This is a genomic window from Streptomyces sp. BA2 (assembly GCF_009769735.1).
Lineage (GTDB): Bacteria > Actinomycetota > Actinomycetes > Streptomycetales > Streptomycetaceae > Streptomyces.
The window spans coordinates 3,400,071-3,515,413 of the sequence record NZ_WSRO01000002.1 but is presented as its reverse complement, the minus strand read 5'-3'; the positions used below and the strand labels follow the sequence as shown (position 1 = coordinate 3,515,413).

93 protein-coding genes, 4 tRNA genes and 2 pseudogenes (2 of these 99 cut by a window edge) are annotated in these 115,343 nt (G+C 70.1%); 71 read left to right on the top strand and 28 right to left on the bottom strand.

Features of this window, described 5'->3' with window-relative positions:
- From E5671_RS18485 to E5671_RS18455, 7 genes are all read left to right on the top strand, one after another.
- Positions 1 to 1,332, top strand: the 3' portion of a protein-coding gene (locus tag E5671_RS18485; RefSeq protein ID WP_160510272.1) for an FAD-dependent monooxygenase. Its footprint begins 141 nt before the window's first position; the window shows 1,332 of its 1,473 coding nt (coding positions 142-1,473); its start codon lies beyond the left edge, outside the window; its stop codon occupies positions 1,330 to 1,332.
- Positions 1,333 to 1,442: 110 nt separating this feature from the next.
- The gene (locus E5671_RS18480; RefSeq protein WP_202122064.1) at positions 1,443 to 2,438 is read left to right on the top strand and encodes a DMT family transporter; all 996 of its coding nucleotides are present in this window, start codon (positions 1,443 to 1,445) and stop codon (positions 2,436 to 2,438) included.
- A gap of 53 nt (positions 2,439 to 2,491) precedes the next feature.
- Complete coding sequence (locus E5671_RS18475; protein WP_160505067.1) at positions 2,492 to 3,412, top strand: LysR family transcriptional regulator; 921 nt, start codon at positions 2,492 to 2,494, stop codon at positions 3,410 to 3,412.
- 397 nt (positions 3,413 to 3,809) lie between these two features.
- Entirely contained in the window at positions 3,810 to 4,334 is a 525-nt protein-coding gene (locus E5671_RS18470; protein ID WP_160505066.1) for a hypothetical protein, read from the top strand.
- Between the two features lie 89 nt (positions 4,335 to 4,423).
- Entirely contained in the window at positions 4,424 to 5,806 is a 1,383-nt protein-coding gene (locus E5671_RS18465; protein ID WP_160505065.1) for a hypothetical protein, read from the top strand.
- Entirely contained in the window at positions 5,803 to 6,387 is a 585-nt protein-coding gene (locus E5671_RS18460) for a hypothetical protein (protein ID WP_160505064.1), read from the top strand. Before E5671_RS18465 ends, E5671_RS18460 begins: the two co-directional genes overlap by 4 nt.
- Positions 6,388 to 6,402: 15 nt before the next feature.
- On the top strand, positions 6,403 to 7,149 hold the full coding sequence (locus E5671_RS18455; protein ID WP_160505063.1) for an ATP-binding cassette domain-containing protein: 747 nt from the start codon (positions 6,403 to 6,405) through the stop codon (positions 7,147 to 7,149).
- Positions 7,150 to 7,236: 87 nt separating this feature from the next.
- On the opposite strand, the gene pepN (E5671_RS18450) is transcribed toward E5671_RS18455, so the two are convergent.
- The gene (pepN, locus tag E5671_RS18450) at positions 7,237 to 9,804 is read right to left on the bottom strand and encodes an aminopeptidase N (RefSeq protein WP_160505062.1); all 2,568 of its coding nucleotides are present in this window, start codon (positions 9,802 to 9,804) and stop codon (positions 7,237 to 7,239) included.
- Between the two features lie 263 nt (positions 9,805 to 10,067).
- Between pepN (E5671_RS18450) and E5671_RS18445 the strand changes: the two genes are divergently transcribed.
- A complete protein-coding gene (locus E5671_RS18445; protein WP_160505061.1) occupies positions 10,068 to 11,315 on the top strand; it encodes a flavin-dependent oxidoreductase in 1,248 nt (415 codons plus the stop codon).
- 223 nt (positions 11,316 to 11,538) lie between these two features.
- Positions 11,539 to 12,033, top strand: coding sequence for a DUF1203 domain-containing protein (locus E5671_RS18440; protein WP_160505060.1), 495 nt, complete (start codon positions 11,539 to 11,541; stop codon positions 12,031 to 12,033).
- Positions 12,034 to 12,040: 7 nt separating this feature from the next.
- Here the strand turns inward: E5671_RS18440 and E5671_RS18435 are convergent.
- Positions 12,041 to 12,939, bottom strand: a pseudogene (locus tag E5671_RS18435) (LysR family transcriptional regulator).
- A 97-nt stretch (positions 12,940 to 13,036) separates the two neighbouring features.
- On the opposite strand from E5671_RS18435, the gene E5671_RS18430 reads away from it, so the two are divergent.
- On the top strand, positions 13,037 to 14,227 hold the full coding sequence (locus E5671_RS18430) for an MFS transporter (protein ID WP_160505059.1): 1,191 nt from the start codon (positions 13,037 to 13,039) through the stop codon (positions 14,225 to 14,227).
- A 50-nt stretch (positions 14,228 to 14,277) separates the two neighbouring features.
- On the opposite strand, the gene E5671_RS18425 is transcribed toward E5671_RS18430, so the two are convergent.
- Positions 14,278 to 15,294 (bottom strand): aspartate-semialdehyde dehydrogenase, encoded by a 1,017-nt coding sequence (locus tag E5671_RS18425; RefSeq protein ID WP_160505058.1) that lies wholly within the window; start codon positions 15,292 to 15,294, stop codon positions 14,278 to 14,280.
- Between the two features lie 195 nt (positions 15,295 to 15,489).
- Between E5671_RS18425 and E5671_RS18420 the strand changes: the two genes are divergently transcribed.
- The 3 genes from E5671_RS18420 (at position 15,490) to E5671_RS18410 (ending at position 17,805) form a co-directional block, all read left to right on the top strand.
- Positions 15,490 to 16,035: a sigma-70 family RNA polymerase sigma factor gene (locus E5671_RS18420; protein ID WP_160505057.1), complete on the top strand. Its 546-nt coding sequence runs from the start codon at positions 15,490 to 15,492 to the stop codon at positions 16,033 to 16,035.
- A 2-nt stretch (positions 16,036 to 16,037) separates the two neighbouring features.
- On the top strand, positions 16,038 to 16,805 hold the full coding sequence (locus tag E5671_RS18415; protein WP_160505056.1) for a hypothetical protein: 768 nt from the start codon (positions 16,038 to 16,040) through the stop codon (positions 16,803 to 16,805).
- 64 nt (positions 16,806 to 16,869) lie between these two features.
- A complete protein-coding gene (locus tag E5671_RS18410) occupies positions 16,870 to 17,805 on the top strand; it encodes a molybdopterin-dependent oxidoreductase (protein ID WP_160505055.1) in 936 nt (311 codons plus the stop codon).
- Between the two features lie 78 nt (positions 17,806 to 17,883).
- Here the strand turns inward: E5671_RS18410 and E5671_RS18405 are convergent, their stop codons facing one another.
- Together E5671_RS18405 and E5671_RS18400 are read right to left on the bottom strand one after the other, a co-directional pair.
- Entirely contained in the window at positions 17,884 to 21,189 is a 3,306-nt protein-coding gene (locus E5671_RS18405; RefSeq protein WP_237330189.1) for a S8 family serine peptidase, read from the bottom strand.
- 175 nt (positions 21,190 to 21,364) lie between these two features.
- The gene (locus tag E5671_RS18400; RefSeq protein ID WP_160505053.1) at positions 21,365 to 21,925 is read right to left on the bottom strand and encodes a CGNR zinc finger domain-containing protein; all 561 of its coding nucleotides are present in this window, start codon (positions 21,923 to 21,925) and stop codon (positions 21,365 to 21,367) included.
- A 198-nt stretch (positions 21,926 to 22,123) separates the two neighbouring features.
- On the opposite strand from E5671_RS18400, the gene E5671_RS18395 reads away from it, so the two are divergent.
- From E5671_RS18395 to E5671_RS18380, 4 genes are all read left to right on the top strand, one after another.
- Complete coding sequence (locus E5671_RS18395; protein ID WP_160505052.1) at positions 22,124 to 23,017, top strand: pyridoxamine 5'-phosphate oxidase family protein; 894 nt, start codon at positions 22,124 to 22,126, stop codon at positions 23,015 to 23,017.
- 9 nt (positions 23,018 to 23,026) lie between these two features.
- Positions 23,027 to 23,482, top strand: a complete 456-nt coding sequence (locus tag E5671_RS18390; RefSeq protein WP_160505051.1) for an NUDIX domain-containing protein — start codon at positions 23,027 to 23,029, stop codon at positions 23,480 to 23,482.
- Between the two features lie 248 nt (positions 23,483 to 23,730).
- Positions 23,731 to 25,524, top strand: a complete 1,794-nt coding sequence (locus E5671_RS18385) for a TIGR03767 family metallophosphoesterase (protein WP_160505050.1) — start codon at positions 23,731 to 23,733, stop codon at positions 25,522 to 25,524.
- A gap of 90 nt (positions 25,525 to 25,614) precedes the next feature.
- A complete protein-coding gene (locus tag E5671_RS18380) occupies positions 25,615 to 26,784 on the top strand; it encodes a serine hydrolase domain-containing protein (RefSeq protein ID WP_160505049.1) in 1,170 nt (389 codons plus the stop codon).
- A gap of 41 nt (positions 26,785 to 26,825) precedes the next feature.
- On the opposite strand, the gene E5671_RS18375 is transcribed toward E5671_RS18380, so the two are convergent.
- On the bottom strand, positions 26,826 to 27,881 hold the full coding sequence (locus E5671_RS18375; RefSeq protein WP_160505048.1) for a hypothetical protein: 1,056 nt from the start codon (positions 27,879 to 27,881) through the stop codon (positions 26,826 to 26,828).
- 155 nt (positions 27,882 to 28,036) lie between these two features.
- Positions 28,037 to 30,613, bottom strand: a complete 2,577-nt coding sequence (gene pepN, locus E5671_RS18370; RefSeq protein ID WP_160505047.1) for an aminopeptidase N — start codon at positions 30,611 to 30,613, stop codon at positions 28,037 to 28,039.
- A gap of 163 nt (positions 30,614 to 30,776) precedes the next feature.
- Between pepN (E5671_RS18370) and E5671_RS18365 the strand changes: the two genes are divergently transcribed.
- Positions 30,777 to 31,424 (top strand): mycothiol-dependent nitroreductase Rv2466c family protein, encoded by a 648-nt coding sequence (locus E5671_RS18365; RefSeq protein WP_160505046.1) that lies wholly within the window; start codon positions 30,777 to 30,779, stop codon positions 31,422 to 31,424.
- Positions 31,425 to 31,430: 6 nt separating this feature from the next.
- Here E5671_RS18365 and E5671_RS18360 read toward each other — a convergent pair whose 3' ends face one another.
- From E5671_RS18360 to E5671_RS18345, 4 genes are all read right to left on the bottom strand, one after another.
- Positions 31,431 to 31,619, bottom strand: coding sequence for a hypothetical protein (locus tag E5671_RS18360; RefSeq protein WP_160505045.1), 189 nt, complete (start codon positions 31,617 to 31,619; stop codon positions 31,431 to 31,433).
- A 167-nt stretch (positions 31,620 to 31,786) separates the two neighbouring features.
- Positions 31,787 to 32,437 carry a superoxide dismutase gene (locus E5671_RS18355; RefSeq protein WP_160505044.1) on the bottom strand — a complete coding sequence of 217 codons (651 nt, stop codon included), beginning with the start codon at positions 32,435 to 32,437 and terminating at the stop codon, positions 31,787 to 31,789.
- Positions 32,438 to 32,631: 194 nt separating this feature from the next.
- Positions 32,632 to 34,068 (bottom strand): amino acid permease, encoded by a 1,437-nt coding sequence (locus tag E5671_RS18350; RefSeq protein ID WP_160505043.1) that lies wholly within the window; start codon positions 34,066 to 34,068, stop codon positions 32,632 to 32,634.
- Positions 34,069 to 34,240: 172 nt separating this feature from the next.
- A complete protein-coding gene (locus E5671_RS18345) occupies positions 34,241 to 35,638 on the bottom strand; it encodes an amino acid permease (RefSeq protein WP_160505042.1) in 1,398 nt (465 codons plus the stop codon).
- Positions 35,639 to 35,906: 268 nt separating this feature from the next.
- On the opposite strand from E5671_RS18345, the gene E5671_RS18340 reads away from it, so the two are divergent.
- The gene (locus E5671_RS18340) at positions 35,907 to 36,485 is read left to right on the top strand and encodes a biotin transporter BioY (RefSeq protein ID WP_160505041.1); all 579 of its coding nucleotides are present in this window, start codon (positions 35,907 to 35,909) and stop codon (positions 36,483 to 36,485) included.
- 1 nt (position 36,486) lies between these two features.
- Here E5671_RS18340 and E5671_RS18335 read toward each other — a convergent pair whose 3' ends face one another.
- Positions 36,487 to 37,824 (bottom strand): FAD-binding protein, encoded by a 1,338-nt coding sequence (locus E5671_RS18335; protein WP_160505040.1) that lies wholly within the window; start codon positions 37,822 to 37,824, stop codon positions 36,487 to 36,489.
- Positions 37,825 to 37,960: 136 nt separating this feature from the next.
- On the opposite strand from E5671_RS18335, the gene E5671_RS18330 reads away from it, so the two are divergent.
- Positions 37,961 to 39,007 carry a serine/threonine-protein kinase gene (locus E5671_RS18330; RefSeq protein ID WP_160505039.1) on the top strand — a complete coding sequence of 349 codons (1,047 nt, stop codon included), beginning with the start codon at positions 37,961 to 37,963 and terminating at the stop codon, positions 39,005 to 39,007.
- Here E5671_RS18330 and E5671_RS18325 read toward each other — a convergent pair.
- The gene (locus tag E5671_RS18325; protein ID WP_160505038.1) at positions 39,004 to 40,491 is read right to left on the bottom strand and encodes an amino acid permease; all 1,488 of its coding nucleotides are present in this window, start codon (positions 40,489 to 40,491) and stop codon (positions 39,004 to 39,006) included. The two genes, E5671_RS18330 and E5671_RS18325, sit on opposite strands and share 4 nt — an antisense overlap.
- A 174-nt stretch (positions 40,492 to 40,665) precedes the next feature.
- Here E5671_RS18325 and E5671_RS18320 point away from each other — a divergent pair, with 174 nt between their 5' ends.
- From E5671_RS18320 to E5671_RS18310, 3 genes are all read left to right on the top strand, one after another.
- Positions 40,666 to 41,151: a ribose-5-phosphate isomerase gene (locus tag E5671_RS18320; RefSeq protein WP_160505037.1), complete on the top strand. Its 486-nt coding sequence runs from the start codon at positions 40,666 to 40,668 to the stop codon at positions 41,149 to 41,151.
- Between the two features lie 251 nt (positions 41,152 to 41,402).
- Entirely contained in the window at positions 41,403 to 42,239 is an 837-nt protein-coding gene (locus E5671_RS18315) for a DNA-formamidopyrimidine glycosylase family protein (RefSeq protein ID WP_160505036.1), read from the top strand.
- A gap of 2 nt (positions 42,240 to 42,241) precedes the next feature.
- The gene (locus tag E5671_RS18310; protein WP_160505035.1) at positions 42,242 to 42,472 is read left to right on the top strand and encodes a superinfection immunity protein; all 231 of its coding nucleotides are present in this window, start codon (positions 42,242 to 42,244) and stop codon (positions 42,470 to 42,472) included.
- Here the strand turns inward: E5671_RS18310 and E5671_RS18305 are convergent.
- Entirely contained in the window at positions 42,469 to 43,698 is a 1,230-nt protein-coding gene (locus E5671_RS18305) for a GNAT family N-acetyltransferase (protein ID WP_160505034.1), read from the bottom strand. The genes E5671_RS18310 and E5671_RS18305 overlap by 4 nt on opposite strands.
- A 129-nt stretch (positions 43,699 to 43,827) precedes the next feature.
- Between E5671_RS18305 and E5671_RS18300 the strand changes: the two genes are divergently transcribed.
- On the top strand, positions 43,828 to 44,988 hold the full coding sequence (locus E5671_RS18300; protein WP_160505033.1) for a PP2C family protein-serine/threonine phosphatase: 1,161 nt from the start codon (positions 43,828 to 43,830) through the stop codon (positions 44,986 to 44,988).
- Here E5671_RS18300 and E5671_RS18295 read toward each other — a convergent pair.
- Positions 44,974 to 46,155: a cation:proton antiporter gene (locus E5671_RS18295; RefSeq protein WP_160505032.1), complete on the bottom strand. Its 1,182-nt coding sequence runs from the start codon at positions 46,153 to 46,155 to the stop codon at positions 44,974 to 44,976. The genes E5671_RS18300 and E5671_RS18295 overlap by 15 nt on opposite strands.
- A 332-nt stretch (positions 46,156 to 46,487) precedes the next feature.
- On the opposite strand from E5671_RS18295, the gene E5671_RS18290 reads away from it, so the two are divergent.
- The 3 genes from E5671_RS18290 (at position 46,488) to E5671_RS18280 (ending at position 50,377) form a co-directional block, all read left to right on the top strand.
- Positions 46,488 to 47,273, top strand: a complete 786-nt coding sequence (locus tag E5671_RS18290; RefSeq protein ID WP_237330627.1) for an ABC transporter ATP-binding protein — start codon at positions 46,488 to 46,490, stop codon at positions 47,271 to 47,273.
- Positions 47,273 to 49,735 carry an FtsX-like permease family protein gene (locus tag E5671_RS18285; RefSeq protein WP_160505031.1) on the top strand — a complete coding sequence of 821 codons (2,463 nt, stop codon included), beginning with the start codon at positions 47,273 to 47,275 and terminating at the stop codon, positions 49,733 to 49,735. The genes E5671_RS18290 and E5671_RS18285 overlap by 1 nt, the downstream gene beginning before the upstream one ends.
- A 180-nt stretch (positions 49,736 to 49,915) precedes the next feature.
- Positions 49,916 to 50,377 carry an HD domain-containing protein gene (locus E5671_RS18280; protein WP_160505030.1) on the top strand — a complete coding sequence of 154 codons (462 nt, stop codon included), beginning with the start codon at positions 49,916 to 49,918 and terminating at the stop codon, positions 50,375 to 50,377.
- Here the strand turns inward: E5671_RS18280 and E5671_RS18275 are convergent.
- On the bottom strand, positions 50,374 to 51,636 hold the full coding sequence (locus E5671_RS18275; protein ID WP_160505029.1) for an acyltransferase family protein: 1,263 nt from the start codon (positions 51,634 to 51,636) through the stop codon (positions 50,374 to 50,376). The genes E5671_RS18280 and E5671_RS18275 overlap by 4 nt on opposite strands.
- A 628-nt stretch (positions 51,637 to 52,264) precedes the next feature.
- Here E5671_RS18275 and E5671_RS18270 point away from each other — a divergent pair.
- Both E5671_RS18270 and E5671_RS46290 read left to right on the top strand, forming a co-directional pair.
- Complete coding sequence (locus tag E5671_RS18270; RefSeq protein ID WP_160505028.1) at positions 52,265 to 52,459, top strand: hypothetical protein; 195 nt, start codon at positions 52,265 to 52,267, stop codon at positions 52,457 to 52,459.
- Between the two features lie 7 nt (positions 52,460 to 52,466).
- Positions 52,467 to 54,643 (top strand): annotated as a pseudogene (locus tag E5671_RS46290) (serine/threonine-protein kinase).
- 79 nt (positions 54,644 to 54,722) lie between these two features.
- Here the strand turns inward: E5671_RS46290 and E5671_RS18260 are convergent.
- Positions 54,723 to 54,793, bottom strand: a tRNA-Gly gene (locus E5671_RS18260).
- Between the two features lie 150 nt (positions 54,794 to 54,943).
- Here E5671_RS18260 and E5671_RS18255 point away from each other — a divergent pair.
- The 5 genes from E5671_RS18255 to clpX all read left to right on the top strand — a co-directional run bounded on the left by E5671_RS18255 (position 54,944) and on the right by clpX (position 59,750).
- Positions 54,944 to 55,020: transfer RNA gene (locus tag E5671_RS18255), tRNA-Pro, on the top strand.
- 138 nt (positions 55,021 to 55,158) lie between these two features.
- Positions 55,159 to 56,541, top strand: coding sequence for a trigger factor (tig, locus tag E5671_RS18250; RefSeq protein ID WP_160505027.1), 1,383 nt, complete (start codon positions 55,159 to 55,161; stop codon positions 56,539 to 56,541).
- Positions 56,542 to 56,961: 420 nt separating this feature from the next.
- Positions 56,962 to 57,567: an ATP-dependent Clp protease proteolytic subunit gene (locus tag E5671_RS18245; protein WP_202122057.1), complete on the top strand. Its 606-nt coding sequence runs from the start codon at positions 56,962 to 56,964 to the stop codon at positions 57,565 to 57,567.
- A 60-nt stretch (positions 57,568 to 57,627) separates the two neighbouring features.
- Positions 57,628 to 58,308 (top strand): ATP-dependent Clp protease proteolytic subunit, encoded by a 681-nt coding sequence (locus tag E5671_RS18240; protein WP_160505025.1) that lies wholly within the window; start codon positions 57,628 to 57,630, stop codon positions 58,306 to 58,308.
- 155 nt (positions 58,309 to 58,463) lie between these two features.
- Positions 58,464 to 59,750: an ATP-dependent Clp protease ATP-binding subunit ClpX gene (gene clpX / locus E5671_RS18235; protein ID WP_160505024.1), complete on the top strand. Its 1,287-nt coding sequence runs from the start codon at positions 58,464 to 58,466 to the stop codon at positions 59,748 to 59,750.
- 89 nt (positions 59,751 to 59,839) lie between these two features.
- On the opposite strand, the gene E5671_RS18230 is transcribed toward clpX, so the two are convergent.
- From E5671_RS18230 to E5671_RS18220, 3 genes are all read right to left on the bottom strand, one after another.
- Positions 59,840 to 60,727, bottom strand: coding sequence for a hypothetical protein (locus E5671_RS18230; protein ID WP_160505023.1), 888 nt, complete (start codon positions 60,725 to 60,727; stop codon positions 59,840 to 59,842).
- Positions 60,728 to 60,748: 21 nt separating this feature from the next.
- Positions 60,749 to 61,732, bottom strand: coding sequence for a hypothetical protein (locus tag E5671_RS18225; RefSeq protein WP_160505022.1), 984 nt, complete (start codon positions 61,730 to 61,732; stop codon positions 60,749 to 60,751).
- Positions 61,733 to 61,852: 120 nt separating this feature from the next.
- Positions 61,853 to 62,803: a hypothetical protein gene (locus E5671_RS18220; RefSeq protein ID WP_160505021.1), complete on the bottom strand. Its 951-nt coding sequence runs from the start codon at positions 62,801 to 62,803 to the stop codon at positions 61,853 to 61,855.
- 137 nt (positions 62,804 to 62,940) lie between these two features.
- On the opposite strand from E5671_RS18220, the gene E5671_RS18215 reads away from it, so the two are divergent.
- Entirely contained in the window at positions 62,941 to 65,565 is a 2,625-nt protein-coding gene (locus E5671_RS18215; RefSeq protein ID WP_160505020.1) for a valine--tRNA ligase, read from the top strand.
- Positions 65,566 to 65,580: 15 nt separating this feature from the next.
- Here the strand turns inward: E5671_RS18215 and E5671_RS18210 are convergent, their stop codons facing one another.
- Positions 65,581 to 66,246, bottom strand: coding sequence for a hypothetical protein (locus tag E5671_RS18210; protein ID WP_237330187.1), 666 nt, complete (start codon positions 66,244 to 66,246; stop codon positions 65,581 to 65,583).
- 120 nt (positions 66,247 to 66,366) lie between these two features.
- Between E5671_RS18210 and E5671_RS18205 the strand changes: the two genes are divergently transcribed.
- Positions 66,367 to 67,527 (top strand): sensor histidine kinase, encoded by a 1,161-nt coding sequence (locus tag E5671_RS18205; RefSeq protein ID WP_160505019.1) that lies wholly within the window; start codon positions 66,367 to 66,369, stop codon positions 67,525 to 67,527.
- A gap of 83 nt (positions 67,528 to 67,610) precedes the next feature.
- Here E5671_RS18205 and E5671_RS18200 read toward each other — a convergent pair whose 3' ends face one another.
- The gene (locus tag E5671_RS18200) at positions 67,611 to 68,618 is read right to left on the bottom strand and encodes a rod shape-determining protein (RefSeq protein ID WP_202121164.1); all 1,008 of its coding nucleotides are present in this window, start codon (positions 68,616 to 68,618) and stop codon (positions 67,611 to 67,613) included.
- A 154-nt stretch (positions 68,619 to 68,772) separates the two neighbouring features.
- Here E5671_RS18200 and folC point away from each other — a divergent pair, with 154 nt between their 5' ends.
- The 18 genes from folC (at position 68,773) to obgE (ending at position 92,487) form a co-directional block, all read left to right on the top strand.
- Positions 68,773 to 70,308: a bifunctional tetrahydrofolate synthase/dihydrofolate synthase gene (gene folC / locus E5671_RS18195; RefSeq protein ID WP_160505017.1), complete on the top strand. Its 1,536-nt coding sequence runs from the start codon at positions 68,773 to 68,775 to the stop codon at positions 70,306 to 70,308.
- Between the two features lie 5 nt (positions 70,309 to 70,313).
- On the top strand, positions 70,314 to 70,670 hold the full coding sequence (locus tag E5671_RS18190) for a DUF4233 domain-containing protein (protein WP_160505016.1): 357 nt from the start codon (positions 70,314 to 70,316) through the stop codon (positions 70,668 to 70,670).
- 328 nt (positions 70,671 to 70,998) lie between these two features.
- Entirely contained in the window at positions 70,999 to 71,412 is a 414-nt protein-coding gene (ndk, locus tag E5671_RS18185) for a nucleoside-diphosphate kinase (RefSeq protein WP_160505015.1), read from the top strand.
- Positions 71,413 to 71,736: 324 nt separating this feature from the next.
- On the top strand, positions 71,737 to 72,756 hold the full coding sequence (locus E5671_RS18180) for a rod shape-determining protein (protein ID WP_160505014.1): 1,020 nt from the start codon (positions 71,737 to 71,739) through the stop codon (positions 72,754 to 72,756).
- A 230-nt stretch (positions 72,757 to 72,986) separates the two neighbouring features.
- A complete protein-coding gene (gene mreC, locus E5671_RS18175; protein WP_160505013.1) occupies positions 72,987 to 73,943 on the top strand; it encodes a rod shape-determining protein MreC in 957 nt (318 codons plus the stop codon).
- Between the two features lie 14 nt (positions 73,944 to 73,957).
- Complete coding sequence (gene mreD / locus E5671_RS18170) at positions 73,958 to 74,629, top strand: rod shape-determining protein MreD (protein WP_160505012.1); 672 nt, start codon at positions 73,958 to 73,960, stop codon at positions 74,627 to 74,629.
- 97 nt (positions 74,630 to 74,726) lie between these two features.
- Positions 74,727 to 76,901, top strand: a complete 2,175-nt coding sequence (gene mrdA, locus E5671_RS18165; RefSeq protein WP_160505011.1) for a penicillin-binding protein 2 — start codon at positions 74,727 to 74,729, stop codon at positions 76,899 to 76,901.
- Positions 76,901 to 78,103, top strand: coding sequence for a rod shape-determining protein RodA (gene rodA, locus E5671_RS18160; protein WP_160505010.1), 1,203 nt, complete (start codon positions 76,901 to 76,903; stop codon positions 78,101 to 78,103). The genes mrdA and rodA overlap by 1 nt, the downstream gene beginning before the upstream one ends.
- 60 nt (positions 78,104 to 78,163) lie before the next feature.
- Positions 78,164 to 79,774 carry a CYTH and CHAD domain-containing protein gene (locus E5671_RS18155; RefSeq protein WP_160505009.1) on the top strand — a complete coding sequence of 537 codons (1,611 nt, stop codon included), beginning with the start codon at positions 78,164 to 78,166 and terminating at the stop codon, positions 79,772 to 79,774.
- A gap of 64 nt (positions 79,775 to 79,838) precedes the next feature.
- Positions 79,839 to 81,761, top strand: coding sequence for a TIGR03960 family B12-binding radical SAM protein (locus E5671_RS18150; RefSeq protein ID WP_202121163.1), 1,923 nt, complete (start codon positions 79,839 to 79,841; stop codon positions 81,759 to 81,761).
- A gap of 33 nt (positions 81,762 to 81,794) precedes the next feature.
- Positions 81,795 to 82,331 carry a GNAT family N-acetyltransferase gene (locus E5671_RS18145; protein ID WP_336605783.1) on the top strand — a complete coding sequence of 179 codons (537 nt, stop codon included), beginning with the start codon at positions 81,795 to 81,797 and terminating at the stop codon, positions 82,329 to 82,331.
- A 37-nt stretch (positions 82,332 to 82,368) separates the two neighbouring features.
- Positions 82,369 to 83,649: a hypothetical protein gene (locus E5671_RS18140; RefSeq protein WP_160505008.1), complete on the top strand. Its 1,281-nt coding sequence runs from the start codon at positions 82,369 to 82,371 to the stop codon at positions 83,647 to 83,649.
- A gap of 46 nt (positions 83,650 to 83,695) precedes the next feature.
- Positions 83,696 to 84,499 (top strand): TIGR03936 family radical SAM-associated protein, encoded by an 804-nt coding sequence (locus tag E5671_RS18135; RefSeq protein ID WP_160505007.1) that lies wholly within the window; start codon positions 83,696 to 83,698, stop codon positions 84,497 to 84,499.
- 236 nt (positions 84,500 to 84,735) lie between these two features.
- Positions 84,736 to 88,626: an Rne/Rng family ribonuclease gene (locus tag E5671_RS18130; protein ID WP_160505006.1), complete on the top strand. Its 3,891-nt coding sequence runs from the start codon at positions 84,736 to 84,738 to the stop codon at positions 88,624 to 88,626.
- A gap of 181 nt (positions 88,627 to 88,807) precedes the next feature.
- Complete coding sequence (locus tag E5671_RS18125; protein WP_160505005.1) at positions 88,808 to 90,157, top strand: phospholipase D-like domain-containing protein; 1,350 nt, start codon at positions 88,808 to 88,810, stop codon at positions 90,155 to 90,157.
- Positions 90,158 to 90,324: 167 nt separating this feature from the next.
- Positions 90,325 to 90,645, top strand: a complete 321-nt coding sequence (rplU, locus tag E5671_RS18120) for a 50S ribosomal protein L21 (protein ID WP_160505004.1) — start codon at positions 90,325 to 90,327, stop codon at positions 90,643 to 90,645.
- A 14-nt stretch (positions 90,646 to 90,659) separates the two neighbouring features.
- Positions 90,660 to 90,914 (top strand): 50S ribosomal protein L27, encoded by a 255-nt coding sequence (rpmA, locus tag E5671_RS18115; protein WP_160505003.1) that lies wholly within the window; start codon positions 90,660 to 90,662, stop codon positions 90,912 to 90,914.
- A 133-nt stretch (positions 90,915 to 91,047) separates the two neighbouring features.
- Positions 91,048 to 92,487 (top strand): GTPase ObgE, encoded by a 1,440-nt coding sequence (gene obgE, locus E5671_RS18110; protein WP_160505002.1) that lies wholly within the window; start codon positions 91,048 to 91,050, stop codon positions 92,485 to 92,487.
- A 137-nt stretch (positions 92,488 to 92,624) separates the two neighbouring features.
- Here obgE and E5671_RS18105 read toward each other — a convergent pair whose 3' ends face one another.
- Positions 92,625 to 94,721 (bottom strand): hypothetical protein, encoded by a 2,097-nt coding sequence (locus tag E5671_RS18105; protein ID WP_160505001.1) that lies wholly within the window; start codon positions 94,719 to 94,721, stop codon positions 92,625 to 92,627.
- Positions 94,722 to 95,005: 284 nt separating this feature from the next.
- On the opposite strand from E5671_RS18105, the gene proB reads away from it, so the two are divergent.
- From proB to E5671_RS18080, 5 genes are all read left to right on the top strand, one after another.
- Positions 95,006 to 96,133 (top strand): glutamate 5-kinase, encoded by a 1,128-nt coding sequence (proB, locus tag E5671_RS18100; protein WP_336605782.1) that lies wholly within the window; start codon positions 95,006 to 95,008, stop codon positions 96,131 to 96,133.
- A gap of 224 nt (positions 96,134 to 96,357) precedes the next feature.
- Positions 96,358 to 96,840 (top strand): hypothetical protein, encoded by a 483-nt coding sequence (locus E5671_RS18095; RefSeq protein ID WP_160505000.1) that lies wholly within the window; start codon positions 96,358 to 96,360, stop codon positions 96,838 to 96,840.
- A gap of 91 nt (positions 96,841 to 96,931) precedes the next feature.
- On the top strand, positions 96,932 to 98,233 hold the full coding sequence (locus tag E5671_RS18090; RefSeq protein ID WP_160504999.1) for a glutamate-5-semialdehyde dehydrogenase: 1,302 nt from the start codon (positions 96,932 to 96,934) through the stop codon (positions 98,231 to 98,233).
- Positions 98,234 to 98,320: 87 nt separating this feature from the next.
- A complete protein-coding gene (locus tag E5671_RS18085) occupies positions 98,321 to 98,896 on the top strand; it encodes an SCO2584 family spore wall biosynthesis protein (protein ID WP_160504998.1) in 576 nt (191 codons plus the stop codon).
- 89 nt (positions 98,897 to 98,985) lie between these two features.
- On the top strand, positions 98,986 to 100,053 hold the full coding sequence (locus E5671_RS18080) for an SCO2583 family membrane protein (RefSeq protein WP_160504997.1): 1,068 nt from the start codon (positions 98,986 to 98,988) through the stop codon (positions 100,051 to 100,053).
- A 39-nt stretch (positions 100,054 to 100,092) separates the two neighbouring features.
- Here E5671_RS18080 and E5671_RS18075 read toward each other — a convergent pair whose 3' ends face one another.
- A complete protein-coding gene (locus E5671_RS18075; protein WP_160504996.1) occupies positions 100,093 to 101,193 on the bottom strand; it encodes a M48 family metallopeptidase in 1,101 nt (366 codons plus the stop codon).
- A gap of 99 nt (positions 101,194 to 101,292) precedes the next feature.
- Here E5671_RS18075 and E5671_RS45430 point away from each other — a divergent pair, with 99 nt between their 5' ends.
- The 7 genes from E5671_RS45430 to E5671_RS18050 all read left to right on the top strand — a co-directional run bounded on the left by E5671_RS45430 (position 101,293) and on the right by E5671_RS18050 (position 105,689).
- The gene (locus E5671_RS45430) at positions 101,293 to 101,562 is read left to right on the top strand and encodes a hypothetical protein (protein WP_202122785.1); all 270 of its coding nucleotides are present in this window, start codon (positions 101,293 to 101,295) and stop codon (positions 101,560 to 101,562) included.
- A gap of 84 nt (positions 101,563 to 101,646) precedes the next feature.
- Positions 101,647 to 101,808 carry a hypothetical protein gene (locus E5671_RS45425; protein ID WP_202121161.1) on the top strand — a complete coding sequence of 54 codons (162 nt, stop codon included), beginning with the start codon at positions 101,647 to 101,649 and terminating at the stop codon, positions 101,806 to 101,808.
- An 89-nt stretch (positions 101,809 to 101,897) separates the two neighbouring features.
- Complete coding sequence (nadD, locus tag E5671_RS18070) at positions 101,898 to 102,536, top strand: nicotinate-nucleotide adenylyltransferase (protein WP_160504995.1); 639 nt, start codon at positions 101,898 to 101,900, stop codon at positions 102,534 to 102,536.
- Positions 102,537 to 102,552: 16 nt separating this feature from the next.
- Complete coding sequence (locus tag E5671_RS18065; RefSeq protein ID WP_160504994.1) at positions 102,553 to 104,232, top strand: LytR C-terminal domain-containing protein; 1,680 nt, start codon at positions 102,553 to 102,555, stop codon at positions 104,230 to 104,232.
- Positions 104,233 to 104,399: 167 nt separating this feature from the next.
- A complete protein-coding gene (rsfS, locus tag E5671_RS18060; RefSeq protein ID WP_160504993.1) occupies positions 104,400 to 104,846 on the top strand; it encodes a ribosome silencing factor in 447 nt (148 codons plus the stop codon).
- Positions 104,843 to 105,484 (top strand): histidine phosphatase family protein, encoded by a 642-nt coding sequence (locus E5671_RS18055; RefSeq protein ID WP_160504992.1) that lies wholly within the window; start codon positions 104,843 to 104,845, stop codon positions 105,482 to 105,484. Before rsfS ends, E5671_RS18055 begins: the two co-directional genes overlap by 4 nt.
- 132 nt (positions 105,485 to 105,616) lie before the next feature.
- Positions 105,617 to 105,689 (top strand) — tRNA-Ala (locus tag E5671_RS18050).
- Here E5671_RS18050 and E5671_RS18045 read toward each other — a convergent pair.
- Entirely contained in the window at positions 105,681 to 106,592 is a 912-nt protein-coding gene (locus E5671_RS18045; protein ID WP_237330186.1) for a helix-turn-helix transcriptional regulator, read from the bottom strand. The two genes, E5671_RS18050 and E5671_RS18045, sit on opposite strands and share 9 nt — an antisense overlap.
- 112 nt (positions 106,593 to 106,704) lie before the next feature.
- Here E5671_RS18045 and E5671_RS18040 point away from each other — a divergent pair, with 112 nt between their 5' ends.
- The 3 genes from E5671_RS18040 (at position 106,705) to E5671_RS18030 (ending at position 108,722) form a co-directional block, all read left to right on the top strand.
- Positions 106,705 to 108,207: an MFS transporter gene (locus E5671_RS18040; RefSeq protein ID WP_202121160.1), complete on the top strand. Its 1,503-nt coding sequence runs from the start codon at positions 106,705 to 106,707 to the stop codon at positions 108,205 to 108,207.
- Positions 108,208 to 108,293: 86 nt separating this feature from the next.
- Entirely contained in the window at positions 108,294 to 108,485 is a 192-nt protein-coding gene (locus E5671_RS18035; protein WP_160504990.1) for a hypothetical protein, read from the top strand.
- A 3-nt stretch (positions 108,486 to 108,488) separates the two neighbouring features.
- Complete coding sequence (locus tag E5671_RS18030) at positions 108,489 to 108,722, top strand: hypothetical protein (protein WP_016643127.1); 234 nt, start codon at positions 108,489 to 108,491, stop codon at positions 108,720 to 108,722.
- On the opposite strand, the gene E5671_RS18025 is transcribed toward E5671_RS18030, so the two are convergent.
- Entirely contained in the window at positions 108,701 to 109,966 is a 1,266-nt protein-coding gene (locus E5671_RS18025) for a glycosyltransferase 87 family protein (protein WP_336605781.1), read from the bottom strand. The two genes, E5671_RS18030 and E5671_RS18025, sit on opposite strands and share 22 nt — an antisense overlap.
- A 111-nt stretch (positions 109,967 to 110,077) precedes the next feature.
- Here E5671_RS18025 and E5671_RS18020 point away from each other — a divergent pair.
- A tRNA-Ala gene (locus E5671_RS18020) sits at positions 110,078 to 110,150 on the top strand.
- 61 nt (positions 110,151 to 110,211) lie between these two features.
- Here the strand turns inward: E5671_RS18020 and E5671_RS18015 are convergent.
- A complete protein-coding gene (locus E5671_RS18015; RefSeq protein WP_160504988.1) occupies positions 110,212 to 111,807 on the bottom strand; it encodes an NADH-ubiquinone oxidoreductase-F iron-sulfur binding region domain-containing protein in 1,596 nt (531 codons plus the stop codon).
- Entirely contained in the window at positions 111,804 to 112,970 is a 1,167-nt protein-coding gene (locus E5671_RS18010) for a hypothetical protein (RefSeq protein ID WP_237330185.1), read from the bottom strand. Before E5671_RS18010 ends, E5671_RS18015 begins: the two co-directional genes overlap by 4 nt.
- 414 nt (positions 112,971 to 113,384) lie before the next feature.
- On the opposite strand from E5671_RS18010, the gene leuS reads away from it, so the two are divergent.
- On the top strand, positions 113,385 to 115,343 hold the 5' portion of the coding sequence (gene leuS, locus E5671_RS18005) for a leucine--tRNA ligase (RefSeq protein ID WP_160504987.1). It continues 954 nt past the right edge of the window; 1,959 of the gene's 2,913 nt are visible here — the first part of the coding sequence; its start codon is at positions 113,385 to 113,387; its stop codon lies beyond the right edge, outside the window.

Sequence of the window (115,343 nt, the reverse complement as noted above, 5' to 3'; positions counted from 1 at the left end):
ATCAGCAACCTCTCGCGCGCCCTGGTGCTGCACGCCCGCACCCTCGAACAGCTCGACGCGCGCGGCCTCGCCGACGAACTGGAGGCCAAGGGCAGGACGCTCGACCGCCTGCGCCTCTTCGCCCACCTGGACGTGCGCCTCGACAAGCTGCCCTCGCGCTACAACCACCTCCTGGTCCTGCCGCAGTACGAGGTGGAGCGGGTCCTTGAGCGGCGGGCGATCGAGGCCGGGGTCGACTTCCGGTACGAGAGCGAGGTCACCGGCCTCACCCAGGATGCGGAGGGCGTGAGCGTCGAAGTCCGGGGCCAGGGCGGCGAGTCGAGCACGCGACGGGCCGCGTACGTCGTCGGCGCGGACGGACTGCACAGCCCGGTCCGCAAGGCCATCGGCCTGCCCTTCCCCGGGAAGTCCGCCATCCGCTCGCTCGTGCTCGCCGACGTGAAGCTCGCCGAGCAGCCCGCCTCGGTCCTCACGGTGAACGCCGCCGGTGACGCCTTCGCCTTCATCGCGCCCTTCGCCGACGGCTACTACCGCGTGATCGGCTGGAACCGCGCCCGCAACGTCCCCGACAGCGAGCCCCTCGACCTCGAAGAGGTCAAGGAGATCACCCGCCTCGCGCTCGGCCGTGACTACGGCATGCACGACGCCCGCTGGATGTCCCGCTTCCACAGCGACGAGCGCCAGGCGCCCGCCTACCGGGTCGGCCGGGTCTTCCTCGCCGGCGACGCCGCGCACGTGCACACACCGGCGGGGGCGCAGGGCATGAACACCGGCCTCCAGGACGCCGTGAACCTGAGCTGGAAGCTGGTGGAGGCGGTCAACGGCCGTGCGCCGGAAGGCCTGTTGGACACGTATCAGTCCGAGCGGCACCCCATCGGCAAGACGGTCCTGCGCAGCAGCGGCGGGATCGTGCGGCTCGCGATGGCCAAGCGCCCGTGGTCGCGGGCGGGCCGCGCCGTGCTCGCGTCCTTCATCGGCGCCGTGCGCCCGGTCCGCGACAAGGCGATCGGCCAGATCACCGGCATCGGCTACAGCTACCCCGCCCCGAGGGGCGCGCACCGCATGACCGGCCGCCGCGCCCCGGACATCGCGCTCAAGGAGGGGCGGCTCTACGAGGCTCTGCGCGAGGGCAGGTTCGTGCTGATCGCGCCGCGGGGCGTGGAGTTCGAGGCGGGGCAGGCCGTCGTCACGCACTGGGCGAGCGACCGGCGTACGACCGTCCTGGTCCGCCCCGACGGTTACGTGGCGTGGGCGGCGGAGGAGGCGGACGCGGGGGAGGTGGGGGCGGCGCTGGAGAATCGTTCAGTGGATCGTTCAGCTCAGCTTCAATAAAAGCTCGAAAAGATTCGATGGACCTGATGGGTGTGGGGGTGCGACGGTGGTCCCGCGATCAACCACACCCGGGTGAACCGGGAGAGAGACAAGGGATATCAGTGACTGTCCTGGACCGGACGACCCCCGCCCCCGCCCCCACCCCCACCCGCACCGCGTCGACGGTGACGACCGCGACTCCGGCGGAGACCGCGACTCCGGCGACGGCGGTGAGCAAGGGGGTGCAGCGGGCTGCGGGCCCCATCGGCGTTGGTCTCGCCCTCGCGGCGCTCGCCACGGTCGTCTGGTCCGGAAGCTTCGTCACCTCGCGAGCCCTGGCCGACAGCGTGCCGCCCATTCAGCACGCGTTCTGGCGGTGGATCATCGCGATCGCGGCGGTGGCGCCCTTCGCGGTGCGCCAGACATGGCGGCAGCGGGCGCTGCTCCGCAAGCACATCCGCTTCCTGCTCCTCGCCTCGCTCCTCGGCGTCACCATCTACAACACCCTGGTCAACCAGGCGGGCGTCACCACCACCGCGGGCAACATGGGCATGATCATGGCGGCGTCACCGGTCCTGATGGCGGTGTACGAACGCCTCGGCGGCGCGAAGCTCGGGGCGCGCCGGGTGACGGGCATGCTGATCGCCTGCGCGGGCGTCATGGTCCTGGTGTCCGGGGGATCGCTCTCCATGGACTTCGCGGTGGGTGACCTGTGGATCATCGCGGGGGCCTTGTCCTTCGGCTCGTACAGCGCGCTGCTCAAGCGCAAGCCCGCGGAGATCGGCGGACTGCCGTTCCTCTTCGCGACGTTCACGCTCGGCGCGCTGATGCTGCTTCCGGTGTTCGTGGCCAGCTTTGTGCTGCAGGGCGGCTTCGAGCCGACGGTCGGCACGGTCTCCCCGCTCCTGTACGTGGGCGTCGTGTCATCCGCGATCGCCTTCTTCGCCTGGAACAAGGCGATCTCGATCATCGGCGCCGCCCGCGCCGGTGTCATCTACTACCTCCAGCCGGTCTGCGTCGCCCTGCTCTCCTTCGTGGTGCTCGGCGAGGCGATGGGGTGGCTGCAGGTGATGTGCATGGGGCTGATCCTGGGCGGCGTCGTGCTCGGCGCGGCGCGCACGAAGTAGGGGGGGCGCGTCCGGTGGGATCACCTCTCGTGACCAGTCGGTACGTTGACTCCATGAGCGAGTGGGACATCAAGAAGCTGCAGATCCTGCGTACGTTGAGCGAGCGGGGCACGGTGACCGCGACGGCGCAGGCGCTGCGGATGACGCCGTCGGCGGTGTCGCAGCAGCTGTCCAACCTCGCCAAGCAGCTGGGCGTGCCGCTCCTGGAGGCACACGGGCGGCGAGTGCGCCTCACGGACGCGGCGCACCTCGTCCTCCGGCACGCGGAGGCGGTCTTCGCCCAACTGGAGCTCGCGGACGCGGAGTTGGCGGCGTACGCGCAGGGTGAGGCGGGGGAGGTGCGGGTCGGGGCCTTCTCCACGGCGGTCCCCGCGCTGGTCGTACCCGCGGTGCGGGCCCTACGGGAGACGGCGCCGGGAATCTCGGTGCGGGTACGTGAGGTGGAGGCGGCGGAGGCGTACGAGTTGCTGGCCGCGGGGGAGGTGGACGTGGCGCTCTCCTTGGCGGTGACGGCGCCGGCCGCGGCGGACGCGGACACGCGCTTCACGCGGGAGTCGCTCCTCGCGGACCCGCTGGACGTGGCACTGCCGGGCGATCATCCGCTGGCGGCGGTAGAGGGACTGCGGCTGGCGGATCTGGCGGGGGAGCCGTGGATCTTCGGGGGCAGCGGCCCCTGGTCGGAGATCACGCGGGCGGCGTGCGAGGGGGCGGGGTTCACACCCGAGCAGGCACATTCCGCCTCCGGCTGGACGGCGATCCTGGCGATGGTGGAGGCGGGGATGGGGGTCGCCCTGGTCCCGCGGATGGCGGCGGTCCGCCGTGACGGGGTGGTGATGCGGGAACTGTCCGCCGACCGCCCCCGCCGCCATGTGGTGGCGGCGGTTCGCCGGGGGGCGGCGGGCGGCGCGGGGGTCAGCAGGGTCTTGTCGGCACTTCGGGGGGCGGTTTCCCTGCGGGGGGCGGATTTGCCGTAGTACATCCACACCGGCTCGTCCTCGGGGTGGTCGGACGCCCGACGAGCGGGCTGCCTCGGCGAGCGGTCGGCTCGGACTGAGTGAGGGGGAGGGTGTGGGTGTGCGTACCGGGCGTTTTCGAGTTGGCCTGAGGGAGAGCGGGAAGAGTCAGGCATTTCGAGTCATCTTGCAAACGTGTATCAGCCATAGATTGCGACTGGTGCGGAAGCATGGCCTCCATCACATCGGGTGATGACACCTTCTGGTTGAGTGATCTTCACCGAACGGGCACAGGATCATCACCGCACCGAGTGGGAGTTCCACCGTGCCCAAGGCCATTACCTTGAGGGGGACTTCTAACACCATGACTACCGCTACGCCCAGACGTCGCGTACTCGCCCGCACCTCCGCAGTTCTCGTGAGCGCCCTCGCAGCGACCACACTGCTCACCTCAGTTGCCACCGCCGACGACACCGACCCTGCCGGTGGCAGCGTCGACATCACCGACGACGCGAGCACCGTCAGCCTCGACGAGGAGGGCTTGTTCGAACTGCCCTCTTCCGACAACGGTGAAATCCAACCTCGGAACTTCAGCAGCAGCATCGGCGGCTGGCTCCCCGGCAGCCATGAATCCAGTCACTGGTCTGACAACGACTACACCGAGATCAAGTTCACCAACTGCACCCTGAGCGGCGCAGCGGATAAGTCCCTGCACGTCCAGCTGCATCAGGCCATCCCGTTCAGCCTGGACAAGAGCCTGGGCTCGAAGCGCTTCACGAACTGCTTCGAGGGCTCGGGCAAGACCTCAAGGGGTGAGTGGGACACGCACGTCTCCAACGGCGACAACCGCTACTTCACCATCCCGAAGCACAACGACTCCGAGCACAGCCGGACCTCCCTGAAGGTGCAGAAGGTCTACGTCGACACCTCGAAGGCCGACTAGTCACGGCTGAAGTGGCGTGACACAGAGCCGGGAAGCGCCCCACGCGCTTCCCGGCTTCCCCCATTTCTTCACAGAGCGGCCTCGTTCCCTTGAACCTTCGCACCCGACTACGCACCACCCCAGCCGTGTGGACCGCGCCGATCTGGCTCGGGATCATCGGCTTCTACTACTTCTACGCCCTGCACTTCGAAGACTCCTACCAGGAAGTCGTCAACGGCCCGCTCTGGGCACCCGAACAGGTCGAAGTGGCGCTGTCCTACTTCTACGCGTTCGCCTACGCCATCACCCTCGGGCTCGCCGTGTGGGAGGGCGGGCGGTTGAAGCGGGACGGGGTGTGGCAACTCGCCCCCGGCCGATCCCGCTATCGCGTGGCCGCCCACATGCTGGCACCTGTAGTCGCCGCGGGCTGGCTGGTGCTCGTGCTGCCGGTGGTGATGCGCCTGATCGAGACCCGGCTCATGCCGACCCCGGCCGCCTTGGCGCCGCTGATCATGGCCATGGGCAACGTGTGCGCGTACACGGTGATCGGCTGTGCCCTCGGACACCTCACTCCCCGCATGATCAGCGCACCGTTGTCTGCCGTCGCCGTGTTCTACGTGATCGTCGAGACCGTGAAGTACGACGCCCCGACGTGGCCCCGGCACGTCTCGGGTCAGCCGGACACCTCCCTCGGATTCGGCGAGGAATACGGCGCCGCCACGCTGGTTGCTCCCTTCCTCTTCATCGCCGCGCTGGCAGCGGTGGCGGGAGCGTGGTGGATTCGTACGGCAGGACAAGGCCGGTGGGCGATACGCGGCGGCGCCGCCGTGGCAGCCGTGGCGCTCATGACCACGTGCGCCCATGCCGCAGGAGGCTGGGCCATCGCGGACGGCCCCGTCACCTCCCATCACGCCCCAGCGCGCTGCACCGGCAGCGCACCGCGGGTGTGCATGGCCGAGGCCGGCGGCGCGGTGGAGAAACTCGACCAGGTACGCCAGCAGATCGTGACGTCGACGGCCAAGCTCCGTGCCGCAGGAGTCAAGGTGCGCATGCCCGCCACCGTGTCCGACAGCCTCCTCAACGGCCGAGACCGCAAAGCCTCGTCGAACACCACCTGGTGGCTCCCGCTCTCCCGGCAGGCCGGACAGGCGGGGGGCGGCATGACCGCCATCCGGTACGCCGTCCTGCGCAACAGCGTCACCTTCCCCTGCGCCTTCCCCTCCTCCTTCGAGTCCGCGCCCTCGGCCGACTACGTCGTCAACCACGACGCAGCCATGCTCTGGGCCGCCGCGGTCATCGACGCAGACCGGCCTTATCTGGCATGGCGCAGAGGCGAGTACGGCGGAGCATTCCAGAACCCCCGCCAGGTCCTGAACAAGGTCACGCAACGCACCGACGACGCCTTGAAGCTCACTGCCAAGCAGCAGACTGCCTGGTTCCACGAAGAGCAGGCCAAGGCCTGCAGCCTCGCTGACCAGGGGACCAAGTCGTGATCTGGTGGATCAAGGCCCGCCGCCTGCTCCCCGTGCTTCTGCCCGGCACCGCGGCATGCATCCTCATCGTCGCTCTCGCGCATGACCGGGCCATTGAGCTGCCCGGCATGCTGACCGCCGGCGCCAACCAGGTCTTCCTCATGCAGCTCATCCCCCTCCTGGTCACCTCCACTCTCGCCCACTGCCTCACCCAGCGTCTTGACGAGGCCGAAGTAGTGGCCACCCGAAACCTGCGCCGCCTTGACATGCTCGCAGTCCTGACGTGCGTATCTGCCGTGGCAGTGGCCGGAGTGGCCATCGGCGCCGTGGCAGGTTCCGACGAAGCCGCCACGGTCGGCCGTAACACCGCCTTCCTCACCGGCCTCATGCTGCTCGCCGAAGCCGTACACCCCAAGGCCGCCACAGTGGCGCCGGTCGGATGGGTGTTCGCCATCATGTTCCTCGGTCACTCCGACTACCACCGCCCCTGGCCCTGGGCCGTGACCCTGCACGCCCCGCCCAGCCTCCCTGCCTCCATCGTCTGCCTGATCGTCTTCCTCGGCGGCCTCATCGCCCAGGCCCGCATACGCCGCACCATGTGAAAGGCCGTCCCGCCCATGCCCGTTGAGCTCCATGCCGTGTCCTACTCCTACGGCCGCAACAAACCCCGCGTCCTCGACCAGCTCACCTACACCACCCCGCACGGCTTCACCGTCCTGCTCGGCCCCAACGGCGCCGGAAAATCCACGCTGCTCAAGCTCGCCGCCGGCGTCAACCAGCCCGCCAGCGGCGCGGTACGCCTGGGCCGACTGTCCTCGACGACCCGGGAGTACCGCACCAAGGTCGCCTGGATGCCCCAGAGCATCACCGCGATGACCGGCCTCACCGCCCGCGAACAAGTCGCCTACACCGGCTGGCTCAAAGGCATGAACCGCACAGATGCCTGGGATGCGGCGGCCACCGCCCTGGACCGGGTACAGATGAAAGAACGCGCCGGCATGAAGACCAAGCAGCTCTCCGGCGGTCAGCTGCGGCGTGTCGGCGTGGCCTCCGCCCTCGTCCACGACGCCCGCGTTCTGCTCCTTGACGAACCAACCGCCGGCATGGACCCCACCCAGCGCCGCGTCTTCCGCGATCTGATCCTCCGCCTGGCCACCGACGAGGTACAGGTGCTGATGTCCACCCACGACGTCGCCGACCTTGCCGAAGAGGCTGACCATGTCACTGTCCTCACCGAAGGCTTCATCACCTTTACCGGCACCACCCGGGACTTCCTCGATCATGCCCCCGCCCAGACCCCTGCGGGTCGACAGGCCGAAGCGGCGTACACCGCCATCTCCACTCACGCCATTTCCGCCAGGTAGAAAAGCCAAAGGCCCTGACGGTTACCCGTCAGGGCCTCTGGTCTGCTGTGCGCTCGGCAGGCCCGCTCGCTGAGGCAGGCCGCGGAGCTACGCGTCCGCCGCCTGGGCCCGCAGGGCCCGTTCGACGCCTGCCCGGGACTCCGTGATCAGGCGGCGCAGGGCCGGTGACGGGGATGCCGAGGACAGCCACGCGTCCGTCGTGTCCAGCGTGGCCTGGGAGATCTGGAGCGACGGGTACAGGCCCACCGCGATCTGCTGCGCCATCTCGTGCGAACGCGAGTCCCACGCCCCCTTGACCGCCGCGAAGAACTTCTCCGTGTACGGGGCGAGGAGTTCACGCTGGTCCGTCTGGACGAAGCCGCTGATCACGGACTCCTGGATGGCGTTCGGGAGTTTGTCCGAGTCGACCACGGACGCCCACGCCTCCGCCTTGGCCTCCGGCGTGGGCCGCGCCGCCCGAGCCGCCGCCGCGTGCCGCTCGCCCGCGGCCGTCTTGTCGCGGTCCAGCTCCGCCGTGATCCCGGCCTCGTCGAGCCTGCCCGTCGCCGCGAGCCGGTGCACGAAGGCCCAGCGCAGCTCCGTGTCCACCGCGAGACCGTTGATCGACTGCTTGGCCGAGACGAGTTCCTCCAGGAGCGTCAGCTGCTCCTCCGTGCGCGCCGTGGCCGCGAACGCCCGCGCCCACGCCAGCTGGTGGTCGCTGCCCGGCTCCGCCGCCCGGAGGTGCGAGAGCGTCGCCTCCGTCCAGCGGGTGAGCGCCTCGTCGCGCCCGGACGGCGCCGCGTACAGCTCAAGGGCCAGCTTCACCTGACGGTGCAGGGACTGGACGACCCCGATGTCCGACTCCTTGCCGATGCCGGACAGGACGAGGGACAGGTACTCCCGCGTCGGCAACTCCGCGTCCCGAGTCATGTCCCACGCCGACGCCCACGAAAGCGCGCGCGGCAGCGACGCCTCGAAGTCACCGATGTGCTCCGTCACGAACGCGAGCGACTCCGCGTCCATGCGGACCTTCGCGTACGAGAGGTCGTCGTCGTTCAGGAGGATCACCGCCGGGCGCTCCCGGCCCAACAGCGCGTCCACCGCCGTCAGTTCGCCGTCCACGTCCAGCTCCACGCGGTCCGTGCGCAGCAGCTTGCCGCTCGCCTCGTCGAGGTCGTACAGGCCGATCGCGATCCGGTGGGGGCGCAGTGTCGGCTCACCCTTCGCGCCCGCCGGGAGCGCCGGCGCCTCCTGCTTGACCGCGAACGACGTGATCTTGCCCGTCGTGTCGACGTCCACCACCGGACGCAGGACGTTGATGCCCGCCGTCTCCAGCCACTTCTTCGACCAGGTCTTCAGATCGCGCCCGCTGGTCTCCTCAAGCGCGCCGAGCAGGTCGGACAGGCGCGTGTTGCCGAACGCGTGCGCCTTGAAGTACGCCTGCACGCCCCGGAAGAACTCGTCCATGCCGACGTACGCGACCAACTGCTTCAGCACCGACGCGCCCTTGGCGTACGTGATGCCGTCGAAGTTGACCAGGACGTCGTCGAGGTCGCGGATGTCCGCCATGATCGGGTGCGTCGAGGGCAGCTGGTCCTGGCGGTACGCCCACGTCTTCATGGAGTTGGCGAACGTCGTCCAGGAGTGCGGCCAGCGCGAGTTCTCCGCGTACGCCTGGCAGGCGATGGACGTGTACGTGGCGAACGACTCGTTCAGCCAGAGGTCGTTCCACCACTCCATCGTCACCAGGTCGCCGAACCACATGTGGGCCAGCTCGTGGAGGATGGTTTCCGCGCGCGTCTCGTACGCCGCGTCCGTCACCTTCGAACGGAACACGTACTGGTCGCGGATGGTCACCGCGCCCGCGTTCTCCATCGCGCCCGCGTTGAACTCCGGCACGAAGAGCTGGTCGTACTTGGCGAAGGGGTACGCGTAGTCGAACTTCTCCTGGAACCAGTCGAAGCCCTGCCGCGTGACCTCGAAGATCGCGTCCGAGTCGAGGAACTCGGCGAGCGAGGGACGGCAGTAGATGCCGAGCGGAACCGACTGGCCGCCAGGACCCTCGTACGAACTGTGGACCGAGTGATACGGACCGACGATGAGCGCCGTGATGTACGTCGACATGCGCGGCGTGGGCTCGAAGACCCAGACGTCACCGCTGGGCTCCGGGGTCGGCGAATTCGAGATGACCGTCCAGCCGGACGGCGCCTTCACGGTGAACTGGAACGTCGCCTTGAGATCGGGCTGCTCGAACGAGGCGAAGACGCGGCGGGCGTCCGGGACCTCGAACTGCGTGTAGAGATAGGCCTGTTGGTCGACGGGGTCGACGAACCGGTGCAGACCCTCACCCGTGTTGGTGTAGTCGCAGTCGGCGACCACCTTCAGCTCGTTCGGGCCCGCCTCCAGGTGCTTCAGCGCGATGCGCGAGTCACGGAAGACGGCGGCCACGTCCAGCGAGTGCCCGTTCAGGACGGCCTCGTGGACCGCCGGGGCGACCAGGTCGATGAACGTCTCGGCGCCCGCCTCCGCGGAGTCGAAGCGCACGGTGGTCACCGACCGGTAGGTGCCGCCCTCTTGCGCGCCGGAGAGGTCGAGCTCGATCTCGTACGAGTCAACGGTGAGCAGCTTCGCCCGCTGCTGCGCCTCTTCGCGGGTCAGATTGGTGCCGGGCACGCGGTCATCTCCTCAGGAACGTCAGGTGCGACTTGTGGCGTTTCCGGCCATCCTTCCACGTGGGTCCGCGTACGTGTCCGGGCATGGTCGGTGGGCCGCCGCGCGGCATTGTTCGAGGGCTGCCGTGCCGCTACCATCCGCGCGTCGACTAACGCCCCGGGGGGAGCGTTCATGGGACTCCGACGACCACTGCGATTACCGCGATCAGCGCGATCAGTGCGATCAGCGCGACTACTGGGATTGCCCGGCGCGAGGTGCGCCCCATGATCGACGTACTCGTCGCCGGAGCCGGGATCGGCGGGCTCACAGCCGCCCTCAGTCTGCACGCGGCGGGCATCGGGGTGCGGGTCGTCGACGCGGTGGACGCGCTGCGGCCCGTCGGGGTCGGCATCAACCTCCTCCCGCACGCGGTACGGGAGTTGACGGATCTCGGCCTCGGCGCCGAACTGGCCGCCACGGCCGTCCCGATCGCCGAGACGATCCACTTCGACCGGCACGGCAACCACATCTGGGGCGAACCGCTGGGGCTCGCCCGCGGTCACCACTGGCCGCAGTACTCCCTGCACCGCGGCGCCCTGCAGCTGATCCTCCTCGACGCCGTGCGCGACCGCCTCGGCGAGAACGCCGTCCAGACCGGTACGGCGTTCGTGCGGTACGCGGAGCCGGAGGGCTCGGGGGCGCTGCGCGTGACCCTGCGGGACGTGCGGCGCGGGCGGGAGTTCGCGGTGCCGGTGCGGGCCCTGATCGGAGCCGACGGGCTGTACTCGGCGGTGCGGGCCCGGCTGCATCCCGGGGAGGGGCCGCCGCTGTGGAACGGCATCCGGATGTGGCGGGGCGTCACCGAGTGGGATCCGGTGTTCGGCGGCCGGACGATGGCGTTCGCGGGCAGCAACGCGGCCGCGAAGCTCGTCGTCTACCCGATCTCGCGGGAGGCGGAGGTGCGGGGGCGCGCGCTGCTCAACTGGGTGGCGGAGGTGCGGTTTCCGGTCCACCACCACGGAGCGCCGGGCCCCGTGGACTGGAACCGCTCCGGCCGCCTCTCCGACGTCCTTCCGCACTTCTCCGGGTGGCGGATCGGGGACCTGGACGTGCCCGCGCTGCTTGCCGCGACCGGTTCGACGGGCCGGATCCTGGAGTACCCGATGGTGGACAGGGACCCGCTCCCCTGGTGGGGGCGCGGTCCCGTGACCTTGCTGGGCGACGCGGCTCATCCCATGTACCCCGTGGGGTCGAGCGGGGGCTCGGAGGCGGTGCTCGACGCGCGGGTGCTCGCGCGGTGCGTATCCCTTGCCGGGGTGGACCGGGTGAGTGGGCTTCGCGCTTACGAGGCGGAACGGTGGGGCCCCGCCAATGCCGTGGCGCTTGCCAATCGGGCGATGCCGGTGGATGAGGTGCTGCGGGCTGTGGCTGAGAGGGCTCCGGAGGGGTTCGCGCGGGTGGAGGATGTGCTGACGGGGGAGGAGTTGGCGGGGTTGGGGGAGGGGTATCGGCGTATGCGGGGTAATTGGTAGCGGTGGCTGGCCCCGGGGCCTTGGTTGCCGTCAATCACCGGCTTCGCCGAGTTCGTCCTCAAACGCCGGACGGGCTGGAATTCCCGCCGGTCCGGGGAAATCTTTCAGCCGTCCGGCGTCTGAGGACGCCCTCGCGCAGCGAGTTTCGGGAAGGGGCGGGCTTGGGGAAAGCAACGTCTGAAATCCGCCAGCTCCACCCACCCGCACGCGTGACCCTTACCCCATGACCTACGACCCTCGCCCCATATCCCCCACCGCCCTGAAAGAACTCCGCATCACCGACGACGCAGGCCGCCCCACCCACCCCTACGTCGACACGGAAGGCGGCGACCCCCTCCGCTGCTGCCTGCGCCCCATCGCCCCCGGCGAGAACGTAGCCCTCGTCTCGTACGCACCCCTCCGCCGCTGGGCAGCGGAGACCGGCGCAACCCCCGGCGCCTACGACGAGCAGGGCCCGGTCTTCATCCACGCGCAGGACTGCGAGGGCCCCACCCCGGGTGAGGGGTACCCCTTCGCCCGCCCCGGAGCCCTGCGCACCCTCCGCCGCTACAACGCCGAAGGCCGCATCGTCGGCGGACGCCTGTTGGAGATCCCGGACCCGGCGACGGAAGGCTTCGACGCCGCCTTCGCGGAGGCCTTCGCCGACCCGGAGGTCGCCCTCGTGCACGTCAGGGCCGTCGAGTACGGCTGCTTCCACTTCGAGGTCCGCCGCCCCTGAGCAGCCCCTACGACACAGCCCCCACCGCCCGCGCGAACGCCCGCACCCGCTCTGTCTCCGCGTCCCGCCGCCACACCATCCCGAGCACCGAGTCCGGCACCCCCTCCACCGGCACGAACGTGACGTCGCGCCGCCCGTGGTACTCCGCCGTGGGGCGGCACAGCAGCATCGCCCCGCGTTCGGCCGCGACCAGCGTCAGGCCCTCCTGGAGGGTGCGCACCTCCGGTGCCGAAACGGAAGAGGGGGCCTGTGCCATGCGCCAGTACGCGGGGGCAGGCGCCGTCGCGGAGATCAGCGGCACCCCCGTCAGCTCGGCGGCCCGCAGCGACGCGCGGCCCGCGAAGGGATGGCGTACCGACACCGCGACCGTCTGCTGCTGGCGGGAGAAGAGCGGGCCGAGCACCAGGTCCGGCTCCTCGACGGGCAGCAGCACGATCGCCGTGTCCACGTCCCCGTGCCGCACCGCCCCATTGGGGTATCCCCTGCTCATTAAGAGCTTGGGGAAGGATCCGCGAACGGCACCTCCACGATCTCCGTCACACAGCCCGGATGCCGCTCCTGGAAGTCGGCGATGGCCCCCATGAGCCGCGCGTCCGCCGTCCCCTGGAAGCCGATCCGCAGCCGCCCCGTGACCCCGCGCGCCGACTCCCGCGCCGCGTCCACCGTGGCGCTCAACGTCTCGTACGCGGGGCGCAATTCGGCCAAGAACCGCTCGCCCGCCGGAGTGAGACGCACCCGTCGGCTCGACCGCTCCACGAGCCGTGTGCCGATCCGTCGCTCCAGGTCACGAAGGAGCTGGCTGACGCGGCTCTGCGAGACGTAGAGCCGCTCGCCCGCACGGCCGAAGTGCAGCTCGTCGGCGAGCGCGATGAAGCACTCCAGCTCCCGTATCTCAAGCCCGCCCACCAGGAACCGTCCCGCCTCTCATCGATGAGCCTCGCTCATTCAAGGATGAGATCTTCGCCGTTGTTCCCGGCAGGGTCCCCGGCGAAGGCTTGACCTCATGAAAGCCACCCCGACCACACTCTCCGAACCCGTGCTGCCACAGCGCTCCCTGCCCCTTTCCGTCCTCACCGTCGCCGCCACCACCTTCTCCGTCGTCACTACGGAAATGCTGCCGGTCGGCCTCCTCACCTCCCTCTCCTCAGGGCTCGGCGTGTCCGACGGGACCGCGGGCCTGACCGTCACGCTGCCCGGCGTGGTCGCGGCGCTCGCCGCCCTGCTGCTTCCCGTCGCCGTGCGGCGCGCCGACCGGCGGACGGTCCTCGCGACGCTCATGGTGCTGCTCGCCGCCGCCAATCTCCTCTCCGCGCTCGCGCCCGCCTTCGGCGTGCTGCTCGCCGCGCGGGTTCTCGTGGGCGTCTGCATCGGAGGCGTGTGGGCGATCGCGGCCGGACTCGGTGTACGGCTCGTGCGCGAGGAATCCGCTGGGCGTGCCACCACGGTGATCTTCAGCGGGATCGCCGTGGCGTCCGTGCTCGGCGCCCCCGCCGGTACGTTCCTCGGTGAACTCGCGGGCTGGCGCTGGACGTTCGCGGTGATGGGGGCCTTCGCGCTGGCGGTCGCAGGGCTGCTCGCGGCGGTGCTTCCGCCGCTGCCCGCCTCGGCGGCGGTCCGGCTCGGTACGTTCCCCGGGCTGCTGCGGAACGCGCGGCTGCGGGCGGGATTGACGGTGGTGCTGCTTCTGGTGACCGGGCACTTCGCCGCGTACACCTACGTACGCCCCGTACTGGAGCGGGTGCCCGACCTCGGCGCCGGGCTGATCAGCGGCCTGCTCCTCGCGTACGGGATCGCGGGCATCGTCGGAAACTTCGCGGGCGGCGCGCTCGCGGCCCGCGACCCCCGCCGGGCGCTGCTCGCCATCTCCGCGGGACTTGCCGCCGTGGTCCTGCTGCTCGGGCCCGCGGGCGGCTCGCTCCTCGCGTCGGTGGCGCTGCTCGTCGCGTGGGGCCTGGCCTACGGCGGGGTATCCGTCTCCACCCAGCAGTGGGTCATCGCCGCGGCGCCCCGCGCCCGCGAGGCGGCGTCGGCGCTCTTCGCCGGAGTGTTCAACGCGGCGATCGCCCTGGGCGCGCTGACCGGCGGCCTGGTCGCTGACGGCTTCGGGACGACGGACGTGCTGTGGCTCGGTGGCGGGCTCGCGGCGCTCGCGCTGCTGGTCGTCGGGTACGCGAAGGGGGCGACCACCGAATGAATGTCGGTGGCCGCCCCCAGCGGCGTACGTACCAGTAGTGCGGTAGTGCGTCAGCCCTTGAGCTCGGCCGCCACCAGCTCCGCGATCTGCACCGCGTTCAGCGCGGCGCCCTTGCGGAGGTTGTCGTCGGAGATGAAGAAGGCCAGGCCGTTCTCCACCGTCTCGTCGTTACGGATGCGGCCCACGAAGGAGTCGTCCTTGCCCGCCGCGACCAGCGGGGTCGGGACGTCCGAGAGGACGACGCCCTCGGCCGACGCGAGGATCTCGGTGGCGCGCTCGGCGCTCAGCGGACGCTCGAAGCGGGCATTGACCTGGAGGGAGTGACCGGTGAAGACCGGCACGCGCACGCAGGTGCCGGAGACCTTGAGGGCCGGGATCTCCAGGATCTTGCGGGATTCGTTGCGGAGCTTCTGCTCCTCGTCGGTCTCGTTCAGACCGTCGTCGACGATGGAGCCCGCGAGCGGCAGGACGTTGTACGCGATCGGCGCGACGTACTTGTTCGGCGCGGGGAACTCCGTGGCCGAGCCGTCGTGCGTGAGCTTCGGAGCGTCGTCGCCGACCTTCTTGACCTGGTCGAAGAGCTCGTCGACACCGGCGAGACCCGAGCCGGACACGGCCTGGTACGTCGCCACGACGAGCGCGGTGAGCCCGGCCTCCTTGTGCAGCGGCTTCAGGACCGGCATCGCGGCCATCGTCGTGCAGTTCGGGTTGGCGATGATGCCCTTGGGGCGGTCCGCGATCGCGTGCGGGTTGACCTCGGAGACGACGAGGGGGACCTCGGGGTCCATCCGCCAGGCAGAGGAGTTGTCGATCACGACGGGACCCTGCGACGCGACCTTCTCGGCCAGCGCCTTCGAGGTCGAGCCGCCCGCGGAGAACAGGACGATGTCGAGGCCGCTGTAGTCGGCCGTGGAGGCGTCCTCGATCGTGACACCGTCGAGTACCGAGCCGGCCGAGCGGGCCGATGCGAACAGGCGCAGCTCGTCCACCGGGAAGTTCCGCTCGACAAGGATCTTGCGCATGACCGTGCCGACCTGACCGGTGGCTCCGACGATTCCGACCTTCACAGGGACATCCTCCGTATGTGCATGGGCACAGGCTTTGGCCTGCGCCAGTTCCATCATGCGTCTGTCCACGGCCGCCTTGTCCAATCCATTGTCCGAAGTTCGGGATGTCACATTCCCGTGGCCCGGATCCGGACCGGGCCGAACGTTTCGGGCGCTCCCGGCGTCCTAGGGGAAACGTGGGGACGGGAGGGTGTCTTGCTGCGCGGAAAAACGCGACGGGACCGGCGGGAGCGGGAGCGGGAGCGGGAGAGGGCCGATCCGCTCGACGCGGCACAGGAGGACCGGGTGCGGGCGGTGCTCGCGCTCGGCGGGGTGCCGCACGCCGATCTGCCCGACGGCGTCCAGCAGGTCAGGCTCAAGCTCCTTGAGCGTGCGGCGGACGGGCGCGAGGCACCGCGTGACGTGTCCGCGTGGGCGGCGGTCGTCGCCTCCAACCTCGCCATGGACTGGCACCGCGCGCGCCGGCGGCAGGAGCGGCTCGGGGAGCGGCTCGCCGTGCTGTGGCGGGAGGCGACGGACGAGGACGGGGCGGAGTCGCGGGCGCTCTCGATGGCCGTGACCCAGGGCCTCGACGCGCTGCCCGACACTCAGCGACAGGTCGTCGTGCTGCGCTTCTACGCCGATCTGCCAGTACGGGCGATAGCGGACGAACTGGGCATTCCGGAAGGCACGGTCAAGAGCAGGCTGCACACGGCGGTACGGGTCCTGCGGACGCGGCTGCACGAGGGCGAGGTGGTGTGAGGGTGGCCAAGGACGAGTACGACCACGATGGCGACCACGACGCGCTGATGCTCGCCCTCACGGACGAGCCCGTGCCCGGGGGCGCCGGGCAGGACCCGGAGCTGGCGGCGGAGCACGCCGCGGCTGTGGCGGATGTCGCACTGCTCCGGGAGCACATCGGGGTGGTCGGGCGGGCGCTGGCGGCTCCGGAGAGGGCGGCTCCGGAGAGGGCGGCCCCGGAACCGGGGCCGGTCGTCGCCGTACGCCCCGCCGGTGTCCGGCGGCGGTACATGACGATGGCGCTCGGGGTGGCCGCCGCCACCGCCGCCGCCTCGCTGGTGGGCGGGCTCGCCTGGCTCGCGGTGGAGAGCGGGGGCGGGACCGGCGGTAGCTCCGACTCCGACGCGGGCGCGGCGAAGGAGGTGGCGCCGGACGCGGGCGACGAGAAGGCCGGGGGTTCGGCGGACCAGTCGCACGAGGGGTACGTGGCGTGCGCGCGGCTCATCGTGGAGGGCACGGTGAGGCGGGTCGAACCGATCCCCGGCGGCGTCCAGGACCGGATCGTCATGGACGTGTCCCGCTACTACAAGCCGAGCCGGGGCGAGAAGCAGATCACGTTCGTGATGAACGTGGACGTGGACCCGCGGCTCCGCCCGGGCGACCGGACCCTGATCGGCATCGCGAAGGGCGAGGCGACGCCGGACATCTGGTCCACCGGCGCGAAGGACATCGCCAAGGACCGGGCGTGGATCGAGCGGGCGCTGCCGCGGGCGGAGGGGATGCGGTGCTGACGTGGGCGCCACACGCCGGACGCAAAGCTACGTGTAAGGGTCTCAATCCATCTATGGTTACTACATGACCCAAGTGCCCGCGCCCGCGCCCGACTTCACACCCACCGACGACGTCTTCGTCCGCAAGCACATGGGCGTTCCGGACATCGACGTCACGGACTGGGCCCTGGTGGTGGAGGGTCTGGTCGAGCACCCGCTGAGCCTGGACATGGACGCCGTCCTCGCGCTGGGCACGGAGCGGCTGCCCGCCTTCCACGAGTGCTTCGGGAGCCCCTTCGCGCCGGACGTGCCGACGCGGGCGGTGGCGCAGGTGGAGTGGGCCGGGGTGCCGCTCGCCGCGCTCCTGGACCGGGCGGTGCCGCGTGCGGCGGCGCGGCACGTCTGGTTCGAGGGCGCGGACACGGGGTCCTTCCACGGGCGGGACGGCCTCACGTACGTCAAGGACCTGCCCCTGCCGGTGGCCCGCCGCGATGTCTTCCTCGCCCACCGGATGAACGGTGAGCCGCTCCGTGCCGAGCACGGGTTTCCCTTGCGGGCGGTGGTGCCGCGGATGTTCGGCACGAACTCGGTGAAGTGGCTGACCCGGATCGTCCTGGCGGACGGCAGGGCGGACAGCGTGTTCACCACGGAGTTCTACAACCGTGTCCTGCCGGGGGACTCGGAGCCGAGTCCGGTGCGGGAGGTGGATGTCAGCAGCAAGTTGTTCGTGCCGGGAGAGGGTGAGCAACTCCCGGCTGGGCGCGCTGAGTTGTCTGGCCGCGCCTGGAGCGCGACGGATGTCGTGGGCGTCGAGATCTCGGTCGACGGGGGCCCTTGGGAGCCGGCCGTGGTGGACCCGCCGGGCTCAGGCCCGACATGGCAACGCTTCTCCCTGACCCGGGAGTTGGCTCCTGGTGCGCACCGGATTCGCTGCCGGGCGAGGGATCTCGCGGGGCGCGTACAGCCGTTGGGCGGTGCCCGTAATTCGGTGCACGAGGTGGGGGTTGAGGTTGGGGAGTAATGGCCTCAAACGCCGGCCGGGCTGAAGAGTCAGCCCGGCCGGAGCTTGAGATGACGGCACGCAAGGCTCAGGCGCAGCCTACGGCGCCGCGACCTTCTCGATGATCACGCTGCCGGTACCGGCAACCGTGCCCCGCCCGTTCAGGAGAGACACCTCACCGAACAGCTGGCGCCCCTCCGCCGCGGGCGCGTCCGCCGCGATCTCCGCGGTGACCTGCGCCGACGCGCCGTTCGCCAGCTTCACCGGCGCCGACTCGTCGACCTTCACCGAGCCGAGCGCGCCCGAGAAGAAGACATCCCGGTAGTCGTACGCGGTGGTGCCGGACGGGATCGAGTAGCCCACGACCTCGATCTCGTACGTACCCGCCGCCGGCTTGGTGAGGCTGACCGACTCCTCCGAGTCGCCGTCGGCCGAGGAACCCACGACCACCCCGCCCTTCGAGACCGACAGGTCGAGGTCGGCCGCGGCGTCCGCCGTCGAGCCGATGGCCACGTCGAGCCGCTGCGCGCCCTCGGGCACGACCACGGTCGTCGTCTGCGTCTCACCCTGCTTGATCGACGGCTTCGCCGCCTTCGCGGAGCCGAGCGGGCCGCCCTTCAACTTGCCGTCCACCGCGGCGAAGTTGTTGGTGACCTTCCAGGAGACGGGCGCCGGAGTACCGACCTTCGCCTCCGGCACCGTCTGCACGGCGGGGTCGAAGGCGACACCCAGCGCGGAGACGTCCAGCTTGTAGGGGTTGTCCAGGAGCGGCGACGTCCTGCGCGACTCGACCTCGATCTCCCACACGCCCGGCTGCGGGTCGGGGTACGAACGCAGGTCGGGGCGGCAGGTGTTGGCCGGGTTCTCGTAGTTCGCGTAGCAGACGAGCGAGGACGTCGAGTCGACCGGGACGCCGTACGGGTGCACCGCGATGAACCGCGTCTGGCTCTTGTCCTTCAGGCCGCCGAGCGCCACCTCCAGGGACTTGGCACCCTTCGGGACCGTCACGAAGTACGACTTGGTGCTGTTGCGCTGCACCGAACCGGACCCCGAGAACGTGTACGCGGGCTTGGCGAGCGGCGTCGAGACGACGACCGTCGACATGATCTGCTGGTCGATGCCCTCGGAGCGCTCGTCGTCGACCGTCAGGATCGCGCTGTGCACGCCCGCCGACTTGGCCTTCGCCTGCACCTTGACCGTGACCGGCTTGTTCAGGGGCAGCGTCACCGCGCCCTTGCCGAGCAGCTCGAAGGTGCGCTCGTGGTTGTTGACCATGTCCAGCTCGTGGCGGATGCCGCGGTCCGGGCCCGATGTGCGGGTGATCGTGACGTCGTACGTCCGCTTCTGGCCGGTCTTCAGGCCGCCCTCACGGTCGTAGATGCCGGTGCCGGGCTTCTTCAGCTCCTGCTCCAGGGCGGTGTCGACCGGAGCCTTCACCGTGTACGTGTGCGCCTTCGCGTCGTCCTCGATGGCGTTCCAGGCGTCGACCACGTTGATCAGGCCGGTGCCCTGCGCGTACGCCTGCTCGCCGGGGATGCGGTCCGCGGTGGAGGTGAGGGCGGTGCGCAGCTTCGCCGGGGTGAGGTCGACCTTCTCCCGCTTCGCGGCGGAGAGCAGCAGCGCCGAGGCGCCCGCTGCCTGCGGGGACGCCATCGACGTACCCTGCAACATCGAGTAACCGGCGGGCAGTTGGTAGCCCGCCTCGGCGACCGGGGAGCCCGGAAGCCAGGTCTGCGTGGTGTTGATGGCCGCTCCGGGCGCGGAGATGACCGGCGCGAAGCCGCCGTCCTCGCGCGGGCCGCGCGAGGAGAAGTTCATCATCGCGTACTTCTTCTCCACGGCGGAGCCGTAGTTGGCGGCCCAGGTCTCCTTGGAGATGGAGGCGCCGACCGAGATGACCTTGTCGGCGAGGCTCGGGTCGCCGATGGTGTTCGCGCCGGGGCCGGAGTTGCCCGCGGAGATCACCAGCTGGACGCCGTAGGTGTCGATGAGGCGGGTGTAGAGCTCGGCGCGCGCGTTGTTGCCGTCGTTGAGCGCCGGGAGGCCGCCGATCGACATGTTGACGATGTCGACGCCGCGCTTCGTCACGAGGTCGATCATGCCCTCGGTGAGCGCGACGTTGGTGCAGCCGCCGCTCCAGGTGCAGGCGCGGGACGACACGAGCTTCGCACCCGGTGCCGCGCCGTTCATCTTGCCGCCGAACAGGCCGTTGGCCGCGGTGATGCCCGCGACGTGCGTGCCGTGCTCGGACTCGATGACGCCGATGTTGACGAAGTCGGCCTTCTTGCCGACCCAGTCGCCGCCGTACGGGTCGGTCGGCACGTCCTTGCGGATCTCGACGACGAAGGGGACGCGCTCGACGACGTCGGTCGCCGGGTCGTCCTTGCCGAAGTAGGCGACCTGATGGCCGTCCTTGTACGGCTTCATCGTCTCGTCGTCGGTGAAGTCGTTGTTGTCGTTCAGGTCTACGCGAACAGTGCCGCCGGTGCCGGCGGCCGGGTCGTAGAGCACGCCCCAGCTGTCGGTGGTGTCGCCGTCGCGGTTGATGTCGCCCTTGGCGTCGCCGCCGGTGGTGGCCGACTCGCGGAAGCGGTTGACCTGGAAGGAGCCCGCGGGGGCCTTCCACGTCTCGCTGTCCCAGGTGAAGACGGGGCCGCTGACGGGGTTGGTCATCCGCCGCCAGGTGCCGTCCGCGTCCACGATCGGGTCGGTCGCCGTCACCCAGTCGGTGATCTTGCGCTCGCCCGTGGTCGTCTTCTGGAGCGCGGGGTGGCCCAGGTCGACGCCGGAGTCGAGGATGCCGATGGTGGTGCCTCGGCCGTCCGCCTTCGGGTGCTTCTTCACGAAGTCGACGGCGCCCGTCTCGAAGGACGGGTTGTACGGGTTCTTCGCCGGGGTGTCCTTGCCGGGCCCGGCGTAGGTCCCCTCGGCCGCCGTCTTCGCGCCCTTGGCCCGGTCGGCTGCGGGCGTCGGGTCGTCGAGCTCGATCTCGTGCCGCAGGTCGATGCCGTGCACGGACGAGAGCTTCCCCGCCGCCTCGATGGCGGCCTCGGCCTTGCCGGTGGGCACGGTGGCGCGTACGTAGCCGAGCTTGTCGTACGTCCGGCCGACCGAACCGCCCTTGACGGCGTCGAGCTGGTCCGCGACCTGCTCGGTGGCGCCCGGCGCGGTGGCGACCATCATCGTGACGGTCTTCTCGCCGTCCGCCTTCGCGTCCGCGAGGAGATCGGCGTCGGCCGAACCGAGCTTCTTCTCGGCGGACTTGGGGGTGGTCTGGCCCCCGGGGTCGCCGGGGCCCCCGTCGGCCGCGAGGGCCATGGGTATGGGCCCGGCGGCGGAGAGCGCGGCGGTGAGGCCGACGGCTATCGCGAGACGGGTCGTGCGTCTAGCACTGGATCTGTGCATCAGCATCCCTGTACGTAAAGGTCGAAAAGGTCCGGAATCCGGAACCGGATGACCGCTCAGCTTTACGTAAGGGACCGCTGTTTGGGGAGAGTTGTCGGGTTACGATCGAGGCGTGACGCAATCCCGCCATGCGCCATCGGCGACATAGCGGATGATTTTCCCCGGACGGCGGGGCCTAGGCCTCGCGGGCCCGTGCGTAATGGCGCGAGGCCTTCGCCCGGTTTCCGCAGGCGGCCATGGAGCACCAACGCCGGGTCCCGTTCCGCGACGTGTCGAAGAAGTGCAGGGTGCACGCCTCGTGCGCGCAGGGCCTGATCCGGTCCGGCGCGGTGGCGAGCAGCGTCAGATAGTCCCGCGCCGCCAGCCAGGCCGCGCCCCACGTCGCGTCCTTGAACTCGGGCTCCTCGCCCGGCCCTTCGGGGGAGAGGGTCGCCCGGATCCGCCCGTGCCCGAGGATCTTGTTGACGCGGGCGATCCCGGCGGTGGCGTCGGGGCCGTCCACGACGGTGGAGATCGCGTCGCGCGCCCGCAGTACGTGCTCCAGCGTCGCCTCGTCCGCGCCGAAACGGTCGTCGAGCCTGTTGGCGGCGAGCCAGACGGTCAGCCCTTCGGTGTCCGTGAGCAGATCCTGGCGCACGCCGTCCGCCATCCACCGGGTGTTGAGCAGGTCGAGGGAGAGCGGCTCGCCGACGAGCGGGCGGGGGTCGTGGGGGTCGCGGGGCGCGGCGGCGGTCATGGGGTGCTCCCTTCGAGGCTAACCAGTAAAGGTTACGTGACTGGTTGACTCCCTCGAATCCTAACTCTTAAAGTCGCTGTCATCAGTTAGCCCGCATCGAGTGGGCCACCGCTGACAAGGGGAGAGTCGTCCGCAGGTTGTCTTGGCTGGTCGCGCAGTTCCCCGCGCCTCTTCGGGGGCCTTCTCGGTAGGAGTGTCATGACCCCGTACGCCCCGTACCACCACGGCTCCCGTGCCGTTCAGGATCTCGTCGGTGTGCGGGAGCTGGCCGATCACGTGGGTCGGTCCATCGGCGACGGCATTCGTCCCGTCGCCGCCGCCTTCCTCGAACTCCAGCCCATGCTCGTGATCGGCGGCGCCGACCCGGAGGGCTCCGTGTGGGCCTCGCTGCTCACCGGTGAACCCGGGTTCGTGCGGGCCACGGGGCCGCGCCAGATGTCGATCGCGGGCGGACCGCGCGACGCCGACCCGCTCGCGGCCGCCCTCGCCCAGGAAGGCACCCCGGTGGGAACCATTGCCCTTGACCCCCGCACCCGCCGCCGCATGCGCCTGAACGGCCGGGCCCGTCCGACGCCCCGCGGGCTTGCGGTCGAGGCCGACCAGGTCTTCTCGAACTGCCCCAAGTACCTCCAGAAGCGGCAGCTGTTGCCCGGCAGGCGCGCGACCGGACCCGAAGCTCCCACCCGAGGAGCGGCACTCACCCCGGACCAGAGCGCCTTCATCGCCGCCGCCGACACCTTCTTCCTCGCCACCGTCCACGCGCACGGCGCCGACGCCAGCCACCGGGGCGGCAACCCCGGCTTCGTCCGCGTCGCTTCCCCGACCGAGCTCGCCTGGCGGGACTATCCCGGCAACTCCATGTTCCTGACCCTCGGCAACCTGGCCACCGACCCCCGCGCAGGCCTCCTCTTCCTCGACTGGACGACCGGCACCACCCTCCAGCTCACCGGCACCGCCCGCACGGACCACGCCGACGACGGCTCCCGCACGCTCCACTTCACCCTCACCGAGGCGCTCCAGGCGCACTCCGCGAGCCCCTGGCAGTGGTCCGCGCCGGAGTACTCTCCTGCCAATCCCATCCAAGGGGACTAGCGTCACTCCGTGAACAAAGAGCTTCGGGTGGCGGCCTACGCCGTATGCGTGCAGGACGGGCAGCTGCTGCTCGCTCGCTGGGTGGCGGGCGACGGCAGCAAGCGCTGGACGCTGCCCGGCGGCGGGATGGACCACGGGGAGGACCCGTACGACACGGTGATCCGCGAGGCCGACGAGGAGACCGGGTACCTCATCGAGCCCGTCGTCCTGCTCGGCATCGACTCTCTCCGCCGCCGCTATCCGCGCAAGCTCGGCGCCGTCGCCGACTTCCACGGCCTGCGGATCGTCTACGAGGCGCGGATCACCGGCGGCGAACTGCGTCACGAGCGGGACGGTTCCACCGATCTCGCGGCCTGGCACGCGCTGGACGACGTCCCCGGACTCGACCGGGTCGGACTCGTCGACATCGGGCTCGACCTGTGGCGGACCCGCCCGGAGGACGGGCACATCGCCGCGCCCTCCTGAGGGCCCGCAGCGCCTCCCCTTCCCCGAAAGATGAACATGGAGTGACCGCCTCCTCTCGGCCCGGAGAGGGGTGCGTGACCGCGGAGGGTGCCTGATGATCCACGTACGGTGATCGGCGTTGCCCGTTGCGGTCTCGTTAACGTGCAGGTCATCCCGGATGCCAACGATCCAGTACGAGCGGGAATTTCGCCTGGTGCGGAGCTGCCCGCGACCACTGCCGACGCGTTCGCAATCGGGGAGACCGCGCCATGTCGCGCATACGCATCGTCGCCACCGCCGCCCAGTCCGCCGCCCAGTCCGCCACCCACTCCGCCGTGTCCGCCGTGGACCGCCGGGCCTTCCTCGCGGCCACCGGAGCCGTCTCCCTCTCCGCGGGCATCGGCTATGCCATGCGGCCGGGCACGAGTCATGCCGCGCCCAGCAGACCCGCCCCCGTCGCACTCTCCCGGCAGGCGCCCGCCGCCCCCCTCGCGCCGTACCGGGGCGGCACCACGCTGGGGGCCGTCGCCACCCCGCGCGGCACCTCCGGCTACCGGCGGCTCGGCGACGGCCCCGCCTGGGAGCGCGTGGTCCGCGGTGATCTCGCCGCCGCCAAGAACGGCCGCGAGGGGCGGCGCACCCCGCTCGCCGCGTTCGTCCAGTTCACCGACCTGCACCTGGTCGACGTGCAGCATCCGCTGCGGTACGAGTATCTGCGCGCCCAGACCGCGAGCGCCTGGCGCCCGCAGGAGGCCCTCTCGGTGGCCGGCGCGGTCGCGCTCGTCGAGCGGGTCAACGCGCTGCGCGGCGCGCCCGCCACCGGATCGCCCCTGCACTGCGTGGTGACGACGGGCGACAACACGGACAACAACTCCCGCTCCGAGCTCGACTGGTTCCTCAAGACCATGAGCGGCGGACGCATCAACCCCAACACCGGTGACCCGCGCCGCTACGAAGGCGTCCAGGACAGCGGCCTGAAGCTGTACTGGCACCCGGACGACGACCTCCGCGACTCCGACAAGGCCCTCGGCTTCCCGCAGGTCGACGGCTTCCTGGAGGCGGCGCTCCGCGAGGTCAACAGCCCCGGCCTCGGGCTGCCCTGGTACTCGACCGTCGGCAACCACGACGCGCTGCCCGGGGGCTGCTGGGGGCCCGGCGACTCGTACTTCGCCGAATTCGCCGTCGGGGGACGGAAGTTGATGTCCCTCGACGAGTCGCGCGGCGCCGCGCTGTGGAAGTCCGTCAAGAAGGGCCGCGACCCCAAGGGCGCGCACTTCAAGGAGCTTCTGAAGAGCGAGGCGCGGCGGATGCGCTCGGTCACTCCGGACGAGAGCCGCGCGCCCTTCACCCCCGCCGAGTACGTCCAGGCCCATCTCGACCCGGCGTACAAGGGCCACGGACCCGCCGGCCACGGCTACACGCAGGAGAACCTCGACGCGGGGACCCAGTACTACTCCTTCCGCATCAGCGACGACGTACTCGGCATCAGCCTGGACTCGACCGACCCGGGCGGTCACTACGAAGGCTCGCTCGGCACGGCCCAGATGGACTGGCTGGAGCGGGAGTTGAAGGCCAACGAGCAGGAGGACGGCGGCGGGTCGTACGTCATCGTCTTCAGTCACCACACCAGCCGCACCATGCGGAATCTGCGCCAGGACCCGGACCGACCGCGCGAGGGCAGGCACGGCGGCGACGAGATCGTCTCCCTGCTCGGCCGCCACCGTTCCGTCCTGGCCTGGGTCAACGGCCACAGCCACAAGAACAGGATCACCGCTCACCAGACGCCGCGCGGTTCGTTCTGGGAGGTCTCCACGGCCTCGCACATCGACTTCCCGCAGCTGGCCCGCGTGGTGGAGCTGAGCGACAACCACGACGGCACGATCTCCCTCTTCACCACCCTCATCGAGTCGTCGGCCCCGCACCGCACGGATTACGCCGATCTCTCCCAGACCGGCCTCGCCGCGCTCTACCGCGAACTGTCCTTCAACGCCCCTGGCGCCAAGCCCGCGCTGGGCGGTGAGCCGGGCGACCGGAACACGGAGCTCATCCTCAAGAAGGGCTGAATTCCGCTCAACCCGCGTGGGGCGGTCAACCTCCGCACCAGCCCCACGAGTCCCTCCCGCCGACAGCACGTGGTGAGCGGAGGGGGAGACATGCCAGTGCGCAGAAGAGGCCTGATGGGCGTGGCCGCGGGGGTGGCCATGACGGTGGCGGCGGGGGCGTTCGCGGCGCCCGCGCTCGCCGGGGAGTCCGGTCGTGGCGCCGGCCACGGCGATCGGCACCGGGCGACGCAGAAGGCGATGGAGGCCGCCGTCAACGAAGAAGCCCCCGGCGTGACGGTCCAGGTGAAGGACAGGCACGGCACCTGGAATTCGGCCGCGGGCATCGGCGACGTCGAACGGCAGAGCCCACGGGGCGGCCACGACCATTACCGCGTCGGCAGCATCAGCAAGACGTTCCTCTCGACAGTGGTGCTGCAACTGGTGGCCGAGGGGGAGCTGAGCCTCGACGACAAGGTGGGGCGGTGGCTGCCGGGCGTCGTCGAGGGCAACGGCCACGACGGCGACCGCATCACGGTGCGCCAGCTCCTCAACCACACCAGCGGGATCTACGACGTACTGACCGACCCCGGCGTCCAGGACACGGTGTTCACCGAGAAGTTCCTCGCACACCGCTACGACACCTGGACCCCCGAGCAGCACGTCGCCATCGCCATGCGCCACGAGCCGGACTTCGACCCCGGCGAGGGCTGGAACTACTCCAACACCAACTACATCCTCGCCGGCCTGATCATCGAGAAGGTGACGGGGGAGGCGTACGCGGACGAGATCCGGCGACGCATCGTCGAGCCGCTGGATCTTGGCGGCACCAGCGTGCCTCCGAGCACGGATTTCCGTCTGCCGGAGCCGAGTTCGCGCGCGTACATGAAACTGTCCGGCGCCCCGGACGCCACGACCCACGATGTGACGGAACTGAACCCGTCCCTGATGGGCGCCTCGGGCGGGGTGATCTCCAACTCGGCGGACCTGAACCGCTTCAACACCGCCCTGCTGCGCGGCAAGCTCCTGCCGAAGAAGCAGCTCGCCGAGATGAAGAGGACCGTCCCGCAGGGGGAGGGCGATGAGGACGAGGGGTACGGGCTCGGCCTGGTGAGCCGCACGACCAAGTGCGGCACGGTCGTCTGGGGGAACGGCGGTGATGTGCACGGCTCGACGACGATGATGCTGTCGACCGAGGACGGCCGTCATGCGCTCACCGCGAACTTCAACAGCATGGAAGGCGACTTGTTCGCGATCCTGAACGCCGAGTTCTGCGGGAAGTGACGTAAAGGGGCGGGGCCCGTCGTGCGCCCCGCCCCAGGGTCCTACCTGGGGAGCACGACCACATACGCCGCCGGATCACGGTCGCCCGAAGCCATCAGAGCCGTCCGTACGACCATCGCCTGCTGTTCGAGCGACTCGCGCAGCTTCCTGGGCGTCAGGTGGACGACGGTGATGCCGAGCCGCTCCAAGTGCTCCCGCTTGCGGGCGTATTCGGACCACAGCGCGTCGTCGTCCTGCCGGAACCCCTGCCGGGGCGCCCGCGTGTCCAGTTCGACCGCGACGGCCAGATCGGGCCAGTAGGCGTCGACGCCACCCAGGTGCGGTCCTCCGGGCAATCGCAGATCGACGTTCCACAGCGGATCGGGCAGGCCGTGCTCGGTGACCATGCGGTACAGCCGGTCCTCGGCGATGGCCCGCCCTTCGGCGAGCAGCGAGTCCACGGCGTCCACGACGTGCGGGCGGGTGAGCAGCTTCGCCTGGTTCAACTCCCGCACGATGGACGCCGGTTCGCAGTGCCCGCCGCGCACCGCCTCGGTGAGCAGCCTGCGCACGGCGGACGCCTCGGTGAGCCCCGCCACGGCGTCGGCGAGAGCGCGCGGCACCGGGGCCACCGGAACTCCGGTGATCTGTACGGCGGTCGGCAGGGCCTGGGTCCGCACGAGGCGGGCGAAGCCGGTGGAGCGCAGCCGCCGGGTGCGCGGGACCAGGACGTCGATGCGGTCCAGGGAGAGCAGCGGGGGAGCCGACGAGAAGCGGTGCAGGGCGAGCGCCGCGAGCCCCGTGATCAGGGCGTCGGCGTACGGGGCGTGGGGTTCGCCCGCGCCCGGCTGTGCGGGCACGGTCTTCGCGGCCTTGGCCGGTGGCCGCCCCGCGAACAACAGGGCGCCGTGCAGGCGCTCTTCGCTGGTCGGCGGCCCCGGGTGCAGCAGACAGACCCCCGGGAGCAGCTGCTGCCAGGGTCCTTCCGGGCGGCAGTGTGCGGCGAGGTCGGCGGGGGAGATGCCGTGGGCGCGGAGCTGGGCGGTGCTCATGACGCGGCGCTGGACGTCGGCGAGGTGGCGGAGGGGGCGGGGGGAGAGCGGGGTGTTGTGGTTCATGACCGGGCCATTCCCGCTGTCGCTCCGCCCCCTAACCGCTGTTACAGGCCCGTCGACATAACCGGACAACCCTGCACTAAAGTGCAGACGTTCGACTGCCGAAAAGGTCCGTTTGCGCGCGGTACGTTCCGGTAGCCGCTCTCCCCCCCCTCGGCCTAGGAAGCGGCAGCCGAGTCGCAGCCCTGCGCCCGCAGCGACCGCGCAAGGTCGTCCCGTGCCTCAAGGACGAGCCGCCGCAGCGCGGGCGCGGCCGACTCGTGGGAAGCGAGCCACAGGTCCGCCGCGTCCAAGGTCCCCTGATCGTCCTGGAGGAGGGGGAAAAGGCCCTTCACCACGTCCATCCCGATCTGGATGGACCGCTCGGCCCACACCCGCTCGATGGCGGCGAAGTACAGGGGAGCGTACGGAGCGATCAGCTCCCGCTGCGACGACTGGGCGAAGCCCGAAATCGTCGCCGCCACCAGCGCGTTGGACAGGGAGTCGGACTCCACCACGGAGGCCCACGCCTGCGCCTTGACCGCTTCGGAGGGCCGCGCGGCCAGGCAGCGCACCTGATGCCGCTTGCCCGAAGCCGTGTCGTCCCGGACCAGCTCGGCGGCGAGCGCCCGCTCGTCGGCGACGCCGTGCGCGGCCAGCGGGCCCAGCAAGGACCAGCGCAGCTCCTGGTCGACGTCCAGGCCGTCGATCTTCGCCGTCCCTTCGAGCAGCCCCTGGAGCAGCTGGAGATCGGCCGCCGACGAGGCCACCGCGGCGAAGAACCTCGCCCACGTCAGCTGATGCTGGCTGCCGGGCTCCGCGATCCGCAGCTCCCGCAGCGCGCCCTCGGCGAGCGCGCGCCCGCCCTCCTCGCGCCATTCGGGGGCCGCGTAGAAGGTAAGGGCCGAGTCCGCCCAGGTGTGCAGCATCTGAAGCACACCGATGTCGCTCTCGCGCCCCGCGAACCGCAGCACGAGACCGATGAAGTCCCGCGCGGGCATGAGTGCGTCCCGGGTGAGGTTCCACAGCGCGGACCAGCACAGTGCGCGGGCCAGGGGATCGGTGAGGTCGCCGAGGTGCGTCCGCAGCGTGTCGAGGGAGGTCTCGTCGAAGCGGATCTTGCAGTACGTCAGGTCGTCGTCGTTGACCAGGACGAGATCGGGAGCCTCCTCGCCGGCCAGCTCGGACACGATGGTGCGCGGCCCCTCGACGTCCAGCTCCGCGCGCGCGTACCGCGTCAGCTCGCCCTCGGGCGTGCGGCGGTACAGGCCCACCGCCACGCGGTGCGGCCGCAGTTCGGGGTCCGACTCGGCGGCCTCCTGGACCACGGAGAGCTCGGTGATCCGGCCCTCCGCGTTCAGCAGGACCTGCGGCGTCAGGGAGTTGACGCCCGCCGTCTCCAGCCACGCCCGCGACCAGGACGCCATGTCGCGCCCGGAGGTCTCTTCCAGGACCGACAGAAGGTCACCGAGCCGGGTGTTCCCGTACGCGTGCCGCTTGAAGTAGCGCCGGGCGCCCTCGAGGAACGCGTCACGTCCGGCGTAGGCGACGAGCTGCTTCAGTACCGATGCGCCCTTCGCGTACGTGATCCCGTCGAAGTTGAGCTTGGCGTCCTCCAGGTCGCGGATGTCGGCCGTGACCGGGTGCGTGGACGGCAGCTGGTCGGCGCGGTAGGCCCACGCCTTGCGGTTGTTGGCGAAGGTGATCCAGCCGTTGGTGAAGCGCGTCGCCTCGACCATCGAGAAGGAGCCCATGAAGTCGGCGAAGGACTCCTTGAGCCACAGGTCGTCCCACCAGCGCATGGTGACGAGGTCGCCGAACCACATGTGCGCCATCTCGTGCAGGATGACGTTGGCCCGGCGCTCGTACGACGCCTGGGTCACCTTGCCGCGGAAGATGAACTCCTCGCGGAACGTCACACAGCCGGGGTTCTCCATCGCGCCCAGGTTGTACTCGGGCACGAAGGCCTGGTCGTACTTCCCGAAGGGGTAGGGGTAGTCGAAGTTGTCGTGGAAGAAGTCGAGCCCCTGCTTGGTGACCAGGAAGACGTCGTCCGCGTCGAAGTGCTTCGCGAGGCCCTTCCTGCACATCGCGCCGAGCGGGATGTCCAGCGTCGTGCCGTCGTCGAAGGTGCGGCTGTAGGAGTCCGTCACGTAGTGGTAAGGACCCGCGACGATCGCCGTGATGTACGTCGAGATCGGCTTCGTCTCGGCGAACTTCCATACGCCGTCGGTCAGTTCACCCGCGCCGTTCGACCAGGCGGTCCACCCCTCCGGAGCCTGCACCTCGAAACGGAAGGGTGCCTTCAGGTCGGGCTGCTCGAAGTTGGCGAAGACGCGCCGGGAGTCCGCGGGCTCATACTGCGTGTAGAGATAGACCTCGCCGTCCTCCGGGTCGACGAAGCGGTGCATGCCCTCGCCGGTACGGCTGTAGGCGCACTGGGCGTCCACCACCAGTTCGTTCTCCGCGGCCAGGTCCTCCAGCGTGATCCTGGTGCCGTCGAAGACCTCGGAGGGGTCCAGGTCCCTGCCGTTGAGGGAGAGCGCGGTGACGCTCGGGGCGATCAGGTCGGCGAAGCTCGTGGCGCCCGGTTCGGCCGAGCGGAAGCGGAGGGTCGTGACGGAGCGGAACGTGCGCGGCTCCTGGTCGCTCTCGCCGATCGCGGAGCGCAGGTCGAGAAAGACCTCGTACCCGTCGACGGACAACAGCGCGGCCCTTTCCTGGGCCTCGTCGCGGGAAAGATTCTCACCGGGCACGGGCGGTACTCCCTTGTACTCGCAGGTGTAAGTCGTGGATCGCACGACCTGTACGAATGTCTACGATCCTCGCATGTGCCCTCAGCGCGCGGTATCCGGGAATGCCCGGGTAGATCACTGACGTTCCCCTGGCCAAGCGCGCACGTATTCCCTAGGGAGAGACATGTCCGAGAACGGCAAGTCCGGCAAGACCCCTGTTGACTTCTGGTTCGACCCGCTGTGCCCGTGGGCCTGGATGACCTCGCGCTGGATGCTCGAGGTGGAGAAGGTCCGCGACGTCGAGGTCCGCTGGCATGTCATGAGCCTCGCCGTACTGAAGGAGGACAGGCTCGACGAGCTGCCCGAGGACTACCGCGACATGCTGGAGAACAAGGCCTGGGGGCCGGTCCGCGTGGTCATCGCCGCCCAGCAGAAGCACGGCGACGAGTACACCGGCAAGCTCTACACCGCCCTCGGCACCCGCTTCCACAACCAGGGCGAGGGCTCGACCCGCGAGGCGATCGTCGCCGCGCTCAAGGACGTCGGCCTGCCCGAGGACCTCGCGGACTACGCGGACTCGGACGAGTACGACACCCAGCTGCGCGCCTCCCACCAGGAGGGCATCGACAAGGTCGGCCAGGACGTGGGCACGCCTGTCATCGCGGTCCCGGGCGCGGACGGCGAGCAGGTCGCCTTCTTCGGCCCCGTCGTGACGCCCGCCCCCAAGGGCGAGGCGGCGGCGAAGCTGTGGGACGGCACACTCCTCGTGGCGTCCACGCCGGGCTTCTACGAGATCAAGCGGACGCGTACGCAGGGGCCGGTCTTCGACTGAAGTCCGCTATTTGAGCTTGCGGGGCAGATAGAAGGGCGACTTGTCGAAAGCTGTACGCAGGGTTCCGCAGCCCGGTGCGTCGCAGGCCCAGTAGTTGCCGGTGTGCTTCAGGCCGGAGTCGTCCTTGAGCTGCTGCTGCTCGCCTTTGCTCAGCGGGTGGTGCGGCTCGTCCCGTTTGCAGGTACTGCAGTACATGGTCCGTAGAGTCGGCATGTCGACACGGTCCTCCGGAACCCGGCATACCGAAAGGCCCCCGTGAGTCATGTCCTCACGGGGGCCTTTCGTCCATCCGCCTGCTTCAGTGAAGGTTGAGAAGACGATCACGAGGCAGGACGTTCAGGGGGCGAGCTCAGGGGCCGAGCTCAGGGAGCGAGCAGCAGGCTGTTCACGCGCTGCTTCGCGGCGTCGTAACGCTTGGCCACGTCCTGCCAGTTGACGACGGCCCACATGGCGTCGATGAAGTCGACCTTCTGGTTCTTGTACTGCAGATAGAAGGCGTGCTCCCAGGCGTCGAAGACCAGGATCGGCGTCGAGCCCTGGCCGACGTTGCCCTGGTGGTCGTAGACCTGCTCGACGATGAGGCGGTTGCTGAGCGGCTCGTAGGCGAGCACGCCCCAGCCCGAACCCTGCGTGGTCGCCGCGGCCTTGGTCAGCTGGGCCTTGAACTTGGCGAAGGAGCCGAAGGACTCGGTGATCGCGTCCGCGAGGTCGCCCACACCGTCCGCGGCCAGCGGCTCGCCGCCGCCACCGTCCTTCGGGCTGTTCATGTTGTGCCAGTAGATGCTGTGCAGGATGTGGCCGGAGAGGTGGAAGGCCAGGTTCTTCTCCAGGCCGTTGATGGCGCCCCACGTCTCCTTGTCGCGCGCCTCCTCCAGCTGCTCAAGGGTGTCGTTCGCGCCCTTCACGTACGCCGCGTGGTGCTTGTCGTGGTGCAGCTCGACGATCTGGGGATTGATGACCGGCTCGAGCGCCGCGTAGTCGTACGGAAGTTCAGGAAGCGTGTAAATGGCCATGTCCGAGCCCTCCGACTGCTGCTCTGCTGTAGTGCAACGCTTATTGCAACCTATATGCAAGTGCAGGCTAGCAGCAGGAGGGGGTCTCCACGGGGCAGGGGTGATCAGCCCTTCGTCCTAGGACCGGAGGTCGGGGGAGAAACGCGAGAGGGCCCCGAGTCCGTCGACTCGGGGCCCTCTCGGGGAAGGTGTCGCTACTCGGCGGCGACCGCCGCACGCTTCTCCGCCGTCTTCTGCCGTACGAATCCGATGACCGCGAGCACCAGCGTCAGCGTGCCCGTCGCCAGGAGCTGCTTGCGCGTGTCCGGCTGTTCCGTCATCAGATAGAAGATGTACGCCATCGCGGCCAGGGCGATCCACGTCAGGAACGGGTAGGCCCACATCTTCACGACCAGCTTCTCGGGCTCCTCGCGCTCCGTCCTGCGGCGCAGGATCAGCTGCGAGACGGCGATGAAGATCCAGACGACCAGGATCATCGCGCCGATCATGTTCAGGAGCCACGGGAAGACGTCGTCCGGGCGCCAGTAGCTGAGCAGGACGCAGACGAAGCCGAAGACCGAGGATGCGAGGACCGCGAGGCGCGGGACGCCGTTGTCGACGCGGCCGAGCACCTTGGGGCCCTGGCCGCGCGCGATCAGGGAGTACGACATGCGCGAAGCGCCGTAGATGTTGGCGTTCATCGCGGAGAGCAGGGCGATCAGGACGATGACGTTCATGATCTGGCCGGCGCCGGGGATGCCCAGGTGGTCGAGGGTGGCGACGTACGGGCCCTTCGCCACGACCTCCTTGTTGTCCCAGGGGAGCAGCGTGACGACGACGAGCATCGAGCCGACGTAGAAGAGGGCGATGCGCCACATCGCCGTGCGCACGGCCTTGGCGACGCTCTGGACCGGGTTCTTCGACTCCGCGGCCGCGATCGTGACGGTCTCCAGACCGCCGTACGCGAAGACGGACGCGAGGAGGCCGATGATCAGGCCGTCCGTGCCGTTCGGCATGAAGCCGCCCTCACCGGTGAGGTTGGCCGTGCCGGGCGCGGAGACGTCCGAGCCGGGCAGGATGCCGAGGATCGCCAGGACGCCGATGCCCAGGAAGAGCGCGATCGCGCCGACCTTGAGGGCGGCGAACCAGAACTCGAACTCGCCGAAGTTCTTCACGGCCGTCAGGTTGGCCCCGCAGAACACCAGCATGAAGAGCGCGACCCAGGCCCACTCGGGGCTGTCGGGGAACCAGCCCACCATGATCTTCGCGGCGCCGATGCCTTCGAGGCCGACGGCGACGCAGAGCAGGAACCAGAAGCCCCAGCCGGCGGTGAAGCCCGCCCACGGGCCGATCGCCCGCTCGGCGTGGACCGAGAAGGAGCCGGACGCCGGGTTCGCCGCCGACATCTCACCGAGCATGCGCATCACGAGCATGACGAGCGCGCCGGATATCGCGTAGGCGAGGACGATCGAAGGTCCGGCCGCGGCGATGCCCGCTCCGGAGCCCACGAAGAGGCCCGCTCCGATGACGCCACCGAGGGCGATCATGGAGAGATGCCGCTGCTTGAGGCCGTGGACGAGCGGTGAATCGACCTTGGGGGCCTCGGGGGCCTCGTCGGTTGATGCGTCCTGGGGGGTGGACGTCCGAGACATGGGCGTGCCCTGTTCAGTAGCTGAGACGGGGGAGCGGAGACGGGGGCTGAGCGGGGTGAGAGAGCGGCCCACAGTCTGAAGTCCGGCACCGCTGACAGGGAACACCTGACCGCTATACGGACACGACGCTCACACGTTGTGAAGCAGTGGACACGAGATGTTCACATCCGTTTCATGTGCGCCGCGCGCCCCTGCCGATGCGCCACTCCCGCAGCCCCGCGACCACGAGAACCAGGCCCGTCGCGCCCGCCGACCACAGCAGCTGCGGCCGCGCACCGTCGTCGGTCAGCATCAGGCCGAGCACGGCCGCCATCGCCGCGAGCGCCGCCCACGTCAGATACGGGAACGCCCACATCCGCAGCACGAGCCGCTCCGGGGCCTCACGCTCGATGCGCCGCCGCAGCCGCAGCTGGGAGACCGCGATCAGTGCCCACACGAAAAGCAGCACCGCGCCGACGGAGTTGAGCATGTAGAGGAAGACCGAGTCCGGCCACTTCAGATTCAGTACGACGGACACGAAGCCGAAGGCCACCGACGCGAGGACGGCGCGGCGCGGGACACCACCGCCCGACACCTTCAGCAGGGCCTTGGGCGCCTCGCCGCGCTCGGCCAGCGAGAAGACCATCCGGGACGAGCCGTAGAGGTTGGCGTTCAGCGCCGAGAGCAGCGCCACGAACACCACGATGTTCATGATCGTGCCCGCGGACGGCACCCCGATCGAGTCGAGGACCGTCACATACGGACTGACGCCGGCCTTCTCCGCCGTCCACGGCAGCACCGTCACGATGACCAGCATCGAACCGACGTAGAAGAACAGGATGCGGTAGACGGCGCTGCGCACGGCGCGGGCGACCGAGCGCACCGGGTCGTCGGACTCGGCCGCGGCGATCGTCACGACCTCCAGGCCGCCGAAGGCGAAGACGACGGCGAGCACGCCGGACGTCACGCCCTCCCAGCCGTTGGGCAGGAAACCGCCGTGCCCGGTGAGGTTGGTGAGGCCCACGGGATCAGTGTCCGGAAGTACCCCGAGGATCGCGAGCAGCCCGAGCACCAGGAAAGCGACGATCGCGAAGACCTTCAGGGCGGCGAACCAGAACTCGAACTCGCCGAAGTTCTTCACGGCGGCGAGGTTGGCCGCGGTGAACACCAGCATGAAGATGAGCACCCAGGCCCACTGCGGCACGCCCGGCGCCCAGCCGTTGGCGATCTGCGCGGCGCCGGTCGCCTCCACGGCGAGCACGACGACCAGCAGGAACCAGTAGAGCCACCCGACGCTGAACCCCGCCCAGCGGCCGAGGGCACGCTCGGCGTGCACGGAGAAGGACCCGGAGGCGGGCATCGCGGCCGACATCTCGCCGAGCATCCGCATCACGCACATCGCCAGGGCGCCGGCGATGAGGTACGAGACGACGATGCCGGGCCCGGCGACGGCGATCCCGGCCCCGGAGCCGACGAAAAGCCCGGCCCCGATGACGCCACCGAGCCCGAGCATGGTGAGGTGCCGCTGCTTCAGCCCACCACCGAGCGGCTCGGGTTCCGTTGCCGTTGTGGCCAGGGGTGCGTCGTGCATGGTGCTCAGGCTGCTCTCGGGCTCACAGAAGGACTTGGCGGGAACCTACAGTCTCTCCGGGCAACAGCCCCCCGCGCAAAGCGGGCCCAAGTCGCCACCCGCCGAGGTGACGAGCATCACGCCCCCCGCAGGGGTACCCCCCGCACTTTGTGCAGAACCCACCACCGGGCCACCCGGCACCTTGTCGCCCGCCGCCGGTGAAAGGCGCCCCCGCCTGAGATAGCGTCGCGGGGTCCCATCTGCCCGTCCCAGAACCCGCGGAGTCCCGATGAGCATCGCCGCCGTCTCTTCCCGTCCCGGCCAGGTCCTCGCGGACCTGATCCCCGCGTCCCGCGCGAAGGACGCGGCCTTCGTCCTCGGCGGCGCCGCCCTCACCGGCATCGCGGCCCAGATCGCCGTGCCCGTCGCGGGATCGCCCGTACCGGTGACGGGACAGACCTTCGCCGCCCTCCTCGTCGGCACCGCCCTCGGCGCCCGCCGCGGCTTCCTCTCCCTCGCGGTGTACGCGCTCGTCGGCATGGCCGGCATGCCGTGGTTCGCGGAGGCGGGCTCCGGCGTCGCCGCGCCGTCCCTCGGCTACGTCCTCGGCATGCTCCTCGCCGCCACCGTGGTCGGCGCCCTCGCCCGCCGCGGCGGCGACCGTTCCGTGCTGCGCACCGCGGGCACGATGGTGCTCGGCTCGGCGATCATCTACGCGGTCGGTGTCCCGTACCTCGCCGCCGCGACCGGCATGTCGATGACCCAGGCCGTCGCCGCCGGACTCACGCCCTTCCTGATCGGCGACGCCCTCAAGGCCGCGCTCGCGATGGGCGCGCTGCCCACGGCGTGGAAGCTGCTCGACCGCTAGCTCAACCGGCGTTCCCCACGCCGTAGTTCCGCCTGAAGAGGTTCGCCGGGTCGTACGTGGCCTTCAGCTCGGCGAGCCTCTTCCGCGTCTGCGCGTCGTACAGGCCGTCGGGACGGTCCCCGGCGGCGAAGGCGAAGTTGAGCAGCCGCCCCACCGCCCCCGGCGCGAAAAGCCCGAACGCCCGGTCCTGCACGGCCCGCACCGCGTCGAGGCCAGCCCCGTCCAGCGGCGAGAGCACCCGCACCAGCCACCCCGCGTCCCGGTAGGGCACGGCGTTTCCCGCAGGCTTCGCAAGCGCCCCGCCCAACTGGTTGATCTGGACGACGTGCATCTTCTCGGCGGCCGGACCCGTCATCGCGAACAGCTCACCCGCCGCCGCGAGATCCAGCTCGCCCACCACCACGCTGTCCCCGTAGTAGGAGTGCGGGAAGTCGGGGTCGCTGTGGATCGTGTGGCTGTCGGTGTACGGCATCTCCCGCATCGAGTCCGACACCATGGGCCCGATCTCCCGCAGCGGCGCCACAAGCCGATCGCCCTCCGCCTGCGAGCCCGTGCAGGCGACCCGGACCGTGACGAGATAGCGGCCCCGCAGATGGGGCGGCAGCTGCGGCATGTCCGGGTAGACGAGCGCCGCCACCGACGAGGTCACCTCGTCCTGCACCGTCCGCGTCCACGCCTCGTACGCCCGGAGCACACGGCCGGGGTCCACCTCACGGCCGTCGAACTCGATCGCCCCGCCGTACAGCCGCGCCACCGGCACAAGACCGATCTCCAGGGCCGTCACGACCCCGAGGTTCGCGCCCCCGCCGAGCAGCCCCCAGAAGAGCTCGGGCTCGCTCTGAGCCGTGACGTGCCGCAGGGTGCCGTCCGCCGTGACGACGTCGAGCCACCGGACGTGGTCGGCCGCGTACCCGAACTCCCGGGCCAGGAGGCCGAGTCCGCCGCCCAGCGTGTACGAGACGGCTCCCACGCCCGGCGCCGAACCGTTCAGCGGCGCGAGCCCGTGCGCCGCCGCGGCCTCGACGACCTGGCCCCAGCGGACGCCCGCGCCGACGGTGACCGTGCGCGCGTCGGTATCGATCCGGACGGAGTCCATCCGCCGGGTGCTGATCAGCACGCCGCCCTCCGAGGACCCCGGAAGCCCGTGCCCGGTGGCCTGGACGCCGACGGGCAGCCCCGCGTCCGCGGCGTACGACACGGCGGCGACGACGTCATCGGCGCTCTCGGCCGCGAACACGATCGCGGGCCGCTGCGTGAAACCGGTCTGGAATCCGGAGATCTCCTCGTCGTACCCGTCGTCGCCGGGCCGGAAGACGAGTCGCTGAGCGGTGAAGTCCACGGTGATCCTCCAAGAAGTGCTGCTGAAAGAAGGGCTGCTGACGCGTCAGAGCCTCCCCGTAAAACCTGACATCCGCCGTCAAGTTTTCCGGACCTCTGCCGAGGTGCTGTCATGAAAGGAGGTTGGGGGTGAACCCATGCCGGAGCTTCGCGTGGTGGCGGGCCGTTATCGCCTGCTCGACGTCATCGGCCAGGGCGGCATGGGCCGCGTCTGGCGCGCGGCCGACGAACTCCTCGACCGCCGCGTGGCGGTGAAGGAGATGCGGGTCGAGGGGGCCTTCGAAGGCCCCGAGACGGAGGAAGGGCGCGTCCGCAGAGAACGCGCGCTGCGCGAGGCGCGGGCCAGCGCGCGGATCGATCACCCCGGTGTCGTACGCGTCTATGACGTCGTCGAGGAGGACGGCCGCCTCTGGATCGTCATGGAGCTGGTCGACGCCCGCTCGCTCGCCCGGTACGTCGACGACGAGGGGCCCCTGGACGAGCACGCGGCGGCGCGCGTCGGCCTCGCCCTGGTGGCGGCGCTGCGGAGGGTGCACGCGGCGGGTGTCGTGCACCGTGACATCAAGCCGGAGAACGTCCTGCTCGGCCAGGGAGGACCTGCCGGCCGGGTCGTCCTCACGGACTTCGGCATCGCGGCGCTCCAGGACTCGGGCCGCCTCACGCAGACGGGGATGCTGGTGGGCTCGCCCGAGTACATGGCTCCCGAGCGGGTCTCCGGGGCCGGGCAGGGGCCGCCGTCCGACCTCTGGTCCCTGGGGGCGACGCTCTGCACGGCGCTGCGGGGCAGCTCGCCGTTCGCCCGCACTTCGGCCCTGAACACGCTGGTCGCGGTCCTGCACGAGGCGCCCGAACTGCCGCCGGAACCAAGCGGGTTACGCCCGCTCCTCTCGGCGCTCCTGGCCAAGGACCCGGCGGCGCGACCGGACCTGGACGCGGTGGAGGAGGCGCTGCGGGCGGTGCTCGCGAGGCCCACGCCGTCATGGCGCGGGCCCGGTGACCGGCCCCGGGCCGATTGGCGGCCGCATGTGCTGACCGCCGTGGTGCTGCTTGTCGCGGCCGCCGTGGCGGCCGTCATGTTCTTCACGGCGCGCGATCCGGGCGGCGGCGGGCCGCCGGGACCGAGCACGCCTCCGCCGACGGTGGCGGGCACGTCGACCGCGCCACCGTCGGACGGGACCGGCTAGGCGTCGACCGTGTCGGTGTCGACCGTGTCGGTCTCGGCACTCGCCTCTGCGGCGTCGCGGGGCCGGACCTTCTCGCGTACGAGAGAGAAGACGACCACGAACGCCGCCGCGAGCAGCGAGAGAAGGACCTGCTTGCGCCCGGCCTCGTCGGTCAGCATGTAGACGAGCACGAACGAGATCATCGCGATCGTGACCCACGTCAGGTACGGGAAGAGCCACATCTTCACGACGAGCTTCTCCGGCTCCTCGCGCAGGATGATGCCGCGCATCCGCAGCTGCGTGAACGCGATCATCAGCCAGACGAAGAGGGCCACCGCGCCCGACGAGTTGAGGAGGAAGTCGAAGACGGTGTCCTGCCACTGGTAGTTGAACCAGACGGCGACGAAGCCGAACACGACCGAGCCGAGGATCGCGGCCATCGGCACACCGCGCGAGTTGGTGCGCGCGAAGGCCTTGGGTGCGTCACCGCGCTGGCCGAGCGAGAAGGCCATGCGGGAAGCGGTGTAGAGCCCGGAGTTGAGGCAGGAGAGGACGGCGGTCAGGACGATGACGTTCATGACCTGACCGGCGTGCGGAATGCCGATCGAGTTCAGCGCGGCGACGTACGAACCGTCCTTGAGGATCGACTTGTCGTCCCACGGAAGCAGCGTGACGACGACGAAGATCGAGCCCAGGTAGAAGACACCGATACGCCAGATGACGCTGTTCGTCGCCTTGGTGACGGCGCGCTGCGGGTCCTCGGACTCACCTGCGGCCAGGGTGACGATCTCCGAGCCCATGAACGAGAAGACGACCATGAGCACACCGGTGAGGATGGCGCCCGCGCCGTTGGGCATGAATCCGCCCGCGTCGGTGAGGTGCGCGAATCCGGCGCCGGGGTTGTCGGAGCCGGGCAGTACGCCGAAGACGGCGAGCAGACCGATGATCACGAAGCCGCCGATGGCGACGACCTTGATGCCGGCGAACCAGAACTCGAACTCACCGTAGGAGCCGACCGAGACGAGGTTCGTCGCGGTGAGCACCACCATCACGATGAGCGCCCAGCCCCACTGCGGGACGGAGGGTATCCAGCCGTTGAGGATGACGGCTCCGGCGGTGGCCTCGACCGCGAGCACCACGACCCAGAAGAACCAGTAGAGCCAGCCGATGGAGAAACCGGCCCAGCGGCCGAGGGCCTGGTCCGCGTAGGTGGAGAAGGAGCCGGAGGTGGGCCGTGCGGCGGCCATCTCGCCCAGCATCCGCATCACGAGGACGACCATCGTGCCGACGAGGGCGTACGACACGAGGATGGCGGGCCCGGCGGCGGCGATGCCGGAGCTTGAGCCGACGAAGAGTCCCGCCCCGATGACGCCACCGATGGCGATCATGGAGAGGTGGCGGTTCTTCAGCCCGGCCTTGAGGCCGTCGCCGGTGTCTCCAGACTGCGAATCCCCAGGATTGACGGGGTTGCGGTCTGCCTTCGCAAGGGAGGGTTGCGAGGTCATGGACGAATCCTTAAGTTCTCGGGTCACGAGCCCCCGCATTCAAACTCAGGGGTGTACGTGACGGAAGTCCTGACTCCGGATCGTGATATTCCGGCCCATTGGCCCAGACCTTGGTGACCAAGGTCCGGCCCCCGGACGCCGCTACCCGCCCCGTGACGTGCCACACTCAGTCGCATGCGCGTGTACCTCGGCTCGGATCATGCCGGCTACGAACTGAAGAACCACCTGGTCGAGTGGCTCAAGAGCCACGGCCACGAGCCCGTCGACTGCGGGCCCCACATCTATGACGCCCAGGACGACTACCCCCCCTTCTGCCTCCGCGCCGCGGAGAAGACGGCGGCGGACCCCGAGTCGCTCGGCATCGTGATCGGGGGCTCCGGCAACGGGGAGCAGATCGCCGCGAACAAGGTGAAGGGGGTGCGGGCCGCCCTCGCCTGGAGCGAGCAGACGGCCGCGCTCGGGCGTGAGCACAACGACGCGAACGTGGTGTCGATCGGCGGCCGGATGCACACGCGGGAAGAGGCGACGAAGTTCGTCGAGATCTTCCTGGCGACGCCGTACTCGGGTGAGGCCCGTCACACCCGCCGGATCGACATGCTGTCGGCGTACGAGACGACGGGCGAGCTGCCCCCCATCCCGGCCGGCCACCCGCAGCAGTAGGGCTTTTTCGTCCCCAACCCCGCCCCTTCCCGAAAACCCGCTCGGCGCAGGGGCCTGCTGGGGCTCCGCCCCAGACCCTGTACAAGATGGCCTCAAACGCCGGCCGGGCTGGATATAGCCTGTCCGGCGTTTGAGGACGAACTCGGCGAAGCCGGTGATGACGGCACGCGAGGCCCCCGCGCCGGAGCGGGTTTTCGGGAAGGGGCGGGGTTGGGGAAAAATCCCTGCTCTGACCGACCGAGGAGGACCCCGTGCCGGAAGGGCACACGATTCATCGGCTGGCAGCCGACCACCGGGAGCGGTTCCAGGGCCGAGGCCCCCTCCGCGTCACCAGCCCCCAGGGCAAGTTCTCCGACAGCGCGGCCCTCCTGAACGGTCAGGAGATGGACACCGCCGAAGCCCACGGCAAGCACCTCTTCCTGGGCTTCGCCGACACCGGCTGGGTCCACATCCACCTCGGGCTCTTCGGCAAGTACGCCCTCGGCGGGACCCCCGCCCCTCCCCCCACGGACACCGTCCGCCTGCGCCTGCTGAACGACGCGTACCACTCCGACCTCCGCGGCCCCACCACCTGCGCCCTCATCACGGACGAGGAGAAGCAGGCGATACACGCCCGCCTCGGCCCGGACCCCCTCAGGGAAGCGGACGACCCGGAGAAGGCCTACCGCCGCATCGCCCGCAGCCGCACCACCATCGCCGCCCTCCTCATGGACCAGAAGGTCATCGCGGGCGTCGGCAACGTCTACCGCGCCGAGGTCCTCTTCCGGCACGGCATCGACCCGTACACCCAGGGCAAGGACATCAAGCCCGCCCTGTGGACGGCGATGTGGGAGGACCTGGTCGCCCTGATGCGCGAGGGCGTGCGACTCAACCGCATCGACACCGTCAGGCCCGAGCACACGCCCGAGGCGATGGGCCGCCCGCCGCGCGTGGACGACCACGGCGGCGAGGTGTACGTGTACCGCAGGGCCACGATGCCCTGCCACATCTGTGGCGGCGAGATCCGCACCGCCGATCTCGCCGCCCGCAATCTCTTCTGGTGCCCGAAGTGCCAGCGGCCCCGCCGATCCCGGCGAAAGGGCGGCTGACCATGCTCGGCAGCATCGGCTTGCTGGGCGCCGCCCTGTTCGCGCTGCTCAGCCTGGTGGCCTTCCTGCTGCCGTCCCTCATCGCCTTCAACCGGGGCATCGAGAACCGCTGGCTCGTCCTGGTCGTCAACCTCGTCCTCGGCGTCTCCGTCATCGGCTGGCTGATCGCCCTGTACCTGGCCACCCGCAAGGGCAAGGCCCCGCTGCCGGGACCGCCCGAAGCCCCCGGCTAGAACCCGTGCGGCAGCCACGGCGCGACGTCCGAGCCGAAGGCCGTCGTCGCCTCGGCCAGCGCGCCCGGCCGTAGTTCCCGCACCCGGCCCGCGGCCGCCAGTGACGTCAGGGACACGCCGCCGAGGTAGGCCGAGCCCAAGTCCCGTACGGACAGGGCGAGATCGGCGTCTTCGTCGGTGCGCTCGCAGGTCGCGCCCTTCAGGTCGCCCGTGAGCCGCCAACGGCCCGCGTTCCAGGGGCAGAAGGCGTCCTCGACGTCAAGGACCAGGTTCACCGGCGTCCGGTAGGTGCGTGCCTCAAGGGCGGCTCCCACCTCCACCAGACGTACGTGGAGGGAGTCCTTCACCTGGAGCCGGCAGCGCCGCACGTCCGAGACAAGGTGGAACACCGCGTCGTCCGCCGGGCGGTTGTGCGCCTCTACCGTCGACGTCAGGTCGATGCCGAAGAGGAACCGCCACAGCGCCGCGGACGCCACCGGGTCGTCGGCCTCCAGATCGCGCAGCCGGACCGTGCCCTTGGGGCCCGCCCCGTCCCAGTCGGGCTTCACCTGGAAGCGCGCGTACCCCACGAGCTCCCCGTCGCGCTCGGCGACCACGCACTGCAGCGGCGACGCGCCGTGCCGCTCGCTCTCCGGGTCGAGCAGGCCGAGCCGCTCCCAGCCGGGCTGCCTGGCCAGCATTCCCGGCCGCTCGCTCACCCGTCGCGCGTACAGCGCCTCGCACGCCTCGTGGACGTCGGCGGGCTTGGCGTAGCGCAGGCGTACGTCATCCGTACCGGACGGCACCGAGAGGCTCACGCGTGACGTGTCGATCTCGGTCTTCGTCGCGAACGTCGCGGCGCCGTACCCGAACCGTCCGTAGATGGCGGGTTCGGAGGCCGTGAGCACGGCAAGGGGCTCGCCCTTCGCGCGTACGTCGTCGAGCTGGCGGCGCATCATCGACGTCAGGATTCCCCGCCGCCGGTGCGTCGCCGCGACGCTGACCATCGTCACGCCTGCCGTGTCCACCAAGGAGCCGCCCGGCACCGAGAGGCGGAAGCTGAACGCTCCCGTCGTGCCGACGCAGGTCCCGCCCTCCCAGGTGCCGAAGAAGCGGTCGAACTCGGTCAGCGCGTTCCAGAGCTCATGCTCCTCCTTCGCCTCGGCGACGCCACCGAAGGCGAGCTCAAGGGTGCCGTAGTACTCGTCCCAGTCTTCCTGGCGCAACTCCCGCAATTCCGTCGTCATATGCCATGCCTACCAGGGTGAAGCGGGCGGAGCGACAGGATTTTCGCGGGCTGACAGCATGCCCCTGACGGGGGACAACCGGCACCTCCCGTGCGAAGTGCCTGACACGGTGGATAGGGTCCGGGAGCAATGGCAGGCAGGCGAGCGGAAGCCGAGACGTTCACAGCCCGGATGAAGAAGCGGATCCACCGGGCGCGCATAGGGCTGCGCAAATCCGGGGTCGACTACTTCAGAGGCGACGGCTCGGACTGGATCGCGCTCGCGGGCCTGCTCGTCACCATCCCGGTGATCGCCTTCTGCACCATCGTCAACAACGTCTGGTTCTCGCCCTCCGCGCTCGTCCTGCCCATCGTGGCCGGCGGCCTGCTGCTTCGCCCCTCCAGCCTGCTCGGCCTGTACGCGACGGCCGCCGCCGCGCTCATCGTGGAGTCCGTCCAGCTCGGCCCGTACACGGACGGGCCCTCACGGGTCACGCCCGGAGTGGTCCTCGTCGTCGCGGCCTGCGGATTCTTCGGGCTGATCATCGCGCAGTTCCGCAGCAGGGTCGGCGTGCCGTGGCGCGGCGGCGGAACGATGCTGTTCGACCTGCGCGAACGTATCCGCGTACAGAGCAAGTTGCCGAAGCTGCCCCGCGGCTGGCACCGCGAGATGGCCCTGCGGCCCGCCGGCGGCCAGTCCTTCTCGGGTGACTTCGTGGTCGCGGCCCGCACGAACGGCGGCCGCACCCTGGAGGTCGTCCTCACGGACGTGTCCGGCAAGGGCATGGACGCGGGCTCCCGCGCCCTGCTCCTGTCGGGCGCCTTCGGCGGCCTGCTCGGCTCGCTGCCGCCGCACGCGTTTTTGACCGCCGCCAACGGCTACCTCCTGCGCCAGGACTGGGACGAGGGCTTCGCGACCTCCACCCACCTGGTCCTCGACCTGGAGACCGGCGACTACGAACTCTTCACGGCGGGCCACCCGCCGGGCCTCCAGCTCAGCGCGGGCAGCGGCCGCTGGGAGGAGAAGGCCGCGGAGGGGCCGCTCCTTGGGGTCTACGACGGGGCCCAGTTCGACCCGGTGAAGGGCCTCCTGCGCCCCGGAGACGTCCTGATGCTGTTCACGGACGGCATCGTGGAGACCTCCGACCGCGACATCAGCGAGGGCATCGACCGCCTCACCGGGGAAGCCGACCGCTATGTGGCGGGCGGCTTCCACGGCGCCGCGTGGCATCTGATCGAGGCGGTCGCGAAGGACGTGAACGACGACCGGGCGCTGCTCCTGATCTGCCGGGAGCCGTCAGCGAGCGCCTGACAACTCGGGCTCCGCCTCCTGTACGCCGTCACGCCCGCCCGGCAGGATCCGGGCCAGCCACCGCGAGCGCCCCGCCGCCAGCGGTCCGAGCACCGCGAGCAGCAGCACGTACCCCGCGATGAAGGGGGAGAGCCGCTCGTCGAGTCCCGCGGTGGCCGCCATGGTCGCCAGGATCAGGGCGAACTCACCGCGCGCGAGCAGGGTGGTGGAGATGTTCGCCGCGGGGCCCGCCCCGAACCCGTAGATACGCGCCGCGCCGAGTCCCGCGAGGACGTTCATGAGCAGCGTCACGGCCACGGCGGCGAGCACCGGCCAGAGCACCGTGGGCAGGTCGCCCGGGTCGATCGAGAGCCCGAAGCCGAAGAAGAAGATCGCCCCGAACGCGTCCCGCAGCGGATGCACGAGCTTGCGGACGCGCTCGCCGGACGCCGTGCTGCCCACCATCAGACCGACCATGAACGCGCCGATGGCGTCCGCGACCCCGAACCACTCCGAGACCCCGGCGACGAACACCGCGGCGCCGAGGAAGGAGATGACGAGCAGCTCGTCGTCGCGGGTGTCCATGAGACGCCCGACGACCTTCGTGCCGAAGCGCGCCACGAGGGCGAGCAGCAGCAGGAAGCCGAAGGCCTTGCCGCCGTCCATGACCGCCGCGGCGAGGCTGTCGGCACCGGAAAGGACCGGCTGCAGCGCCGCCAGATAAAGAGCCAGGAAGATGTCCTCGACGACGATGATGCCGAGGATCGGCTTCGTCTCCGGATTGCCGAGCCGTCCGGTGTCGACGAGCACCTTGGTGACGATCGCCGACGACGAGATGCCGAGCACCCCGGCGAGGACCAGAGCCTCGGAGGTGCCCCAGCCGAGGGCGAATCCGAAGCCGAGGCCCGCGCCGACGTTCAGCGCGAGATACGTCCCTCCGGCGAGGGCCATCTTGCGGCCGCCCGTCTTGAGGTCGTCCATGTGGAACTCGAGGCCCAGGTAGAAGAGCAGAAGCACCAGGCCGAGCGCCGAGAGCATCTCCAGGTCGTGGGGGTCGGAGAGCAGGACCACGCCGGGAGTGTGAGGGCCGAGGAGGATCCCGGCCAGGATGAAGAGGGGGATGGTGGGGAGTCCGATGCGGCCGCCCAAGCGGGCGAGCACGGCGGCGGCGAGAAAGGCGCCGCCCATGGCTATCAGGGTGTCTGCGTGTCCGATGGGCCCGTTCCTCCTGGTAGTCGGCGACGCACCCACCGCATACGAATGGCAAAGGGTGCGTCAAGAACGCGTCAATAGTTAGCTTACCAAACGATTGACGGAGCAACCTTTGACGCCCGGAGGTGGGCTTCCGGCCGAAGGTGGGGTTCTCCCTACCTCTCGTCCGCCGGGGACCCTCATGGTCCACAGCACCCCGAATCCGTACGTTCGAGGTATCGATCAGGACGTACGGACGGAAGGTGGACGAAGCCATGGGGCTGCGGCGCAAGAAGCGATCCGGCGAGGGCAGTTCAGCGGTGCAGCCGATGCCCCCGATGCCGGGCGAGGCGCCCCGCGGCGGCGACTGGGCCGTAGAACTGCACGGCGTACGCCGCAGGTACGGCAGGGGATCCGGCGCCGTGCACGCCCTCAGCGGCATCGACCTCGCCCTGGAGCGCGGCAGCTACACCGCCGTCATGGGCCCGTCGGGCTCCGGCAAGTCCACCTTCCTGCAGTGCGCGGCCGGACTCGACCGGCCCAGCGAGGGCACGGTGCGTCTTGGCGGCACGGAGATCACGTCCATGAGCGAGAACAAGCTGACCGCGCTGCGCCGCACCCGCCTCGGCTTCGTCTTCCAGGCCTTCAACCTGCTGCCCTCGCTGACCGTCGAGCAGAACGTCGTCCTGCCGATGCGCCTCGCAGGACACCGCCCCGACCGCCGCAGGGCCGCCGACATGCTCCAGCGCGTCGGCCTCGGCGGCGACAAGCACAAGCGCCGCCCCGGCGAGCTCTCCGGCGGCCAGCAGCAGCGCGTCGCGATCGCCCGCGCCCTGGTCACGAACCCGGACGTGATCTTCGCGGATGAGCCGACCGGCGCCCTGGACACCACCACGGCCGCCGAGATCCTCACCCTGCTCCGCTCGGCGGTCGACGGAATGGGCGCCACGGTCGTCATGGTCACCCACGATCCGGCCGCGGCGGCGTACGCAGACCGGGTCCTGTTCCTCGCCGACGGGGCGATCGTGGACCGCCTTGAGCGGGCATCCGCAGCCGAGATCGCGGCCCGCATGACGACGCTGACCGCTCCGGCCTACGCGGGAGCGGCCGCGTAATGGCATCCATGCCCAACGGCCTCGCACGCGCCGCCATCCGCTTCAAACCCGCGGCCTTCGTGGGCACGTTCGTCGCGCTGATGATGGCCGCGCTGATCGTGTCCGCCTGCGGCATCCTCCTGGAGACGGGGGTGCGCGCATCGGTGCCGCCCACCCGGTACGCGGGTGCCCCCGTGGTCGCCGCCGCCGACCAGCGCGCCCACTTCGTCACGGGCAGCGGTGAAAGCCGCTCCGAGTCCGCCACGCCGCTGCCCGACCGGGCCCGCATCGACAACTCCCTCGTGGCCAAGGCGGGTTCGGTTCCCGGAGCGCGCACCGCGGTCCCGGACGTCACCTTCCCGGTGCAGTCCGGCGGCAAGGAAGTCACCGCGCACGGCTGGGGCTCCACGGCTTTCACCGGCGAGAAGCTGACCGCGGGCCGCGCCCCGCACCCCGGCGAGGTCGTCATCGCCGCGCCCGGCGCTTCCGTCGGCGAGCACACCACGCTCACCACGGCGGACGGGCCGCGCGACTTCCGGATCTCCGGCACCGTACGGTCCGGGCAGGGCGCACCCACCGCCTGGTTCACCGACTCCGACGCCGTACGGCTCTCCGGCCACCCCGACCGCATCGACGCCGTAGCCGTCCTGCCCAAGGACGGCGTCACGGACGACGCCCTCAAGTCCCAGGTGGCGCACGCCATCGGCAACAAGGCCGACGTCCACACCGGCGACGACCGCAGCGAGGCCGAGGGTTCCGAGCTGGCCTACGCGCAGGAGATGCTCACCGGTCTCGGCGGCTCCTTCGGCGGCGTCGCCACCATGGTCGCCATGTTCACCGCGGCCGGCACGGTGGCGCTCTCCGTCGGCCAACGGGCCCGTGAGTACGCGCTGTTGCGGGCCATCGGCACGACGCCCCGCCAGATCCGCCGCACCATCGCCACCGAGGCCCTGCTCGTCGCACCCCTCGCGGGAGCGGTCGGGGTGCTGCCCGGAATCGCCCTGGCCGGCTGGTGGTTCGGCCAGCTGAAGGACAGGGGAGCGATCCCCGAGGCCCTGGACCTGTCCATCTCGTTCATCCCCCTCGTATCGGCCGTCGGCGTGGCCGTGCTCACCGCCCTGGTCTCCGGCTACATGGCGGCCCGCCGCCCCTCCCGCATCAGGCCGGGCCAGGCCCTGAGCGAATCCTCCGTGGAACGCCTGCGCTTCGGCTGGATCCGTATGCCGCTGGGGATCGCGGCGGCCGTCGGCGGCTGCGTACTCGCCGGGGTCGCCTCATCCCTGACGGGGGACGACGCGGCCAACGTGGCCCTCGGCATCGTCATGCTGTTCATGCTCGCCGTGGCCCTGCTCGGCCCGCTGGTCGCCCGCGGCTGCGCGGCCCTGTTCGGACTTCCGCTGCGCGGCGCGGGCGCGTCCGCCTCGCTCGCCGCGGCCAACTCCCGTACGAATGCCCGCCGTCTGGCCTCCGCGATCACCCCGATCGTCCTGGCGATGGCGTTCTCGTCCACTCTCGTCTTCATGCACACCAGCGAGGACCGGGTGGCGGCCGACCAGCAGCGGGAAGGCATCACGGCGGACCACATCGTGACGGCGTCCGGGGCGGGCGCTACCCCGGCCGGGGTCACGAAGGCCGCTAAGGCCCCTGGAGTCACCTCGGCCGTGGGCCTCCTCAAGACCTCCGTCCTGGTGCCGGTGGGCTCGGGCGGTGACCGCTGGCTGGAGAGCGCGTCGGCCCAGGGCGTCACCGGCTCCCCCCGCGACCTGACCAAGGTCCAGGACCTGGGCGTCAGGACGGGCACGATGGCCTCGCTCGGCAAGGGCGAGATCGCCGTCGACGCGAAGCTCGCGGACTCCGCGAACGTGAAGACGGGCGAGCGCATCGCGCTGCGGATGCCCGACGGTACGAAGACGTCACCGAAGGTGGTGGCCACGTACGACCGAGGCATGGGCCTCTCCCAAGTAACGCTTCCCTCATCGGACTTGAAGCAGCACGTGACCTCGTCCTTCTCCTCGGAGATCTGGACGAAGGGCAAGGCGCCGCAGGCCCTCACAGCCCTCGGCACACTCCAGGACCGCGACGGCTACGCCACCGCGCAGTCCACGGACCGGGCGGTCAACGCCTGGGCGAACGCGGTGATGGCGGCCGTACTGGGCGGGTTCGCGGCGATCGCCGCGGTCAACACCCTGGTGATGACGGTCCTGGACCGCCGCCGCGAACTCGGCACGCTGCGCCTGATCGGCTCCACCCGGCGCCAGGTGATGCGGATGGTGCGGTGGGAGGCGCTGCTGGTCGCCTGCGCGGGCATCGTGATCGGCACGGCGATCGCGATGGCGACGCTGATCCCCATGATGAACGGCCTGACGGGGGAGTCCCCGTACATCCCGCCACTGCTGTACGGCTCCTTCGTGGCGGCGACGCTGGCCCTGGGCCTGGCGGCGACGGCCTTGCCGGCGAGGGCGGCGTTGCGGGTCCGGGACTGACATTCCCCCAACCCCACCCCTTCCCGAAAACTCGCTGCGCGAGGGCCTCCTCAATCGCCGGAGGGGCTGAATTTTCAGCCCCTCCGGCGATTGAGGAGCGGGGTCTGGGGCGGAGCCCCAGGTAGGTCCGGGGCGCAGGCACGGTTTTCGGGAAGGGGCGGGGTTGGGGAAAATCTCCGCATGAGCCCCAGCCCTCCGCTGTCCCTGCCCGAGGTAGAAGCAATCGCCCGCCAGGCCCACGCCACCCAGAAGGACAAAGCGGGCCGCCCCTACACAGAGCACCTGGAAGCCGTGGCCAAGGGCGTCCACGCCAGAAACGGCTCGCCGGAACAGATCGCCGCCGCCTGGCTCCACGACGCCATCGAGGACAACGCCCTCACCGAGGAGTGGCTGCGGGACGCGCCTCTCACCCCACGTACGAAGGACATCGTGCGAGCCCTCACCAAGAGGGCGGGCGAACCCCCCGAGGCCTACGCCACCCGCATCCTCGAAACCCCCGGCGCCCGCCTGGTCAAGGAAGCGGACCTGGCCCACAACGCGAATCCGGCCCGCCTAGCAGAGCTAGACGGGCCGACCCGTGATCGCCTCACGGAGAAATACGCGAACATGCGCGCCCTACTGGGCGTCCAGTCGCAGCGCTAGGAAGAAGACTTGGCCCGCTCCCGAGCCAACGCGGCAGCGTCCCGCTTGAACGCCCACTCCATCTTCGGCTCCATGGCGAAGCGGAACATCCGCTGCACCGGAGGCGTACAGAGAAGCGTCACCACCGCCGCGGCCACCAGCGACACGATCACCTGTCCCACAGGCGTGTGCATCCACTCGTAGTCGTCGAACCAGCCCCAGAAACGCGAGCCCTTGGCGAGGAAGCCGTGCAGCAGGTAGCCGTACAGCGTGCCCGCGCCGAGCACCGTGAACCACATCTTCCGGCGCGGAACCCACGCGAAGAAGCAGGCGGTGAGGATGGCGGAGCAGCCGAACAGCGCCAGCGTCATCACGACACCGGCCCACCACGGCGCACCCAACTCCTGTGCGCTGTCCCGGCGGTAGAACCAGGCCGACGTCATCCGCGGCCCTGCCCAGTACGCGAGGAGCAGCGCGCTCGCGAAGATCGGGATGGAGAGCAGCCGCACCTCGCGGCGCCGCACCAGCTGGAAGTACTCGGGCTTCATGAAGAGGCCGAGCACGAAGAAGGGCAGGAACTGCAGCACGCGCTGCAGGTCCAGGTCGTCGCCGATGTCCGGAGAGATCGTCGCGAGCACGGCGATGGCGAGCGCGAGCGGCAGCGGCCAGCGGACCAGCTTCCACAGCGGGGTCGTCAGACGCCAGACGAAGAGCGCGACCAGGAACCAGGTGAGGTACCAGGGGTCGAGCAGACTGATCGGCTGCGTCGGATCGTCGTCCGCGTAGCGCTTGAAGAAGGTGTACGCGACTTCGAAGATGACGTACGGCACGGCGATGCCGGTCACCAGGCGCTTGAGGCGGTCGGACCGCATGTCGAAGCTGCGCGAGAAGTAGCCGGAGATGAGGATGAACGCCGGCATGTGGAACGTGTAGACGGTCATGTACAGCGCCTCTGCGGCGCGGCTGCCGTCGGTCAGCGGCTCCCAGGCGTGCGCCATCGCGACCAGGACGATCGCCAGGTACTTGGCGTTGTCGAAGAAGGAGTCGCGCTGCTTGGCGGGTTGACCCGTGGATGCGGATCTGCCCGTGGTGCCGGGGTGGCCCGTGGAGCCGGGGTGGCCCGTCGGGGCGGGGCGAGCGGTGGTGCCGGCCGGGGCGTGGGGAACGGTCGCGGCCATGGTGGACTGGGGGGCGCGGGGGCCTGGTACTCCGTCCGCGGGCACATGTGCCGGGGGGAGCGGCGCCCGGTGGCGGCCGTGCGGTTGAACCGAGTTCGTCACAGGCCCTCCCACCAAGAGCTCGGTGAGACGATCCTGGACCGCACTGCGCTTGCGGGGATGGTGGCAGCGTGGAACATCTGAGGCACCCTAGCGTCGCTCATGTGTATTCGTAAAACCCCCAACTCACCTGTCATCTCAATCACAGACGGATCAGGGCTATTGCGGTCCGAGTACCCGGAAATCATCGGAGCCGACAGGAAGATTCACCTCCTGTCACTGCCGATACACCGAGCCGAATGTCCAGTACGTCACAACTCATCCCCCTTAAACGTCGCATAACGCCCGCAGGCGACTCTGGTGAAATGTCCGATTGATTGGGTCTTTGTGGAGCCGGCGGTGTGGGTCCGGCAACAATTCGAATTTCTGGCGAACGAGTTGTGTGGCAATGGAAACGATCAAGCCGAATTAGTGGCCGTGCGCGGGCTTCGAATTGTCGTGCGGGGGCGCGGTGTTCATACGCCCCAAGGGCACCCCGTGCGCCGCGTCCACGCCGGGCACGTGCGGCCTTGGCCGACGATGTGTCACCGGCCGCATACGGATGGCGCGTTGGTGGCACGATGGTCCTGGCGGGGGTGTGCGGGGTCGTACCCCCCGGGCCGGGGAGAGACCGACCTAGGGTGTGATCAGTGTGGCCATTTCGCTGTCAGTGGTGTTGCTGTTGGCGATCATCCTCATCGTGCTGATCCGCGGGGGATCGATCAAAGCGGGGCCCGCGATCGTCGCGGTGCTCTTCGGGTTCTTCCTCGCCTCGACCGGAATGGCCCCCTCCATAAATCGCTTCCTCAATGAGGTGGCCGAGACCATCAACTCGATCAGCTTCTGACCGGCGGATGGCGCTCCGCGACTCGGATCCGGCGGAGATCGGCGGTTATCCGATCGACGACCGGCTCGGCTCCGGAGGCATGGGCGTCGTCTATCTCGCCCGATCGGCCTCCGGACGGCGCCTCGCGCTGAAGGTCGTACACGGCCAGTACGCCGACGACCCCGAGTTCCGGACGCGCTTCAGCCGTGAGGTCGAGGCGGCGCGCCAGGTCAGCGGCGCCTTCACGGCCCCGGTCGTGGACGCCGACGCGGACGCCCCGAGCCCGTGGATGGCCACGCTCTACATCCCCGGCGAGAATCTGGGCGCCCACGTACGCCGCGAAGGCCCGCTGCCCCTCGACCGGCTGCGTGAACTCACGGCGGGCCTGATCGAGGCGCTGCGCGACATCCACCGAGTCGGCGTGGTCCACCGCGATCTGAAACCGGCCAACGTGATGCTCGCGGAGGACGGCCCCCGCGTCATCGACTTCGGGGTCTCCCGCACGGCCGGGGCCCTCGTCGGTGACCCCTTGACCCAGACCGGCCGGGATGGGGGTGCCCCCTGCTCATTAAGAGCTTGGGGGAGGGCACCCCGCCCTACATGTCCCCGGAGCAGCTCACCACGCCCCGCGAGGTGGGCCCCGCCTCCGACGTCTTCTCGCTGGGCGCGGTCCTGGTCCACGCGGCGACGGGACGCGGCCCCTTCGACAGCGACAGTCCGTACGAGACGGCCACCCGCGTCGTCGAGGGCGCACCCGAACTCGAAGGCGTCCCCGAGGAGTTGCTCCCTCTCGTCGAGCAGTGCCTCGCCAAGGACCCCAAGTCCCGCCCCACCCCCGACGAGCTCCTGGCCCTCCTCAGGGGCGAGCCCCTGCCCCCGCCGTCCCCGCCCGCCGGCACCCCGCCGCCCGCGCGCCCGCGCCGCCGCAGACGGGTGCTCGTCGGGGCGGCCATGGGCGGGGCGCTGCTCATGGCGCTGGGGGCAGGCGTCGTCGTACGCCTCGCGGCGTCGGACGGGCCCGGACGCGGTGATCTGCCGGAGGGGTGGCGGGCCTGGCAGGCCAAGGACAGCTCCGGTGCGGCGGATGACGTGTACGGCCCGTTCTCCAACTGCGCCGCGGCCCTCGGCGGCCTCGTGTGCGCGGGCAACGACGTCAAGGCCGTGCGCTTCTCGCTGGCCACCGGCAAGGCCGCCTGGAGCCTGCCGGTCGACCCCGAGCCCGACTCCTGGTCACTCGACGAAGGCACCGTGATCGGCAGGTCGGGCCACCGTCTCTTCGTCTACCGCAACGACCAAACCGAGGAGAGCCCGTCCGCCGGGGAACCCGACAACGACTACGCGATCCAGGCCATCGACGCCCGCACCGGCCGCGAGCTCTGGACCAGGCCGACCCAGCGGGGCACCGGCGCCATGGCGCCGGAGACCGCGGGTGAGCTGAAGGGCTCCGCCGGCCCCGCCACGGTGGCGACCACGAACGGTGGTGTCCTCACCGCCTACGGCGACGAGGGATCCTCGTACGCCCTCCTTGGTCCCGACGACGGCAAGCCCGTCTGGCAGCATCCGTTCCCGCGCCTCGCCTCGACGGGCGGGGAGTGCGATCTGCGGTCCGCGGCCGGCCACGGCTATCTCTTCTGCCCCACCGACGACCCGGACGGCACCCGGATCATCCGGCTCGACCCGGCCACCGGAAAACCGAGCTGGACCGCCACGGCCCGCGACGAGCTCAGCTTCCTCGGGCAGACCAGAGGGCGCCTGCTCTTCACCGACCCCTCCGTGAAGACGCACCGCAGGATCATCGCGCTCGACCTGGAGACCCGCCGCCTGCACACGGTCCGCCTCACCCGCCCGCAGTCCGGCGAGCCGACGGCGACCCTCAGCCGCGGCACCGTCTACTTCACCTCCGTCAACGGCACGGTCCGCGCCGTCGACCCGCGCTCGGGCCGCCAGACCTGGGCCCGCAACTCCACCGTGGAGATGCCGGGCCCGCCCCTGGCCTCCGACTCGCACGTCTACCTCGCGTCCCCGAGCGGCCGCCTCGCGGCGCTCGACCGGAACACGGGCGCGATCGGCTGGACCCGCCCGGGCCGGGGAGCGAGCGCGGCGATGACCGACGAGCCGGGCGCCCCCCTGACCCTCGTGGGCGACGCCCTCTACGTCCCTTACGGAATGCGCTCCGTCTTTTCGATCGACGTACGGAACCCCTGAGAACCCCTGAGAACTCCTGAGAACCCCTGTGAAGAAAAGCCTCGGGCCCGGTTCCGAGGAACCGGGCCCGAGGCCACAGAGCGGGTGACGGGAATCGAACCCGCGTAGCTAGTTTGGAAGACTAGGGCTCTACCATTGAGCTACACCCGCACAGCTCGCGCCGCAGGACACTGCTGGTCAGCGACCGCGGCACGGCAAGCATCGTAGCGGGTCGGACGCCCTGTCCGCACACCCCGTACGTACCCGCGATTAAGCGGGCGCCGCACTGCCTGCGGGCATGTACCCTACGTGTCGCACCGACGGGGTGTGGCGCAGCTTGGTAGCGCGTCCGCTTTGGGAGCGGAAGGCCGTGGGTTCAAATCCCGCCACCCCGACCAGCTGGATCTCTTCCAGGATCTCCTTCGCAAGATCGCATTGTGGCTCGGCTCCCGCTTGCCGTTACTATGCAAGCTGTGTGCCCGTGTGTCTCTGAGCCGGGCTCAATCCCAAGAAGTCAGCCCCAAGGAGACCGAACCGTGAAGAGCGCCGTGGAGACCCTGAACCCGACCCGGGTTCGGCTCACTGTTGAGGTGCCCTTCGAGGAGCTCAAGGACAGCCTCGACGCGGCCTACAAGAAGATCAACCAGCAGGTCACGGTGAAGGGCTTCCGCAAGGGCAAGATCCCGGCCCGAGTCATCGACCAGCGGTTCGGCCGCGGCGCAGTCCTCGAAGAGGCCGTCAACGACGCGCTCCCGAAGTTCTACACCGAGGCCGTGAACGAGGCCGAGCTCAACGTCCTGGGCCAGCCCGAGGTGGACATCACCGAGCTGAAGGACAACGAGACCCTCAACTTCACCGCTGAGGTCGACATCCGTCCCGCGATCGAGATCCCGGACTACTCCGGCATCGAGGTCGAGGTCGACGCGGTCGAGGTCAGCGACGAGGACGTCGAGAAGGCCGTCGAGGAGCTCCGTGAGCGCTTCGCGTCCACCTCGCCGGTCGAGCGTGCCGCCGAGGACGGCGACGTCGTGACGATCGACCTGGAGGCCAAGGTCGAGGGCGAGGTCCTGGAGGACGGCGTCGCGTCCGGCGTCTCCTACACGATCGGCTCCGGCGAGCTCCTCGAGGGCATCGACGACGCCGTCAAGGGCCTGGAGGCCGGTGGCGAGGCCACCTTCACCTCCGAGCTCAAGGGCGGCTCGGCGGCCGGCAAGGAGTCCGAGGTGACCGTCAAGGTCACCCAGGTCGCCGCCCGTGAACTGCCCGCCCTGGACGACGACTTCGCGCAGCTCGCGTCGGAGTTCGACACCCTGGACGAGGTCAAGGCGGACAGCCGCAAGCGCCTCGAGAACATGAAGCAGTACGACCAGGCGACGCAGGCCCAGGAGCGCGTCCTGGAGAAGCTGCTCGAGCTGGTCGAGGTCCCCGTCCCCGAGAAGCTCCTCGCGGACGAGATCGAGACCCGCAAGCACAACCTGGTGAACCACCAGCTCGGCCAGATGGGCCTCGACCTCGCGAAGTACCTGGAGATCCAGGGCAAGACCGAGGAAGAGTTCGACGCCGAGACCAAGGAGCAGGCCGAGAAGGGCATCAAGACGCAGTTCGTCCTCGACGAGCTCGTCAACAAGGAGAAGCTGAACGTGAACCAGGAGGAGCTCACCGAGCACCTCATGCGTCGCGCGCAGTCCTCCGGCATGAGCCCCGACCAGTTCGCCCAGGCCGTCGTCGAAGGCGGCCAGGTCCCGATGCTGGTCGGCGAGGTCGCCCGCGGCAAGGCCCTCGCGGTCGTCGTGGAGGCCGCGACGGTCAAGGACACGAACGGCGAGGTCGTTGACCTCGACGACGAGGACGAGACCGCCGAGACGGTCGAAGCCACGGAGTCGGCCGACGCCGCCGCCGAGGAGAAGACCGAGGCCTGAGCCTCGCTCTGACGCTCGTACGACAGGCCCCCGGGATCTCGATCCCGGGGGCCTGTCGCGCCCTTATGGGGCGCGGGGAACTGCGCGAGCAACCAGGTACGAGCCGCACCCGCCGTGGGACGTGCCGCGGCAGACGCGCCTGCGGCCCTGCGGGGGCTGAGGGCGCAGTTCCCCGCGCCCCTTCGGGGCACTCCCCGGCAGCTGATGAGGCGCCCCCGCCAGAACCTGCGCTCACAGCGAACAGTCGCCTTTGCGGGATTCCCCGGACGGGGCTGAGCGTTAGGGTCCATGAATACGAGGGCAGGGGAGTCCCCGAAGCCGCCCCGGAGCGGCGAGCACGCGGGGTCCCAAGCCTCAGAAGAAGACGTGAGACGGCCCGGCGCCGTCGTAAGACGAGCAGGTGGATACGTGACGAATCTGATGCCCTCCGCCGCCGGCGACCCCTCCATCGGTGGTGGCCTCGGCGACCAGGTCTACAACCGGCTGCTCGGCGAGCGGATCATCTTCCTCGGCCAGGCCGTGGACGACGACATCGCCAACAAGATCACGGCGCAGCTGCTGCTCCTTGCCGCTGAGCCGGACAAGGACATCTTCCTTTACATCAACAGCCCTGGTGGATCCATCACGGCCGGCATGGCGATCTACGACACCATGCAGTACATCCAGAACGACGTGGTGACGATCGCGATGGGCATGGCGGCCTCCATGGGCCAGTTCCTGCTCAGCGCCGGCACCCCCGGCAAGCGCTTCGCGCTGCCGAACGCCGAGATCCTGATCCACCAGCCCTCCGCAGGACTCGCGGGCTCCGCGTCGGACATCAAGATCCACGCCGAGCGTCTCCTTCTCACCAAGAAGAAGATGGCCGATCTCACCGCGTTCCACACCGGGCAGACCGTCGAGCAGGTCACCCGCGACTCGGACCGAGACCGCTGGTTCGACCCGCAGGAGGCCAAGGAGTACGGCCTCATCGACGACATCATGCCCAACGCGGCCAGCATGCCGGGCGGCGGCGGCACCGGAGCCTGAGCCTCACCGCTCAGCCCTTCCGAAGCCACCAAGACCACGCTCCTCAGGAGACCTACAGAGATGAAGAACTACCCCGGCAGCGGCCTGAACGACCGCGCCCAGGCCGAGTACACCGGCCCCACCGCCGAGTCCCGCTACGTCATCCCGCGCTTCGTCGAGCGCACCTCGCAGGGCGTGCGTGAGTACGACCCGTACGCGAAGCTCTTCGAGGAGCGCGTGATCTTCCTCGGCGTGCAGATCGACGACGCGTCCGCCAACGACGTCATGGCGCAGCTCCTGTGCCTGGAGTCGATGGACCCCGACCGTGACATCTCGATCTACATCAACAGCCCCGGTGGCTCCTTCACGGCGCTCACGGCCATCTACGACACGATGCAGTTCGTGAAGCCCGACGTGCAGACGGTCTGCATGGGCCAGGCCGCGTCCGCCGCCGCCGTGCTCCTCGCGGCCGGTACGCCGGGCAAGCGCATGGCGCTCCCGAACGCGCGCGTCCTGATCCACCAGCCCTACAGCGAGACGGGCCGCGGTCAGGTCTCCGACCTGGAGATCGCCGCGAACGAGATCCTCCGGATGCGCTCGCAGCTGGAGGAGATGCTGGCCAAGCACTCCACGACGCCGATCGAGAAGATCCGCGACGACATCGAGCGCGACAAGATCCTCACTGCCGAGGACGCACTGGCGTACGGCCTGATCGACCAGATCATCTCCACTCGGAAGATGAACAACGCCTCGGTCGTCTGACGCAGCGCTGTAGCATCTGCCGTTCCTTGGCACGGTTCGCGTGAAAGCGAACCGTGCCAAGGGGGGCCCGAACGGGGGGCCGGGCAAGGTACCGTCAGATAGAGGCACCAGGAGTCGCTGAACGTGGCGTCTCCCAGGCGAAGGGGAAGCACCTCGTGGCACGCATCGGTGACGGCGGCGATCTGCTCAAGTGCTCGTTCTGCGGGAAGAGTCAGAAGCAGGTCAAGAAGCTCATCGCAGGTCCCGGTGTGTACATCTGCGATGAGTGCATCGACCTCTGCAACGAGATCATCGAGGAAGAGCTCGCGGAGACGAGCGAGGTGCGCTGGGAGGAACTCCCCAAGCCTCGCGAGATCTACGAATTCCTCGAGGGGTACGTCGTGGGCCAGGAGCCCGCGAAGAAAGCCCTCTCGGTAGCGGTCTACAACCACTACAAGCGGGTCCAGGCCGGGGAGACCGGCGGCGCGCAGGGCCGTGACGACGCGATCGAACTCGCCAAGTCCAACATCCTGTTGCTCGGCCCGACCGGCTCCGGCAAGACGCTGCTCGCGCAGACGCTCGCGCGCATGCTGAACGTCCCGTTCGCCATCGCGGACGCGACGGCGCTCACGGAGGCGGGCTATGTCGGCGAGGACGTCGAGAACATCCTCCTGAAGCTCATCCAGGCCGCTGACTACGACGTCAAGAAGGCCGAGACGGGCATCATCTACATCGACGAGATCGACAAGGTCGCCCGCAAGAGCGAGAACCCTTCGATCACGCGCGATGTCTCGGGCGAGGGCGTCCAGCAGGCCCTGCTCAAGATCCTGGAAGGCACGACGGCTTCGGTGCCCCCGCAGGGCGGCCGCAAGCATCCGCACCAGGAGTTCATCCAGATCGACACGACGAACGTGCTCTTCATCGTGGGCGGCGCCTTCGCCGGCCTCGAGAAGATCATCGAGTCGCGGGCGGGCGCGAAGGGCATCGGCTTCGGCGCCACGATCCACTCCAAGCGCGAGCTCCAGGAGAAGGACCGGTTCGAGGACATCATGCCTGAGGACCTGGTGAAGTTCGGGATGATCCCGGAGTTCATCGGCCGCCTCCCCGTGATCACCTCGGTCCACAACCTCGACCGCGAGGCCCTGCTCCAGATCCTGGTGGAGCCGCGTAACGCACTCGTGAAGCAGTACCAGCGCCTGTTCGAACTCGACGGCGTGGAGCTGGACTTCGAGCGCGAGGCGCTGGAGGCCATCGCCGACCAGGCGATCCTGCGCCAGACCGGCGCGCGAGGGCTGCGCGCCATTATGGAGGAGGTCCTCCAGTCGGTGATGTACGAGGTTCCGTCCCGCAAGGACGTGGCCCGCGTGGTCATCACGGCGGACGTCGTCCACTCGAACGTGAACCCGACCCTGGTGCCGCGCGACGCGCGGGGCCCGGGCGCGGGCGAGCAGAAGTCGGCGTAGCTTCAGGGCATACGTGCATACGTGAAAGGGGCGCCCGGCGATCGAATCGCCGGGCGCCCCTTTCACGTGGAACGGCCTTGGGGTGGCGGCTACTTGACCTCGACGCGGACGTCGTCGCGCAGGTTGGCCACCAGGCTGGCGACGTTCTCCAGCTCGATGTCCGCGCCGCTGGCGGTCGCGGCGACATCGGAGTAGGCCGCGGACGCGACCGTGCTGTGGTCGCCCCAGACGCACATCGGCGTCTTGAAGCTGTTCGGCACGCCCTCGTCGTCCGGGCCGACGTCACCCATCTTGAACTCGGCCTCCTGGCACTTCATGACGCCGTTCTCGAAGCCGTCCGGGGTGAACTCCTCGGGGCTGCCGATGAGGCTCAGGCTCCCGGGCTCCTCGGTGGACTTCCTCTTCATCTCGGCGAACATGGCGTCGACGACCTTCTCCGGGTCCTCGATCTCGCCGTACACGCCTGAGTAGTTGAGGGACTTCATGGTCGCGCCCTCGCCGTAGTTGTACGCGGCGTGGGCGTCCTTGGGATTGCTGACGCCCTGCTTCTCCAGGTCCTTCAGGTCGCTCGACGTCATGCCGCCGGCGTTGCCGCCGGACGTGTCCTTCTTGTACTGACCGCCGAGGACGCTCTCGGGCGCCGTCAGCTCGTACGTCTTGCCGTCGTCGGCGACGGAACCGCTGTCCTTGCCCGCGGTGAACCACCAGACGCCGCCGCCGATCGCGACGAGTGCGACGACCGCGCCGATGATGAGGCCGGTCTTCTTACCGCCGCCCTGCGGCTGAGGCGGCGGAACCTGCCCGTACGGAGCGTGCGGCTGCTGCCCGTACGGGCCCTGGGGCTGCTGCGGGTAGCCGTACCCGGGCTGCGGGGCGGGCGGCTGCTGTGGGCCGCCGTAGGGCGCCTGCTGGCCGTAGGGACCGGGCTGCTGCGGCTGCTGCTGACCGCCGTACGGGCCAGGCTGGTTGTAGCTCATCGTGTGGATTCCCCTCCGGCGTCAGAGCTTGACGCGAACTTCCTTGCGGAACTTGGCTGTCTTGTCCGCCGCTTCGTCGAGGTCGACGCTCTTGCCGGCCATCGCGTTCGCCACGTCCGTAGTGATCACGATGCCGAGCGTGCTCTTGTCGCCCCAGATGCAGGTCGCCATCGACATCTCGCTGGGGCCCGAGGTGCTGCCGGTCGACGAACCGAAGTCGAGCTTCATCTCCTGGCACTTGAGCACCGCACCGTCGAGACCGGCGGGGCTGTACGACTTGGGGCTGCCGACCAGCTTCATCGACTCGCCGCTGCTGCCGCTGCCGCCTTCCTGGGCGTTCTTCTCCGCTTCGCCGAACATCGCGTCGACGACCTTCTCCGGGTCCGCTATGTCGCCGTAGACGCCGTTGAACTGCAGAATCTTCTGCGACAGCGGGTTGTCCTTGTCGCCCGCCTGGTACTGCGCCGCGACGTCCTTGGCGTTCTTCACGCCGTGCTTCTCGGCTTCCTTGACGTCGCTGGAGGTCATGCCGCTCTCGCTGGCCCCCTCCTCGCCCTTCTTGTACTCGGAGAGGACCACCGCGGGCGTGATCAGCTTGTGCGGACCGTCGTCCTTGATGCCGGTCTCGTCGCCTCCACCGCCTGCCACGTTCGAGGAGCCGCCGCCCTTGCCCTTGTCGTCGTCACCGCCCGCGAAAGCGAAGTAGCCACCCACGGCGACCGCGACGACCGCGACCACGGCGGCGATGACGATGCCGGTCTTCTTGCCGCCGCCCTGGGGCGGAGGCGGCGGGACCTGGCCGTAGGGAGCCTGCTGCCCGTAGGGAGCCTGCTGGCCGTAAGGCGCCTGCTGCTGGCCGTACGGGCCCGGCTGCTGCGGAGGCACGCCCTGCGGGGCCTGCGGCGGGTAGCCGTAGCCGGGCTGCGGGGTCTGCGGCTGCTGGCCGTAGGGGCCGGGCTGCTGGGGCTGCTGGCCGCCGTACGGGCCTGGCTGGTTGTAGCTCATGACGTGGGTTCCCCCGTGAGTGCGCTTATGTGATGCCGACATCCTGACGGAAGCAGCCCCGGCCGAATCGACCGGGGCTGCTGTGCGCGAGGTGACGCCATCAGGACATCAGGCGAGAAATCAGGCCTTGACGCGGACTTCCTTGCGGAGCTTCGTCGTTGTGTCAGCCGCGTCCTCGAGCGAGGCGCTCTTGCCGGTCATGGCGCTCGCCATGTCGACCGGGATCACGATGCCGAGCGTGCTGTTGTCGCCCCAGATGCAGACGGGCATGCGGATCGACTTGGGTCCGGAGCCGCCACCCTTGATCTCCGTCTCCTGGCACTTGAGCACCGCGCCATCGGCGTCGAAGCTCTTCGGGCTGCCGATCAGCTTGCCGGTGGAGGTGGAGGCGTCCTCCTTCTTCGACTCCTCCTTCATCTTGTCGAACATCCCGTCGACGACCTTGGACGGGTTGTCGATCTCGCCGTAGACGCCCATGAACTTGATCATCTTCTGCGCCAGCGGGTTGCTCTTGTCGCCCGACTGGTACTCGGCGTCGACGGGCTTGCCGTTCTTGACGCCGTCCTTCTCGGCCCGCTCCATGTCGTCGTCGTTGAACCCGCCGTCGGTCGACGCCTGCTTCTTGTACTCGGAGAGCACCGTCTCGGGCGTGACCAGCTTGTGCGCACCGTCGTCCGCCACCGCCGCGTTGCCCGCCGACGACGAGCTGTCGTCCTTGCCCGCCGTGAACCACCAGATGCCGCCGCCGATCGCGACGAGCGCCACGACCGCGCCGATGATGAGGCCGGTCTTCTTGCCGCTGCCGCCACCCGCGGGCGGGGGCGGCGGGACCTGCCCGTACGGGCCCTGCTGACCCTGGTCCTGGCCCTGGTACGGACCCGGCTGCTGCGGCTGGCTGTAGCCGCCCTGCTGCGGGGGGACGCCCTGCGGTGCCTGCTGCGGGTAGCCGTAGCCGGGCTGCGGCGCCTGCGGCTGCTGGCCGTAGGGGCCAGGCTGGCCCGGCTGCTGCCCGTAAGGACCGGGCTGCTGGGGCTGCTGCCCGCCGTACGGGCCAGGCTGGTTGTAGCTCATTGCGTGGGTTCCCCTCCGAACGCTTATGTGTTCCCGACATCCTGTACGAAGGCAGAGCCCCCATGTGGCTCGCGGCCGCAACCGTTACTCAAGAATCCGGTTTCGGGACGGGTCTGTGACACCTCTAAACTGGCCCGGTGACCGAGAACACTCAGCAGCAGAATCCAGCGTCCACCACCGAACTGCCGACCCAGTACGCGCCGGCCGAGGTAGAGGGGACGCTGTACGAGCGCTGGGTAGAACGCGGCTACTTCTCCGCCGACGCGGCGAGCGAGAAGCCCCCGTACACCGTCGTCATCCCGCCGCCGAACGTCACCGGGTCCCTGCACCTCGGGCACGCCTTCGAGCACACGCTCATCGATGCCCTCACGCGCCGCAAGCGCATGCAGGGCTTCGAGACGCTGTGGCAGCCGGGCATGGACCACGCCGGCATCGCCACGCAGAACGTCGTGGAGCGCGAGCTCGCCAAGGAGGGCAAGTCCCGCCACGACCTGGGGCGCGAGGAGTTCATCGAGCGCGTCTGGAAGTGGAAGGGCGAGTCCGGCGGCCAGATCTCCGGGCAGATGCGCCGCCTCGGCGACGGCGTCGACTGGGACCGTGAGCGGTTCACGATGGACGAGGGCCTCTCCCAGTCCGTCCAGACCATCTTCAAGAAGCTCTACGACGACGAGCTGATCTATCGCGCCGAGCGCATCATCAACTGGTGCCCGCGCTGCCTGACCGCGATCTCCGACATCGAGGTCGAGTACCAGGACGACGACGGCGAGCTCGTCTCGCTGAAGTACGGCGACGGGGACGAGACCCTGGTCGTCGCCACCACCCGCGCCGAGACGATGCTCGGCGACACGGCCATCGCCGTCCACCCGGACGACGAGCGCTACAAGCACCTCGTCGGCAAGCTGATCAAGCTGCCGCTGACCGACCGCTCGATCCCGGTCGTCGCGGACGAGCACGTCGACCCCGAGTTCGGCACCGGCTGCGTCAAGGTGACCCCGGCGCACGACCCGAACGACTTCGAGATCGGCCAGCGCCACGGCCTGCCGAACATCGCGGTCATGGACGAGCACGCCGTGATCACGGTTCCGGGCCCCTTCCAGGGCCTGGACCGCTTGGAGGCCCGCTCGGCCATCGTCGGCGCGCTGCGCGCCGAGGGCCGCATCGTCGCCGAGAAGCGCCCGTACACGCACTCGGTCGGCCACTGCTCGCGCTGCAAGACCACCATCGAGCCCCGTCTGTCGATGCAGTGGTGGGTCAAGGTCGGCCCGCTGGCGAAGGCCGCCGGTGACGCGGTCCGCGACGGCAAGGTCGCGATCCACCCGCAGGAGATGGAGAAGCGCTACTTCGACTGGGTCGACAACCTCCACGACTGGTGCATCTCGCGTCAGCTGTGGTGGGGCCACCGGATCCCGGTCTTCTACGGGCCGAACGGCGAGGTCGTCTGCGTCGGACCCGACGAGGAGGCGCCCACCGGCGAGGGCTGGACGCAGGACAGCGACGTCCTCGACACGTGGTTCTCCTCCGGCCTGTGGCCCTTCTCCACGCTCGGCTGGCCCGAGCAGACCGACAGCCTGGCGAAGTTCTATCCGAACTCCGTCCTGGTCACCGGCTACGACATCCTCTTCTTCTGGGTCGCCCGGATGATGATGTTCGGCCTGTACGCGATGGACGGCACCCCGCCGTTCCACACGATCGTGCTGCACGGCATGGTCCGCGACCAGTTCGGCAAGAAGATGTCGAAGTCCTTCGGCAACGCGGTCAACCCGCTCGACTGGATGGACAAGTACGGCTCTGACGCCGTCCGCTTCACGCTCGCCCGCGGCGCCAACCCCGGCGTCGACGTGCCGATCGGCGAGGACTGGGTCCAGGGCTCGCGGAACTTCGCCAACAAGATCTGGAACGCCACGCGCTTCGCGCTGATGAACGGCGCCACGATCGAGGGCGAACTCCCGCCCGTGGAGCAGCAGTCGGCGACGGACCGCTGGATCCTGTCCCGGCTGAACGCGACGGTCGCCGAGGTCGACGCGCTCTACGACGACTACCAGTTCGCCAAGCTGTCGGACGCCCTTTTCCACTTCGCGTGGGACGAGGTCTTCGACTGGTACGTCGAGCTGTCCAAGACCACGTTCATGGGCGGCGGCGACGCGGCGAAGGTCTCCGGCCGCGTCCTGGGCGAGGTCCTCGACGTGACGCTGCGCCTCCTGCACCCGATCGTCCCGTTCGTGACGGAGACGCTCTGGACGACCCTCACCGGCCGCGAGTCCCTCGTGATCGCCGAGTGGCCGAAGGACAGTGGCTTCCGTGACGCCGGGGCCGAGCGGGAGATCGAGACGCTCCAGCAGGTCATCACCGAGGTCCGCCGCTTCCGCGCCGACCAGGGCCTTCAGCCGGGCCAGAAGGTCCCGGCCCGCCTGACCCTGGACGGCACGGCGCTCGCCCCGCACGAGGCGGCCATCCGTCAGCTCCTGCGCCTCCAGCCGGAGGGCGAGGGCTTCGCGGCCACCGCCACGCTGCCGGTCTCGGGCGCCACGGTCGCCCTCGACCTGTCCGGCACGATCGACGTCGCGGCGGAGCGCAAGCGCCTCGCCAAGGACCTCGCGGCGGCCGAGAAGGAGAAGGCACAGGCCACGGCGAAGCTCGGCAACGAAGCGTTCCTGGCGAAGGCGCCGGACAACGTGGTCGACAAGATCCGCGGCCGCCTCACCAAGGCGGACGCCGACATCAGCCGGCTGCAGGCCCAGCTGGACGGGCTGCCGCAGGCCTAGTCAGGCGGTGCCTGGTCACACGGTGGAGACAGGGCCCATGGAACCGCAGGGTTCCATGGGCCCTGTCCCGTTTTCGTGTCCCGTCTCCTGTACGGGGATGTACACCTGCTCGGGGATGTGCAGCCCGAGGCGCACCAGCTCCGCCTCGGCGAGCGCGTCGATGATGACGGGGTCGCCGCCGCGCCAGCCCTCGGCGAGGCTGCCCGCGGTCGCGTCGGGGAGTTCGTACGCGGTCCGCGCGACCTCGTCCAGGGGACGCAGCAGGGCGCGCAGGGCGAGCAGTTCGCGGCCGTCGTCGCTGGCGGCGAGTTCCTGGGCGGCGGCTGCCTGCCGGATCCAGCGCAGGCGGCGGGGGAGCCAGCTGCTGAGCACGAGACCGACGGGTACGAGGAAGACGGCGACGGCGCCCACGATCACCGCCGCGCGTACGGTCACCGGGTCCCCGGCTCCGGCGGCGTCCGCGGCGGCCCGCAGCGCGGAGTCGACGCGATCACCGACCAGGGGAAGGCGTGAGGGGTCGCCGATGGGCGGGGGCGGTGCCTCCGGCGCGGGGCGGGTGAGCAGACAGGCCAGCCGGTAGGCGACGACGGCGGCGGCGCTCCACAGCGCGGTCCAGAGCAGGACCGCGCCGTCGCCGAGGAGCTGGCGGGTCCGTCGGCCGGGGTTCTGGGCATACCACATGGTCTGATTTGACCCCTGGGGGCGGCCTTTCCGGGACCGCCACGCCGACGTGTCACACTTCACGAAATAAAGGTCATAAGTCTGATGATTCGGGCAGAAAGACCTTGGATGATGGTGGACATGCACGACCTGCCCGTCGCCCAGGCGATTCGTGAGGCGGCGGCCGCGGGCCGTCGTCTCGCGGGGCGCTGGGCGCGAGCGCCCCGCGTGCAGGACGCTCTCGCCGCGCTGAGCTGCCTGGCCCTGATGAGCCTGGACATCCCCGGCCTCGCCGAGGCGGACAACTCCCTCAACGGCCCGCTCGCGGCCCTGGCCCTCGCCTGCGGCGCCGCGTCGCTGCTGCTGCGCCGCCGCGCTCCCTGGGTGACGTACGCGGTGGCTCTCGCGCTCGTCGGCTGGCTGCACGAGCTGACCCTCGCTCAGTTCGCGCTGTACTCCCTGGGCAGGTACCGGGGGCGTCTCGCCGGTACGTTCGGTGTGCTCGGCTATGTGGCTTTCGCGTACGTGATGTTCACTCTGCCCGGCTGGCCGGTGCACCGCGGCGACACCCTGAGCTCCTTCCTCAGCCTGGTCGTGCCGATCGGTGTGCTCGCGGCGGGGGTCGGCGTCGCGGCCAACCGCCAGGACCTGGTGCGTGCGCTTCAGGCCCAGCGGGCCGAGACGGACGCGTTGCACGCGGTCCAGCGGGAGCGGTCCCGTATCGCACGGGACGTGCACGACTTCGTCGGCCGTGAGCTGACGCTCCTGAGCGTGCGCTCGCAGGTGCTTGCCCGGCGTGCGACGGGCGGGGCCTTCGAGGACGGCTTCGAGGAACTGTCGGAGACGGCGCGCTCGGCGCATCGCATGCTGAACGAGATCATCGTGCGGCGGGGCGTGGACGGCGCCCCGACTCCTGGTCTCGACGCGCTCCCTGAACTGGCCGAGCGCAGTGAGCGGGCAGGCACGCCGGTCGACCTCCTGATCGACGGGTCGGCCTACCGCCTGTCGCCGATCCGGCAGGCGGCGGTGCATCGGGTGGTGCAGGAGTGTCTGACGAACGCGGCGAAGCATGCGCCGGGGGAGCGGGTGGATGTACGGGTGCAGGTGGCCGACGGCCACCTGCACGTGAACGTCCGCAACGCCCTGCCCGCGGCCGGCCCGGCCCCGTCACCGGTCTCCGCGGGGACCGGCACCGCGGGGATGGCCGAGCGGGTCCACACGGTGGGCGGCAGCTTCACGGCGGGCCCCTGCCGGGGGGCTTACGAGGTCCTGGCGACGCTGCCCGCAGGGGACTTGGCCTGAGGACCGGGGTGCTTGCCCCGCAATGCCCCCTGCACGAACAGGCTTTCCCACCCACCCGATCACCCCGCAGCACCATCGCCCCCCTACGCCGCCGACATCACCCGCTCAAGCCCGTCGAAGTCCTCCACGCACTTCCCGCAGCCCATCGCCACGCTGTCCAGCGGGTTCTCCGCCACGAACACCGGGATTCCGGTTTCCGATGCCATCCGCAGGTCGAGTCCCGGCAGCAGCGCGCCGCCGCCCGTCAGGACGATGCCGTGTTCCATGACGTCCCCGGACAGCTCCGGCGGGCACTCCTCCAGCGTCGTACGCACCGCGGCGATCACCGCCTCCACCGGCTCGTCCAGCGCCGCCCGCACCTCACGTGCCGTCAGCTCCACCGTCTTCGGCAGCCCCCGCACCTTCTCCCGCCCCCGCACGGTGAACGTCCGCGACTCCAGCGCCTCGTCCCCCGGAACCGGCCACGCCGAGCCGATCGCGACCTTGATGTCCTCGGCGGTCCGCTCGCCGATGAGCAGCCCGTGCTCCTTGCGCACGAAGTTCGTGATCGCCTCGTCAAGGCGGTCCCCGCCCACCCGCAGCGACTGCGCCGTGACGATCCCCCCGAGGGAGATGACCGCGACCTCGGTCGTCCCGCCGCCGATGTCGACCACCATCGAACCCCGCGGCTCCGCCACCGGAAGCCCCGCCCCGATCGCCGCGGCCATCGGCTCCTCCACCAGATGCACGGCACGGGCCCCCGCCCGCTGCGCCGCGTGCACGATGGCCCGGCGCTCGACCTGCGTGACGCCGCTCGGTACGCAGATGACCATCCGCGTACGGGGACGGCGCCCCGGCACGGCCTTACGGACGAAGTGCCGGATCATCTCCTCGGCGGCTTCGTAGTCGCTGATGACGCCGCCCCGCAGGGGGCGGATCGCGGTGATGGAGCCCGGCGTACGGCCGATCGTCTCCTTGGCCTCCGTACCGACGGCGAGGGCGGTCCGCGCGCCCTCCTTGACGGCGACCACGGACGGCTCGTTGAGCACGATCCCCTGGCCGCGGACGTAGAGAAGGGTGTTCGCTGTGCCGAGGTCGATACCTATGTCCATGATCGCCAAGTTTGCCCGATGAAGCCCCGAACCGGCGGGATGAAAGCCCCGAATCGACCGTGACTTTGGTCGCGATGACTCCCCGACGGCTTCCTGGCAGCGTCCCGACAGGTCCCGACGGCGGCTGTCACACCCCGTCCGTAGACTGGCGTACGTGAGTGACCTCCCCCCGCCTGACAGCGAGCACCCCGACCGCGACGACCACCAGGGAAGCGACGACCGTTTCGCCGAGATCGTCGAAGCCGAGACCGACCGTGACCCCGACCTCGCCGTGATCGAGGCGGGGAGCCGCACCCTGCGCACCCAGGCGGGCCCGCCCCAGGGCGACATCCCCTCCCGCCCCACCGATCCGGAGGTGGACAAGGCGCTGCGCGAGGTCGAGACCGAGCTCGCGAGCCGCTGGGGAGAGACGAAGCTGGAGCCCTCCGTCAGCCGGATCGCCGCGCTGATGGACGTCCTGGGCGAGCCCCAGCGGGCGTATCCCTCGATCCACATCACGGGCACGAACGGCAAGACGTCCACGGCCCGCATGATCGAGGCCCTCCTCTCCGCCTTCGAGCTGCGCACCGGGCGGTACACCTCCCCTCACGTCCAGTCGATCACCGAGCGGATCAGCCTGGACGGCGCCCCCATCGAGGCCGAGCGCTTCGTGGAGACGTACAACGACATCAAGCCGTACGTCGAGATGGTCGACGCCCAACAGGACTACAGGCTCTCCTTCTTCGAGGTGCTCACGGGCATGGCGTACGCGGCCTTCGCGGACGCCCCCGTGGACGTCGCCGTCGTCGAGGTCGGCATGGGCGGCAGCTGGGACGCGACGAACGTGATCGACGGCTCGGTCGCCGTCGTCACGCCCATCGACCTGGACCACACCGACCGCCTGGGCGGCACGCCGGGCGAGATCGCCGCCGAGAAGGCAGGCATCGTCAAGCCCGACGCGACGGTGATCCTCGCCCAGCAGCCGGTGGACGCGGCGCAGGTGCTCCTGAAGAAGGCCGTCGAGGTCGACGCGACGGTGGCCCGCGAGGGCCTGGAGTTCGGCATCGTCTCCCGCTCGATGGCGGTCGGCGGCCAGTTGCTGACCCTGCGCGGTCTCGGCGGGGAGTACGAAGAGATCTTCCTGCCCCTGCACGGCGCGTACCAGGCACACAACGCCGCAGTCGCGCTCGCCGCGGTGGAGGCGTTCTTCGGCATCGGTTCGCAGCACGCGCGCGCCCTCGACATCGACACCATCCGCAAGGCGTTCGCCTCGGTCTCGTCGCCGGGCCGCCTCGAGGTCGTGCGCACCTCGCCGACCGTCGTCCTGGACGCCGCGCACAATCCGGCGGGGGCCCGTGCCACCGCCGAGGCGATCAGCGAGGTCTTCGACTTCAGCAACCTGATCGGCGTGGTCGCGGCGAGCGACGGCAAGGACATGAAGGGGCTGCTCGAAGCCTTCGAGCCGATCTTCGCCGAGGTCGTCATCACGCAGAACTCCAGCCATCGCGCGATGGACGCGGACGCGCTGGCCGGGCTTGCCGTCGAGGTCTTCGGTGACGACCGCGTCCAGGTCGAGCCGCGCCTGCCGGACGCGCTGGAAGCAGCGATCACGCTCGCCGAGGAAGAGGGCGAGTACGCGGGCGGTGGCGTCCTTGTCACCGGCTCCGTCATCACCGTCGGCGAGGCCCGACTGCTCCTGGGGAGGGGCTGACTCCTGTGCGTACGCTCTGTGCTTCGACGCTGATCGGCGAGTTCTTCGTCATCGGCTTCGCCGGTCTGGTCGCCATGAAGGACCCGGACCTGTCGATGGGCACGGTCTGGACGGTCTGCGGCATCGCGATGCTGTTCTGCGTCCTGCTGTGCGGTGTGATCACCAGGCCCGGCGGGGTGCAGCTGGGCTGGGCGCTGCAGATCGCGCTCATCGCGAGCGGCTTCGTCGTACCGATCATGTTCTTCATGGGGGCGGTGTTCGCCGCGCTGTGGTGGGCCTCGATCCACTTCGGCCAGAAGATCGACGAGGCGAAGGCCAGGTTCGCGGCGCAGGCGGAGGCCGGGGCCGGAGCCGAGGCCTAGGCCCTGTCGTCAAACTCCCTCCCCCAGCCTCCGGCCGGGAGGTGCCCCCAGCCCCGCGACGCCATGCACGCACTCTCGCCGCACCGGGCGCAGACCCGAGTACGCCCAGTACGAGGGTCTACGCCCGGCACTCCCCCAGCCTCCGGCCGGGGGGACCCCCAGAGCACGCACCTGACGCCGCGGGGCCCGCCCTCCGGGCGGACGACGGGAGTTTGACGACAGGGCCTAGCGGGACGGGCTTCCGGGGCCGGAGGTAACGCGGTGTAGTGGGTGCCGGTATTCTGCCGGGCAACCCACACGCTCGTAGAAAAAATGCTTGGAGCCGCACATGACCCAGCGCACTCTCGTCCTGCTCAAGCCCGACACCGTCCGTCGTGGCCTGATCGGCGAGATCATCGGCCGTATCGAGCGCAAGGCGGGCTGGACGATCTCCGCCCTCGAACTGCGTTCGCTCGACCAGGAGACGCTGGAGCAGCACTACGGCGAGCACAAGGGCAAGCCCTTCTACGAGCCGCTGGTCGACTTCATGTCCTCGGGTCCGGTCGTCGCGCTCGTCGTCGAGGGCGAGCGCGTCATCGAGGGCGTGCGCGCCCTCGCGGGCCCGACCGACCCGATCGCCGCCGCGCCCGGCTCCATCCGTGGCGACTTCGGCACCATCGTCCGGGAGAACCTCATCCACGCCTCGGACTCCGAGGAGTCCGCCGAGCGCGAGCTGAAGATCTTCTTCCCGGGCGTCGTCTGACGTCCGTATGCAGAGACGCGCGTAAAGAATTCCGTAAAGACTTCTGACGCCTAGTCAGCAGGGCACCGCCCTGACCAGGGGTGGCCGAGAAAACCGGCCGCCCCTTGGCATATGCGCCCCAATTGGGGGAACCCGTGCCTCCGATGGCACGTCTCCAAGAGCGAGGCGGCGCATCATCTGCTGACAATGGCGAAGACCCTAGCGCCGTGTTCGTGCAGGCGAGACTACGATGGAAGCCTCCACGCCACACAGCACCCACCTCGCCTACCTAAAAAGCCATCAGAAGCTCCAGGGAAGGCCAGACGCATCCTCATGGGGAACCACATGTCGTTCATCGGCCGTGACATGGCTGTCGACCTCGGGACCGCCAACACGCTGGTGTACGTCAGGGGTCGCGGGATCGTTCTCAACGAACCGTCCGTCGTCGCGATCAACACCAACACCGGTGGCATCCTCGCTGTCGGCGCCGAAGCCAAGAAGATGATCGGTCGCACGCCGGGCAACATCGTTGCCGTGCGACCGCTGAAGGACGGCGTCATCGCCGACTTCGAGATCACCGAGCGGATGCTCCGCTACTTCATCCTGAAGATCCACAAGCGGCGGTACCTCGCCCGCCCGCGTGTCGTCGTCTGTGTGCCCTCCGGCATCACCGGAGTCGAGCGCCGCGCCGTCATCGAGGCCTCCTCGCAGGCCGGCGCCCGCCAGGTGCACATCATCGAGGAGCCCATGGCCGCGGCCATCGGTTCCGGCCTGCCGGTCCACGAGGCCACGGGCAACATGGTGGTCGACATCGGCGGCGGCACCACCGAGGTCGCCGTCATCTCGCTCGGCGGAATCGTCACGGCACAGTCGATCCGCGTCGCGGGCGACGAGCTGGACAACGCGATCATCCAGCACATCAAGAAGGAGTACTCCCTCCTCCTCGGTGAGCGCACGGCCGAGCAGATCAAGATCACCATCGGTTCGGCGTACGACATGGATGCCGACGAGCACACCGAGATCCGCGGCAGGGACCTGGTCTCCGGGCTGCCCAAGACCGTCGTCATCTCCGCCGCCGAGGTCCGCAAGGCCATCGAGGAGCCGGTCAACGCGATCGTCGACGCGGTCAAGACGACCCTCGACAAGTGCCCGCCGGAGCTCTCCGGTGACGTGATGGACCGCGGCATCGTTCTCACCGGAGGCGGCGCCCTGCTGCGCGGCCTCGACGAGCGTCTCCGCCGCGAGACGGGCATGCCGATCCACATCGCCGAGGACCCGCTGGACAGCGTGGCGCTCGGCTCCGGCAAGTGCGTCGAGGAGTTCGAGGCGCTCCAGCAAGTGCTTGACGCATCGCCGCGCCGCTGAGGGTGGCGCGAACCCGCTGAAAGGGTGTCCGCCGTACGAGTGCCTGTCACCTCGTGCGGCGGATCGTTGATATAGAGGGCTCAGAAGACAACGCACAACATGGGCAAGGCATAACAATTCCGCGGCGCCCGCAGACGCCGCGGAATCGGATTGTTTAGATTTGCTCCTACATACGCACAGTTGCTCAGAATTCCAAGGATTTCCAACTGAGGAAGGCACGGCCGCCGCACGTGAGGGACACACGAGAGAGCCGGCTGCTCCTGGTGCTGCTGATCGCCATCGCGTTCGCTTTGATCACGGTGGACATCCGTGGTGGCGAGGACTCGCCGGTCGACGGTGCCCGCCAGGCCGCCGCCACGGTCTTCGGCCCGGTCGAGAACGGCGTGTCGTCCGCCGTCGACCCGATCGGCAACGCCATCGGCGCGGTCCGGGATTCCGGCGACCGGCATGACCGGATCGCCGAACTCGAGCGTCAGAACGCCGCGTTGAAGGCGAAGCTCGGCAGCGACGACCGCAACCGCAGCCGGGTCAGACAGCTGGACAGCATGCTCAAGAGCGCCGGTGCCGGTCAGTACGGCATCAAGGGCGCCGAAGTCATCGGCATAGGAGCGGCCCAGGGCTTCTCCTGGACCGTCACCATCGACGCGGGAGCGAACGACGGACTCAAGCGCGACATGACCGTACTGAACGGCGACGGCCTGGTCGGCCGCGTCACCACGGTCGGCCCGAGCACCGCGACCGTCCTGCTCGCCAACGACCCCGACTTCACCGTCGGCACCCGCATGGAGAAGACCGACGAGCTCGGCTTCGCCACCGGACAGGGCGACCGCCCGCTGTCGGTGCAGATGCTCAACGGCAAGGCCGAGGTCAAGAAGGGCGACCGCCTGGTCACCTTCGGATCGCAGCGGGACAAGCCGTTCGTGCCGGGTGTGCCGGTCGGTGAGGTCGTCCGCGTCGACCCGTCGGGCGGTGACCTGACGCGCAACATCTTCATCAAGCCGTACGTCGGCTTCACCAAGCTGGACATCGTCGGAGTCGTCGTCGAAGCACCCCGCGAGGACCCGCGCGACACGGTCCTGCCGAAGAAGCCCGCCAAGCCGAAGCCGACCCCGACGGTGACCGTGACGGCCACCCCGTCAGGACAGCCCCCGGCCGACGGCGTCGACAACGGCAACGACGAGCAGTAGGAGCACCGGACCCCATGCGTTTCAACCGAATCCTGCTCTCCACCACCCTGATCGTCGTCGCCCTGGTCATCCAGGTCAGCGTCCTTGCCCGGCTGCAACTGCCGGGCGCGGTCCCTGACCTGGTGCTGCTCACGGTGCTCGGCCTCGCCCTGGTCTACGGCCATGTGGGCGGCGCCCTCATCGGCTTCGGCGCCGGACTCCTCGCCGACCTGGCCCCGCCTGCCGACCACGCGGCCGGGCGGTACGCCCTGGTCCTGTGCGTCGTCGGCTACCTCGCGGGCCTGGCCAAGCCGGAGACCGGACGGCTCAGGTCGGCCACCGCGCCGCTCGTCGTGGTCGTCGGCGCCGCCATCGGGTCGACGCTGCTGTACGCGGGCGTGGGCGCCCTCGTCGGGGACACCGCCGCCCGCCATGTGGGCCTGGGCGGGCTCCTCTTCACGGCCGCCCTGTACGACCTGCTGCTCGCGCCGTTCACGGTGCCGCTCATCATCGCGCTGGCCCGCAGAGCCGAGAACGACCCGCTGGGGGAGACCTCTCCCGCCAACAAGGCCACGGACGTCGCATCCGGCTGGCTCTCCTCCGGCACCGGCCTGCGCATCGGCAACCAGCGCGGCGGCCTGCGGATGAAGGCGGCCAAGGCCCGTGTCGCGCGCGCCGGACGCATCAAGGGGGTCAAGCGCCTGTGACCGCAGCGCAGTTGGCCCCGTACACGACCGGCAGGGCACACAGGCCGGTCGTGTACACGTACTGCTCGTACACACACTGAGAGGGGGAGCAACAGCAGTGACCAATATCCCCGAGACCGGACGGACCCCAAGAGTCCAGATCCGTCTCATCGTCATCCAGATCCTCGTGCTCTCCCTCCTCCTCACCCTCGGCGGCCGCCTCTGGTACCTCCAGATCCGCAACGGCGAGGAGTACGCGGAGGAAGCCTCCGGCAATCACGTCCAGCAGGTCGTCGACCCCGCCGTACGCGGCTCGATCCTCGACGCCCGCGGCGTGCCGATCGCCGACAACGAGACCCGCCTGGTCGTCTCCGCGTCCCGCACGGACCTGATGAAGATGAAGGACGACGGCAAGGCGGCCCTCGCCAAGCTCGCCGACGTCCTCGGCATGAGCGCCAAGGAAGTCTCCGACAAGGTCCGCCTCTGCGACTCCAAGACCCCGCAGCCCTGCTGGAACGGCTCGCCCTACCAGCCGATCCCGATCACGGACGAGGCCTCGCCCAAGCAGGCCCTCCAGATCCGCGAGCGCGCCGAGGACTTCCCCGGCATCACCGCCGAGCCGACCGCCGTCCGCCGCTATGCCGCGCCCGGCAAGTCCAACACCGCCCAGGTCCTCGGCTACCTCTCGCCCGTCACCGACGAGGAGATCAAGAAGGCCGAGCACACCGAGTCGCCGTTCCTGCGCTCCGACCAGGTCGGCCGCTCCGGCCTTGAGCGCACCTACGACGCGCAGCTGCGCGGCAAGGCGGGCGTCACCCGCTACGAGGTCGACAACCTCGGCCGCGTCATCGGCAAGGCCAAGGACGACCCGGCCGAGCCCGGCGCGAACGTCGTCACCAGCATCGACGCGCGCGTACAGGCCCTGTCGGAGTACTGGCTGAACGACGCGATGAAGAAGGCCCGCCAGGAGTTCGACAAGAACACCAACGAGAACTACAAGGCCGACGCGGGCGCCGTCGTCGTCATGGAGAACAAGACCGGACGCATCGTCTCCATGGCGTCCAACCCGACCTACGACCCGAACGCCTGGGTCGGCGGCATCTCCGGCAAGGACTACACGAAGCTCACCGGCAAGAAGTCCAACTACCCGCTCCTGAACCGCGCCATCCAGGGCCAGGCGGCCCCCGGCTCGATCTTCAAGGTCATCCCGACCACGGCGGCGGTCAACGCGGGCTACGAATTCAACGGGCGCTACCCCTGCCCCAGCTCGTACTCCATCGGCGGCCAGGTCTTCAAGAACTTCGAGTCCCAGGGCCACGGCAGCATCACCCTCGGCCAGGCCCTGGAGGTCTCCTGCGACACCGTCTTCTACAAGCTCTCGCACGACCAGTGGGCCAAGGACGGTGGCAACAAGCCGAAGAAGGACGCCAAGGACTGGTTCTACAAGACCGCCCACCAGTTCGGCCTCGGCAAGGAGACCGGCATCGACCTGCCGAACGAGGTCACCGGACGCGTCCCGGACCGCCAGTGGAAGAAGGACTACTGGAAGGCCAACAAGGACGGCTGGTGCAAGCAGGGCAAGAAGGGCGGCGACTACGTCGAGAAGATCGCGTACGAGAACTGCCTCGAAGGCATGAAGATGCGCGCCGGTGACTCGGTCAACTACTCCATCGGACAGGGCGACACCCTCGTCACCCCGATACAGATGGCGACGATCTACTCCGCCATCGCCAACGGCGGCACGCTCTACGACCCCACCGTCGGCAAGGCGATCGTCAGCGCCGACGGCAAGCAGGTCCAGGAGATCAAGCCCAAGTCGCACGGCAAGCTGCCCATGGACGAGAAGACGCGCGCCGACATAGACGGTGCGCTAGCCGACGTGGCGACCAAGGGAACGGCCGCCTGGCGGTTCGGCGGCTGGCCGCAGGACAAGATCCCGATGCACGCCAAGACGGGTACGGCGGAGGTCCACGGCAAGCAGACCACCTCGTGGTTCGCGACGTACACCAAGGACTACTCGATCGTGATGACGATCTCCCAGGGTGGTACGGGTTCCGGTGCTTCGGGCCCCGCCGTCCGCAAGATCTACGACGGCATCTACGGCCTCGACGAGGACGGCAAGCAGGATCTCAAGAAGGCCCTCCTCCCCGAGCCGCAGAAGAACCTGCCGAAGATCGAGACAGACGGTTCGATCAAGTCCCCGAAGATCAAGCCGTACAAGCCTGAGGCCCCCAAGCCGCCGCAGGAGCCGCAGGAACTGGCGGGCGCGCCCGCGAACGGGAGGCGCGACTAGTGGCCGGCAACAATGGCTTCTCCGTCTCCGGCTACGGGCCCGAGCGCTCGTCGCTCTCGGCCCGCCTGTTCGCCCGCGACTCGCTGGTGCGCAGGATGGACTGGCCGATACTGCTCTCCGCGATCGCGCTCTCCGCGATCGGCTCCGCGCTCGTCTACTCGTCGACGCGCAACCGCACCGAGCTGGTCGGCGACGACCCGTACTCCTTCTTGTTCAAGCACGTCATGAACACGGGCATCGGCATCGCCCTGATGGCGGGCACGGTGTGGCTCGGCCACCGGACGCTGCGGACGGCCGTGCCGATCCTCTACGGCATCTCCGTCTTCCTCGTCCTGCTCGTCCTCACCCCGCTCGGCGCGACGATCAACGGCGCGCACGCCTGGATCGTGATCGGCGGCGGCTTCTCGCTGCAGCCCTCCGAGTTCGTGAAGATCACGATCATCCTGGGCATGGCGATGCTGCTCGCGGCGCGGGTGGACGCGGGCGACCGCGTCCACCCCGACCACCGCACGGTCGTCCAGGCGCTCGGCCTGGCCGCCGTACCGATACTGATCGTGCTGCTCATGCCCGACCTCGGGTCGGTCATGGTGATGGCGATGATCGTGCTCGGTGTGCTGCTCGCGTCGGGTGCCTCGAACCGCTGGGTCTTCGGGCTCCTCGGCACGGGCGCGGCAGGCGCGATCGCCGTCTGGCAGCTCGGCGTCCTGGACGACTACCAGATCGCCCGCTTCGCGGCCTTCGCCAACCCCGCGCTCGACCCGGCGGGCGTCGGCTACAACACCAACCAGGCGCGCATCGCGATCGGCTCCGGCGGCCTGTCGGGCACCGGCCTCTTCAAGGGCTCGCAGACGACGGGCCAGTTCGTGCCCGAGCAGCAGACGGACTTCGTGTTCACCGTCGCGGGCGAGGAGCTCGGCTTCGTGGGCGCGGGCCTCATCCTGGTGCTGCTCGGCATCCTGCTCTGGCGCGCCTGCCGCATCGCGCGCGAGACGACCGAGCTCTACGGCACGATCGTCGCCGCCGGGATCATCGCCTGGTTCGCCTTCCAGTCCTTCGAGAACATCGGGATGACGCTCGGCATCATGCCGGTGGCCGGCCTGCCGCTGCCCTTCGTCTCGTACGGAGGGTCATCGATGTTCGCGGTCTGGGTGGCCGTCGGCCTGCTCCAGTCGATCAAGGTGCAGCGACCGATGTCGGCCTAGCTCGGCCCCGGGGCGCCTGGAGGGCTGCCCAGCGCCCCGGATCCCGTCTAGATTCGGTTTATGGCGGAGACGAAGCGGGAGATCGAGCGCAAGTACGACGTCGAAGCGGACGCGGAGCTGCCTGACCTGACCGGTGTCGCCGGGGTGGCCGACGTCGTCGACAAGGGCGTCGTCGAACTGGACGCCGTCTATCACGACACGACCGACCAACTCCTGCTCTCCGACTCGATCACGCTGCGCCGCCGCACCGGCGGCGACGACGAGGGCTGGCACCTGAAGCTGCCGGTGTCCCTGACGCAGGGCGTGCGGGACGAGATCCAGGCCCCTCTCTCGGACTCCGTGCCGCCCGAGCTGTCCTCCCTCGTGCGCTCCCGGGTGCGCGACGCCGCACTCGTGCCCGTCATGCGCCTGTTGACCGCGAGGGACCTGCGCCACCTCCTCGACGGCAAGGGCGCGCTCCTCGCCGAGTTGAGCGTCGACCGGGTCAGGGCCGAGCGGCTCACGGAGGGCGGCGGCACCGCCGAGTGGGCCGAGATCGAGGTGGAGCTCGCGGACGACGCGGACCCCGCGCTGCTCGACCGGATCGAGAAGAAGCTGAAGAAGCTGGGCGTCGAGCGGTCGACGGCCGCCTCGAAACTCGCCAAGGCCCAGGCGGGGACGGCTCTGGCAGCGACCCGGCAGCGGTTCGCGGAGAGCAGCCCGAAGCCTGCCGGGGCCAAGAAGGGGAAGAAGGGCGAGCACTCCGTTGTCGTCCAGCTGAAGGACCCCGCCGTGCAACCCGACCCCGCCACCGCTGCCGACCACGTCCTCGCCTACATCCGCACCCAGCGCGACGCCATCGTCGCCCTCGACCCAGACGTCCGCCGTGACCTGCCGGACTCCGTGCACCAGATGCGGGTCGCCACGCGGCGCATGCGCAGCGCGTTCCGCTCGTACAGGAAGCTGCTCGACCGCTCCGTCACCGACCCGATCGGCGTCGAACTGAAATGGCTCGCGGGCGAGCTCGGCGTCGACCGCGACCAAGAGGTCCTGGCCGAGCGGCTCACGGACCGCATCGACGCCGTGCCGGGGACCCTGCTCCTCGGGCCGGTGCGGGCCCGCCTGCGCATCTGGAACGTCGCCGGCGCCGACGACGCCCGGAGCAGGACCGTCGCCACGCTCGAAGGAAAGCGGTACGTGCAGCTCCTGAACTCCGTCGACGCCCTGCTCGCCGACCCCCCGCTGCGCAAGGCCGCCACCGCGTCCCCCGCCAAGGCCCTGCCCAAGGCCGTCCGGAAGGACTACGCCCGCCTGGAGGCCCGCATCGAACACGCCCTCGCACTGGCGCCGGGGGAGGAGCGCGACGTGGCGATGCACGGCGCCCGCAAGGCCGCCAAGCGTGCCCGGTACGCGGGCGAGGCGGCGAAGCCCGCGCTCGGCAAGCCCGCCAAGCGGTTCGCGAAGCGGATGAAGGCCGTCCAGAAGGTGCTCGGCGATCACCAGGACAGCGTGGTCGCCCGTGACGCCCTGCGGACCCTCGCGATCCAGGCCCACGCGGCGGGCGAGACCGCCTTCACCTGGGGACTTCTGTACGGCCAGGAGGAGGCCGCCGCGGTGGACCGCGAGCGGGAGCTGCCGGAGGTATGGGCCAAGGCGTCCAGGCCGAAACTGCGGTCGGCGTTGGGCGGCTGAGTACCGGGGTACGCTTGATGGTCACCCCTGCCAGATCATGAGAACCCTGCCGAAAGACGCTGTGATGCCTGTCGAGTCCGTCTTCCCACGCCTGGAAGCGCTTCTCCCGCACGTCCAGAAGCCCATCCAGTACGTCGGCGGAGAGCTCAACTCCACCGTCAAGGACTGGGACGCGTGTGACGTCCGCTGGGCGCTCATGTACCCCGACGCCTACGAGGTCGGGCTGCCCAACCAGGGCGTCATGATCCTCTACGAGGTACTGAACGAGCGCGAGGGCGTCCTCGCCGAGCGCACGTACAGCGTCTGGCCGGACCTCGAAGCGCTGATGCGGGAGCACAAGGTCCCGCAGTTCACCGTGGACAGCCACCGCCCCGTCGGCGCCTTCGACGTGTTCGGGCTCAGCTTCTCCACCGAACTCGGGTACACGAACATGCTCACGGCCCTGGACCTCGCGGGCATCCCGCTGGAGGCCAAGGACCGCACGGTCGACGACCCGATCGTCCTCGCCGGAGGCCACGCCGCCTTCAACCCCGAGCCGATCGCGGAGTTCATCGACTGCGCGGTCATCGGCGACGGCGAGCAGGCCGTGCTCGACATGACCGCGATCATCCGCGAGTGGAAGGCCGAGGGCCGCCCCGGCGGCCGCGAGGAAGTCCTCTTCCGGCTTGCGCGGACCGGTTCGGTGTACGTCCCCGGGTTCTACGACGTCGAGTACCTCCCGGACGGGCGGATCGGCCGCGTCGTACCGAACAAGTCCGGTGTCCCGTGGCGCGTGTCCAAGCACACCGTCATGGACCTGGACGAGTGGCCCTACCCCAAGCAGCCCCTCGTGCCGCTCGCGGAGACCGTCCACGAGCGCATGTCCGTGGAGATCTTCCGCGGCTGCACCCGCGGCTGCCGCTTCTGCCAGGCCGGCATGATCACGCGCCCCGTGCGGGAGCGAAGCATCACCGGCATCGGCGACATGGTGGAGAAGGGCCTCAAGGCGACCGGCTTCGAAGAGGTCGGCCTGCTCTCCCTCTCCTCCGCGGACCACACCGAGATCGCGGACGTCGCCAAGGGCCTCGCGGACCGGTACGAGGAAGACAAGATCGGCCTCTCCCTCCCCTCGACCCGCGTCGACGCCTTCAACATCGACCTGGCGAACGAGCTGACGAGGAACGGCCGCCGCTCGGGCCTCACCTTCGCCCCCGAGGGCGGCAGCGAGCGGATGCGGAAGGTCATCAACAAGATGGTCTCCGAAGAGGACCTGATCCGCACCGTCGCGACCGCGTACGGCAACGGCTGGCGCCAGGTCAAGCTGTACTTCATGCTCGGCCTGCCCACCGAGACCGACGAAGACGTCCTGCAGATCGCGGACATGGCGGCGAACGTCATCGCCAAGGGCCGTGAGGTCGCGGGCAACGACATCCGCTGCACGGTCTCCATCGGCGGCTTCGTACCCAAGCCGCACACGCCCTTCCAGTGGGCCCCGCAGCTGTCGGCCGAGGAGACGGACGCCCGCCTCACGAAGCTGCGCGACAAGATCCGCGGCGACAAGAAGTACGGCCGCTCGATCGGCTTCCGCTACCACGACGGCAAGCCCGGCATCGTCGAGGGCCTGCTCTCGCGCGGCGACCGCCGCATCGGCTCGGTCATCCGCGCCGTGTACGAGGACGGCGGCCGCTTCGACGGCTGGCGCGAGCACTTCAGCTACGACCGCTGGATGGCGTGCGCCGAGAAGACGCTGCCCGACTTCGGCGTGGACGTCGACTGGTACACGACGCGTGAGCGCACGTACGAGGAGGTCCTGCCCTGGGACCACCTGGACTCCGGTCTCGACAAGGACTGGCTCTGGGACGACTGGCAGGACTCGCTCGACGAGACCGAGGTCGAGGACTGCCGCTGGACCCCCTGCTTCGACTGTGGCGTGTGCCCGCAGATGCAGACCGAGATCCAGATCGGCCCGACCGGCAAGAAGCTCCTTCCGCTGTCGGTAGTGAAGTAAGTGACGCGGCGGGGTCCGGTGGGCGGGTCGGGTGTGCCTCGGCTCGTCCTGCCCACCGGCCGCGTGCATCTCTCCTTCGTCGCCGCGATGGAGGAGTTCCGCGCCGAGGGGCGCGGCGGGGACGACGACGACACGACGCTCGGCCGCACCCTGCGCGACTACGGCGACAAGTGGCACGACCCAGTCGTCTTCGAGCGCTACGTGACCGAGGTCCGCGCCGCCACGCACCCGGCCGAGCCGCTCTCCGTCCCCGTGACGACCCTCTGGTACGCGGACGGCGCCGACTACTTCGGCCGCCTCGCCATCCGGCACAACGTCAACACGCGCTTCCTGCGTGAGTACGGCGGCCACATCGGCTACGACGTACGGCCCACCGCCCGCCGCCGCGGCCACGCCACGGCCATGCTGACCGGCTCCCTGCCGTACGCCCGCGCGCTGGGCCTCGCATCGGTCCTGGTCACCTGCGACACCGACAACACCGGTTCGCGCAAGGTGATCGAGGCCGCGGGCGGCATCTTCGAGGACGAACGCGGCGGAAAGCTCCGCTACTGGATCCCGACCGCCGCCTGACCGAACCAGCACCCACGACTGACGCGTCTAGGACGGCATGGACCTGGAAAAGCGGCCGCTCACCGCACCACAAGCCCAACCCCAACCGCAACCGCAACCGCAACCGCAGGCCGAGGGTTGTCTGGCCGTCGCGATCCGCATCCCGGTGCGGATCGTGGTGCTCGTGCTCGTCGTCCCGGTACGCCTGGTGTGGGACGCCCTCGCCGTGTGCGGCCGCTTCGTGTACTTCCGGGGGCTTCGGCCTGTGGGGCGGGCTCTGGCGTGGCTGGGGCGAACGCTGATCGTGACGCCGCTGGCCTGGCTGATCGAGTACGTCATCACGCCGGTCGCGCTCGGCGTCACCTACGCCACGGTGTGGCTGCTCAAGGCCGTGTTCGTGTGGCCGTGGGTGGCGCTGTGGCGGTATGTGGTGGTGCCGGTCGGGAACGGGCTCGGTTGGCTCGGGCGGGTGCTGGTCGTGATTCCCGCCATGTGGCTGTACGCGTCCGTGCTCACGCCCATCGGGCACGCGATCGCCTGGCTCGCGCGGGGTATCGCGGCGGGAGCAGCGGTGGCCGGGCGCGGCATCGGGGCCGTGCTGGTGTGGCTGCTCAAGGCCGTGTTCGTGTGGCCGTGGGTGGGGCTGTGGCGGTATGTGGTGGTGCCCGTCGGGAAGGGTCTTGCCTGGCTGGGGCGGGTGCTGATCGTGGTGCCTGCCGTGTGGCTGTACGCGTCCGTGCTCACGCCCATCGGGCACGCGATCGCCTGGCTGGCCAGGGGAGTTGGGGCGGGCATCGCCTGGACGGCACGCGGGATCGGGACGGTGCTCGCCGCTCTGGGACGCTGGATCTTCGTCGTGCCCGCCGTCGCCCTGTGGCGCTGGGTGCTCGCGCCCATCGGGCGGGGCATCGCCGTCGTCGTACGCGAGATCGGCGCCGCGTTCGGACACGCCTGGCGTATCGCCGGGTATGTCTCGCTCGCCGTGGGCCGCTTCCTCGGCCGGCTCCTGCGGTGGCTCTTCGTCGACCCGGTGCGCTGGGTGTACCGCACGGTCCTCACTCCCGTGGGGCACGCGGTACGTGACGGGGTCTGGCGGCCGACCGCGCGGGCGGTGAAGGACGCGGGCCGCGCCACCCGGCAGGCCCTGGCCGCCGCTCGCCGCAGCGTGCGGGAGGCCCGTGCCGACGTGCGGCGCATGCTGTTCGGGGCGCCGAAGGAACAGGTCCCTGCGGGGGCGGTCCCGAGGGAGCCCGTGCCGGTGCCGGTGGCCCGGCGGGAACCGGACACGGCCGAGGCACGTACTCTAGGTAGCAGTACGACCGCACTCACGAAGGACTAGAACACTGGGCAAGCGACAGCCCGAAGGCCCGCCGCCCGCTCCCGCGGTGCAGCGCATCCGCCTGCGCTACACCAAGCGCGGCCGCCTCCGGTTCACCAGCCACCGTGACTTCCAGCGCGCCTTCGAGCGGGCGCTGCGCCGCGCCGAGGTGCCCATGGCGTACTCGGCGGGGTTCACCCCGCACCCGAAGGTGTCGTACGCCAATGCCGCACCCACCGGCACGGGCAGTGAGGCCGAGTACCTGGAGATCGCGCTCACCGAGCCGCGTGACCCCGACAAGCTGCGCGAGCTGCTCGACGAGTCGATGCCCAGCGGGCTCGACATCATCGACGCGGTCGAGTCCCGCACCTCGGGACTCGCCGACCGGCTCACCGCGTCCATCTGGGAGCTGCGCCTCGACGGCGTCGAGCCCGCGGACGCGGAGCGTGCCGCCGAGGCCTTCCGGGCCGCGGAGAGCGTCGAGGTCCAGCGCCGCACGAAGAACGGCATGCGGACCTTCGACGCCCGCGAGGCCGTCGTGAGCCTTGAGGCCCTCGCCCCTGACGAGGCGATCGGTCTCGACGCTGATAGGCCGACCGACCAGCCCTGTGCGATACTGCGGCTGGTTGTTCGGCACGTGACACCTGCCGTACGACCCGACGACGTCCTGTCCGGTCTCCGAGCTGTGGCCGACCTGGCGCCGCCGGTCCCCGCAGCGGTGACCAGGCTGGCGCAGGGGCTTCTTGACGACGAGACCGGCACGGTGACCGACCCGCTCGCGCCCGACCGCGAGGCAGCCACGACCCCGCTTGAGAACCAAGGGGCCGCCGCAGCCGCCGCGAAGGTGCCGGCGACGGAAGGTCCCGCGTAGGGACGAATGTCGAAGCGCCGCCCATGTACTCGGGAGCCACCTGGGTCGGGCAGCGCACTGACCGAGACTTTCGCCAGGCCGTCCGCATTTGGGCGTACGGAACCGGCGAGACAGACACATAGAGCTCCCGTGCGGCGCCCACGCCCCCGGATGGCGGCCCCGCGTAGGTGAGCGAGGGCCGCGGACATCACCGGACCAGGCGCGGCGCCCGGGAGCGTGACGGGAGAACCGCCCGCATGCATGAGCCGAACGAACCCACTGAGGGCTCGGACAACAACAGCCCCAGCGACACCCTGCCGCCGCGCCGAAGGCGCCGTGCGGCGTCGCGGCCCGCGGGGCCGCCCGTGGGCGCAACCGAGGCCACCGAGGGCACAGCTCCGGCCATACCGGCCACCCCCGCCGCCGAAGCGCCCGCAGAGGCCGTGACTCCGGAGCCCGCAGCGGCCGAGGAAGCCGCTCCCGCCCCCCGTGCGCGCCGCCGTGCCACCCGCCGCGCCTCGGCTCCCGCCGGTGCGCCCCAGGGTGCTGAGACGCCCGCCGAGACACCTGCCGAGACGCCGGTCAGTGAGCCCGTGGCCGCCGCGGCCCCGGCCGAGGCCGAGCCCGTCGAGGAAGCCGCTCCCGCCCCGCGACGCCGCCGTGCGACCCGCCGCGCCTCCGCTCCCGCCGGTGCGCCGCAGGGTGCCGAGGCCGCCGCCGAGACGCCTGCGGTCACCGAGTCCGTGGCCGAGGAGCCCGCCGCCGAGCCCGCCCCCGATGCACAGCCGGAGTCGGGCGACGCGGCCCCGCGCCGTGGCCGCCGCCGCGCGACCCGCGGCTCGTCCGCGCCCGCCGCCGAGACCGCTGCCGCCGCCGAGCCCACCGAGGCCCCCAAGGCCGCCGAGCCCGTGGCGAGCACGGAGACCCCCGAGGCCGAGTCCGCCGAGGACGACGCGCCCCGTGGCCGCCCGCGCCGCCGTGCCACCCGCAAGGCCGCCGCCGGGTTCTCGGCGCCCGCCCCGGCGCGGGCCCGCAAGGCGCGTGCCGGTGACGCCGACGACGACTCCGGGCAGAAGCCCGCGCGGCCCGCCGTCGCCGTCTTCCAGGCGCCGGTGTTCGCCGAGCCGATGTTCCAGACCCCGGAGCGCGCCGCTGCCGCGGCCGCAGCCGAAGCGGCCGACGAGCCCGCCGAAGAGGTCGAGGCAGAGCCCGCCGCCACCGCACCCGTGGTGGAGGAGGAGACCGGCCCGCGCCGTCGCCGCCGCCGTCGGGCCGCCGACGAGCAGCCCGCTGCCGCCGCCGAGCCCGCGAAGGCCGCTCCGCAGGCCGCGGAGGAGCCCGCCGAAGCCGAAGAGGCCGAGGACACCGCAGCGGACAGCGACAGCGACAACGACAACGACGAGTCCGACGACTCCGGCGAGCGTCACGGCCGCCGTCGCCGTCGTGGTGGCCGTCGCCGCCGCCGCGGTGAGTCCGCCGACGACTCCGGCGACCAGCAGGACTCCGACACCGAGTCCGACACGGACGCCGCCGCCGAGCAGGAAGCGGAAGACACGGCCGAGCAGGCCGAGGACGACTCCGACGACAACGGCTCTGGCGCCGGTTCGAGCAGCAGCCGTCGCCGCCGTCGCCGTCGCCGTCGCGCCGGTGACTCCGGTGAGGGCGAGAGCGCGGTGGACGGCGACCCGGAGCGTACGGTCGTCAAGGTCCGCGAGCCTCGCAAGAAGGAAGAGCGCGAGCTGGGCACCGGCGTCGACGAGGTCACGTCCATCAAGGGTTCGACTCGCCTGGAGGCCAAGAAGCAGCGCCGCCGCGAGGGCCGCGAGCAGGGCCGCCGCCGCGTGCCGATCATCACCGAGGCCGAGTTCCTGGCGCGCCGCGAGGCCGTCGAGCGTGTGATGGTCGTCCGCCAGAACGGCGAGCGCACCCAGATCGGCGTCCTTGAGGACAACGTGCTCGTCGAGCACTACGTCAACAAGGAACAGGCCACCTCGTACGTCGGCAACGTCTACCTGGGCAAGGTCCAGAACGTGCTGCCGTCCATGGAGGCCGCCTTCATCGACATCGGCAAGGGCCGCAACGCCGTGCTGTACGCCGGTGAGGTCAACTTCGAGGCGCTCGGGATGGCCAACGGCCCCCGTCGCATCGAGTCCGCCCTGAAGTCCGGCCAGTCGGTCCTCGTGCAGGTCACGAAGGACCCGATCGGCCACAAGGGTGCCCGTCTCACCAGCCAGGTCTCGCTGCCCGGCCGCTACCTGGTCTACGTGCCCGAGGGCTCGATGACCGGCATCAGCCGCAAGCTGCCCGACACCGAGCGCGCGCGGCTGAAGACCATCCTCAAGAAGATCGTCCCCGAGGACGCGGGCGTCATCGTGCGCACCGCGGCCGAGGGCGCGAGCGAGGACGAGCTGCGCCGTGACGTCGAGCGTCTGCAGGGCCAGTGGGAGGACATCCAGAAGAAGGCGAAGGCGGCCTCCACGAGCGCGCCGGGCCTGCTGTACGGCGAGCCGGACATGACCGTCCGTGTCGTCCGCGACATCTTCAACGAGGACTTCTCGAAGGTCATCGTCAGCGGTGACGACGCCTGGGAGACCATCCACGGATACGTCGCCCACGTCGCCCCCGACCTGGCCGACCGCCTGCAGCGCTGGACCTCAGAGGTCGACGTCTTCGCGACGTACCGCATCGACGAGCAGCTGATGAAGGCGCTCGACCGCAAGGTCTGGCTGCCCAGTGGCGGCTCGCTGGTGATCGACAAGACCGAGGCGATGATCGTCGTCGACGTCAACACCGGCAAGTTCACCGGTCAGGGCGGCAACCTCGAAGAGACCGTGACGAGGAACAACCTCGAAGCGGCCGAGGAGATCGTGCGCCAGCTGCGCCTGCGTGACCTCGGCGGCATCGTCGTCATCGACTTCATCGACATGGTCCTGGAGTCCAACCGCGATCTGGTCCTGCGCCGTCTGCTCGAATGCCTGGGCCGTGACCGTACGAAGCACCAGGTGGCCGAGGTCACCTCGCTGGGCCTCGTGCAGATGACCCGTAAGCGGGTCGGCCAGGGCCTGCTGGAGTCCTTCTCCGAGACCTGCGTCCACTGCAACGGCCGCGGCGTGATCGTGCACATGGAGCAGCCGACCTCCGCCGGTGGCGGCGGCAAGCGCAAGAAGCGCGGCCGCGGCGGCTCGGAGCAGGGTCAGGAGCACACGCACGAGCACGACCACGAGGCCACGGCCGAGGTCGAGACGGAGACCGAGACCGAGGCCGAGGTCGCCGCGGAAGCAGCCGCCCCGGTGGCGCTTCCCGAGCCCGAGTTCGTGCCGGACGAGGAGCTCTACAGCAGCGCGTCCGAGGCCGAGGCCGCGGCGTCCCGCGGTGGCCGCTCGCGCCGCAGGGCGACCCGTCGGGCATCGGCTCCGGCCGGCGCCCCGAAGGCGGAGACCGCGCCCAAGTCGGAGCGGCGTTCCAGGTCCCGGAAGGCGGCCACGGCCGAGGACGAGGCTCCGGTGGTCGAGGCCCCCGTGGTCGAGACCCCGGCCGCTGCCGAGGACCCGGTCGTCGAGGTGGCCCCCGAGGCGCCCGTGGACGACGCGGCCCCCAAGGGGCGTACGCGCCGTCGTGCGACCCGTAAGGCGACGTCGCCCGCCGGTTCGCCGAAGTCCGCCGGGAGCGCCGAGCCCGAGGCCGCCGAGGTGATCGTGGCCGAGGCGCCGAAGGCCGAGCCCGTCGCGGAGCCGGTCACCGAGCCCGTCGCCGCCGAGCCGGTGGCGGACGCCGCTCCGGCCCGTCCGCGCCGCCGTGCGGTCCGCAAGGCCACCGCGCCGACCACGTCCGAGGAGGCGGCCGTCCTGGTCGTCCCGTCGGCCGAGAAGGCCACTCAGGCCCCGCAGAAGGCGACCGAGAAGGCCGAGGAGAAGGCATCGGAGAAGCCCGAGGCCGACGCCGAGGAAGCCGCTCCGGCCAAGAAGACGGCGCGTAAGACCGCCGCCAAGAAGGCGCCCGCGAAGAAGGCCGCCGCCAAGAAGACCGCGGCCAAGAAGACGGCCGCAAAGAAGACGACGGCCAAGAAGGCGTCGAAGACGACGAAGAAGACCGCCGCGGCGGAGCAGGCACCGTCCGGTGTCAAGGCCTCCGCGGCAGACGAGGGCTGACCTGCTCCTTCGTAGTCCGCACAGATGACCGGGTGCCCCCGGTGTGGTGATTTGGCCACGCCGGGGGCACCTGTCTGTTGGCACGTGGTGAACTACCTGTAAAACTCATGCGGTTGGTGAAGGAGCACACGCGCGTGGCGTTCGGGGAGACGTCGCGCTCGTGTCAGGGAGGGGACGCACGATGGCGCAGGGTCGCCTGAGAGGCACGGGACGTCACCGTGCCGCGAAACAGATCAAGGGCGGACGCCAGGCCGTCGCGCTGGCCACGGTCCTGTCCGCGGCGGGCATCCAGACCGTCAGCGCCATGGGAACGGCGACGGCCGACGGGGAGCCGCCCCTGGTGGAGGCGCCGCTCTTCAACGATCCGAAGGGCACCCCCGAGCAGCAGTACGCGATCCGGACCCGTCTCATCGAGCTGACGAACGCCGCGGTGCCAGGCTCGACCATCAAGGTCGCGGTCTACCACGTGTGGGAGGCCTCGGTCGTCGACGCGCTCGTGGCGGCCAAGAACCGCGGTGTGCACGTGCAGATGGTGCTCGACGAGTCCAGCAGGAGCGACCGCCCCGCGAACACCTCGTACGCCACGCTCGCGGCCGAACTCGGCACCGACAAGAACAAGCCGTCCTTCGTGACGCTGTGCCCGGCCGGCAAGTCCTGCCTGGGCGATCCCAAGTACGGCAAGTCGATCATGCACAACAAGTTCTGGCTGTTCTCGCAGGTCGAGGGCGCGCGGGACGTCGTCGTACAGACCACGTCGAATTCGACGCCCTCCGCCCACACGAAGTTCTACAACGACGCGCTGCAGCTCCCGAACAACCCGACGATGTACGAGGCGTACGCCGACTACTTCGCCGACATGATCCGCAAGGACTGGCGGAACTGGGACTACCGCACGGTGAGCGACGGCCTCTACAAGGCGTATTTCTTCCCGCGCTCCGGCACGGTCAACGAGACCGACACGATGTACTCGGTCCTGAACAACGTGCAGTGCAACTACAAGGACGCGGCCGGGGTGGCCCGGCACACCAACATCCGCGCCTCGATCTTCAAGATCACCCGGAAGCAGATCGCCGACAAGCTCGTCTCGCTCAAGAAGGCGGGCTGCACGGTCAGCATCCTGTACGCCGAGACCGACAGCGCCAAGAGCCAGGGCGGCACCCCCGGCACCTGGGAGGCCCTGCACAAGACGGGCGGGCCCACCATGCGCTGTTTCAACGACGACCGGGACCCGCTGCGCCCGGGGGCCAAGCTGGTGACGCCCTACATCATCCACTCGAAGTACCTGCTCATCGACGGCAAGTACGACGGCAGGCAGAACAAGCTCTCCTTCACCGGATCGCAGAACTACACGGCGCCCGCCCTGCGCGAGAACGACGAGGCGATCGTGAAGGTCGACGACGATTCCGTGCACGACGCGTACCGCGGCCACTTCGATCGCGTACGGGCCGTCGCCTGGCCGGGCAAGGCCGACAGCACCGACCTGTGCAAGGGCGTCAAGCCGCTGCCGCCGGACGGTGAGAAGCCGGTTTGACCCTTCCGGTCGAGCCCCGTAATCTTGACCGTCGGCGTGTCACTAGACATGTCCTACCCCTGTAAACCTGATTTCCTTCCGGCGCCCAGGCGCTCGGGAGAGGCCGACCGTGCATCCGGACGGGCGGCTGGACTGCGGGGGTCCCGTTCCGAGCGAGAGAGAGATCCGTGTACGCCATCGTGCGCAGCGGTGGTCGCCAGCACAAGGTTGCTGTCGACGACATCGTTGAGGTTGACAAGCTTCCCACCGCCAAGGTTGGCGACACCGTAGAGCTCTCTACGCTGCTCGTTGTCGACGGCGACGCCGTGACGAGCGACCCGTGGGTGCTTGCCGGTATCAAGGTCACGGCCGAGGTCGTGGACCACCACAAGGGCGCGAAGATCGACATCCTTCGCTACAAGAACAAGACCGGCTACCGCCGTCGCCAGGGTCACCGCCAGCAGTACACGGCGATCAAGGTCACCGGTATCCCCACGGCTGCGAAGTAAGGGACTGAGAACACATGGCACACAAGAAGGGCGCATCGTCCACTCGGAACGGGCGCGATTCCAATGCTCAGCGGCTCGGCGTGAAGCGCTTCGGCGGTCAGACCGTCAACGCCGGTGAGATCCTGGTCCGCCAGCGTGGCACCCACTTCCACCCCGGCTCGAGCGTCGGCCGTGGCAAGGACGACACGCTGTTCGCGCTGGCCGCCGGTGCGGTCGAGTTCGGCACGCACCGTGGCCGCAAGGTCGTGAACATCGTCCCGGTCGCCTGAATCAGGCTTCTGTAGAACGAGTTCTTTGCGAGGGCGGACCTCACTTCCCTTTCGGGAAGCGGGTCCGCCCTTCGCGTGTTACATCTAGGGGCATTTCGTCCCTGACATTCGTATGTTTCTGGAGGCACATCCCATGACCACCTTCGTGGACCGCGTCGAGCTGCATGTCGCCGCGGGTAGCGGGGGCCACGGCTGTGCCTCCGTCCACCGTGAGAAGTTCAAGCCGCTCGGCGGTCCGGACGGCGGCAACGGCGGCCGTGGCGGTGACGTGATCCTGGTCGTCGACCAGTCGGTCACGACACTCCTCGACTACCACCACTCCCCGCACCGCAAGGCCACCAACGGCGCCCCCGGGGCCGGTGACAACCGCTCCGGCAAGGACGGCCAGGACCTGGTCCTGCCCGTCCCCGACGGCACCGTCATCCTCGACAAGCAGGGCAACGTCCTCGCCGACCTGGTCGGCGAAGGCACGACGTACGTCGCCTCCCAGGGCGGCCGCGGCGGCCTCGGCAACGCGGCGCTCGCCTCGGCCCGCCGCAAGGCGCCCGGCTTCGCGCTCCTCGGTGAGCCGGGCGACGCGGGCGATGTCGTCCTGGAGCTCAAGACGGTCGCGGACGTCGCGCTCGTCGGCTACCCGAGCGCCGGCAAGTCCTCGCTGATCTCGGTCCTGAGCGCGGCCAAGCCGAAGATCGCGGACTACCCGTTCACGACGCTGGTCCCCAACCTCGGTGTGGTGACGGCCGGTTCGACCGTCTACACCATCGCCGACGTACCGGGTCTGATCCCGGGCGCGAGCCAGGGCAAGGGCCTCGGGCTCGAATTCCTGCGGCACGTCGAGCGGTGCAGCGTCCTGGTGCACGTCCTGGACACGGCGACCCTCGAGTCCGACCGTGACCCCGTCTCCGACCTCGACATCATCGAGGCCGAGCTGCGCGAGTACGGCGCCGGCCTGGAGAACCGCCCGCGCGTCGTCGTCCTCAACAAGATCGACGTACCGGACGGCCAGGACCTCGCCGACCTGGTCCGCCCCGACCTGGAGGCCCGCGGCTACCGCGTCTTCGAGGTGTCGGCCGTGGCGCACAAGGGGCTCAAGGAGCTCTCCTTCGCGCTCGCCGAGGTCGTGGCCGAGGCGCGCGCCGCGAAGCCGAAGGAGGAGGCGACCCGTATCGTCATCCGGCCCAAGGCCGTGGACGACGCGGGCTTCACCGTCAAGCTCGGCGACGACGGCATCTACCGCGTGCGCGGCGAGAAGCCGGAGCGCTGGGTGCGCCAGACCGACTTCAACAACGACGAGGCCGTCGGCTACCTCGCGGACCGGCTGAACCGTCTCGGCGTCGAGGAAGAGCTGATGAAGGCGGGCGCCCGCACGGGCGACGGCGTCGCCATCGGCCCCGAGGACAACGCGGTCGTCTTCGACTGGGAGCCCACGGTGATGGCCGGTGCGGAGATGCTGGGCCGCCGCGGCGAGGACCACCGCCTGGAGGCGCCCCGCCCCGCTGCTCAGCGCCGCAGGGACCGGGACGCGGAGCGGGACGACGCGGAGAAGGCGTACGACGACTTCGAACCGTTCTAGGCGGGATCGCCCAGGGCAGTGTGAGAAGGGCCCCCGGAGCTTCGGCTCCGGGGGCCCTTCTCTTGTTCGTACACCGTGCGGGCGCGTCGTGGCTTGTCGCGCAGTTCCCCGCGCCCCTTACGGGGCGCTCTCTGCGGTCAAGCAGTAACCGAGTCCTCCGCGCCGTTCGGATTCGGTTCCGTCGGGTCGGACTCCATCTCCTCCGCCGCGTCCTGTGCCGCCCGCTGGCCGGGGATCTCCGCGTCGATGCGGGTGGCCATGCGCAGGCGGCGCTCATCGGCCTTGGCCGCGAGCGCGAGGGCCGCCTCGTTGAAGCGGACCAGGGAGGGCGGGTCCGAGGGGCCCAGGAGGTGCTCCTTGAGGGCCACGCGGGCCTCGGCGTGCGTGTCGAGCTCCGGGGAGCGGACGGCCTCCAGGAGGTCAGGGACGCCCTCGGCGGTCGGGGAGAGGATCGCCGCCGCGCTCACCGTCGGGAAGCCCGTGCGGAAGTCCGCCTCGGACATGCCGGACGTGTTGGCGACCGCGTACGGCTTCTCGCTCGACAGCCAGTCGGAGACGACCGAGGAGACGTCGCTGATCAGCAGGTCCGCCTGGTTGAAGCAGGAGAAGATCGCGGGGCGCGCGGTGGTGATGATCTGGTGCTCCCACTCGGGGAACGACGCCCAGTACGCCGCCTCCCACGCCGCCGTCGCCTCGGCGACCGCGGCCTGCTGGTCGCCGTCGGGCGTGCCCTGGAGCATCATCCGCTCCATCTCGTCCACGCTCTTGCGGAACGCGGTCGAGGTCAGCTGGTCCAACTCGGCGGTGCGGCGCGCCAGTTCGGCCAAGGCATCCTGGCCGGGACGCTCGCCGGAACGCTTGGCGGCGGCCTCGCGGATCATCGCCTTGATGCGGTCGTTGGCGGCGCCGGCGCGGGGGTCCTGCGAGCCCGTCATCGGGTGCGGCTTGTAGATGAGCCGGACGCCGGGGTCGGCGAGCAGGTGCCGGACGATGTTCTCGCCCGCGAGGGTCACCGACGTGTTGCCGGGGTTGCCGTCCCAGCCCTCCCAGGTGGGGGCGTACAGAACGGTCGTGAACGGCCCCGTGGGGGCGCCCGTCGACGGCAGGATCGGGGACAGCTGGGGGCGGCCGACCTCGACCACGTCCTTGTCCTCGACGCCGACGTCGGCGGCCTGGTAGCGGTCGCGCGCGGCGGGGCCTGCCACCCACACCTCGTCGTACGCCTTCGCGTACGGGTTGCAGGAGGACAGCTTGTCGCTCTCGCCGTGGTTGATGAAGGCGTGCTTGATCGTGGGGATGCGCAGGACCTGCGAGGTCTTCGCGGCGTTCGCCGGGTGCAGCATCATCTTCAGCGTCGAGGTCTCCAGGGAGAACATCGTCGCGACCTTCGGGAAGCAGATGATCGGGACGTCCGTCGCGTCGATCTTCTGCACCATGAACCGCTCACGCAGCACGATCAGCGGCTTGCCGTCGAGCTTGGAGAGCGTGGAGAGCCACATGTTCGCCTGGTACGCGGACGTGGAGCCGCCCGAGAAGTACATCGCGACGGACGGCTGGTAGTCGGCCAGCCAGTTGTCCAGCCACTCCATGACCTTCTCGTCGTTCTTCGCCCGCTTCTTGGGGAGCAGCCACGTGGAGAGGTAGATCGCGCCGGCGCCCATCAGGGCGATGGAGATCCCGAGGCCGATGCCGCCCCAGTACGCGTCCGTGGTGGCCGCGGTGACCACAAGACCTGCCGTGGTGGGGATCGAGAACGTCAGCAGGCGGTGGGCCTGGCGGCGCGAGAGGATCCGCGGCGGGGCCGCGGTCAGGTGCAGCGCGGACGCGTCGATGTTGCGCGTGACGATCGGCAGCTGGCGGGTGCGGCGCACCAGTATGGCGGTGGCCTGGCAGCCGAAGTGCAGGAAGTAGAACGCGAGCAGCGAGATGGTCAGCGGCGACTGCTCGGCCAGCGGCTCGATGCCGTCGATGCGCAGCAGGCCGACCAGGATCAGCATGTCGCGCAGGAGCTGCCTGACGGTGACATCGAAGCGGATCTTGCCCAGGAGGGAGAGGAGGCCCGGCTGTTTGTACTGGAGATAGACATCGAGCGCGAGGTTCGCCGCCGACGCGGCGATGAACACCGGTACATACGGGACCAGCGCGCTGACGAGCTGGGCCGTGAAGAGCGCGAACATCGCGAACAGCGCGGAGAGCTGCACGATGCGGCGGGGTGCGAGTCCGGCAGAGGGCACGGGCTTGGGCTCCTGGCGGGGGATCGGGGGGATCGGATGGGGGGAAGTCGGGGAAGACGACCACTGACCGTATGACGTGCCGTGGCTCTGTAGCAATCTTCCGTGACGACAATCACCGGATAAAGGGGCAAAGGTACTGAACCCCGAGGCCCGGATTCGCCTCGGGGGCGCCTTCGGCCCCTGCCCGGTCCGCCCCTCGAAATGCGTGGGCACCTCACCGGCTCACTCGCGTAGATTGCTGGTCCGGCAGGGAATGGGATCTTCAGGATCAATTGGGGAAGCACGTGGCTGGGGCAAGGCAGGGCATCGCAGAGGCCCACAGGGTTGTCGTCAAGGTCGGGTCCTCGTCCCTGACCACCGCGTCGGGGGGCCTGGACGCCGATCGCGTTGACGCCCTCGTTGACGTGCTCGCCAGGAGCCGCAGCGGCGGCGAGCGCGAGATCGTGCTCGTGTCCTCCGGCTCCATCGCCGCCGGGCTCTCGCCGCTGGGGCTGCGCAGGCGCCCCAAGGACCTGGCGAGGCAGCAGGCGGCCGCCAGCGTCGGCCAGGGCCTTCTCATGGCCCGCTACACCGCTTCCTTCGCGCGCTACGGCGTACGCGTCGGGCAGGTGCTCCTCACCTCCGACGACATGGCACGCCGTGCCCACCACCGCAACGCCTCCCGCACCTTCGACCAGCTCCTGGCGATGGGCGCGCTGCCCGTCGTGAACGAGAACGACACCGTGGCGACGGACGAGATCCGCTTCGGCGACAACGACCGGCTCGCCGCCCTCGTCGCGCACCTCGTCCACGCCGACCTCCTGGTGCTGCTCTCGGACGTGGACGGCCTCTACGACGGCGACCCGGCGAAGCACGGCACCTCACGGATCTCCGAGGTCACGGGCCCCGCCGACATAGAGCACGTCCAGATCGGCAGCGCGGGCAAGGCGGGCGTCGGCACCGGCGGCATGGTCACCAAGGTCGAGGCCGCGCGGATCGCCGCGGCCGCCGGCATCCCGGTGGTCCTGACCTCCGCGAGCCACGCCGCCGACGCCCTCGCGGGCCGCGACACCGGTACGTACTTCCACCGCACCGGCCGCCGCTCCGGAGACCGGCTCCTCTGGCTCCAGCACGCCTCAGAGCCGCAGGGCGCGCTGACGCTCGACGACGGGGCGGTGCGCGCCGTCGTCGAGGGGCGCAAATCGCTGCTGCCCGCCGGGATCGCGGCGGTCGAGGGCGACTTCGCCGCGGGCGACCCGGTCGAGCTGCGGGACACCGCGGGGCGGGCCGTCGCGCGGGGTCTGGTGAACTTCGACGCCAAGGAGCTCCCGCAGCTCCTCGGCCGTTCCACGCGGGAGCTCGCGCGGGAGCTCGGACCGGCGTACGAGCGGGAAGTGGTGCACCGCGACGACCTGGCCCTGCTGCACGACTAGCCGTTCACGCCCCCCTGCGTCCGCGGTTCTGCCGTCACAGGAGTCACACAGGCCCCAGCGCTCCCCGGCCGAAAACAGGCGCGAACGCCGTGCGCCGACCGGCCCCTGCGAGGTGAAACTCCCCAAAACCGCCCCGCGGGGGCGCTTGGCCTGCTCAACTTTGTTCCAGACACTTCCGCACGACCATTGCGTATCCGCACCACCATTGCGTAGAGGAGGCCGTCGTGAGACGAGTGCGCCCGGGAGCGTCGTCCCGCGCGCCGGCTGAGCGGTCCCTGACCAGCGTCGCCGCGGGGGCGACGTACACCGGTGACACGCAAGCGGCGGGCGAGACGGACGAGAGTCAGGAGGGCGAGACGGTGGACGCGCCCCGTCTGTGGCACGTCACCCTGAGCGTCTCGGGGGGCGAAGCCCCGCTGAAGGAGGTCAGGCGGGGGCTCGAACAGCTCGCCCACGACCATCCCTTTCTGCTGACCAGCAGGTATGCGCCCGACCACGCGGAGATCCGGTACTGGGAAGAGGCCCGCGACCTGCACGACGCCGCCGCGGTCGCGCTCCGGCTCTGGGGCGAGCACCGGCAGAGCGCGCAGCTCCCGCCCTGGGAGATCGTGGGGCTCGAGGTCATCGACCGCGACACCTACCACCAGCGCATCGCGGAGGGGTACGGCCCGCTGCCCGCGACCCCGGTGGGCGTGCACCCCTTTTGAGCCGTCTTGCTTTTCGAGCCGCCGTGAGCACCCTGGTCTCGGCTGCTGAAACAGCGCGTGTACCGCGGCCGGTCCCTATTACGCTGCGGTCATGACGTCCCTCACGCCTCCGTTCTCGGGGTTGCCGTACGACAACCTCTCGCCCGTCGCCCAGGCCGCCTACCGCGCCCGTGGCGCCGCCGCGAAGCTCGCGCCGCTGCCGCGTGCCGCCAAGGACGACGCGCTCCTGGCGATCGCCGACGCCCTCGAGGTACGCACCGCCGAGATCATCGAGGCCAACGGCAAGGACACCGCCCGCGCCCGCGAGGCCGGGACCAGCGAGTCCGTCGTCGACCGTCTGACGCTCACCCCGGAGCGGGTCCGCGCCATCGCCGCCGACGTGCGCGACGTGGCCGCCCTGCCCGACCCCGTCGGCGAGGTCGTCCGCGGCTCGACCCTGCCGAACGGCATCGACCTGCGCCAGGTCCGCGTCCCGCTCGGCGTCGTCGGGATCATCTACGAAGCCCGCCCGAACGTCACCGTGGACGCCGCCGCCCTCTGCCTGAAGTCCGGCAACGCGGTGCTCCTGCGGGGCTCGTCATCGGCGTACGAATCGAACACCGCGCTCGTCCGCGTGCTGCGCGACGCCGTCCACGGAGCGGGCCTGCCCGCCGACGCCGTCCAGCTCGTGCCGGGCGAGAACCGCGACTCCGTACGAGAGCTGATGCGCGCCCGCGGCCTCGTCGACGTCCTCATCCCGCGCGGCGGCGCCTCGCTGATCAAGACCGTCGTCGAGGAGTCCACCGTCCCGGTCATCGAGACCGGCACCGGCAACTGCCACGTGTACGTGGACGCCGACGCCGATCTGGACATGGCCGTCGACATCCTCATCAACTCCAAGGCCCAGCGGCCCAGCGTCTGCAACGCCGCCGAGACGCTCCTGGTGCACGCGGACATCGCCGAGGCCTTCCTGCCGCGCGCCCTGGACGCCCTGGCCGAGGCCGGGGTCACCGTGCACGCCGACGAGCGCGTGCTCCCGTACGCCGACGGGTCGAAGGCCACCGTCGTGCCCGCGACCACCGAGGACTGGGAGACCGAGTACCTGTCGTACGACATCGCGGCGGGCATCGTGGACTCCCTGGAGCAGGCCGTCGAGCACATCCGCCTGTGGACCTCCGGGCACACCGAGGCGATCGTCACCACCTCGCAGCAGGCCGCACGCCGCTTCACCCAGCTCGTGGACTCCACGACGGTCGCCGTGAACGCCTCCACGCGCTTCACGGACGGCGGCCAGTTCGGCTTCGGCGCCGAGATCGGCATCTCCACACAGAAGCTGCACGCCCGCGGCCCGATGGGGCTTCCCGAGCTGACCTCGACGAAGTACATCGTCACCGGCGACGGCCACATCCGCTGAAGCCGCCCCCACGGAGCATCCACGGAGCATCGGCTGAATTCCCGTACCGTCTGCCCAGATTGCCCCTTCCGGGGCTACGCTGGAAGGGTGCCGGAGGACGTGGGGGGCACGCCGTCGTTTCCTGACGGCTGGGAGCCCGACGACGACCGCGACCGCGGGGGTGCGGACGAAGAGTTCGCCTCCGTGGTCTTCGACGAGGCCTTCGTCAAGGCCGCCGAGGTTCATGAACCCACCGCGGTGGAGCGGCTGTTGGCCGCCGCCCAGGCGCGCGCCGAGGCCTCCGAGGCCGAGAGCCACAGGGCCCGCACCCGGGGCCCTGGCCGTGATTCGCCGGAGGACGACCTCTACGACGAGGGGTTCGGCCCCGACGACGGCGGCGAGTTCGGCCGCGACGCCGACCTCGACGACGTGTACGACCGGGAATTCACCGAGGACGGGTACGGCAGACACGGCTATGGAGGCCACAACCGCTGGCACCGCCCCGTCGCCTGGATGCTCGCCCTCCTGATGGGCATCGGCATGGTCGCGCTCGCCTTCACCGCGGTCTACCGCGGCGCGTCGACGGGCCGCCAGGACCCGGCCCCGCCGCCGTACTCCACGGAGCCGTCGGCCTCCGCGGAGTACGGCCCGCCCGCGGTGTCCGCGACGCCCCGCGTCCCGTGAGAAGCGGCGCCCGCATCCCGTGAGAAGTTGTCAGAACTTGTCGTGTACCAGGGCGTTTACCTGACCGCGCGGAGACCTACCCTGAAGGTATGGGCGGGCCAGGAGAACCACCTGAGGGGACCCCCGAGGGCGCTCCGGCCGGTGGTGAGGACGAGTACCGATCCGTCGTCTTCGACGAGTCGTTCGTCCGCGCCGCGCGGCTCCAGGAGTACTCCGCACAGGAGCGCATGAGTGACCACACGCACGCGGTGCGCCGCCTTCCCGCGCGCCGCCGGCGCCTCTCCAAACAGGCCGTGATCCTCGTCCTGCTGATCGCCGTCGCCTTCGGCACCGCGATCTACATGGGCGTACGCCATCCGTACCAGAACCCGGTCGCCCAGCGCCCCGAGCCGCTGCGCATGACGGTCATACCGCTCGCCCCACAGGGGCCCGTGCCCGGCGCCGAGAAGCCCGCCGACCTGTACGCGCACAGCCAGGCCGCGCAGTTCCGGGTGGGCGCTTCGGGCATCAACCTCCCTGCGGCGCGGCGCACTTCACACTTCTCGGACGGTCAGGTGATGACCGCGCTGACCACCGCCAAGGACTATCTCGTCGAGTCCTCGCTCGACCCGGACGTCCTCACCGGAGGCGCCGTGCGCTCCGCGCGCATCCTGCTCGACCCCCGGCAGCTCGACCAGTTCGACAAGAGCTTCGCGCACCCGGCGGCGGACGGTCGGCACGCGCCCACCGGCTGGCTGGTGCGGTTCGACCCGACGAAGACCGCCCTCGCATCGCCCGGCATCCGCGTCCACGGCACGCTGCACGCCACCGAGACGGACAAGAACACCCTGGAGGTGACCTCGGACCACACCTTCGTCTACGCGCTGCGTCCTGCAGGCAAGGGCGAGCACGTCAAGGCCTCGCTGTTCACCGTCCGCCGGGAGCTGCAGTTCCGCTTCGACCGCGACGACCTGCGGATGCGCCAGGCCGAGCTGCTCGTGTCGTACATGCAGGCGGGTCCGCTCGCCTGCTCCGCCGACTCCGCCAACCAGCTGCGGCCACTGCTCGCCGGGCAGAAGGCGAAGGCGGGCGGCCCCGCGGGCACCGACCCTTACGCGACGGGTGATGCCACGGCGCTGTGCGGCTCGCTCTCGGCCACTGCCCAGCCTTCGTTCTGAGGGCTCTGAGGGCTCTGAGGGTTCTGTGGGCTCTGAGGGCTACTTCCCGGGCCGCGTGTCCTCGGCGGGCGGGTCGTCGTTCCGGGCGCCGCCCTGCCCCGTGAACTTCCCGCGCAGCTTGCCGCCCAGGTCGCCCGCGCCGCCCGCGATGTCGTTGACCAGCTTCATCAGCGGGTCCTTGCTGTGGCGTACGTCGTCGGCGTAGCTGGACGCCGACTGGCGGAAGGAGTCCGACACCGAGGTGTCCTTGTCCCCGTCGCGGCGGGGGTAGTGGCCGTCCATGATCCGCTGGTAGTCGCGGGTCCCGGCCCACTTCTTCAGCTCGGCGGCGCGCACGGTGGTGAAGGGGTGCGTACGCGGCAGTACGTTCAGGATCTTCAGGACCGAGTCACGCAGGTCGCCCCCGGCCTCGTACTCCGTGGCCTGCTCCAGGAACGCGTCCACGTTCATCTCGTGCAGGTGGTTGCCGCCCGCGATCTTCATCAGACCGCGCATCGACGCCTTGAGGTCCTGGCCCACCAGGAGCCCGGCGCGGTCCGCCGACAGCTCGGACTTGCGGAACCACTCGCGCAGGGCGGTCACTATCGCCATGATCGCGACATTGCCGAGCGGGATCCAGGCGACCTTGAGCGCCAGGTTCGTGAGGAAGAGCAGTATCGTCCGGTACACCGAGTGGCCCGAGAGTGCGTGGCCCACCTCGTGACCGACGACCGCGCGCATCTCCTCCTCGTCGAGCAGCTCGACGAGACCCGTGGTCACCACGATGATCGGCTCGTCGAGGCCGATGCACATCGCGTTCGGGTTCGGGTCCTGGTTCACGTACATCGGCGGGACCTTCTCCAGGTCCAGGATGTAACAGGCGTCCCGCAGCATGGTGTTGAGGTGCGCGAACTGCGCGTCGGAGACCCGTACGGAGTCCGAGAGGAACAGGAGCCGCAGGCTCCGCTCCGGGAGCAGCGCGCTGAGCGCCTTGAAGACGGTGTCGAAGCCGGTGAGCTTGCGCAGGGCCACCAGGGCCGAACGGTCCGCCGGGTGTTCGTACGCCCGTGACGAGATGCCGGGGAAGCGCCTGCGCTGCCTGCTCGGCACGTTCTCGTGGCCGCCGTCTTTCGCGTGGCCGTGGTCGTTGTCGTCGGTCATGCCCCATCCCCCATGCTCGTCCAGTCATGCCCCCGAGGTGGGACCCAGCCTAGGCGGAGATACCGTGACAGGGCAGCACAGCGAATGGAGTCGCCCGTCATGGCCGTCATGGAGCAGAGCGCCGCAGCCCACCACTGGGTCACGGAGGCGGCCGCCCTGGCCGCGAAGGAGCAGGGGGCGGGCAATCTGCTCCGCGTCGTGCTGATCGTCATGGTCGTCGGCTGCGTGCTCGCGGCGTGGTTCCTGCTGCGCGGCTACCGCCAGGGCGCCGACGCCGACCCCGGCACCCGCCCCGGCGATACCGCTGAGGGCGGCGAGAGCCGTCCCGGCGGGGGCGATGAGACCGACCGCGCGGACCACAACAGCTGAGTCGGCGTGAGCTCGGCCCGGGTCCCCGCATACGATGGCCCGTAAGTCTTTGTCCCGCCCACCTCCGGATAGGTCCTGCCGACGATGAGCCTCCACAGCACCGCCTCCCAGCTGGTCACTCTCGCCTCCGAGGGCAAGCACGTCGACGAGCACGCAAGCATCAGCCCTCTCGTCACCGGCGGTGGCGCGTTCGTCGCGCTGATGCTGCTCCTGTGGATCACCACGCGCTTCAACCGGGACCGCTGAGCGGAACCACTGAGCGGAACCACTGAGCGGTCTCACGGAACGGACGGCTGAACCAGAGCCCGTCGACCGGGCCGGTAGGGTCTGCACGCATGGGAGAGCAGGACATGCCTACCGGTCCCGGTACCGGCCCGGCCAGCAAGGGCAAACGCCGCCTGGGCGTCATGGGCGGAACGTTTGACCCGATCCACCACGGACACCTGGTGGCGGCCCAGGAGGTCGCCGCGCAGTTCCACCTCGACGAGGTGGTGTTCGTGCCGACCGGGCAGCCGTGGCAGAAGAGCGACAAGGCGGTGTCCCCGGCCGAGGACCGTTATCTGATGACGGTCATCGCGACGGCCGAGAACCCACAGTTCTCGGTGAGCCGCATCGACATCGACCGCGGCGGTCCGACCTACACGACGGACACGCTGCGCGATCTGCGCACGCTCAATCCCGACACGGACCTCTTCTTCATCACGGGCGCCGACGCCCTCGGCCAGATCCTCACCTGGCGCTACACCGAAGAGCTGTTCTCCCTGGCGCACTTCATCGGAGTCACCCGGCCCGGCCATACGCTGGCCGACCCGGGCCTGCCGGCGGGCGGTGTCTCGCTGGTCGAGGTCCCGGCCCTCGCCATCTCGTCCACGGACTGCCGTGCGCGGGTCGCCAAGGGTGACCCCGTCTGGTATCTGGTGCCGGACGGTGTGGTGCGTTATATCGACAAGCGCGAGCTGTACCGCGGCGATTGAGCCGAGAGGGGCACCGGTGAACGACCGACAGTACGACCCGTATGCGGGCGGCGACCCGTACGCGGGCGAGTACGCGGCTGATCAGTACCAGGTCGTCGGGTACGACGAGTATGGGCAGCCGGTGTATCAGCAGGTCCAGCAGGCCCAGCAGTTCCAGCAGCAGGCCCCGCAGCCGCAGCAGGCCCAGCCGCCGGCTTCGTACGACCAGTACGGGGCGCAGGCCCAGCAGCAGCCGTCCCAGCAGCAGCAGCCGCAGGGCTACGGCTATGACCCGTACGCGACGTACGGCACGTACGACCAGCAGCAGCCCCAGCAGACGCAGACCGGCTGGATTCCGCAGCAGTCGCGGCAGCCGGAGCCGGAGCCGCAGCCGGAGCCGGAGCCGGAGTTCGAACCCGAGCCCCGGCGTGAGCCGGAGCGTCGCGACCCTGCGTACGAGACCCAGCAGTTCTCCTTCATCGAGGAGCCGGACGAAGAGTCCGAAGACGTCATCGACTGGCTGAAGTTCACCGAGAGCCGCACCGAGCGGCGCGAGGAGGCCAAGCGGCGCGGGCGTTCCCGGGTCGTCGCGCTCGTCGTGGTGCTCGCGCTCGTGATCGCGGGCGGCGTCGGCTATCTCTGGTACGCGGGCAAGCTGCCGGGCCTGTCGGACGACGCGTCCGGCGACGGCGCCGTGGCGGCAGGACCGCAGAACCGCGACGTGATCGTCGTCCACCTGCACAACACCAAGGGGGGCGGCACCTCCACGGCGCTCCTGGTGAACAACACCACCACCAAGCGCGGCACCACGGTCCTGCTGCCCAACTCCCTCTCCGTGACGAACGACGAGGGCGCGGGGACGACGCTCGGCAAGTCGGTCGACGACGACGGTTCGACCGGTACGCGCGAGTCGATCGACAGCCTGCTCGGCACGCAGGTCGAGGGCACCTGGCGGCTCGACACCCCCTACCTGAACAACCTCGTCGAGCTGGTCGGCAACATCGACATCGACACGGACGCGAACGTGCCGGACCCCAAGGCCAAGAAGGGTCAGGCGCCCCTCGTGAAGAAGGGCGAGCAGCAGACCCTGAGCGGTCCGATGGCCGTCGCGTACGCCACCTACCGCGCGTCCGGCGAGTCCGAGACCGCGCAGCTCGACCGGTTCGGGCAGGTCATGCAGGGCGTCCTGCGGAAGCTGTCGTCCGACCCGCAGGCCGCGACGACCACCGTCCAGTCGCTGGCCCAGATCCTGGACCCATCCCTCAAGGAGAACGACCTCGGCGCCTTCCTCGCCAAGCTCGCCGACCGTGCGAAGGGCGGCGACTACTCCACGCAGCTGCTCCCGGTGCAGCAGGACGGGACGCTCTCGGAGAAGGCCGGCGCGAGCGTCGTCAAGAACGTCCTGGGCGGCGCGGTCAAGAACCCGGACAAGGGAGCGGCCGTACGGGTCGGCGTCAAGAACGCCTCCGGCAGCCAGGGCGCGGGGCAGGAAGCGCGGATCTCGCTGGTCAACGGCGGCTACACCTTCGTGGACAGCGGCGCGGGTTCCGGGGCCCAGGCGGCATCGCAGGTCACGTACGCCGACGCGGACAAGAAGACGCAGGCCACCGAGGTCGCCAAGACCCTCGGCCTGCCGGACAGCGCGGTCCGCAAGGGCAGGACCGCGCCGAACGCCGATGTGTCGGTCGTCCTCGGCCAGGACTACAAGACGGGCTGACCTGCTCGTCCCCCGGCCGGGGGCTTTACCGGCCGGGGGCTTTCCTGATCGGAGGCTTCCCGGCCGGGGTGACGCAGCAGACAGGGTGATCGAGTTATTGCCGGGAGTGCTGTCGGCGGTCCGTGAGACCCTTGGTATGTCTTGACCACCTGAAGGAAAGCTCACTAGTGACCGCCACGGACCGCTCCATCGAGCTCATCAAGGTCGCCGCACAGTCGGCCGCCGACAAGCTCGCGCACGACATCATCGCGTACGACGTCAGCGACGTGCTGTCGATCACGGACGCCTTCCTGCTCGCCTCCGCGCCCAACGACCGTCAGGTCAAGTCGATCGTCGACGAGATCGAGGAGCGGCTCAGCAAGGAGCTCGGCGTCAAGCCGGTGCGCCGCGAGGGCGACCGCGAAGCCCGCTGGGTCCTCCTGGACTACGTGGACATCGTGGTGCACGTCCAGCACAGCGAGGAGCGTGTTTTCTACGCCCTCGAGCGCCTGTGGAAGGACTGCCCCGAGATCGACCTCCCCGCGGACGCCGTCGCCACCCGCGGCAAGGCCGCCGAGCACGCCGAGCAGCGCGCCGCGGAGGAGGCAGCCGACCTGGACGGTGAGCTTCGGTGACCAACCGCGGCTGCCGGATCATCCTGTGGCGGCACGGCCAGACGTCCTGGAACCTGGAGCGCCGCTTCCAGGGCTCCACGGACATCGAGCTGACCGACACGGGTGTCGGTCAGGCCAGGCGCGCCGCCCGGCTGCTCGCCTCGCTGAAGCCGGACGCCATCGTGGCGTCCGACCTGAAGCGGGCGGCGGCCACCGCGAACGAACTCGCCGCCCTCACCGGCCTCGCCGTCACGCACGAGGAGGGCCTCCAGGAGACGTACGCCGGTGAATGGCAGGGCCTGACGCACGACGAGATCATCGCGCGCTTCGGCGACCAGTACACCGCGTGGAAGCGCGGCGAAGCGGTGCGTCGCGGTGGTGGCGAGCTCGAGACCGAGGTCGCCGACCGTGCCGCGCCGATCGTGCTGCGCCATGCCGAGAAGCTGCCGGAGGACGGCACGCTCGTGGTGGTCAGCCACGGCGGCACGATCCGCACCACCATCGGCCGCCTCCTCGGCCTGGAGTCCCACCACTGGGAGGGCCTCGGCGGGCTCTCCAACTGCTGCTGGTCCGTGCTCGGCCAGGGCGCGCGGGGCTGGCGCCTCCTTGAGCACAACGCCGGCACGCTGCCGGAGCCGGTGCTCGGCGACGACGATTAGTCCGCCCTGGGCCGGGCGGGTGCGAGAGCCGCTGGTCACAGGGCCCGGGAGGGCCCGTCACCCGGATTTCACATTCCGGCTCGTCGCAGGCTAAAGTTCTTCTTGTTCGCCCGCCGAGCGGGAGGAACGCAAGGGGCTATAGCTCAGTTGGTAGAGCGCCTGCATGGCATGCAGGAGGTCAGGAGTTCAATTCTCCTTAGCTCCACAATCCGGATCCCGTCCTCATCAGAGGGCGGGATCCTTTCGTTCCCGCAGGTCCTTCCGCTTCCGGGGGTCTGAGCCCGCGCAGCTCGGCCGCCCGCGCGCGGCTCTCCTCGTCGTCCGGGGTGTACGCGACGATCCTGCACTCCGGCATGCCGTTGATGGACAGCGAGACCGACGTCATCCGCAGCTCTCCGACCGCCTCGTGCCGGAACGTCTTCACACGCGGCCCCGGCGGCGCCACGTCGCCGCTCTCCCACAGCTCGGCGAAGTGCGCGCTGGCGGCGGACAGGCGGCGTATGAACTCCTCCCAGGCGGGCTCGCCCACATGCCGTCCGTACGAACTGCGCAGCGTCGCCACCATCACCGGCAGCTCCTCGTCGCGGAAGACCAGCGGACAGACGGGGTCGGGCGCGATGAACAGCGTCCACAGCACGTTCGGCGCCCCGAAGGCCTCAAGCTGCGGGACGAAGAACAGGTCCCGGTAGGCGGGGTTGGTGGCGAGGATGTCGTACCGCTCGTTGTAGACCACTGCCGGGTGGGGGTCGAGGGCGTCGATGATGCCCTGGATCTCCGGGCCGACGGCCGCGGGGGACGAGGTCCTGCGGTCGGGCTCGTACGGAACCTCGGCCAGGTGGTACAGATGCTCGCGCTCCGGCTTGTCGAGGCGGAGCGTTCGCGCCACGGCGTCCAGGACCTGCGCCGAGGCGTTGATCGGGCGGCCCTGCTCCAGCCACGTGTACCAGGTGACGCCGACTCCGGAGAGCTGGGCGACTTCCTCGCGGCGCAGGCCGGGCGTGCGGCGGCGCAGGCCCGGCGGCATGCCCACGTCGGCCGGTGTCACCCTGGCCCTGCGGCCGCGCAGGAAGGCGGCGAGCTCCGGCCTGCGTCGCTGAGTCGTCCCCATCGTTGTCACATCCCCCATCGTCGGCCCTCGCCCCGGGCCTTGCCAGGTGCTGCCAGTACCAGCATCAGCGGGCTCTCGTTACCCGTACCAACTCGCCGTCACGCTCGGTGCCATGACAACGACCACCCCGTCCACCACCCCGTCCGGCGCGGCGGATCCCGCTGGTTCGAGCCCTGATGCGGACCCTGCGTTCAGTAAAGCCCCCGGCACTGACAATCGCCCCGGGCGGCTGCTCGCGGTCCTCATCGCCGCGCAGTTCATGGCGCTGCTCGACGTCTTCATCGTCAATGTCGCGGCGCCCACCATCCGCACCGAACTGGGCACGTCCGGCGCCGGGTTGCAGCTGGTGATCGCCGGATACACCATTACGTACGCCGTGTTCCTGATCACCGGCGCGCGGCTCGGTGACCGCCTCGGGCACCGTCGCGTCTACCTCTTGGGCCTCGCGGTCTTCACCGTGGCGTCGCTCGCCTGTGGACTCAGTCAGGGCACTGGCGAGTTGATCGCCTTCCGGCTTTTGCAGGGTGCGGGTTCGGCGCTGCTCATCCCGCAGGTGCTCAGTCTGATCCAGCGCAACTTCACCGGCGAGGCGCGGACGAAGGCGCTCGGCGCGTACTCGGCCGTGCTCGCCGTCGGGGCCGCGGCTGGGCAGGTGCTCGGCGGGGTTCTGGTCAGCGCCGATCTGTTCGGCACGGGATGGCGACCGGTGTTCCTGGTGAACGTGCCGGTCGGCGTGGTCCTGCTGATCACGGCGGGGCGTGTGCTGCCGCGTGACGCCGCCCGGGAGCCGGGGCAGGGGCCACGCGCGCGTGGGCTCGATCTGCCGGGGCTCGTGCTGCTCGGTGCCGTCGTCTCGCTGCTCACCGTGCCGCTGGTGCTCGGGCAGCAGGAGGGCTGGCCGCTGTGGTCCTGGCTCTCGATGGGCTCCGCGGCGGTGCTCTTCGCCCTCTTCCGCGCGTACGAGTCCCGGCTCGCCCGCGGCGGCGGTGCGCCGCTGATCGCGCCGGGGGTCCTGCGCATCCCCGGCATGGGCCTCGCGGTCTTCCGGATCGCCGCGGTGATGGGGGTCAACGCGGGCTTCCTGTTCGTGCTCACGCTGCACGTCCAGGGCGGGCTCGGCTACAGCGCGCTGCGCGCGGGGCTGACGTTCGCGCCGACCGCGGTGGTCTTCGGCGTGGTCGGCCTGACGTGGCGGCACTGGCCGGCGGTGCTCCAACGGGTACTGATTCCCGGCGGGTTCACGCTCACCGCGGTCTCGGCGGTCGCCGTGGGTGTGCTGCTTCGGGACGGCGGGGAAGGCGGACCGTGGCTGTATGTCGCCTTCGTGGGTATCGGCGCCGGTCTCTCCCTCGGGTTCAGCCCCACGCTGACCCGGGCGCTCTCCACGGTGCGGCCCGAGGACGCAGCGGACGCCAGCGGCCTCCTCTCGACGGTCGCGCAGCTCGGCCAGCTGATCGGCGTGGCGTGTTACGGCGCACTTTTCCTCAACCGGCTTGAGTCACAAGGGGCTCCGGAGGCGTATTCATCCGCGGACGCGCTTCTGGTGTGCGCGTACGCCCTGGCCGGGGTGGCCGCACTGGGCGCCGTGTCCGGACTGGTACGACGGCGTCGCTGACCGGGTCGCTCAGGCCGTGGCAGAATCGGACAGCCGGAAGGGGACCGCACCAGACCACCGAATGTGACCCGACGGGAGGGAGAGCGATGCCTTCGAGCATCCTCGATGGGGCCGAGGGCCCCGTCGCAGTGGCCGCGCCGCGACGCGCTGCCTCTCCCTTCGCAGCGATCGCCCTCCTCACCTGTCCGTCCTGCGGTTCGTCCCATGTCGCCCAAGTTCTCGGCGACAACGGCGGTGTCTCGTACGTGTGCACGGCCTGCGGCCACAGCTGGAGCTGATTGATGGGTGCACACAGGCGGAAGTGCGACTGGTGCGGCAGTGGTACGCCGATCGTCCGCGACATGGAACCCGTCAACCCGGACTACCAGTACTGGTGCGAGGAGTGCGCGCGGGCGCTGATCATAAAGGGCGACCCCATCGAGACGTACCGCGAACTCGAAGGGGAGCCGATCTATGGCCGGCTGCTCGACGAACACTGCACACTCAAGCGCTTCTACTCCTTCGCCACGGCTTGATCTCGCTTGATCCACAGGCGGGTGCGGCGTCCGGCTCCTTGCAGCAGGAACGCGAAAGCGGTCCCTACGTAGAGGGCGGACAACGTCATCTCGCCATAATTCTGGCCGAGTTCAAGCCGCCCCACGCCGTGCGGAACCCACCACAGGGCGTACGAACAGAAGACGAGGACCACGGCGCCGGTGGCCGCCCACCGGGCCCGGCCGCCCCGGCGCACCGCCTCGGTCCACACGAGCAGGGCCATCGGCACGCACCACACCCAGTGGTGCGACCACGACACCGGGCTGACGAGGAGCGCCGTCGCCGCGCAGCTCACCGCCGCCCTCGCGCGCTCCCCACGCAGCGCCTCGCGCACCGCGACCGCGAGCCCGAGCACGCCGGCCGCCGCCGCGGCCACCGCCCACCAGATGCCGGGCTCCGTGGTGTGCAGGAGCCGTGCGAGGACCCCGCGCAGTGACTGGTTCGCGGTGTCCTCGGGAAGCCCGACCCGGCCCGCCTCGAAGACCATCCGGGTCCAGAAGCGCCGGGAGTCGTACGGCAGGACGGCGGCCGCGAGCAGCGTCGCGCCGGCGAACGAGACGGCCGCCACGCACGCACGGCGCACGGGTACGCGCCACTGCCCCCGCCGCACGGCCTCGGCGGCACCGGTGATCAGCAGGAACACCGCGAAGAGCGCGGGAGTGAGCTTGACCGCGGCCGCGATGCCGATGCCGAGGCCCGCCCAGCGGTGGCCGGGGCGCCGGGACAGGTCCCACAGGACCAGGACGGCGAGCAGCAGATTGATCTGGCCGTACCGCAGGGTCGTCCACACCGGCTCGGCCCAGACCGCGAGCGCGGACACCCACAGGGCGGCCTCCATGCGCGGGACGGTCTCCACGCGCGCGTGCCCGATGTGCGGGACGGGTCCGACGAGACGGAGAGCGAGGTGCGTGAAGGTCACCAGGAGGAGCAGATTCCCCAGCGTCGCCAGCGTGCGCATGTCCGCCGTGTCCAGGAGCGTCAGCGGAGTGAACAGCAGGGCGGCGAACGGCGGGTAGGTGGTGGGCAGATGGGCCTCGGTGGTGCGCAGCGCGTAGAGATCGCCGCCCGCGCGCACGGTCTCGCCCTCGGCGCGGTAGACCATCAAGTCGATCATCGAGACGTCCGCGGCGCGCTGCGCGAGCCAGAAGGCCGTGAAGGAGAGCAGGCACACCCCGGCGGCGAGGGGCACGCGGTGGCGGGCGCCGACAAGCGCGATCACGGTCACGAAGGCTGACAGTACCGGCCGTATCCGTACAGACCGGAAACGATTTGGTGGAGCACGGGGAGGACCGTGTAATGTTGGCGGAGCCGCCGGGGAAACCGGGCGGACAGGCAAGGGGCTATAGCTCAGTTGGTAGAGCGCCTGCATGGCATGCAGGAGGTCAGGAGTTCAATTCTCCTTAGCTCCACAGCAGATGAGAGCGGGCCACCCGGATCGGGTGGCCCGCTTATCTGTGTCTCGACGACGGTTCACTGACGTCCGCTGCCGAGCGCCCTGCGGCCACGGCCTCTGCCCGGCGGCAGTGCGAGCGGCAGTGCCGTGCGCGGCGAGGGCACGGACGGGTCCTCCTCGATGCGCAGGGCGAGCGCGGGGCAGCGGCGTACGGCACGCTCGGCACGCGCTTCGGAGTACCGCGGTACGGACGCTTCCGCTACTCCGGGGAAGCCGTCGGGGCCCAGCTGGATCAGCTCGGGGACGATGTCCGCGCACAGCCCGTGGCCCTGGCAGAGCGTCCAGTCGACGGCCAGCCTGCGGCCACTGGGGGCCTCGCCCTGCGGGGTTTCCGCCTGGAGCGGCAGGACGCCCTCCACGGGGCGGCCGCAGCCGCCGCCCAGGACGTGCGCGGCGAGGTCGTCCGTGAACGCGGTGATCGTGGACTCGATGAAGGCCGCCGTACCGTCGGGGTGCTTGCAGGCGCCGCGTCGCTTCACGGCCCGTGTCACCTCGCGCAGCGCCTCAAGGGCGGTGGGACCGCCGCCGTCCAGGACGTCGGCGAGTCCGCGGGCCGCCGCGGGAAGGCCCAGGTAGCAGGGGCCGCACTGTCCCGAGCTCTCGGAGGCCAGCCAGTTCGCCACATGCAGTGCCTCCCCGAGCGGGCAGGTCCCGGCGCCGATCGGCAGGATCGCGCCCGCGCCGAGCGCGCCGCCGCAGGCCTCCAGGGAGGCGCGTGAGACGACCGCGTCATGAGCGGTGACCGCGTCGAGCCACTTGCCGTGATAGCCGCCCGTCAGGACACCCTGGGGGAGCGGCGGGGCGCCGGCCAGCTGCAGGACGTACCGCAAGGGCACTCCCGTGGGGACCTCGACCACCATGGGTCTGGCGACGGCTCCGGAGACGGTGAGCAGCACCGTGCCCGGCTCGTCCCGCAGGCCGGTGCGGCAGTAGCGGTCGGGGCCGATCCGGGCGGCGACCGCGAGCTGGGCGAAGGTCTCCGCGTTGGACAGCAGCGTGGGCGCGCCGCCCACTCCGGAGTCGGAGGTGTGCACCTTGCGCCCCGGCGGCATGGGCGGGCCGCCGTCCGCCGAGCGCACCAACGCCGACGATTCGCCGGTCACCATGCGCACCGGATTGCGCTGCACGCGCGCGCGGATGCTCGATCCGCGCCGGTTGGTCAGGCCGCGCTCGGCGAGCGCCGCGAGCATCGAGGACTCGGTGGAGTCCCGGGTCACGCCCACGACGAGCGTGCGGGCGCCCAGGGCCTCGGCGGCAAGGAGAGCGCCGTCGAGGATGAGGTGCGGGGCGCGGTTGATCAGGACGGTGTCCTTGCGGCAGGCGGGTTCGTCCTCGCTGCCGTTGATGACGACCACGGGGCGCACGCCGCGACGTATCGCCGCGTCGGCGACCGAGCGCAGCTTCTTGGCGAAGGGGAAGCCCGCGCCGCCCCTGCCGCGCAGCGAGATGGCCTCGGAGAGGGTGGCGAGGGACTCCCCGGCCATCGGTTCGAGCGGGCCGTGCACCTTCAGGTGCATCGCCAGATCGAGGCGCTCGACCAGATCGAAGCCCGAGGTCAGGAGCGGAAGCCCGACGACTCGGACTTCGGGGACGTCGGGCAGCGACGCGTTCACTTGGGGCCTCCGGTGGCGGCGTTCCAGGGCTCGCCCGAACTCGGCGCCTGGAAGGTGTGGGGCAGCGGTTCAGTGGCGGGGCCGCTGTCGTACGGGGCTTGGTACGGGGCCTCGTACGGGGGGTTGTGGGCCGCGCCGTACGGCGGGTCGTACGTGGTGTCGTAGTCGTACGCGGTGTCGTACGGGATGTGAGGGGCCTCGGCCGGGGGAGGCGGGGACGGGGACGGCCAGCGGGGCGGCGGGGGGTCGGTGAGCGGCAGGACCTCCGTGGGCTGGTTGCTGGAGGCGAGGACGCGGTAGGCCGCCGCGATGCCGACCACCGGGGTCGGGTCGGGCCCGGGTTCGGGGGCACGGCCGGGAGCGGCGGCCGTGCCGGGGAGCGGGGACTCGGTGGTGTCCCGGCGGACGGGCTCTCTGTTGCGGGCCCTGCCCTCGGTTTCGAGGAGGGCAAGGATCCGGGCGGCCACCTTCCGCTTGATCGGGAGCGGGGCGGCGCGCAACGCGACCGCGCCCGCGACGGCGACCAGGCAGAGGCAGTACAGGGCGGTCACCCACGCGCTGGGCGGGCGTCCCGCGTACAGGCCGTGGATCAGCGCCGAACACCAGGCCGGGTAGGCGAGCATGTGCAGCGCGCGCCAGCGCGACGCGACCTGGGCCGGCGAGGCGAAGGCGCTGCGCAGGGCCCCGGTGACGCCTGTGACCACCATGAGGAGCCCGGCGAGCGAGCCGAGGCCGATGAGCCCGTCGCTGCCGGAGAAGCCGAGCCCGAAGGGGATGAGGGCGCCGACCGGAGAGACGTGGTCGAGCGCGAGCTTGATGGTGGCGTGGAGCAGGAGGAAACCGATGGAGGCGACGGCGGTGGCCCGGTGCACGGCCTGGGCGAGCAGTCGCTGACGGGAGTGCAGGAAGAGCCGGTCCGTGGCGACCAGGCCCCAGACGACGGCGGAGGTCAGGGAGACCAGGGACAGGACGCCGGTGGTGAAGTCGAGTGCGGCGCGGAAGGCGTCGCTCCCGATGACCACGAGCAGGGGTATCAGCAGCAGTGCGGCGGTGGTCAGGACTCCACGCGTGGCTCTGCTTGGTTCGGGGAATGCTGCGAACGAACGGCTCTTGCGGTCGGTGCGGCTTGCGCGGCTCTTGCGATGAGGATTCAGAGGGTTCATGGGGGCGACTCCGAAATGGCTCGATCGCCGCATGCTAAGTCGCCGCATACCAGTGAGTACGAGGTTTGAGTTATTGCGTTGTTATCTAAACGCGATGCGATCTTGGTGTTGCCCCGATAGCGGTCGGTACGCGGAGTAACCCTTGGCCAAAGGTGGAGCGCCGGGCTTCCCGTGGGCCTCGGGGCGGCGCGGAGTGGTGCGGGGGAACCTCGTCGCGGGCGGCGCGAGCGCTGCGGTACCCTGACGCCATGCGTGCCGTACGCCTTCTGCTTAGCGGGCCGCGCTGATCAGTCCCGACCGCCGGAAAATCACGGTCGGCATCGGCGCGGCGTCCCCTCCTGTGTGAGGGGATTTTTCATTTGGCCAGGACGGTCATTTCCGCAGGCAGAGACGATCGATGGAGCTTTGAGGATCATGAGCGAGACGAATTCTGCTGCCGCCTCCGAGGTGGCCGCACCGCACCGCTACACGGCCGCCCTGGCCGCCGACATCGAGGCACGCTGGCAGGACTTCTGGGACGCCGACGGCACGTACGAGGCGCCGAACCCGAGCGGTGACCTGGCGCCGTCCGCCGAGGCGTCGGCCGCGCAGGCCGCGCTGGTCGCCAAGCCCAAGAAGTTCATCATGGACATGTTCCCGTACCCCTCCGGCGCCGGCCTGCACGTCGGCCACCCGCTGGGCTACATCGCCACGGACGTCTACGCGCGCTTCCAGCGCATGACGGGCCACAACGTCCTGCACACCCTGGGCTTCGACGCCTTCGGCCTGCCCGCCGAGCAGTACGCCGTGCAGACGGGCACGCACCCCCGGGTCTCCACCGAGGCCAACATCGAGAACATGAAGACGCAGCTGCGCGGTCTGGGCCTGGGCCACGACAATCGCCGCTCCTTCGCGACGATCGACCCGGACTACTACAAGTGGACCCAGTGGATCTTCGTACAGATCTTCAACTCCTGGTACGACGAGGAGGCGAAGAAGGCCCGTCCGATCGCCGACCTGGTCGCGCAGTTCGACAGCGGTGAGCGTGCCGTACCGGGCACCACGCGCGCGTGGAGCGAGCTGAACGCCGCGGAGCGCGCTGAGGTACTGGGCGAGTTCCGCCTGGCATACGCGTCCGACGCGCCCGTCAACTGGTGCCCCGGCCTGGGCACCGTCCTGGCGAACGAGGAGGTCACCGCCGACGGCCGGTCCGAGCGCGGCAACTTCCCCGTCTTCAAGGCCAAGCTGCGTCAGTGGAACATGCGCATCACGGCGTACGCGGACCGCCTGCTGGACGACCTGGACGGCCTGGACTGGCCCGAGGCCATCAAGCTGCAGCAGCGCAACTGGATCGGCCGCTCCGAAGGCGCCCGCGTCGACTTCCCGGTCGGCTCCGAGGACGGCGACGCGATCACCGTCTTCACCACCCGCCAGGACACGCTGTTCGGCGCCACCTACATGGTCCTGGCGCCCGAGCACGAGCTGGTCGACAAGGTCGTCCCCGACGCCTGGCCCGAGGGCACCCACGAGACGTGGACCGGCGGGCACGCCACCCCGGCCGAGGCCGTCGCCAAGTACCGCGCGTTCGCCGCCTCCAAGTCCGACGTGGAGCGCCAGGCCGACGCCAAGGAGAAGACCGGCGTCTTCACCGGCGTCTACGCCACCAACCCGGTCAGCGGCGAGCAGGTCCCGGTCTTCATCGCCGACTACGTCCTGATGGGCTACGGCACCGGCGCGATCATGGCCGTCCCGGCGCACGACAGCCGCGACTTCGCCTTCGCCCGCGCCTTCCACCTGCCGATGCACTGCGTGGTCGAGCCCTCGGACGGCCGCGGTACCGACACGGCGACGTGGGACGACGCCTTCTCCTCCTACGAGGCGAAGCTGGTCAACTCCTCGAACGAGGAGATCTCGCTGGACGGCCTGGACGTCGCCGGTGCCAAGGCACGGATCACCGGCTGGCTGGCCACGCGCGGCATCGGCGAGGGCACCGTCAACTTCCGCCTGCGCGACTGGCTGTTCAGCCGCCAGCGCTACTGGGGCGAGCCCTTCCCGATCGTCTACGACGAGGACGGCGTCGCCCACTCGCTGCCCGAGTCGATGCTGCCCCTGGAGCTGCCGGAGGTCGAGGACTACTCCCCGCGCACCTTCGACCCGGACGACGCGGACACCTCTCCGGAGACGCCGCTGTCCCGCAACGAGGACTGGGTCAACGTCACCCTGGACCTGGGCGACGGGCCCAAGAAGTACCGCCGCGAGACCAACACCATGCCCAACTGGGCCGGTTCGTGCTGGTACGAGCTGCGCTACCTGGACCCGCACAACGACCAGAAGCTGGTCGACCCGGCCGTCGAGCAGTACTGGATGGGCCCGCGCGAGGGGCAGCCGACCGGT

Bases quoted from the DNA above. Each gene is read 5' to 3' on its own strand.
- E5671_RS18475 (WP_160505067.1), top strand. From the start codon at position 2,492: ATGAGCGAGTGGGACATCAAGAAGCTGCAGATCCTGCGTACGTTGAGC.
- E5671_RS18455 (WP_160505063.1), top strand. From the start codon at position 6,403: ATGCCCGTTGAGCTCCATGCCGTGTCCTACTCCTACGGCCGCAACAAA.
- E5671_RS18445 (WP_160505061.1), top strand. From the start codon at position 10,068: ATGATCGACGTACTCGTCGCCGGAGCCGGGATCGGCGGGCTCACAGCC.
- E5671_RS18440 (WP_160505060.1), top strand. From the start codon at position 11,539: ATGACCTACGACCCTCGCCCCATATCCCCCACCGCCCTGAAAGAACTC.
- E5671_RS18430 (WP_160505059.1), top strand. From the start codon at position 13,037: ATGAAAGCCACCCCGACCACACTCTCCGAACCCGTGCTGCCACAGCGC.
- E5671_RS18410 (WP_160505055.1), top strand. From the start codon at position 16,870: ATGACCCAAGTGCCCGCGCCCGCGCCCGACTTCACACCCACCGACGAC.
- E5671_RS18405 (WP_237330189.1), bottom strand. From the start codon at position 21,189: ATGCACAGATCCAGTGCTAGACGCACGACCCGTCTCGCGATAGCCGTC.
- E5671_RS18400 (WP_160505053.1), bottom strand. From the start codon at position 21,925: ATGACCGCCGCCGCGCCCCGCGACCCCCACGACCCCCGCCCGCTCGTC.
- E5671_RS18395 (WP_160505052.1), top strand. From the start codon at position 22,124: ATGACCCCGTACGCCCCGTACCACCACGGCTCCCGTGCCGTTCAGGAT.
- E5671_RS18385 (WP_160505050.1), top strand. From the start codon at position 23,731: ATGTCGCGCATACGCATCGTCGCCACCGCCGCCCAGTCCGCCGCCCAG.
- E5671_RS18380 (WP_160505049.1), top strand. From the start codon at position 25,615: ATGCCAGTGCGCAGAAGAGGCCTGATGGGCGTGGCCGCGGGGGTGGCC.
- E5671_RS18375 (WP_160505048.1), bottom strand. From the start codon at position 27,881: ATGAACCACAACACCCCGCTCTCCCCCCGCCCCCTCCGCCACCTCGCC.
- E5671_RS18365 (WP_160505046.1), top strand. From the start codon at position 30,777: ATGTCCGAGAACGGCAAGTCCGGCAAGACCCCTGTTGACTTCTGGTTC.
- E5671_RS18360 (WP_160505045.1), bottom strand. From the start codon at position 31,619: ATGTACTGCAGTACCTGCAAACGGGACGAGCCGCACCACCCGCTGAGC.
- E5671_RS18355 (WP_160505044.1), bottom strand. From the start codon at position 32,437: ATGGCCATTTACACGCTTCCTGAACTTCCGTACGACTACGCGGCGCTC.
- E5671_RS18350 (WP_160505043.1), bottom strand. From the start codon at position 34,068: ATGTCTCGGACGTCCACCCCCCAGGACGCATCAACCGACGAGGCCCCC.
- E5671_RS18345 (WP_160505042.1), bottom strand. From the start codon at position 35,638: ATGCACGACGCACCCCTGGCCACAACGGCAACGGAACCCGAGCCGCTC.
- E5671_RS18340 (WP_160505041.1), top strand. From the start codon at position 35,907: ATGAGCATCGCCGCCGTCTCTTCCCGTCCCGGCCAGGTCCTCGCGGAC.
- E5671_RS18330 (WP_160505039.1), top strand. From the start codon at position 37,961: ATGCCGGAGCTTCGCGTGGTGGCGGGCCGTTATCGCCTGCTCGACGTC.
- E5671_RS18325 (WP_160505038.1), bottom strand. From the start codon at position 40,491: ATGACCTCGCAACCCTCCCTTGCGAAGGCAGACCGCAACCCCGTCAAT.
- E5671_RS18320 (WP_160505037.1), top strand. From the start codon at position 40,666: ATGCGCGTGTACCTCGGCTCGGATCATGCCGGCTACGAACTGAAGAAC.
- E5671_RS18310 (WP_160505035.1), top strand. From the start codon at position 42,242: ATGCTCGGCAGCATCGGCTTGCTGGGCGCCGCCCTGTTCGCGCTGCTC.
- E5671_RS18305 (WP_160505034.1), bottom strand. From the start codon at position 43,698: ATGACGACGGAATTGCGGGAGTTGCGCCAGGAAGACTGGGACGAGTAC.
- E5671_RS18300 (WP_160505033.1), top strand. From the start codon at position 43,828: ATGGCAGGCAGGCGAGCGGAAGCCGAGACGTTCACAGCCCGGATGAAG.
- E5671_RS18295 (WP_160505032.1), bottom strand. From the start codon at position 46,155: ATGGGCGGCGCCTTTCTCGCCGCCGCCGTGCTCGCCCGCTTGGGCGGC.
- E5671_RS18290 (WP_237330627.1), top strand. From the start codon at position 46,488: ATGCCCCCGATGCCGGGCGAGGCGCCCCGCGGCGGCGACTGGGCCGTA.
- E5671_RS18285 (WP_160505031.1), top strand. From the start codon at position 47,273: ATGGCATCCATGCCCAACGGCCTCGCACGCGCCGCCATCCGCTTCAAA.
- E5671_RS18280 (WP_160505030.1), top strand. From the start codon at position 49,916: ATGAGCCCCAGCCCTCCGCTGTCCCTGCCCGAGGTAGAAGCAATCGCC.
- E5671_RS18245 (WP_202122057.1), top strand. From the start codon at position 56,962: ATGCCCTCCGCCGCCGGCGACCCCTCCATCGGTGGTGGCCTCGGCGAC.
- E5671_RS18240 (WP_160505025.1), top strand. From the start codon at position 57,628: ATGAAGAACTACCCCGGCAGCGGCCTGAACGACCGCGCCCAGGCCGAG.
- E5671_RS18230 (WP_160505023.1), bottom strand. From the start codon at position 60,727: ATGAGCTACAACCAGCCTGGCCCGTACGGCGGTCAGCAGCAGCCGCAG.
- E5671_RS18225 (WP_160505022.1), bottom strand. From the start codon at position 61,732: ATGAGCTACAACCAGCCAGGCCCGTACGGCGGCCAGCAGCCCCAGCAG.
- E5671_RS18220 (WP_160505021.1), bottom strand. From the start codon at position 62,803: ATGAGCTACAACCAGCCTGGCCCGTACGGCGGGCAGCAGCCCCAGCAG.
- E5671_RS18210 (WP_237330187.1), bottom strand. From the start codon at position 66,246: ATGTGGTATGCCCAGAACCCCGGCCGACGGACCCGCCAGCTCCTCGGC.
- E5671_RS18205 (WP_160505019.1), top strand. From the start codon at position 66,367: ATGCACGACCTGCCCGTCGCCCAGGCGATTCGTGAGGCGGCGGCCGCG.
- E5671_RS18200 (WP_202121164.1), bottom strand. From the start codon at position 68,618: ATGGACATAGGTATCGACCTCGGCACAGCGAACACCCTTCTCTACGTC.
- ndk (WP_160505015.1), top strand. From the start codon at position 70,999: ATGACCCAGCGCACTCTCGTCCTGCTCAAGCCCGACACCGTCCGTCGT.
- E5671_RS18180 (WP_160505014.1), top strand. From the start codon at position 71,737: ATGTCGTTCATCGGCCGTGACATGGCTGTCGACCTCGGGACCGCCAAC.
- mreD (WP_160505012.1), top strand. From the start codon at position 73,958: ATGCGTTTCAACCGAATCCTGCTCTCCACCACCCTGATCGTCGTCGCC.
- E5671_RS18155 (WP_160505009.1), top strand. From the start codon at position 78,164: ATGGCGGAGACGAAGCGGGAGATCGAGCGCAAGTACGACGTCGAAGCG.
- E5671_RS18150 (WP_202121163.1), top strand. From the start codon at position 79,839: ATGCCTGTCGAGTCCGTCTTCCCACGCCTGGAAGCGCTTCTCCCGCAC.
- E5671_RS18140 (WP_160505008.1), top strand. From the start codon at position 82,369: ATGGACCTGGAAAAGCGGCCGCTCACCGCACCACAAGCCCAACCCCAA.
- E5671_RS18130 (WP_160505006.1), top strand. From the start codon at position 84,736: ATGCATGAGCCGAACGAACCCACTGAGGGCTCGGACAACAACAGCCCC.
- E5671_RS18125 (WP_160505005.1), top strand. From the start codon at position 88,808: ATGGCGCAGGGTCGCCTGAGAGGCACGGGACGTCACCGTGCCGCGAAA.
- rpmA (WP_160505003.1), top strand. From the start codon at position 90,660: ATGGCACACAAGAAGGGCGCATCGTCCACTCGGAACGGGCGCGATTCC.
- obgE (WP_160505002.1), top strand. From the start codon at position 91,048: ATGACCACCTTCGTGGACCGCGTCGAGCTGCATGTCGCCGCGGGTAGC.
- E5671_RS18090 (WP_160504999.1), top strand. From the start codon at position 96,932: ATGACGTCCCTCACGCCTCCGTTCTCGGGGTTGCCGTACGACAACCTC.
- E5671_RS18080 (WP_160504997.1), top strand. From the start codon at position 98,986: ATGGGCGGGCCAGGAGAACCACCTGAGGGGACCCCCGAGGGCGCTCCG.
- E5671_RS18075 (WP_160504996.1), bottom strand. From the start codon at position 101,193: ATGACCGACGACAACGACCACGGCCACGCGAAAGACGGCGGCCACGAG.
- E5671_RS45430 (WP_202122785.1), top strand. From the start codon at position 101,293: ATGGCCGTCATGGAGCAGAGCGCCGCAGCCCACCACTGGGTCACGGAG.
- E5671_RS45425 (WP_202121161.1), top strand. From the start codon at position 101,647: ATGAGCCTCCACAGCACCGCCTCCCAGCTGGTCACTCTCGCCTCCGAG.
- nadD (WP_160504995.1), top strand. From the start codon at position 101,898: ATGGGAGAGCAGGACATGCCTACCGGTCCCGGTACCGGCCCGGCCAGC.
- E5671_RS18045 (WP_237330186.1), bottom strand. From the start codon at position 106,592: ATGGGGACGACTCAGCGACGCAGGCCGGAGCTCGCCGCCTTCCTGCGC.
- E5671_RS18040 (WP_202121160.1), top strand. From the start codon at position 106,705: ATGACAACGACCACCCCGTCCACCACCCCGTCCGGCGCGGCGGATCCC.
- E5671_RS18035 (WP_160504990.1), top strand. From the start codon at position 108,294: ATGCCTTCGAGCATCCTCGATGGGGCCGAGGGCCCCGTCGCAGTGGCC.
- E5671_RS18030 (WP_016643127.1), top strand. From the start codon at position 108,489: ATGGGTGCACACAGGCGGAAGTGCGACTGGTGCGGCAGTGGTACGCCG.
- E5671_RS18010 (WP_237330185.1), bottom strand. From the start codon at position 112,970: ATGAACCCTCTGAATCCTCATCGCAAGAGCCGCGCAAGCCGCACCGAC.